Here is a 112,590-nt window from a genome sequence, read left to right as displayed (position 1 = left end):
ACAAGGAAGCGGTCTTCGACGCCGCCGAGACGCTCGACCTGATGCTGGCGGCGACCGCCGGCATGGTGCGCGATATGACCGTCAACGCCGCCGCCATGAAGAAGGCAGCCGGCGCCGGTCATGCCACCGCGACCGACCTTGCCGACTGGCTGGTGCGCAATCTCGGCCTGCCCTTCCGCGAGGCCCATCATGTCACCGGCCGCGCCGTGGCGCTTGCCGAGGAGAAGAAGCTCGGGCTGGAGAAGCTCTCGCTGGACGATCTGCGCTCGATCCATCCAGGCATCACCGACGACATCTTTTCGGTGCTTGCCGTGCAGAATTCGGTGAAGAGCCGCACAAGCTTCGGCGGCACCGCGCCGTCGGAGGTGCGAAAGCAGATCCGCTATTGGAAAAAGCGGCTCGCCAAGGCTTAATGCATGTCGCCCAGACGTGTGCAGCGGTTCTGGGACAACGATATGCATCAAAGCAATTGCCGGGATGCAAAGCGCTGAAAACTCGGCTAAAAGCGGCGTCACAAGAAACAGTTTCGAACGGATGGACCGATGACCCGTAGCAGGATTTTGGTGACGCTGGCGCTGCTGGCGGCGGTCGTCACCGTCACGGCCTGCGGCAGGAAGACCGGCCTCGACACGCCCTATGAAGCGGCGGAGCAGGCGCGCAAGGATGCGGAAAAGGCCAAGCAGCTGGTGCCGCCCGAGCCGGAAAAACCGGTCAAGGACAGGAAGTTCATCCTCGATCCCCTGCTCTAGAGCCGATGAGATCGACCCGATCTCATCGAGCTTCAACCTTCCGGAACCGAACCCCGTGAACCATTTCGACTACCGCGACGGCGTGCTCCATGCCGAGGACGTCGCCATCCCCGACATCGCAGCCGAGGTCGGCACGCCCTTCTATTGCTATTCGACGGCGACGCTGATCCGGCATTTCCGCGTCTTCAACGAGGCTTTTTCCGGCCTCGACGCGCTGGTCTGCTACGCCATGAAGGCGAACTCCAACCAGGCCGTGCTGAGGACGCTGGCCAGGCAGGGCGCAGGCGCCGACGTGGTCTCCGAAGGCGAGTTGCGCCGCGCCCTGGCCGCCGGCATCCCGGCCAGCAAGATCCTGTTTTCCGGCGTCGGCAAGACCGCGCGCGAGATGGACTTCGCGCTTTCCGCCGGCATTCTCTGCTTCAACGTCGAATCCGAGCCGGAGCTGGAATTGCTGTCGACGCGTGCCGTGGCCCTCGGCAAGGTGGCGCCCATCTCGCTGCGCATCAATCCGGATGTCGATGCCAAGACCCACAAGAAGATCTCGACCGGCAAGGCCGAGAACAAGTTCGGCATTCCCTGGCAGCGCGCGCGGCAAGTCTATGCCCGCGCGGCTGAACTGCCCGGGATCAGGGTGACCGGCATCGACACCCATATCGGCAGCCAGATTACCGAATTGCAGCCGTTCGACGATGCCTTCGCATTGCTGGTCGAACTGGTCGGGGCGCTGCGTGCAGACGGACATGCGATCGAGCATGTCGATCTCGGCGGCGGCCTCGGCATTCCCTACCGCGTCGACAACAGCCCGCCGCCCCTGCCCGACGCCTATGCCGAGATCGTCAGGAAGCACGTCACCAGTCTTGGCCTGAAGGTGATGTTCGAGCCCGGCCGCCTGATCGTCGGCAATGCCGGCATCCTGGTGTCTGAGGTCATCTATGTGAAGGAAGGCGACGCCAAGAACTTCCTCGTCGTCGACGCCGCCATGAACGACCTGATCCGGCCGACGCTCTATGACGCCTTCCACGACATCAGGCCGGTGGTGCAGCCGCCCTCCTCCACGCCGCGCATGAAGGTCGACGTCGTCGGCCCGGTCTGCGAGACCGGCGATTTCATTGGCCTCGACCGCGACCTGCCGAGGCTGAAGGCGGGCGACCTGATCGCGGTTTCCACCGCCGGCGCCTATGGCGCGGTGCAGGCCGGCACCTACAACACCAGGCTCCTGGTGCCCGAGGTGCTGGTCGACGGCGACCGTTTTCACGTCGTGCGGCCGCGCCAGACCTATGAGGACCTGATCGGATTGGATTCTACCCCCGACTGGCTGAAATAACCGAGCGGCGCGCCTTAAGGAGCTGGCCATGCTGGAAAAAAAGACGATCACGCGCGAACGCATCGCCGCTGTCGAACCGCGCATCCGCCCCTATGTCCGCCACACGCCGGTGATGCGCGTCGACCTGGCGGATTTCGGCCGTCCCGCCTTTCCGGTCGATCTGAAGCTCGAATGCCTGCAGCATTCCGGCTCCTTCAAGGCGCGCGGCGCCTTCACCAACCTGCTCGAGCGCCAGGTGCCCGAGGCCGGCGTGGTCGCCGCGTCCGGCGGCAATCATGGCGCCGCCGTCGCTTATGCCGCCATGAAGCTCGGCCACAAGGCGACCATCTTCGTGCCCGAGGTCAGCCCGCCGGCCAAGCTCGCGCGCATTCGCGGCTACGGCGCCGAATTGGTGGTCGTCGGCGCGCGTTATGCAGAGGCGCTCGCCGCCAGCGAGGATTTCGCGGCCAGGACCGGCGCCCTGCAGATCCATGCCTTCAACCAGGAGGAAACGCTGCTCGGCCAGGGCACGCTCGGCCTGGAGATCGAAGCCGACTTGCCCGAAATCGACACGCTGCTGGTCGCCGTGGGCGGCGGCGGCCTGATCGGCGGCATCGCCGCCTGGTTCTCGGGACGCATCCGCATCGTCGCCGTCGAGCCCGAGGGGGCGCCGACGCTTTACCGCGCCTTGGAGGCCGGCCAGCCGGTCGACGCGCCCGCCGAAGGCATTGCCGCCGATTCGCTGGCGCCGAAGCGCGTCGGCGAAATGATGTTCCCGATCGCCGAGGCCTTCGTCGAATGCTCGATCCTGGTCAGCGACGACGACATCGTCGCGGCGCAGAAAGCGCTGTGGGATCGCGTGCGAATCATCGCCGAGCCCGGCGGCGCCGCGGCCTTCGCCGCCATGCTTTCCGGGCGCTATGTGCCGGCGGAGGGCGAGCGCGTGGCGGTCCTCGTCTGCGGTTCCAACACGAATCCCGCCAATTTCTGATCATAACCCGGCCAAACCGCTTCACGTTTTTGGAACCCGCCTCGCCTTTGCCGTGTTTGCTGGTATCCTTCTGGTGATGACGTCCGGGCTATTGCGCCCGGGCAGGAAGGGCCGATGACCGAACGACCCATTTCCAGCGGCGAACGCGGTCGGGCCGGCGATGGACGCGGCCTGGCCGGGCGCTTGGCGCTCAGCCGGTTGGCGACGCGGGCCTCGATGACCTTCGAGCGCGCCTGGCCGCTCGTGTTGTCGCTGCTGGTCGTCGCCAGCCTGTTCCTCAGCTTTTCGTGGTTCGGCCTGTTCCCGCGTTTGCCGGACGTCGTGCGCATCGGCCTTCTGATCCTGTTCGCGCTGGCGGCGGTCGCGGCGCTCTATCCGCTGCGTTTCTTCCGCATGCCCTCGGCCGCCGAGGTCGACAGGCGCATCGAGGCGGCGAACGAATTGCTGCACAGCCCGGTGCAGGTGCAGACCGACCGGCCGAGCGGCGCCGACAGCATCTTCTCGCAGGCGCTGTGGCGCGAGCACCAGAAGCGCATGGCCGAGCGGCTATCGAGTCTCGGCGCCGACCGGCCGCGCACCGGCGTGCCGGACTATGACCGCTGGGGCCTGCGCGCCGTGGCGGGGTTGCTGCTCGTCACGGCTTTGGCCTTCTCCTTCGGACCCTTTGGCGGCAGCGTCAGCGACGCTTTTGTCGCCCGCGCCGCGCACGACGCCGTGCCGCCGCGCATCGACGCCTGGGTGACGCCGCCCGCCTATACCGGCAAGGCGCCGCTGTTCCTGACCGCGGATGCCAACCAGGCCGTCCAGACTTTTTCCGTTCCGCAAGGCAGCGACGTTTCGCTGCGCGTCACCGGCGGCTCGGGCGAGGAAACGCTGAGCTATGCCGATCAAGGCGGCAATGACCGCGCGATCGAGCCCGCGGCGCCCCCCGTGGCATCCAAGGGGACCCCGCCCGCCGCCAGCCAGACGGCGCCAAAGGTGCGACAGTTCTCCGGCAAGCTGAACACCGACGGCACGCTGACGCTGAAATCCGGCGAGGGCGATCTCGGCCATTGGGCCTTTGCCGTCATTCCCGACAAGCCGCCGACGATCCGCTTCGTCGGCGAGCCGAAGCGCGCGGTCAACGGCGCCATCGAGCTGAACTACCAGATCGACGACGACTACGGTGCCGCCTCCGCCAAGGCCGTTTTCGAGCCGTCGGACCCGCCGGCCGCCAACGCCCATCCGCTCTACGGCGCGCCCGACATGCCGCTGACGCTGCCGCGTCGCGGCGGCAAGGCGAACGCGGCCAAGACGACCAAGGACCTGACTGAGCATGTCTGGGCCGGCACCAACGTCAAGCTGACGCTGAGCGTCACCGACGATGCCGGCCACACCGCGACCAGCGAAACCAGGACAATGGTCATGCCGGAGCGGCCCTTCGCCAATCCGCTCGCCCGCGCGGTGATCGAGCAGCGCCGGCTGCTGGCGCTCGATACCAATGCCAAGCCGCACGTCCTCGACCTGATGGACGCGATCACGCTGCGCCCCGACGACACGTTTGACAACATGTCGAACTATCTCGCCATCATGAGCGCGAGGAGCCGGCTGAAGCTCTCCGAGAGCGACGACCAGCTGCGCAACGTCGTGTCCTATCTGTGGGAGATCGCGCTCGGCATCGAGGAAGGCAATCTGTCGGCCGCCGAGCGGCGGCTGCGCCAGGCGCAGCAGGCGTTGCAGGATGCCATCAAGAACGGCGCCAGCGATCAGGAGATCGAGAAGGCGATGAAGGAACTGCGCGAGGCGATGAACCAGTTCCTGCAGGAATTCGCCCAGCGCGCGCAGCAGAACCCGAACGCGCCGCAGATGCAGCAGAACGGCCGCGAGCTGCGCCAGAGCGATATCGACCGCATGATGGACCAGATCGAGAATCTGGCCAAATCGGGCGATCGCGACAAGGCCCAGCAGCTTCTCTCCGAGCTGCAGGACATGATGAACAACCTGCAGGCCGGCCGCCAGCCGCAGGGCGGCGAGCAGGACAGCGAGCTGCGACAGCAGATGGACAAGCTCGGCGACATCATGCGCCGCCAGCAGGAAATGATGAACGACACCTTCCGGCTGGACCAGATGCAGCGCGGGCAGCGTGGCGAAGGCGGCGAGCAGCAGCAGCTTGGCGAGGACGGCGAACAGGGCCAGTCCGACGACCAGCAGCGGCCCGGCCCCGGCCAGGACCGCGATCCGCTCGGACGTCCGAAAATGTCGCCGAAGGATTTGGCCGATGCGTTGAAGCAGTTGCAGGAAGGCCAGGGCCAGCTGCAGAGCGAGCTCGACCAGTTGAAGAAGGGGCTCGAGGGCATGGGCATGGAGCCCAATGAGGGCTTCGGCGAGGCCGGCAAATCGATGGGCAATGCCGAGCAATCACTGGGCCAGGGCGACGGCGACCAGGCCGTCGGCCACCAGGGCCGCGCGCTGGAGGCGCTGCGCCGCGGCGCCAAGGACATGATGAAACAGATGCAGGCCATGCAGGGCGATCAGGGCGGCAACGAGCAGGGCGGCCGCCGGCAGGACGCCGACCGCGATCCGCTGGGACGGCCGCGCGCCACTAACGGCCCCGATGACGGCACCTCGGTCAAGGTTCCCGACGAGATCGACGTGCAGCGCGCGCGCCAGATCCTCGACGCTATCCGCAAGCGGCTCGGCAATGCGCTCAGCCCCGATATCGAGCGCAGCTATCTCGAGCGGCTGCTGGAGCTGAAGTAAGCTCGCCTGCGCCTTTCGGATTTCCGTCACCTATGCCGAAACTTGGACCCGTCACCCCGGTCCTGCGCATGTTCGACATCGCCAAGGCGCGCGAATTCTATCGGCAAACTGCTCCAAATCGGACGCAGTTGCAGAATTCAAAGACCGGCCGGTGTCTGCCGGGTCAGCATGAAGGCCTCACGGATCGCATTCTCCATGCCGTCGATCGCCTCGCCGGTCGCCAGCGGATTGCGGTGCAGGACGACATTGGAGGAATCGATGTCGCCGAAACCGTCGGCGACCGTCAGCTCGCGGCAATCGTCCGGGATGTTGCTGCGCGAGATCGGCGCGATCGCAAGGCCGGAAGTGACGGCGAGCGTCAGGCCGCCATTGGTGTCGCTGGTGTAAGCGACCCGGTAGTCGAGGCCGCGCTGCTGCAGCGACTTGATCGCGAAGTCGCGGCACCAACCGTTGCGGCTGTAAAGCGCGATCGGCACCGGCTTTTCCTCATGCATGTGGTGAAGCGTCGACGTCACCCACACCGTGGGGTCGTGCATCAGCACCTCGCCGCCGGAAGAGCCCTCCCATTCGAACACCACCGCGAGATCGAGTTCGCCCGCCGCGAGCGCCCTTACCTGCGAATCAGAATGCGCATAGCGCACCGTGACCTCGACGCGCGGATGGCGCTTGGCGAATTCGCCAAGTGCCCGCGACAGGATCGACCGGCCATATTCAGCCGGGATGCCGATGCGCACCAGCCCGCCGAGCGGCGGCGCCACCAGCGAGGCGGCCGTCTCGTCGAGCAGCGAGACGATCCGCCGGGCGTTCGAGATCAATTCGCTGCCGCGGCGTGTCAACGCCACGCCGCGCGAGCCGCGCTCGAACAGATCGTCGCCGACCATGTCCTCCAGCTTTTTCATCTGCATCGACACGGCTGATTGCGTGCGCCCGGCTTTCTCCGCCGCGCGGGTGAAATTGCCGGTTTCGGCCACCGCCACGAAAGTGCGCAGGAGGTCGCTGTCGAGCACGGGTTTCATCGATTTCCGCCATAAGAAAATTTGATTGCTGGCATCATTCCAATTCGTTTGCAAGATGTCAAACGCCGCAGGATAGTCGCCATACCCATTGGATATGCGACCGCGAAATCGGCCGCGGACCAATCGAAGAGTCCTCACTCGTACCCGCTGCCTGAAAATGGTGGCGGGTTCTTTTTACGAGCACTTTTCCGAAAAGTGGGAACCGGTTTTCGGACAAGATCATGCTCAAACGACCACAGTTGGAGCAGGATGACCGTTCGACGAAGCGTCATCTCTGCTCTACGAGCAATTCCAGGAAAAGTGCCCAGCGGTTTTCCGTCCGGAATTGCGTGAAATGAATAACCAACGGCTCGCGGGGGGCCGACATTGATGCAGAACCGGATGGTGCTAGGCATTCTGAGCCTCTGCCTCGGCGTGCTGGTCTTTTCGCTGCAGGATCCGCTGGTGAAGGCGGTGTCGAGCGGCTATCCGGTGACCGAGGTGATGGCGATCCGCGCCATCGTCGCGCTGCCGATCCTGATCGTGCTCGTCCAGGCCGATGTCGGCCTGAAGGCGGTACTGTCGAAGCGCTTCGGCATGCTGACGCTGCGAGCCTTCATCCAGTTCTCGTCCTACACGGTCTACTATCTGGCGATCGCCGCCTTGCCGCTGGCCGACGCGGTGGCGCTCTATTTCATGGCGCCGCTGTTCATCATGGCGATGGCCGGTCCGTATCTCGGCGAGCGCGTCTCCTGGAAGACGCTGGCGACCGTTCTGATCGGCCTGGTCGGCGTGCTGGTGATGGTGCGTCCAGGCGCCGGCGTGTTCGACTGGGCGGCGCTGCTGTCGTTGGGCTCGGCCTTCCTCTACGGCTTTTCGCAGTTGATGGCGCGCCGCATCGGCGACACCGAATCATCGACAGTGATGGCCTTCTACCAGAACGGCGCCTACCTCAGCGGCGCCATTGCCGTCGCTGCCGTCTTTCATCTCGCCGGCATCACCCACGCGGCGCATCCGAGCGTCGAATTCCTGGTGCGGCCATGGGTATGGCCGACGATGCCGGATTTCCTGAAGATGGCCGCCTGCGGCTTCGTCGCTTCCGCCGGCATGATCCTGCTCTCTCAGGCCTACCGGATGGCGCCGGCCAACCGCGTCGCCACGTTCGAATACACCGGCATTCTCTGGTCGCCGCTGTGGGGTTTCCTGTTCTTCGCCGAGGTGCCGCGCGAAACGACCGTGCTCGGCGCGGCGCTGATCATAGGCGCCGGCCTGCTTGCGCTCAGCGGCGGGCGTCGGCGAAGGGCCGCGCCGGCCGCCGGGGCGGTCTCAAGCGAAGCAGCTTAATGCCCTGCCGACGCGGGCGCGGATCTCGGCCAGCGTGAACGGCTTCTGCACGACATCGAGGATGATGCCGTTGAGTTCCTCGGCGCGCTCGCGCTGATCGGCATAGCCGGTCATCAGCACGATCCTCATCGTCGGGAACTCCCTCGCGGCCGCCGTCGCCATCTCGATGCCGTCCATTTCCGGCATGCGGATGTCGGACACCACCAGATCGTAGTCGCCACCGGTCTGCCGGATCATGTCCAGGCCCTGCGCGCCGTCGGTGGCGATGGTGACTTTATGGCCGTCGCGCTCCAGCGCGCGGGCGGCGAGGGTGCGGACGGACTCATCGTCCTCGACGATCAGAAGCTTTGCCATGCCGAGATAGATGCCGCCGAAACGTTGACGTTTTCTGAAAATTCTAACGAACGGCGGCTTTTCGAGGTGACTTCAACGCCTCCTCAGGCGTCTCCCTTCACGACCCCGACAAACGGCAGTTCGCGGAACGCATGGGCGACATCCATGCCGTAGCCGACGACGAAATAGTCCGGGCAGTCGAAGCCGACATAGTCGGCGTTGAGCGAGGTCTGGCGGCGCATGCGCTTGTCGAGCAGCACGGCAATGGCGCAGCTCTTGGCGCCGCGCGAAAGCATCAGGTCGCGGGTGAAGGAAAGCGTCTTGCCGGATTCCAGTATGTCGTCGATCAACAGCACATCGCGGCCGGCGACCTCGTTGTCGATGTCGCGCAGCACCCTGACCTCGCCGCTCGTGGTGCCGGCGCCGTAGCTGGAAATGAAGATGAACTCGACTTCCGGCGACAGGCCGACATCATGCATGGCGCGGATGAGATCGGCGGCGAAGACGAACGAGCCCTTGAGGATCGAGATCACCAGCAGGTCGTGATAGTCGCGCCCGGCGATTTCCTTGGCGAGCTCGAGATTGCGGCGGGCGATCGCCGACGCCGAAAACAGGACCTCAATGTCCTTGCCACGCACAACTGGCATAGTTTTTCCTTCAAAAAATTGGCGGCGGTGTCGATAGACGGGTTGAGATTCAGGTCAGGCCGTGCCGAAAATAGTGGCTGCCGAGAACCGGAGCGGAGCGTACATTTCAGTACGCGAGCCCGGAAGCGCAGGAAGCCGCTATTTGCAGGCCGGCCTGACCTGAATATCGACCCGTCTAGCCGGCGAAGATGACTGCGACGGTTCTTACGCCGTCTTTAGGCACATCGAGGCGACTGGAAAAGCCGAATTTTTCGCCCGGTCCCAGCGACCGGTTGGATGTCCCCAGCCTGTAGCGGATGATGTTGGAGTTGTTGTCGGTGACGCGGATCTCGAGCGGCGGCAGCGTTTGCGGCCTGGTCCCGTCATTGGCCGCCTCCCCATCCACGAACAGCACCGGCTTCAGGCCCGATTCATCGATGCGCGACGTTACGCCGGAAATGGTGAGCGCGCTCGTCGGCGCCGCGGCCGCCCAAAGGGGGCTCTGCCGGACCAGCGCATGACCGCCCGACACCCAGAATGAGATCAGCGCTATGCCGACGCCGGTGATCCAGAATGTCGGACCGCCGCGCGAGAATCGCGACGGCGCCGCCTCCGGTTTGCGCAGCATGCCCATGCCTTCGATCGAAGGCGTCGGAGGGACCTGCGGCGGGGGCGCCGACGGCGCCGCGGCAAATCGCGGCAGCACCACATAATCGGCATCGACGATATCGGCTGCATCGAACATGACGCGCTGCGGCGCGGCATTTGTTGCCGTACCGGTCATGATTTCGCCGGAAACAGGGCGCGCGGTTCTCTCGTCAGCCATTACGGCACCAGTGCAGTCTTCGTTTCGTTTGCGTAAACGGAATTGGTTAACGCTTCCCCACCGGAATGGCTTTGATGCGCGCTGAACGTTGCAAAATTAACCGCCGGTTAACCATGCCGGCCGATGGTCTGTTAGAGTAGATTGTGGCGCGTCGCCGCCGAAAGTTTCAGGTCGCCGAACGTGATCCGCTTCGAAAATGTCGGCCTCCGCTATGGCATGGGTCCGGAGATTCTCCGCGACATCTCCCTGCACATTCCGGAGCGCTCCTTTCAGTTCCTGAGCGGCCCCTCGGGCGCCGGCAAGACGACCTTGCTGCGCCTTTTGTTCATGTCGCTGAAGCCGACGCGCGGCCTGATCACCATCTTCGGCAAGGACCGCTCGCGCATCTCGCGCGGCGAACTGCCGCTGCTGCGCCGCCGCATCGGCGTGGTGTTCCAGGATTTCCGCTTGCTCGACCACATGACCACCTACGAGAATGTCGCGCTGCCGTTGCGCGTGCGCGGGCGCGAGGAAGCGAGCTATCGCACCGACGTGACCGAGCTTCTGAAATGGGTCGGCCTCGGCGACCGCATGCATGTCCTGCCGCCGGTGCTTTCGGGCGGCGAGAAGCAGCGCGCCGCGATTGCCCGGGCCTTGATCGAGCAGCCGGAGATCCTGCTTGCCGACGAGCCTACCGGCAATGTCGATCCGCCGCTGGCGCGCCGGCTGCTCAGGCTGTTCATCGAGCTCAACCGGCTGGGCACAGCCGTGGTCATCGCCACCCACGACCTCGGCCTGATGGAGCAGGTCGATGCGCGGCGCATGATCCTGGCCGGCGGAAGGCTGGACGTCTATGACTGACTTTCCGGCCGATCGTCTGCGGGATGAAGCCGACGCCGAGGCGCCGGTCACGGTCCGGCGTGTGCAGCGCAAGACGGCGCCCATCGTGCCGGCGCAGAACATCGCCGGACGGGCACTGGTGCTGGTCATCGCCATCATGACCTTCCTGTCCTGCCTCACCTTCGGCGCGGTGACGCTGGTGCGCGATACCGCCTCCGTCTGGGAGAACCAGATATCGCGCGAGGCGACGATCCAGATCAAGCCGGCCGACGGCCTCGACATGGAGGCGGCCCTTGCGCAGGCCTCGCAGATCGCCGGCGAGTTCCCCGGCGTAAAGGGCACCATGATCATCGACCGCGACGCGACCGCGCGCCTTCTGGAACCGTGGCTGGGCAGCGGCCTCAACATCGACGAGCTGCCGGTGCCGCGCCTCATCATCGTCACCATCGACGAGGCCAGCCCCCCGGACTTCGCCGCCATGCGCGCCGCCATCTCGCCCAAGATCCCGACCGCGGCGCTCGACGATCACCGCACCTGGGTCGACCGTCTTATCGCCATGGCGCACACGACAGTGACGATCGGCATTGCCGTGCTGGTGCTGATGCTGTCGGCAACCGTGCTGACGGTGGTGTTCGCCACGCGCGGCGCCATGGCCGGCAACGGCCACATCATCGAAGTGCTGCATTTCGTCGGCGCCGAGGCGCGCTTCATCGCGCGCGAATTCCGCTGGCATTTCCTCGTCACCGGCATGAAGGGCGCGGCCGCCGGCGGCGCCTTGGCGATTGCCGTCTTCATCGTCTTTTCCTGGTGGTCGTCGCGCAACATGGCCACGCCCCAGGCCGACCAGGCGACCGCCTTGTTCGGCAATTTCGCCATCGGCTCCGCCGGCTATTTCGGCGTCGGCCTGATGGTGCTGGTGATCGGCGCGCTGACCGCGGCGACCTCGCACGCGACCGTCGTCACCTATCTCAGCGACATCGACGTTCGCCAACCGGACGCGGGTTGAGCCATGAGCCGCAACGGACAGACAGTGCAAAGCGTTATCTGCAAACGAGACAACGATCACACATGGGATACTTGCCGTAACGCAATGTGCGCGTCTTATCTGTCAAAGGCCGCATTTCGGAGTTAACCATGGGATGTTTTCGGGATTAACCTGGGGATGATGGAAGCGCGGGATTCGATCGGGACAACTGGACGGATGCCGGTGGTGCGTGCACGCGCCGCTGCTTCCGCCACGCCTGGCCGTTTAAGGTTTGCCCTGCGCGTCTGCGGCTTCATCGCTCTCGCCGCGCTGGTACTTTTTGCCGGCGGCTTCGGCTGGTTCGCCGACAAGGTCAGCCACATGACCACCCCGCTCAACCCGGCCAGGGCCGACGCCATCGTCGTGCTCACCGGCGGTCAGTCGCGGCTCGACGCGGCGATGGACCTGCTGGCCTCCGGCAAGGGCGAACGCCTGCTGATCAGCGGCGTCCATCCATCGGCCACCAAGCGCCAGCTGCAGGCGGCAATGGGCGGCGACAAGCAGCTCTTCTCCTGCTGCGTCGATATCGACCGCGCCGCGCTCGACACCATCGGCAATGCCGAGGAAAGCGCCAAATGGGTGGAGAACCACGCCTATGGCAGCATCATCATCGTCACCAACAATTACCACATGCCGCGCAGCCTGCTTGAAATGAGCCGGCTGCTGCATGGCGCGCGCCTCGAGCCCTATCCGGTGGTCAACACCAATCTCGGCAATGGCGGCTGGCTGACCAAGCCGGAGGCCCTGCGCGTGCTGCTGACCGAATACAGCAAATATGTGCTGTCGCTGGCGCGCGGCTTCCTGCCGCTCCGCGCGGCGCCCGAGGGCGTCACGCTGGCGGAAGCATCGACTGTGGCGAAGAACTAAACCTTAGCCGCCGCATTCTCGCGCAGGCATGCAATCTCCTGCTCCAGGCCTGCGATGCGCCGGTCGCGCTCGGCCAGCGCCGCCGCGACATCCGCCGCCTCGAAACGCTGCGGGATGTGCTGCGGGCAATTGGCGTCCCAGGCCGTAACCGTGAACAGGATCGCCTGCTCCGGCCGGGCCTTGTAATCCGGCGGCATCAGCCTCGCCGTCAGCTCCGGGTCATTTTCGACGACACCCGCCCTGCCCCAGATCTTGATACGCTGCCTGAGCATGTAGTCGATCAGGAACAGGAAAGCCTGGTCGTTGTCCTCGAGATTGCCCTGGGTGATGAACTGCCGGTTGCCGGAAAAGTCGGCAAAGCCGATCCTGTGCTCGTCGAGCACCTTGAGGAAGCCGGCAGGCCCGCCGCGATGCTGGATGTAAGGCTGGCCTTCGGCATTGGCCGTCGCCAGGAACACGCTGGTCTGCGCTTCGACGAAGGCGGCGAGGTCGGCAGTGATCGTCGCCCGCCAGCCGCCGCGTTGCTCGACGCGCGCATAGGAGTCGCGCGACCCCTTGCGGACTTGGATGGCCTTGACGGTCGGCGTGAAGGCGACGTCGCTGGGGAATTCATTCATGCTGGCGCTCCTCGGACAGGATCGCACATGATTTAGCCCCTTCCGAAAATCGGATGTAGGGAGCATATTTGTAAGGTATCTTTCCAGATTTCGGGAGAATAATGGATCGCCTCGACGCCATGTCGCTGTTCGTCGCCACGGTTGATGCCGGCAGCCTGTCCGCCGCGGCGCGCCACGCCGGCGTGCCGCTGCCGACCATTAGCCGCAAGCTCTCCGAACTGGAGAAGCACCTAGGGACGCGCCTGCTCAACCGCTCGACGCGGCGGCTGACGCTGACCGATCCCGGCCAGTCCTATCTCATCGCCTGCCGCCGCATTCTCGACGAGGTGAGCGAGGCGGAGCGCTCTGCTGCCGGCGAATATTCGAGCCCGACGGGCGAGCTGGTCATCACCGCGCCGGTCGTCTTCGGCCGCTTGCATGTGCTGCCGGTAATCACCGGCTTTCTAGCCGTCTATCCGCAAGTGGACGTCCGCCTGACCTTGTCGGACCGGATCACCCAACTGGCCGAGGAGCATATCGATCTGGCGGTGCGCATCAGCGAACTGCCGGATTCGGCCATGGTTGCGATCCGCGTCGGCTCGATCCGTCGCATCGTCTGCGCAAGCCCCGCCTATCTCGCCCTACATGCCACGCCGGAGAAACCATCTGAGCTCGCGGGTCACAACTGCGTCACCTTCGAAGGCCTCACCGCGCCCGCGACCTGGACTTTCGGCACGGGCAAGACGGAGATCGTGGTGCCGGTCCGCTCGCGGCTGCAGGTCAACACCGCCGAGGCGGCGATCGATGCCGCGATTGCAGGCTTGGGCCTGACCAGGGTTCTGTCCTACCAGGCCGACGCTGCAGTGCGCGCCGACGCGCTGCGGGTGGTGCTGGAGCCGTTCGAGCCGCCGCCCTGGCCGGTGAGCCTCGTTCATGCCGGCCAGGGCCGGCTGCCGGTGAAGCTGCGCGCCTTCCTCGATTTTGCAGCACCGCGCCTGAAGGAGCGGCTGGCGCAGTCATTGTAAGGCCGGCATTTGACCACCGTGCCGTTTCCTTTTTGCCGCCGCTTGGTGTAACCAACGCACACTTTCTCACGGGCCCCTTGCATGCTCATCATCCGCTCGCTGGCGTTCAACCTCGTCTTCTATCTCAGCCTGATCGTCCAGATGATCTTCTGGACGCCCTATTATTTCCTGTCGCCGCGCCACCGCGCCTGGTTCGTGCCGAAATTCTGGTCGCGCACCTCGATGTGGCTCTATGACAAGATCGCCGCGACCAAGAGTGAGATCACGGGTGCCGAGAACCTGCCCGAAGGCTCCTTCATCCTGGCGCCGAAGCACCAGTCCTTCTGGGACGCGATCGCCTTCTTCCCCTATCTCGACGACGCGCTCTATATCCTGAAGCGCGAGCTGACCTGGATCCCCTTCTTCGGCTGGTACATCATGAAGATGCGCATGATCCCGGTCGATCGGGGCAGCCGCTCGAAGGCGCTGAAGGCGGTCGTTGCCGCCACCAGGCAGGAAATGGATCGCAATCCGCGCCAACTCATCATCTACCCCGAAGGCACGCGCCGCCCGCCGGGCGCCGAGCCGTCCTACAAATACGGGATTGTCGAGATCTATTCGCAACTGGGCGTGCCCGTGGTGCCGGTCGCCCATGTCGCCGGCCTCTACTGGCCGCGCCGCAAGTTCCTGCGCTATCCCGGCACCATCAAGGCCCGCTTCCTGCCGCCGATCCCGCCCGGTCTCGGCAAGGACGAATTCATGCAGCGGCTGATCGGCGAGACCGAAGCCGCCTGCGACCAGATGCTTGTCGAGGCGGCGCAAACGCCGAACCCGCCGCCCATGCCGCCGACCGCGCTGAAGCGGCTGGCGGAACTCGGCGTGACCGCGAAGACCTGATCGGCTACCGCAACGCCACCAGCGCAGTCGTCAGCACGAGCGTGGCGGCAAACGCCAGATTGATGATCCGCGAGGCCAGCGGATGGCGCAGGAAGCGCGCGAAAGCCGTTCCGGCAAGCAGCCACGCCACATGGATCGCGACGATCATCGCGGCAAGCACCAGTAGCCTGGTGGGCGCGCCGAGCGTATCGGCCCGCGACGCTGCGCCGGCGAACACGGCGCCGATCGCCACATAGGCTTTCGGATTGGCGACGGCGAGCATGAAGCCGCCGAAAAAATCAGGCTTCGTCGCCATGTTGCCGCGCTCGGCCAATGGCGGCGCGGTCGCGATCTTGAAAGCGAGATAAAGGATGTAGGCCGCCGAAGCGATCGCCAGCACCGGCGCCACTCCCGGCACCGAGGTCAGCATGCCGAAAATCCCGGCCGCCACCGCCAGAAGCACGGCGATCGTGCCGAGCACCACGCCGGAGGTGTAACGCAGGGAAGGACGCAGGCCGAACGCCGCGCCAATGGCGGTGACGCTGATCGTCGCCGGTCCCGGACTGCCCATGACGACCGTCGCGGCCACGATAAGCGCCAGTACTTGCTGCCAGGGCTGCGCTTCGCCCAAGATGCCGTCGGCCATGCCGTACCTCCTCCCGCCGCGATGCGACAGGACTTACGAGGGATCGTAATGGCCGTCTTGGACGATCGTGCGAATGCTATGAGCTGGCGCGGTCCAGCGCCCCGATATCGTCCGCCGAAAGCTTGAGCGACGCTGCGCGGATCAGACTGTCCATCTGGGCCGGCGTCGTGGCGCTGGCGATCGGCGCCGCAACGCCCGGCCGCGCGATGATCCAGGCCAGCGCCACTTCCGCCTGCTTGGCCGAATGGCGCTCGGCCACGGCATCCAGAGCGGAAAGGATGCGCATGCCGCGCTCGTTGAGGTAGCCGGCAACGCCCTCGCCGCGCGCGCTTTGCCCGAGATCTGCCTTGCTGCGGTATTTGCCGCTCAAGAATCCCTTGGCCAGGCTGAAATAGGTGATGACGCCGATATCCTCGGCCTTGCAGAGGTCGAGCAGCGGTCCGTCGAGCGACGAGCGGTCGTACAAATTGTATTCAGGCTGCAGCACCTCGTAACGCGGCAGGCTGCGCAGGCTGGCGACGTCGAGCGCCGCGCGCAACTGCCCGGCATCGAGATTGGAACAGCCGGCATAGCGGATCTTGCCCTTTTCGAGCAGGCGCTGATAGGCGCCGAGCGTTTCCTCGTAAGGCGTCGCCGGATCCGGCCAGTGCGACAGATAGAGGTCGATGACATCGACCTGAAGCCGCTTCAGCGAAGCGTCGACCGCCTTTTCGATATAGGCGGCGGAGAGGTCCCTCTTGCCTTGCCCCATGTCGGAGCCGACCTTGGTGATGACGACCACCTTGTCGCGGTTGCCGCGGCTTTTCATCCAGTTGCCGATGATGGTTTCCGATTCGCCGCCCTTGTTGCCGGGAACCCAGCGCGAATAAGCGTCGGCCGTGTCGATGGCGTTCAGGCCGGCGCCGACGAACCGGTCGAGCAGGTCGAAGGAGGTCTTCTCGTCGGCGGTCCAGCCGAAGACGTTACCGCCCAGGACCAGCGGCGCGATGGAAAGGTCGGTGCGACCGAGACGGCGTTTCTGCAAGACTGATCTCCGTGATGCTGGAAAGGGCTTTGATGCCAAGGGATGGGGTTGCCGCTAAGTTAGGTCGTGCCCGGCGGAGGTCAAAGGCATGGTTTTGCTTTTTGATCGGACCAGACCGTCACGAAAGCGCGATCCGGCGGCCCACCTCCTCCAGCCAGTGATCGCGGATGCCGAGCGCCTTGAGATGCTCGAGCGTGCTCAAGACATAGTCCTCGTTCCGGCCGGACTGGCCGACGGCGCCGCGAACGACCTCTGCGGCGTGATCGACATCGAGTCCGCCGGCATATTGTTCATGCTGCCGGTCGACGGTGTAGGCGACCGCCTCGACCGAACCGCCGCCATTCAGCCGGATGTCGAGCATGCGTTCGAGATAGACGCTGGTCACCAGCTCGCGTTCGCGCAGGTAGGAAAGCACCTCGTCGCGCAAATTCTCGGGAACACGGTATGCCAAGCCAATGCAGGAGCCGCCCCGGTCGAGGCCAAGCACCAGGCCCGGCCGCGCGCGCGTGCCACGATGAACGAAGGAATAGACGCAAAGCGAGCGGCGATAGCCGTAAAGCCGGGCGCGGCGCGTCTCGACATGGGCAAATCCGGGCCGCCAGATCAGCGACCCATAGCCAAAAACCCAAAAATCGCCCATATCGCCAAGCCTGATCGCATTCGAGTGAACGACACCGCACCGCCAAGGTGCTTATTCTGCCCCCCGCTTGTCTGCGTGAGAGTGAGCGCCCGCTCGCTGGATGAGGGGTTAACGAGAGCCGCAGCATGACGTCAAGTGACGAGCGATCGCCCAAACCCCGCCGCCGGCTGTTCTGGCTTGCCGCGTTCATCCTCGTGCTGTTCGCCATCTACAGCGGCGGTTGGTTCTATCTCGCCGACAGGCTCAAGACCGAGGCCGACCAGACGGTGGCGAGGCTGGGCAGCAAGGGGATCGCCGCCGGCTGCGGCAACCTCACCGTCAGCGGCTATCCGATGAGCTTCACGGTCTCCTGCGACAACATCGCCTACGAAGACGACGTCCGGAAGGTCGCCGCCTCCACCGGAAGCTTCAACGCCGTGGCCGGGATCACCGGGCCTTTGTCGCCGGTCGCCGACCTGCGCGGGCCGCTGCGGACGATGGCGCCCGGCATGCCGCCGCTCTGGATCGACTGGGACCAGTTGCAGGCAAAGGTGAAAGTGTCGTGGCCGCTGCCAAGGAGCGTTTCGCTGCAGGCTGAAGGCCTCAACGGTCAGACCGATCCGCAGGACGACACAGACCCGATGCAGTTGTTCAGCGCCGCCAAGGCGGCGGGCCAGTTGCAGCCGTCCGGCCAGGACATCAACTATGTCGGCAGCTTTGGCGATCTGGAGATCAATGCGGATGCCATCGACGGACGCGTGCTGCCGGCATTGGACGGCAGTGGCGACGTAATGCTGAAGAACGGCGTGGCGTTGATCGCGACGCCGCCTAAAAGCCTGCGCGGCCAGTCGATCGACATCGCCAAGCTCGACCTGTCGTCGGGAACCGCGCGCATCACCGTGTCCGGGCCGGTCTCCGTCGACGCGGAAGGCCTGATCGACGCAAGCCTGACGATCAAGCTCAAGGATCCCAAGGCGGTGGCGGCCATCCTTGGCGGTGCCATGCCGGAGCACAAAAGCGAAATCGAGCAGGGCTTTGCCGCCATCGCCATGCTTGGCAAGGAACCGTCCTTGCCGCTGAAGATCGTCAAGGGCAAGGCCTCGCTGGGCTTCATCCCGCTCGGCAAGATCAAGCCGCTTGAATAGAGCATCGTTCCGAACCGAAGGTCAGCGTAGCAAAAAGTGGGAACCGGTTTTCGGGCAAGACAATGCCGGCCAACATGCCGGCTAAGAAGAGCAACACGGTGATGGCGCAGCCGGTCAGACTGCTCAGCGTCGGCGCCTTCACCCTCGACACGATCCTTCGCGTCGAGGCGCTGCCCGCGCATCAAGGCAAGTTCATCGCCAGCGATGGCGTCCAGATTGCCTCCGGCATGGCAACGAGCGCCGCCTGCGCCGCGCGGCGTCTCGGCGCCGAGGTCTCGCTATGGGCTAGCGCGGGCGACGACCCGGTCGGCGACCAGTTGCTCGCCGACATCGAGGTCGAAGGCGTCGACTGCAGCCTGATCCGTCGCGTCGCCGGCGCGCGGTCGGCGCTGGCAGCGATCCTGGTGGATGCGCATGGCGAGCGCGTCATCGTCCCCTTCTACGACAAGAAGGCGCAAGCCGATCCCGAGGCGCTGCCGCTCGCCGATCTCTCCGCCTTCGACGCCGTGCTGGTGGATGTCCGCTGGCCGGGGGCCGCGGCGCTTGCGCTGAGCGCGGCCAGATCGATCGGCCGCCCGGCGATCCTGGATGCCGACACCGCGCCCGTCGAGGTGCTGGAGCGGCTGCTGCCGTTGGCCTCGCACATCGTCGCCTCGGAGCCGGCGGCGCGCATCGTCTGCGGCCACGCGCTCGACCCCGAAAGCGCCTGCGCCGACCTTGCCTCGCGCACCGATGCCTTCGTCGCGGTGACCTGCGGCGCGGCTGGCACATGGTGGCATGACCGGGCGATCGGACGCGTCCGCCATGTCGAGGCGCCGAAGGTCAAGGCTGTCGACACACTCGCCGCCGGCGACGTCTTCCATGGCGCCTTCGCCGTAGGCCTCGCCGAGGCCATGCCCATGGAAGAGGCCCTGCGCTTCGCCAGCGCCGCCGCCGCGCTCAAATGCCTGCGCTTCGGCGGCCGCCTCGGCGCGCCGGATCGGGCTGAGACGATGGAGATGATGGCGGCGCACTGGCCACCAGCCCGAGAAGGCAAAGGAAGCTGAGATTCAGGTCAGGCCGAGTCGAAAATGGTGGGTCCCGAGAACCGGAGCGGAGCGTACTTGAAGTACGTGAGCACCGGAAGCGCAGGGAGCTGCCATTTGCAGGCCGGCCTCACGTGAACATCAGTTCCCTTTGGGATGCTCGACGGCCTGCCGACCGAAGTCCGGCACATCGATGTCTTGTCCGGCCTCGATGATCGAGCGGCGGACGGCGCGGGTGCGGGTGAAGAGATCGAAGAGCTTTTCGCCGTCGCCCCAGCGGATCGCCCGCTGCAGCGAGGCCAGATCCTCCGAGAAACGCGCCAGCATCTCCAGGATGGCGTCCTTGTTATGCAAGCAAACATCGCGCCACATGGTAGGATCGGAGGCTGCAAGACGGGTGAAGTCGCGAAAACCGGAGGCGGAATATTTGATGACTTCGCTCTTGGTCACCGCTTCCAGATCGTCCGCCGTGCCGACGATGTTGTAGGCGATGATGTGGGGCAGATGCGACACGATCGCCAAGGTCATGTCGTGATGCTGCGGGTCCATCGTGTCGATGTTGGAACCGCAGCGCCGCCAGAATTCCGAAAGCTTCTCGAGCGCCGCGGGATCGGTGCCCGGCAGCGGCGTGAAGATGCACCAGCGGTTCTCGAAGAGGTCGGCGAAGCCGGCATCGGGTCCGGACTTTTCCGTGCCGGCCAGCGGATGTCCGGGGATGAAGTGCACGCCTTCCGGCACATGCGGCTGCATTTGCGCGATGACCGAGGCCTTGGTCGAGCCGACATCGGTAAGGATGGCGCCTTTCTTCAGCGTCGGCGCGATCTCGGCCGCGACCTCGCCGGACGAGCCGACCGGCACCGAGACGATGACGAGGTCGGCGTCACGCACCGCTTCCTTGGCATCCGTCGTGTAGGAGTCGCCAAGGCTTAGCTCCTCGGCGCGCTTCAGCGTCGATGCGCTGCGCGTCGCGATGGCGATATGGCGCGCCAGGCCCTCGCGGCGGATGACGCGGGCAAGCGACGAGCCGATCAGGCCGATGCCGACCAGCGCTATTTTCTCGAACATCGGTGATGCCATGGTGTTCTAGCTTTTCAGGAAGGTCTTGAGCGCGTCGATGACGCCGCGATTGGCCTCTTCAGTGCCGATGCTCATGCGCAGCGCATTGGGAAAGCCGTAGCCGGTCACGCGGCGCAGGATGTAACCGCGCGCACTGAGATAATCGTCCGCCGCCGCCGCCGAATGCTTCTTGCCGTCGGGAAAATGGATCAGCACGAAATTGCCGACGCTGGGCGTGACGCGCAGGCCGAGCCCGGTCAGCTCTGCGCTGAGCCAGGCCAGCCATTTCTCGTTATGCGTCGCGCTGCGCTCGATATGGGCGCGGTCGCGGATCGCGGCGATGCCGGCCTCGATCGCGGTGGCATTGACGTTGAACGGGCCGCGGATGCGGTTGATCGCATCGACGATATGCGCCGGGCCGTACATCCAGCCGATGCGCGCGCCGCCAAGGCCGAGCTTGGAGAAGGTGCGGGTCATCACCACGTTCTCGGAGCTGCCCGCCAGCTCGATGCCGGCTTCATAGTCGTTGCGCCGCACATATTCGGCATAGGCCGCGTCGAGCACCAGCAGCACGTCCTTCGGCAGCGCCGCGTGCAGCCGGCGCACTTCCTGGAACGGCACATAGGTACCGGTCGGATTGTTCGGATTGGCGAGGAACACGATCCGCGTCGCCGGCGTCACCGCGGCCAAAATCGCATCGATGTCGGCGCGCTCGTCGGTTTCCTTGACCGCCACCGGCTTGGCGCCCGCCGCCTGGATGTAGATCTTGTAGACCATGAAGGCGTGCTCGGTGAACACCGCCTCGTCGCCCGGCGCGAGATAGGTCTGCGCCAGGAGCCCGAGGATCTCGTCGGAGCCGTTGGAGCAGATGATGTTTGCCGGGTTCAGCCCATGCACTTCGGCGATCGCCTCGCGCAGCCGGCGGGCGGTGCCATCGGGATAGACGTCGAGCTTCGCCGCCACTTCGCGTGCGGCCTCGATCGCCTTCGGCGAGGGCCCGAGCGGATTTTCGTTCGACGACAGCTTGTAGACTTTCGTCACGCCGGCGGGCGCAGTGCTTTTTCCCGGCACATAGGCCTCGATGTCCATGATCCCCGCGCGGGGCGTCGGACGGGGCTGATCCTGCTTCATGTCACAAATCCGTCGAGAAGGCCTTCAAGGCCGCAGCGGAAATACAGGCCACGGGCTGGAATGTCGAGTGCCGGCGCCTGGTGTATGCGGACCGACCGCGAGGATCAGGGCCTTGAAATCACGCCGGGTCTCGAGCGCCGGTTATGGCTTCGTCGAATCGACGAGGGCGCGGAACCCCTCCAATTCCTCTTCGGCGATGGCCGCGATCTCGGCCTTGCCGGGGTAGCTGCCGCCGTCGACCTCCTTGCGGAAGGCGGTGAGCGCGTCGATCCGGGCGTCACGCACCTGCCGATGCAACGCGGCCAGCTTGCCCCAGGCCCGCGCGTGGCGAGGGAGACGGGTCGACTCACCGCAGATGTCCGACGTGAACAGGAAGATGACGTCCGCCTCGGCGCCCGAGCCGAGCGACACGGTCACCAGCGAGGTGCGGCGGTGGATTTCCGCCATCAACGCCGCCGGTATGATCTCGCACTCGACCGCGAAGGCGCCGGCATCCTCCAGCCGCCGGAACTGATCCCGGAGCTCGACCGCCTCGGCCGCAGTCTTGCCGACCGCCCGGATGCCGCCGACCCAGGTCGATTTGCGCGGCACGAAACCGAGATGGCCCATGACCGGTATTCGTTCGTTCGCCAGCATACGGACCATGTCGTAGCTGCGTCCGGTGATGACCGCGTCCGCGCCGGAGGTGATCGCCGAAAAAGCGGTTCGCAGGATTTCGTCGCCAGTCACCGCGTCGGCGAAGCCGAGCGCGGCCGTTACGAAGACGCGGCGCGACCCCTCGCGGACGCGGGTCACATTGGCCGCCCGGCAGACGACCATCTCGATGCCGGCCGCCTCGGCCGCGGCGGCCTCGTCCGCCGTCTCGGCGGTCACCTGGGCGACGCGCCGGCCGGCCTGCCGCAATGCGCGCAGGCCGGCCACCGTGATGCTCCGCTCGACCTCGCGGCCGCCGAAATCGAAGATTTTCGGCACGCTCAGCCCTTGAGTTTCTTGGCGTAGTAGTCGGGCGCGACAACGCCGGGCTTGGAGAACCAGGCCGGAACGTCGACACCGGAATAGAGCAGGATGTTGCCCCATGGGTCGAAGGCGCCGGTGCGCACGATCACCTTGGCCTTGGCGGCCATTTCGCCGAGAATGGCCTCGTGCTTGACGGTTTCATGGTCGGCGTCCCGGAACAGGCGCTTCACCTTGGCGAGCAGCGGCGCGTTGTGCACGGGCAGCGTGTCGGCATAGGCGACGCGTTCGGCGATCAGGTTGGCCGCGATTGGCGTCAGCACGGTCTCAAGATCGGGAACGTCAGGGGTGATGGCGAGGTCGATGCGCCATGCGCTCGACGGAATGGGAAAACCCGCGTCGCAGACGATCATCAGGTCGCCATGCCCCATGGAGGCGATGGCATGAGCGAGTTCGGCGTTAAGCAGTCGGTTGCGGTTCACGGTTGCTCCTTCCATACGGTTTTCATGGCTTCGGCATAAAGCGCGTCGGCCTGGGCGCGCTGGGGGAGACCGGGAATGACGCCGAGCCTGGTGCAGGCGATCGCGCCGCAGACGACGCCGAAACGCACGGCGTCGACGATGTCGCGGCCTTCCGCCAGCGCCATGGCGAAGCCCGAATTGAAGGCATCGCCCGCGCCGGTCGTGTCGGTGACCTCCACCGGCACCGCCGGCACCATGACGTCGATCTCGTCGGTCAGGATGAGCGCGCCGCTGCGGCCGAGTGTGACGACGACGTTGCGCACGCCGCGCCGCCGCAATTCCCGGGCGAGTTCGCGCGAGGACCTGGGGTCGTCGGCGGGCAGGCCGAGCAGGATGCGCAGTTCGCTTTCATTCGGCGTGAGATAGTCGACCCAGGCGAAGATCGTGTCCGGCAGCTGGCGCGCCGGCGCCGGATTGAGGATCGTCCTTGCGCCATGCTTGCGGCCAAGCTCCATCGCCCGCGTGGCGGCGGCCGTCGGCACCTCCAGCACGGTCATGACGACATCGCTCTCGGCGATGCGCGCCTCGGCAATGTCGACCGTGGCCGCGTCCATCAACTCGTTGGCGCCCATGTCGAGGATGATGAAGTTCTCGCCCTTGTCGTTGAGGATGATGAAGCCGACGCCGGTCGCCCGCTCCGTCCGCGCGCTCACAAGGCTGGTGTCGACGCCTTCGATTGCATAGAGGTCGGTGGCGATGCTGGCGAGCTTGTCGGTGCCGAGGATGGCGAGCAGCGACGACGACGCGCCCAGACGCGCCGTTGCGACGGCCTGGTTGGACCCCTTGCCGCCCGGACCCATGTCGAAATCGGTGCCGAGCATGGTTTCACCGAAAATGGGCAGCTTGGGCGCCCGCATGGTCAGCCCGACCGCGAAGCTGCCGACGATGGTTATCTTTGGCTTGGTCATCCGCATTCCCGTCTCAGGATGTCATGGCGCGTGCGAGGATCGCCGTCTCGGTGATAGCCTGGCCGGTCAGTTCTCCCGACAGGCGACCGTCGCGCAGCACAAGCACTCGTTCGGCATTCATGATCAACTCCGGTATCTCCGAAGAGATCATGACGATCGCCATGCCTTCGCCGGCGATGCCGCGCAGGATCGAGTAGATTTCCGCCTTGGCGCCGACATCGATGCCGCGTGTCGGCTCGTGCAGCACCAGCACGCGCGGATTGGTGACGAGGCTGCGGCCGAGGATGATCTTCTGCTGGTTGCCGCCCGAAAGCGTTCCCAGTTTCTGGCCGAGATGTGAAATCCGCGCATCGAGCCGCGCGACCTGGGCGCGGGCCTCGCGTTTCACCGCGCCGCGCCGCACGAAGCCGGCCAGCGAAAACCGCGGCAGCGAGGCGGAGACGACATTGTCGGCCACGCTCATTTGCAGAAGGCCGCCGGAACCGCGCCGGTCGGCCGGAACGAAGGACATGCCGAGGCGGATCGCGGCAACTGGATCGGCGCCGCGCAGTTCCTTGCCGTCGATCGTGACCTTGCCGCGCCGGGCGCAGAGCCCGAAAAGCGCGTCGCCAAGTCCGTCCTTGCCGGAATCGGGAAGTCCGCCGATGCCGAGGATCTCGCCGCCGCGCACGCTGAAGCTGACGTCCTCCAGCCCCGCCGCCTCAAGGTTTTCGACCGCCAGCACGGCGTCCTCGTCTTCAGGCCTGGGTTCGACCTGAAGCGACCATTGCATGGCGGCGTCGAGGTCGCGGCCGACCATGGCCCGGATGAGCTGGTCCTCCGACAGGCCCTCATTGTCCATCGTCACGATCGTGCGGCCATCGCGCATCACCGTGACGCGGTCGGCGATATCCAGCACCTCGCGCAGATGATGCGATACGTAGATGATGGTCACGCCCTCGGCGCGGAGCTGCCTGACGACCTCGAACAGCCTTTCGCTTTCGCGTTTGGAAAGCGCCGAATTCGGCTCGTCCAGCACAAGCACGCGGGCATTCTGGCGGATGGCGCCGGCGATCTCGACCAATTGCATCTCGGCGACCGAGAGGCGGCCGACCTTGGTGTCGGGGTCGAGGCCGCCCATGCCGAGCCGGGTAAGCGCATCGCGCGCCTCCCGCCGCATCATGTCCCGCGGCAGCAGCGAAACGGCAGAGCGCGCCGCCATGTCCGACATCATGATGTTTTCGGCCACGCTCATCGTCGGGCAGAGCGCCAACTCCTGATAGACGACAGTGATGCCGTGGGCGCGGCTGTCGAGCGGGGAGGAGAGTTTCACGTCCCTGCCCTCTACCAGAAGCTTGCCGCCATCGGGGCGCAGGTCCCCGGCCAGGATGTTCATCAGCGTCGACTTGCCGGCGCCGTTCTCGCCGATCACGGCGTGAACCTCGCCGGCCCGGAAGCCGACGGAAATACGGTCAAGCGCGAGCACGCCGGGAAACCGCTTGGTTACGCCGGCGATCTCGACGATGTTTGCGAGGGAGGGGGCGGCCGTCATCGAGCTGGCTCGACGGGCCGGCGGAACCTGCGGCCCGCCGGCCTGTCACGCTGGCATTGTTACTTCTTGGCCACCTCGGCAATGTTCTCCTTGGTGTAGACGCCGACGCCGGTGTCGAGGTTCTCGATCGTCTGGCCCTTGAGGAACTGGACGAGGAGGTCGACCGCGGCGAAGCCTTGCTTTTCCGGAGCCTGGTCGATCGTGGCCTGCACGTCGCCGCTCTGCACGAGTTGCACGGTCTGGTCGAGCAGGTCGAAGCCGACCACCTTCACCTTGTCGGCCGCCTTGTTGCGCTCGACCCAGGTGCCGGCGGCGGGAGTGGAACAGCATTCCAGCGACAGGACGCCGGAGATCGAGGAGTTCGCCAGCATGGCGTTCTCGATCGCCGAATAGATCTTCTGCGGATCGGTGCCGGTGTTCAGCGTGCTGACCACCTCGATGCCGGGCTCGGCCTTCAGCGCCTCGCGCGCGCCTTTTTCACGGTCGAGCGACCACTGGGCGGCGGCGTCGATGGTGGTGATCATCACCTTGCCCTTGCCGCCGAGAACCTTGGCCATCAGTTTGCCGGCCTCACGGCCCGACTGCACGAGATCCTGCCCGGCGAAAGCCAGGCGCTTGCTTTCGGGATTGTCGGTGTTGAAGGTGACGACCGGGATACCGGCGGCGATCACCTTGTCGATCAGCGGTGCCAGCGCGTCGGTCGACACCGATGAAATCGCCAGGCCGTCCATCTTGCCCATCAGCGTCTCGATCTCGCTGATCTGGCCATCGGCATCGGCGCCGACCGGGCCGATGAACTGCGCGCTGACCTTGTCCTCGGTCGCCGCACGCTGGACGCCGGCCTTCATGAACGGCGCGAACTCGTTCGAGACGTCATGGTAGGAGACGTAGATGTCGAGCGGCTGGCCTGCGGCGATCTTGGCCTTGATGCGATCGGCGAGCGAGAAATCGGCGAGCTTGGCCTCGGCATGCGCGAGCGCGGGAAGCAGGCTGAGCGCCGCCGCGAGAATGACATGTCTGATTTTCATGGATAGTCCTCCCTTTTCTGTTTGGCTTGATTGCCCTCAGAGCGTGATGCCGAAAAGTGTGCAGCGGTTTTCGGACGACATCATGCTCTATCTCTCTGATTTAGAACCGGATTCAGAATTCGGGTTGATGCGGCCTGAAACCTGAATCCGGTTCTAGGCCGCGCGGCGCGTTGTCCATTTGTCGATGCCGACGGCGATGATGATGACGAGGCCGATCATCAGCTCCTGCACGAAGGGCGACACGCCCATCAGAACAAGGCCGTTGCGCATCACGCCGATGATCAGCACGCCGAGTATGGTTCCAAGGATGGTGCCTTCGCCGCCCGACAGCGAGGCGCCGCCGACGATGGTCGCGGCAATGACGTCGAGCTCCAGCCCGAGGCCGGTGCGGCCGGCCTGCCCGCTGGGCAGAAAGGCGAGGCTGAGGATGCCGGCGAAGGCGGCGAGCAGCCCCATCAGCACGAAGGCCCAGATCTTCACGGTGTTGACGGAAATGCCCGACACGCGCGCCGCTTTGGCGCTGCCGCCCACGGCATACACCCGGAAGCCGAAGTTCGAATAGGAAAGCACCAGCCATGCCAGCACGGCGATGATGGCGAAGAGCACGAGCTGCATCGGAATGATGCTGAACAGATAGCCCTGACCCATGAAGTTGAAGGTGTCGAGAACGTCGGGAAGCGCGCCGTTGCGCGCGTTGACGGTGACGGGCTGGCCGTTGGTCAGGATGAGCGCGGCGCCGCGGACGATGCTGAGCATGCCGAGCGTGGCGATGAGCGAGGGCAGGCGGCCGTAGGTGGACAGGATACCGTTGACGACGCCGATGACGGCGCCGGCGAAGAGGCCGACCGCGAGCGCCGGCAACACCCCCCAGCCAGCGATGATCAGCATGCCGGTGGCAAGCCCGGAAAAGGCGTAGGTCGATCCGACGGACAGATCCACCTCGCCGGAGATCAGCACGAACGTCATGCCGACCGCCATGATCCCGAGGAGCGAAACCTGTCGGCCTATGTTCAAGAGGTTCAGCGACGTGAGGAAGGTGTCTGTCGCGAAGGTCAGGAACAAGCAGATCGCGACCAGCGCGATGAACACGCCAGCCTCACGGACCCGCAAGAGTCGCGACAATTCAAACCGGCCTGCGGCTGCCGCGCGCGCGCCGCTCCTGACCGTATCGGCCATCCCATTCCTCCCTCGACGGCGGCGCTACGGCTGCAGCCGTCCGTCGCTGTTCTTCATCTCCCCATCGATCCGCGGCCTGGGCCCAAGCCTGGTTCGATGTCCTCAAGGCCGGGCTTCTACCCGGTCGTGCTTGCTCATTAAGCCTGCTGGAAAGAACCGGCAGGCACCTTGCGCAATTGTTCGTAGTTGCCGTATTCGCGCACCTTCTTGAAGGGCGCGTTCTCGACCGCGTTGTAGGAGCAGATATAGCCCCAACGATACGTGTCCGAGCGGTTCGCGTCCGAACGGTGCAGCAGGTTGCCGTCGAAGACCAGGGCGTCGCCCGCCTCCATCTCGACATAGATGTGCTCGAAGCGCTTCAGGGCAGCTTCCAGGTGCTCATGCTCGACATTGGTCTGCTCGTTCTCGCGGATATGATTGAGGCGGCCGAGCTTGTGCGTGCCCTTGAGCACCTGAAGGCAGCCGTTTTCGCGGGTCGCCTTGTCGAGCGCGACGTAGATGCTCATCATTTCCGGTGCCAGGCAGCCGTAATTGTACCAGTAGCCGAAGTCCTGGTGCCATTCCCATGCGCCGCCTTCGTTGGGCTGCTTCATCGTCATCTTGTGGCTGTAGAGGTAGATCGGCTTGCCGACGGCGTCCTCGGCCAGATCGACCATGCGCTCGTCGCGGGCCAGCAGGCCGTATTTGTCGTCCTCGGCCTTGGTCCACATCTTCAGCAGCGTGGTCTTGCCTTCCTTGTCGCCCTTGGACATCACGCCGCCCTTGCTCTGCTCCTCCTCGAGCTGCTTGCGGGCGTGGTCGCGGAAGTTGGCGACTTCGCCGGCGCCCAGCAGGCCACGGCGAATGATGTAGCCGTCGCGCGCGTAAAGCTCGGCTTCATGTCTGGTCATGGCAAGCATCGGTATTCTCCCTAGAATCCCAAGGCGTCCCGCGATGCGGCACGGGCGCCCCTGAACCTTTTTGAAGGCCCGGTCCCGATCGGCTTCCGGCCGGAATTCCCAGGCTCTTGAGGAGAATTTAGCCCCTCCGCCGGGGAACAAAATGGACAAAGGGAACGTATTTTTTGTATAAAACGCGCATGCAAAAAAGAACGTCCGTAATTGAGAGTTTCCACTATGTGCCAGCCCCGGCCTGGACCCGCGCCGCATTCAGCGTGCTGCGCGCCGGAAAAGTCGCCGCCGGGCCGGATTACCGGATAGAACGCGCCATCTATGCGGGACAGGACATCCTCTATTGCCTTGCGGGCGCCGGCTATGTCGAAACGCTTGGGCAAAGGATAGATGTCGGTGCTGGTCAACTGGTCTGGATGGCGAACGAGGCGCCGCACGTCCATTCCGCTGATCCCCGGGATCCTTGGACGGTACTTTGGTTCAGGCTGGACGGGCCGGAGCCCGCCATCCTGCGGCGCAAGCTGTTCGGAGAGGGCACGCCGCGCGCCAGCTTCGCCGAGGGAGCGACTCCGGTCCCATGGTTCGAGCGCCTGTTTGCCGCGCTGCGCCGCCGCGACGCCAGCCTTGACCTGCGCCTTTCGCAATTGGTTGCCGAATTCCTGCTCCTGATCGATCGCGCGTTGGCGGGCCCCGATAGTGACGACCTGCCGAAACCGCTCGCTTCCGGTATCGAAGCGATGCGCGGAGCGCTCGGCTTTGCGTGGAACGCGTCGGCCCTGTCAGCCGTCACCGGGCTCGGGCCGTCGCAGACCCGGCGGATGTTTCAGCGCTATCTTCGCACCAGCCCGCACCAGTGGCTGATGCGCGAGCGGTTGATGCACGCGCAGTCGCTGCTCGTGCAGGACGACCAGCCGATCGCGGAGATTGCCGAGACGTGCGGCTTTTGCGACGTCTATCATTTCGGCCGCGAATTCCGGCGATCCGTTGGCATTTCGCCTTCGGCCTGGCGGCGCAGCGAACTGGGTGTTGCGTCGAAGCGCTGAACAGATTCCGCGAAGGCGTCACACGGCTTTCCGGAAAGAAACTGCGGCAGGATAGGCAGGCCATGTGTTGGCTTGGCAGGAAATGGCCTGCTTGGGTGCTGTGAACCGACTGGAGCGCCGCGAGGAGGCTACCCGTTGACGAAGAGCGGCACTGGTCCTAGAAGAACTGCCAGACTTCCGTGGTGATTTGGCCGGTCGGCTTGCAGCCACGTTAAACAACTCGCTAAAGGGCCGTTTGCAACCTGTAACCGGCTTTGCGACGGCAATGCCGGTTTTTTGTTGTCCGCTGCCGGCCGGACACCGCGTCGGGACGAGACCGATGCGGGACAGGATGAGGATGGACATGGCCGCTCAGCGCGTTGCAAGGACCAAGGACGAGGCCGACCATCCGTCGAGCCCGGTGCTGCAGTTCGGCCCCGACAAGCCGCTGAAGCTCGACGCCGGCACCATCCTTTCGCCTTTCCAGATCGCCTACCAGACCTACGGCACGCTCAACGACGCGCGCTCCAACGCCATCCTCGTCTGCCACGCGCTGACGGGCGACCAGCACGTCGCCAACACCAATCCGGTGACCGGCAAGCCGGGCTGGTGGGAAGTGCTGATCGGCCCAGGCAAGATCATCGACACCAACCGCTTCTTCGTCATCTGCGCAAACGTCATCGGCGGCTGCCTCGGCTCGACCGGCCCGGCCTCGACCAACCCTGCCACCGGCAAGCCTTACGGGCTCGACCTGCCGATCATCACCATCCGCGACATGGTGCGCGCGCAGGCGATGCTGGTCGATCATTTCGGCATCGAAAAGCTGTTTTGCGTGCTTGGCGGCTCGATGGGCGGCATGCAGGTTCTGGAATGGGCGGCGAGCCATTCCGAGCGTGTGTTCTGCGCCCTGCCGATCGCCAGCGGCGCCCGCCATTCCTCGCAGAACATCGCGTTCCATGAAGTCGGCCGACAGGCCGTCATGGCCGATCCGGAGTGGCACGGCGGCAAATATCTCGATTTCGGCAAGCGGCCGGAAAAGGGGCTTGCCGTCGCGCGCATGGCCGCTCACATCACCTACCTTTCGGAAGCAGCGCTCCACCGCAAGTTCGGCCGCAATCTGCAGGACCGCGAGGCGCTGACCTTCGGCTTCGACGCCGATTTCCAGATCGAAAGCTATCTACGCCACCAGGGCATGACCTTCGTCGACCGCTTCGACGCCAACTCCTACCTCTATCTGACCCGCGCGATGGACTATTTCGACCTTGCCGCCGATCACGGCGGGCGCCTCGCCGACGCCTTCGCCGGCACCAAGACGCGCTTTTGCCTGGTCTCCTTCACCAGCGACTGGCTGTTCCCGACCGAGGAGAGCCGGTCGATCGTGCATGCCTTGAACGCGGCGGGCGCTTCCGTCTCCTTCGTCGAGATCGAGACCGATCGCGGCCACGACGCCTTCCTGCTCGACGAGCCGGAGCTGTTCGCGGCCATCAACGGCTTCATCGCCTCTGCCGCCCGCGCCAGGGGGCTCAGCCTGTGACCCCGAACCGAAGGTCAGCGAACGCAGAAAGTTGCGGACTTTTCGGAGCGCGATCGCGCGTCATGCAGGAGGCAAGGCCATGAGCGTCAATCGCGCCCAGCGTGTCGACCTCGAGGTCGTCACCGATCTCATCCCGGCCAATTCGCGCGTCCTCGATGTCGGCTCGGGCGACGGCGTGCTTCTGGAGCTCCTGCAGGATACCAAGCAGGTCGACGGCCGCGGGCTGGAACTGTCGCAGCGCGGCGTCAATGAATGCGTGGCGCGCGGGCTATCGGTTATCCAGGGCGACGCGGACACGGATCTGAAATTCTACGCCGACAAGGGCTTCGACTTCGTCGTGCTGTCGCAGACGCTGCAGGCGACGCGCAACCCGAAGGTCGTGCTCGACGAGCTGCTTCGGATCGGCAACCGGGCCATCGTCTCCTTCCCCAATTTCGGCCACTGGCGCGTGCGCTTTTCGCTGCTGATCAAGGGCAGGATGCCGGTCACCAAGGACCTGCCCTACTCCTGGTACGACACGCCCAACATCCACTTCTGCACCATCCGCGACTTCGTCAACCTGTGCGAGGAACTCGGTGCGACCGTCGAGAGAGCAACCGCGCTCGACGCCAACGGCCAGAAGATCGGCCTGTCAATGCCCTGGTGGTTCTGGAATTTCTTCGGCCAGCAGGCGGTGTTTTTGTTGAGGCGGGGCTGACGCTGCTTACCGGCTGCGGATGCTCAACGCCGTCAATCAAGATCGCAGCGAACAGTGTTGCCTTTAAACCGCGACGGGCAAAAAACAGGCCTCCGTCAAGACACATCGACGTGACAGCGGCGGCCGTTTTCTGTAGCTTCAACACATATATCCTGGGACGGGCATGCAGAGCGAGCGGCGGCAAATTCAATCAGCGACTTCAATGCCCGGACATAGCGGAAATCAGATGCCGACCGACACGGTTCCGCTGATCTCAGTGATCACGCCGACCCACAACCGGCGCAGTCAGGTTGTGCGCGCGGTGGAAAGTGTTCTCGCCCAGACACTTACCCGCTTCGAGCACATCGTGGTCGACGACGGTTCGACCGACGGGACGGCCGCCGCGCTGGCCCAAATCCGCGACCCGAGGCTGATCTATGTCGGCGCCAAATGGCGCGGCGCGAATGCCGCGCGAAATGCGGGCATTGAGCGCGCGCGGGCACCGGTCGTGACCTTCCTCGATTCGGACGACGTCTATCTGCCGGATCGGCTGGAGCGGACGCTGGCGCGCTTCGACCAGAATCCCTCGCTCGAAGTCCTCATCAGCTCGTTCTTGTCGCTGAAAGGCAGCCGCAGCACCAAATGCATCAATCGCGACGCTTTCCTCGACAAGGGCACGCTGCAGCGTGCCCTGGTCTCGCAGACCATCTTCATTGCCGGCTCGGCGATCACCGCAAGGCACGAGTCGCTGCTCGCGATCGGCGGCTATGACAGCGACATCACGCGCATGCAGGATCGCGAATTGCTGCTGCGCTTTGCCCAGCGCAGCGGCGCCTTGCTGTCCGAGGACATCGACTGGAAGAAGTACAATTCGGAGAATTCGATCTCCGGCCGCCGCGACGGCTATGTCGAGGCCTACGCCAGTCTGATCGACAAGCATCCTTATATCGCCGACCGCTATCCCGACGTTCCGCCTTACATGATCGCGCGCCAGATCATCGCCGATATCCTCAAGGGCAGGTTGCCGCAGGCGTTTTCGGGCTATCACGCCAACCGGTCGTCCAAGTCGCTCGGCTACTCGCCCGCCGAACTCTTGCGCGGCTATGTCGTCGGCCGCCGCTGGCGGCGCGACTGCTACGACGAGTTCCGCGCCAAATATGGCGCCCGGGCGGTCTGATTGCCTCCTTGACACGACGCCGACGAAAACCGCTGCACATTTTTCCGTCAGGAACTGCGTGAAAACAAAGAGATAGAGCCGTTTTCCGCGAAACGGTGAAACGCCCTATGCTTCAGTGGATTCCTTCTTGCGGCGAGCCACCGGAGGCGGCGGTTCGATCGCCCCTGCCCTGACTCGCGCGGGTTTCAGCGCCGGCGCGCCGGTATCCTTGACGATGTTCAGCGAGCGCGGAAAAAACTGATTGTTGTGCTGACCACGTCCGATATTGACGATCGCGGTTTCGGGCAGGCGCTTCTGAAGCATAGCCAGAACCCGCCGCAACGTCGGCCCGTCGAACGCATCGAGCGCCTCGTCGATGATTACCCATTTCGGCTTGCGCAAGGCGAGCCTGGCGAAAGCCAGCGCCCGTTGTTCGTCGTCGCCCAACTCACGCTCCCAACGCCCGCTGCGGTCGAGCGAGGATGACAGCCGTTCGAGGCCAACCTCGGCAAGCACCGCCGAAATTTCGGTATCGCTGGCCGGGGCCTCGCCGTTCGGATGATCGAGCACCTCGCGCAACGTGCCGGCCGGAAAATAGGGCACGCGCGGCACGAAGATGGGGGGCTCCCCGGCCGGCAAGCCGATCCGGCCGCTCCCCCATGGCCACAGGCCGGCAATGGCGCGGAAGAACAATGTCTTGCCGGCCCCCGGCTCGCCGGTGATCATGACGCGCTCGCCGGAGTGGATTTCGACATCCGTCTGGGCAAGCTTGGTGCAGCCTTCCGGCGAAGCCACCTCAAGCGTGTCGAAGGTCAGGCTGCCATTGGCGTTTTCGCCGAACCGGATGCGTTTTTCCGTGTCATGCAGCGCGTCGGTTTCGGTGAGCGCGATGCGGAAATCGGCCACGCGCATCAACGTGGCGCGCCAGTCGGCGATACTGCCGATGTTGTTGATGAACCAGCGCAGGGACGAGTGAACCTGGTTGAAGGCGCCGACCGCCATCATCAGCCCGCCGAAGCTGATATCGCCCGAGAAATAGACCGGCGAAGCCACCAGGATAGGCGCCACCACCGTTATCCAGCCATAGGTATCGGTCACCCAGGACAGGTTGATCTGGGCGGTGAAGATGCGCCGCATGGCGCCCAGCACCGTGCCGAGGTCGAGCTCGAGCCGGCGCCGGGCATCGGGCTCGCCATGATAGAGCGCGATCGCGTCGACATTCTCGTTGATCCGCACCATGGAGGAGCGCAGCTCCGCTTCGCGGGTGTAGCGCTCGCTGTTGAGGCTGATCAGCGGACGCCCGACCAGCCAGCTCAGCCACGAGGCGATGCCGGCATAGAGGAATGCGGCCCAGACCATGTAGCCCGGTATCGCCAGCGAATAGCCGCCGACGTGGAACACGAAGCCGGAAGACAGCTGCCACAGCACGCCGACGAAGGAGACGAGCAGGATGAACGACTGCAGCAGGCCGACGCCGAGATCTGTCGACAGGTCCGACAAATGAGCGGCATCCTGCTGCATGCGCTGGTCGGGATTGACGCCAATGGCGCCGGCATTGGCCAGCCGGAAGGCCCGCGCCGGACGCATCCATTGATCGATCAGGTCCAGCGTCAGCGCCTCGCGCAGCCTCAAACGGATCATCTGGTTGAGCCAGGTCTGGCCGATATTGAGCACCAGAAGCCCGCCGGCGATCATCGCAAAGATGAGCAACTGGTGCAGGAAAGCAGCCATGTCGCGCCGGGCTAGCGCATCGTAGAAAGGCTGGTTCCAGCGGTTGAGCAGAACCTGTCCGATCGAGGTTGCGACGATGACCGCGACAATGCCGATGGAGACCCAGGCAAGTTGCCTGCGCACCGGCGAGGCCTTCAACCCCAGCTTGATCGTCGCCACCTGGTCGGCGAGGCTGCTCGCCTCGACCGAGACGGCGGCCTTTTTTGAGCCTGGCTTTTTATCGGTCTGGTTGTCCATGAAGGATATTCCTGGTTTCCGCGGCGGGCACGAACACCGCGCCAAGCGGGCATTCCTCAGATCGAGCATGCCTCAGATAGGGTGACGATCGCCGCGCGATGCAAGGCGCGGTCGCGATCACGAACGCGTCACTTGGCCAGGCGCGGCGTCAGCCGCATGCCGGCCAAGCCGCGTTGCGCCCTGTGGCGAGAACACCGGCACGAACACACGGCGAGAGGCGCGCTGCGCGACCGGCACGCCCTGGTAGAGCCGCTTCTGTGCCTCGACGACGATGACGCCGGAAAAGATCGGCCAGAACCGCCGGCCGACTCTCTCCAGCACATTGTGGAACCGCATCATGAAACGCCGCGGCGACGGCGGGAAGAACAGCGCGTCGCTCCACGTCGCCGGGGTGAAATTCGCCTCGCGCAGCAACTCGGTCAACTGGCCGCGCGAGAACGGCCGGCCATTGCCGAAGGGCGTGTGCTCGAACCGCGCCCAGACGCCGCGCCGATTGGGCACGACAATGACGACACTGCCCGCCGGCGACAGCACGCGCCAAATCTCGTTCAGCGTCTCGCGTGGGTTTTCGGCATGTTCGAGCGAATGCACCAAGAGCACCCGGTCGATGCAGGAATCGACTAGCGGCAGTTCCTCGTCGAAGACCAGCGCCGTCGCCGTCGGCCCCGACACCGGCCACACCACCGCGCCCTGCGTCGCCGGCATGAAGGCGAAGACGCGCTCGGCATCGGTGCCGAAGCGTTCCAGCCAGGGCAGCGTGTAGCCGAGGCCGACCAGCCGCTCGTTGGGAACGGTTGCCCATATGGACGACAGCGCCATGGTGATCGAACGCTCGGCCAGACGCCCGAGTGTGGTCGAGTAGAAGGAGCGCAGATCGACGATATCCGAATGCATGCGCGGGACGGTAGCCGCGAAGGAGCCCGAGTTCAACAAAGTGGTCAAGTTCAACAAAGGCAGATGACATCGGCGGCCGGCCGCCCTATCTCTGCGGCGATAACGGAGAGAATGTCGATGCCGGTCGAAATCGAGCAGTTCATGTGCCGCACCGACAATTTCGGCGTGCTAGTCCACGATCCGAAAAGCGGGCAGACGGCGATCATCGACGCGCCGGAAGAGGCGCCTATCCTGGCCGCGATCAAGCGCACCGGCTGGACGCCGACATTGATCCTCACCACGCACCATCATGCCGACCATGTCGAAGCCAATCTGGCGCTGAAGGAACGCTTCAAATTGCGCATCCTCGGCCCGGAAGCCGAAAAGGCAAAGATCCCCGGCATCGACGAGACGGTTGGCCAGGGTTCGGTCGTGCGCCTGGGCGAGGAAAGGATCGAGGTCATCGAGACGCCCGGCCATACTGCTGGCCACGTCTCCTACCATCTGCCCGCTTCGAAAGTAGCCTTCACCGCCGACACGCTGTTTGCGCTGGGTTGCGGCCGCCTGTTCGAATGCAAGCCGCCGGTCATGTATGAATCGCTGAAGAAACTGGCGGCGCTGCCGGCGCAAACCGCCATCTATTGCGGCCACGAATACACCTTGGCCAATGCCCGCTTCGCGGTGACGGTCGACCCCAGCAATCCGGTGTTGAAGCAGCGCGCGGCAAGGATCGAGGCGTTGCGCGCCGACAACAAGCCGACATTGCCGACGACCATCGGCGAGGAACTGTCGACCAACCCGTTCCTGCGCTGGCACGACCCGGCGATCCGCAAGCATCTCGGCATGGAGAAAGCCTCGGACGCCGAGGTCTTTGCCGAGATCCGCAAGCGCAAGGATAATTTTTGAGAGGCATGTCGCCCAAAAGTGTGCGGCGGTTTTGGGATGACGACATGCATCAAGACAAAGGATGCGAATGACCACCAGCGCCGCCGAGATCATCGCAACGCTGGGCCTCAAGCCGCATCCCGAGGGCGGTTGGTATGCCGAGACCTTTCGCGACGCCGCGGGCGGCTCGCGCGGTCATTCGACCGCGATCTATTTCCTGCTCGAGCAGGGCCAGCTTTCGGCATGGCACCGGGTGAAGGACGCGGCCGAGGCCTGGCACTTTTATGCCGGCGCGCCGCTGGCGCTGTCGATGCATGAGGAAGGCGCGAGCGTGGTCATCGAGCAGGTGCTGGGCACCGCCCTTGCCGCCGGCGAACGGCCGCAGATCGTCGTGCCAGCCGGCTGGTGGCAATCGGCGCGCAGCCTCGGCGAATGGACGCTGGTCGGCTGCACCGTGGCGCCGGGCTTCGATTTTGCGGCCTTCGAGTTGGCCGAGCCGGGCTGGCAGCCGAAGATCGCCTAGCTGAGAAGAAATTCCAGCGCGATCGCCAGTTGGGCGGCGTAGTAAAGCACCCAGACCGCGTAGCGCATCCAAACGCGATGCGGCGAGATCGCCGCGAGCAGGAAGCGTTCGGTTGCCAGCAGCCCGTCCGACGCGATGAACAGCACCGCGCCGGCGATGACCCAGACCTTGTCCGTGGTGAGCGCCGAAATGCCCATGGCGAGGATCGCCGCGACATAGACGGCGACCGGGATACGCAACTGCGGGCCGACGCGGCGCCAGAGCGCGGCAAGCATGACGATGCTGAATGCGGCCATGGCGAGTGCAATCGCGCCTCGCCAGGATTCCGCGCTCAACAGGCCGAGCCCGCCGCCCGCCTGCAAAAACAGCGCGACATAAGCGATGTGGCCGGCGAGAAAGCTCGCCAGCCCGCCGAGAAAAGCCTTTTCGCCGTCGCGCGACAGGAAGGCGTCGCCGACGGCGCTTAGGCCCAGCGCCGCGACGAGCAGCAGCGGACCGCCCTGCATGGCGGCGAGCACGGCCAGCAAAGCCACGGCCAGAGTCTTTGCCGCGCTGCGCGTCCATTTCGGCGGCATGTCGAGCGCAAAGGCGTAGATCACCGCCGCGACGAACGAGAACAGCAGGGTCGCATTGGCGTTGGCCTCGATGCCGCCGGGAAACGGCATCATGCGTTGACCTCTTTGGCCGCCGTCTTGCGCATCAGCAGCGACTTCGCCGCCAGCGCGGCGCCGGCGGTGATGAGCACGCAGGCGGCGAGGATGCGCAGCGACGGCTCGGCGACGCCGGCAGCGATCAGCACCAGCGTCGACAGGAGCGGCGCGGCATAGCTCGCGGCGCCCAGCACCTGGATATTGCCGCGCTTGACTCCGATGTCCCAGGCGTAGAAGGCCGCGCCCACCGGCATCAGGCCGAGCCCGATCACGGCCAGCCACTGTCCAGGGCCATCCGGCAGCACCGTCCTCTCAAGCAGAAAATGACAGATAAGCGACAGCACCGACGTCGCCGCGCAGAACCAGGTGACGATCGAGGTCGGCACCGACGGGAAGCGCCGCGACAGGAGCGAATAGGACGACCACAACAGCGCGCAGACGGCGGCCATCGCATAGCCGAAGGCATAGTGCGCGTCGAAGGCGAGCGCGCCACCCTTGGTGACGATCAGGAAGGTGCCGGCAAGGCCGAGCAGCGCGCCGACGACATGGTTCCAGGCAAGCCGCTCGCCCGGCATCAGCGCCGAGCCGAGCACGATCAGCAGCGGCCACAGATAGGCGATCAGGCTCGCCTCGACCGCCGGCGCGTTGCGCAGCGCCGTGAAATAGAAGAAGTGGTAGCCGAACAGGCCGGCTATGCCGATCACCCAGACCTGTGGCGGGATCTTCTGGCTCCGGTCGGGCGCCGGCATCAACAGCCGGGCCGCGAGCCCGACGCAGGTGCCGATGGCGAAGGTGATGGCCGACAACAGGAACGGAGGCACTTGGCCCGAGGCGTCGGTGAGCAGCGCCAGCAGCGCCCACATGGCGACCGCCGAAAACCCGATCAATGTTGCGCGCGCCATTCGTTCCCCGCCGGCGCGCGGTAGCGCCTGATCTAGTTGACCGCTTCGAACCGTCCCGCGCTGATGGTCAGCGGACCGATCTGGGTCCCGACCGTGGCGCGGATCGGCGCATATACGCCGGATTGGCCGAGCGGTGCAAACGTCACCAGCATGCGGCTCTTGTTCTTGAGGAAATTCAGCGCCTTGCGGCCCTTGCGATAGCCCGCCACCGGCTCGAAGCCCATCTTGCAGGTCACCGTGTCGCCCTTGTAGCCCGGCACCGAGATCGAGCCCTTGGAGGCATAGGTCAAGGTAAGGTCGGCGCGCATCTCGCCGTCATAGAATTTAACTGTCCGCCCGCAGACCTTGTCCAGGCTGTCGGCATGGATGACGGTCGCGGCCATGGGATCGAGCACCGATCTCAGGTCGCTATCGCCGAGCGGCACCCAACTCTTCGGATCGCGCTTCTTCGGCGCGGGAACGACCTGCGTGGAGGTGACCGCACCGTTGGCGAAGCGGATCTCGACCATCGAGGCCTTTTTGCCGGATGTATAGTCGGCCCGGAAGGCATGCGGCTGCATCTGCTTGCCGGAAATCGTGCCTTTCGACGAGATCGTGCCTTTCGTGTCGTCGAAGAGCTTGCCGAGGCCGGCGGCCGAGACGGTGCCGTCGATGGCATAGCTGTCGCCTTCGTAGCGGCTGGAAAAAGTCGCCCTGGCGATCGAAAGGCCGAGATAGGACACCGTATACTCGCCCTTGAAGGACTGCGGCGCCGCGGCGGCGAAGCTTGTTGCCGGCACGGCAAGGGCAAGCAGGCTGGCGAATGCATGAGATGGACGGAGCATGGCGGCTGGCGAATCCCTGGCGGTTCGGCCGGAACGCAGCGGCTCCAGCCTGGCATATCCCTTCGCGAAGGGCTTATACTGTGAAATCCGGCCTTTATATGGAGCGCGCCTGACGACGGGCCGCGTGCCGGAGCTTGACGCAGTGGTGAAATGCCACTATGGAACGCCAACTTTTCCAAAGGCCGCCTGACCGAGACCGCGCGCCGCCCGGCGCGGGCAGAATGGTTTGGCAGGTTTAGAAACTGAAGGTTAGACAAATGTCCCGCACCTGCGAACTCACTGCCAAGGCAGTCCAGACCGGCAACAATGTGAGCCACGCCAACAACAAGACCAAGCGTCGCTTCCTGCCGAACCTGGTCAATGTGACGCTTATTTCCGAAGCGCTGAACCAGAATGTTCGCCTGCGCATTTCGGCCAACGCGCTGCGTTCGGTCGAGCACCGCGGCGGCCTCGACGCCTTCCTGGCCAAGGCCGACGCCAAGGAATTGTCGCAGCGCGCGCGTCTGCTCAAGAAGCAGATCGCCAAGAAGCTGGCCGAGCAGCCGGCCGCTTAAAGCAGCTTTCAGGCGGGGGACGACCGCCTCGAGCCCCGGCCAGACCGGTGCTCGAAACAAGGGCGGGCGTCGGCATGGCGCTCGGCTGGTTCCATTACCCAGGATAAAAAAATGAATTTCCTGACGCGATATTTGCCCTTCGTGGCTGCCATGGCGCTTGTCGTCGTGGCCTCCAACATCCTTGTCCAGTTCCCGATGCAGGGCCAGGTCGGCGGTCTGGCGCTGGCGGACGTGCTCACCTGGGGTGCCTTCACCTATCCGTTCTCCTTCCTGGTCACCGACCTCGCCAACCGCCGCTACGGTCCGGCCGTGGCGCGCAAAGTGGTGTTCGTCGGCTTCATGACGGCGGTGACCTGCTCGATCCTGATCCCGCCTTTCCTGTTCCGCCACGGCCTGATCGAGTTCGAGACCGCCGCCGACCGGCTGGTGCGCATCGCGGCCGCCTCGGGTGCCGCCTTCCTCACCGCGCAATTGCTCGACGTCACCGTCTTCAACCGGCTGCGCCGGCAGAGCTGGTGGCGCGCGCCTATCGTCGGCACGCTGGTCGGCTCGGTGTTCGACACCATCGTCTTCTTCGGCGTCGCCTTCTCCGCCGCCTTCGCCTTTGCCGGCCCCAGTGACAGCTTCGCGCTGGAGACCGCGCCGCTGATGGGCGTGCTGCCGGTCGAGACGATGCGCTGGGTGTCCTGGGCGCTTGGCGACCTTTCGGTCAAGCTGGTCATTGCCATCGTGGCGCTGATCCCCTATCGGCTGCTCGCCGCGCGCTGGAGCCAGCCGGCGGTCGCGGTCGGAGCATGATCCCAAAAAGTGGGACTGGGTTTTTGGAAATGATCATGCTCCAAACAAAAAGAGAGAGCATGATCCCAAAAACTGGGACCCGGTTTTTGGAAAAGCTCATGTTCAAACCAAAAGAGAGACCGTGATCCCCTGGGTTCAACTCGATTCCGCCCGCACGCCTGATGGCGCGCAGGAACTTCGCCTGAAGCGGCGCGGGGCTGAATTCTCGATCATGCTCGGCACCAACGAGTTGATGAACAGCCGCCTCAGCGGCTCCGAGGAGGCGCTCGCCAGGCTTTCCTGCGAGCGGATCGCCGACGCCAAGCGGCCAGGCATCCTCATCGGCGGGCTCGGCATGGGCTTCACCTTGCGCGCCGCCCTCGCCGCGCTCGATCGCGACGCCGCCGTCACCGTCGCCGAACTGGTTCCCGCGGTCGTCGCCTGGGCGCGGGGCCCCATGTCCGGGATATTCGACGGCTGCCTCGACGACCCGCGCGTCACCCTTCGCGAGGCCGATGTCGGCCAGTTGATAAGGGCGCAGAAGGCCGCCTGGGACGCCATCCTGCTCGACGTCGACAACGGCCCCGAAGGCATCGTCTACAAGGGCAACGACACGCTCTATGGCGCGGCCGGCCTGGCGGCCGCGCGCGCCGCCTTGAAGCCCGGCGGCGTTCTGGCGGTCTGGTCGCAGGGGGCGGACAGCCGCTTCACCCGGCGGCTGAAGCAGGCCGGCTTCGCGGTCGAGGAGATCAACACGCGGGCCAACGGCAAGCGCGGCGCCCGCCACGTCATCTGGATCGCGGCCAGAACGCCGTAATCCGGATCGCCGCGGCGGCTTTACGCTTTGTTACGCCCGATGATGCAGGATCGCGAAAATTCTCCAGGGCATTGCAACCAGCATGACCGTGCAAGGCACCGGTTGGAAAAACGATCTCCTGCTTGCGTTGTGCGCCACGCTGGTGGTGCTGACGATCAACGCGGTTTCCGACTTCCCCACCCTTGCCAACTACGGCGCCGACAATGACAGCATGCTGCGGCTGGTCGACGTCCGCGACCTACTCGGCGGCCAGGGCTGGTTCGACCTCCATCAATACAGGATGGGCGCCTCGGGCGGCTTCGTCATGCACTGGTCGCGGCTGGTGGACACGCCGCTCGCGCTGATCATCATGGCCTTCGATGCGCTCGGCGCCAGCACCGCCACCGCCGAACGCGCCGCGCAGATTATCTGGCCGACCCTGCTCTATGGGCTGACCATATTCGTGCTGATGCGCGCCTCGCAGCGCTTCGCCGGCGCGAATGTGGCGATGCCGGCGCTCATCCTGTCGACGGCGGGCCTTTTCTTCCTGGTGATCTACAGCCCGGGCGTGATCGATCACCACAATGTCCAGTTGTTGCTGACGGCGACCAGCCTCTGGCTCCTGATGGAAGCGCCCTCCTGGCGGCCCGCGGCCCTTCTGTCGGGCATTTGCGCCGGCCTGACGCTGGCTGTCGGCATGGAGACCGCCCCCTATGTGGCGGTGCTCGGCATCTGTGCCGCTGTGCTGTTCATCCTCGACGACAAGGAGCGCGTCACGGCACGAGGCTTCGGCCTCGGATTTGCCGGCATCGCCTCGCTGGTCTTCGTGGCGACGATCCGGCCAGCCGACTGGGGCGTGGCCCAATGCGACGCCTTCTCGTCCTTCCAGTTCGCGGTAGCGGCGCTGTCCGGCTTCGGCCTGGCGATCGCCGCTGCATTGACCGGACCGACAACCCGGGCGCGCCTCGGCTCCGCGCTGGCGCTGGCGGTGGTGGTCGCGGCCGCCGCGATGCTGTTCTTCCCGCAATGCCTGGCGTCGCCCTATGCGGGCATGGACGAGCGTATCCGCACCTATTGGCTGGCCGACGTGGTCGAAGCACAGCCCTTCTGGAGCGTCGCCGTCCACCAGCCGAAGCTGATGGCGGCGCGCTATGTGACGCCCTTCATCGCCATCCTGCTGATCGGCTTTCAACTCCGGACGCGTCGCCTGCGCCGCGAGGAGATGCTCGCCGCCATCCTGCTTGTCGTCGCCTTCGGCGTCAGCCTCTGGCAGGTGCGCGGCTCGACCTTTTCCGTCGCCATCGCCGTATTGCCGCTCTCGGCCTGGATTGCGAAAATCCGCCTGCGGGCGGACGCCGCGCCTTCATGGCGCCTTTCCAGCGGCATCGTCATGGCGTGGCTGGTCTCGCTCAACGCGACCTGGGCCGGGGTCGCGGTGGCGGCGCAGTCCGTGGTCCAGAAGGCGCCGCAGCGGATCAATTCCGATCCCGATCACGCCGTGACCTGCGGCAAGCCAAGCGACTTCCACGATCTTGCCGCCATGCCGGCGACGACGGTGCTTGCATCGTCCAATCTCGGCTCGGGAATACTGATGTTCACCCGCCACCGGGCGCTGGCCGGCCCTTACCACCGCAATGTCGGCGGTAACCTTGCCATGCTCGACGCTTTCATGGGAATGCCGGACGCCGCGCGCGCCGTCATCGAGCGCGAGCATGTGGGGATGGTCGCGATCTGCCGCGGCAACACGGAAGAGATATCGCTGGGCCTGGACGCACCGAAGGGCCTTGCCGCGGCGCTGCTGCGGGGCGACCTGCCGGCATGGCTGGAGCTGGACCAGTCTACCGCGGGAAAGCCGATCGAGATCTACAAGGTCCGTTGAATATCGGCCTGCGGCCATGTCAGCACCGTCGACCGCGCTCCTCGCAACGCGCTCGTTTCGCGCTGATGCAAGATCCCTTCGTGATTTAGAGAACCGCGATTGAAGTCAGTCCCCTGGATCATTGCAATGCAGCCTGTGCTTTGGTTAGCATTTCGCTGGGGCGGCGATATATGTATTCAGGAAATTTGGATTCGGGGCTTTAGATTGGGGGAGAGTATCCATGGCGGCCATAGACGGCGCGGTGGCGCCAGCACCAGCCAAACAAACGCTGCAGCACGTTGTCTCCCACATGGTGGACGCCGTGGACCGCGCCGCGTTTGTGGAAAAGCCTTTCTGGCATCTTGAGATGACGGATGTTTTTCCGGCGGACCTCTATCTGCGCATGCGCGCCGCCATGCCCGAAGCGCGCGAATATCGTGCGCTCAAGGGGCGCAACAATGTGAACATCAAGACTGATGGAACCGCAACGCGGATCAAGATCGACCTCTACCCCGAATACATCCGTCACCTGCCGGACGAGAAAAGGGCAATCTGGTCCCTGGTCGGAAAGGCACTGCATTCGCCGCAACTGAGGGACGCATTTATGCGCCGCCTGGCCCCGGGCCTGGAACGCCGGTTCGGCTCGGATTTCATGAAGGTCGGCATGTATCCGGTGCCGATGCTGACGCGCGACGTGGCAGGCTACAAGATCGGTTTCCACACCGACACGAAATGGAAGGGCATCACGGTCCAGTTCTACCTGCCGGAGGACGACTCGATCAACCACATCGGCACCCGCTTCGCCGAGCGCAAGCCGGACGGGCGTTTTGAGAATTCGCACCGGATGTCGTTTTCCCCGAACACCGGCTACGCCTTTGCGGTCGGCACCGACACCTGGCACGCGGTCGATACCGTCGGGCCGGAGGTCCGCACCCGCGACAGCATCCTTCACACCTATTTCGTGGACAACACCGCGACGCTCAAGATCCGCAACCGGAGCAAGCGCGCCGCCAATTTCGTGATGAACGAAGTCCGCCACGTCGGCCGCTAGAGCATGATCCCGAAAAGTGGGAACCGGTTTTCGGAGAAAGATCATGCTCCAACAAAGAGTTAGATCGTGACGGCGATTCAACGAAACGCCATCACGATCTAGAGCAAGTCCAGGGTGGCTGGTTCCTTGCCAGCCGGTCCTGCTCAATCCTGGTGCAAGACGAACTCCAAATAGAGGTTGCGCTGCAGGATCGAATGGTTGTCGTCGGAGATCAGCGACACCATCAGCGCGCCGTCGTCGCGGGTCCACACGTCGAGCCCTTCCATATTGTCGATCTGGTAGCCCATGTCGGCCTCCATCAGCACCGGCCCGTCGGCGACCGCGCCCTTCTCGATGCTTTCGCCATAGATGCGCCGCAGCCGCATCTTCACCCCGCGCGCGAGCGAGAAGCTGCGCTCCAGAAGCAGCAGATCGCCATCCGGCAGGAAGGCGCCGTCGGTTATGTCGAATTCGCCGTCGCGCCTGACGGTGAAGACGCCCTTATGCGGCCCCTCGATGATGGCGGCGTAGACGTTGCCGGCTTCGTCGAGGCTCCTCTCCGAGACCACGACCAGGCCTCCCGCGTGCTGCCCATAAGGGTGGGCGTGGGTGGCGGTCTCGAAGCTGCGATTCTGGCGCAGCTCCTTGGCGGGGACCAGGTAATCGAGCTGCCGGATCGGCGCCTTCATACCGTGGGGATCGATCTTGAACTGAGCGACGCGCTGATCGCGCTCGAAGCTGACGGTGGCGATACCGTCCTTGACCGCGAGCCCTTCCGCGTCGACCTCCCACTTCCGGTCGGTCGGCTGGCCCGAAGCGTCGACCATCTGCTGCATACGGAAATTAGAAACGCCCGATGGGCGCCTGTCGGCGCCATGCGTGATCGCGCCGAAGAACCAGAAGCCGGTGTCGGCGACACCGATGAAGTCGCTGCCCGGCTTCAGGAAGCGAAAGGCCGACAGCGCGCCGAAATCGCGTGCCGGCGACGTCATCTCGAGTCCGCCGACGAATTCGAGCGGCCCGAACCGTGTCTCGTCGTGGCCGACATGGAACTGGCTGATCGGCCGCGCCGAAATCTCGACCGTCTCGGCGGGAGCGCCCGGCGCGGCAATTGCCGGCAAGACGCAGGCCAGCACGCAGGCGAAAAGCGTCCGCCGCGCCCGCCGCCCCGAAAAGATCATCCGGCGCGCCGCAATCCGCCGCGCCGCGTGTCGCGCGCGCTTTCCTCGCCAAACAGCGAGGCGAGTTGCTCGGTCATGGCGCCGGCCAGTTCCTCGGCATCGACGATGGTGACGGCGCGGCGATAATAGCGCGTGACGTCGTGGCCGATACCGATCGCGAGCAGCTCGACCGGCGAGCGCGTCTCGATCAGCTCGATGACCGCCCGCAGATGCCGCTCCAGATAATTGCCCGGATTGACCGAGAGCGTGGAATCGTCGACCGGCGCGCCGTCCGAGATCATCATCAGGATCTTGCGCTGCTCGGGCCGGCCGATGAGCCGGTTATGCGCCCAAAGCAGCGCCTCGCCATCGATGTTTTCCTTGAGCAGGCCCTCGCGCATCATCAGCCCGAGATTGCGTCGCGCGCGCCGCCACGGATGGTCGGCGGATTTGTAGATGATGTGGCGCAGATCGTTGAGGCGGCCGGGGTTCGGCGGCTTGCCGTCCTTCAGCCATCTCTCGCGCGCCTGTCCGCCTTTCCAGGCGCGGGTGGTGAAGCCGAGGATCTCCACCGAAACGCCGCAGCGCTCTAGCGTGCGCGCCAGGATGTCGGCGCAGGTCGCGGCGACCGTGATCGGCCGGCCGCGCATCGAGCCCGAATTGTCGAGCACCAGCGACACGACGGTGTCGCGGAATTTCGTGTCGCGCTCCTGCTTGAAGGAGAGCGGCTGCATCGGATCGATGACGACGCGCACCAACCGGGCCGGATCGAGATAGCCCTCCTCCAGGTCGAAATCCCAGGAGCGGTTCTGCTGCGCCATCAGCCGGCGCTGCAGCCGGTTGGCGAGCCGCCCGACGACGCCGGAGAGATTGGCGAGCTGCTTGTCGAGGAAGGCGCGCAGCCGGTCGAGCTCCTCTTCCTCGCACAAGTCCTCGGCGCCCACCGTCTCGTCGAAGGCGGTGGTGAACACCTTGTAGTCGATCTCTTTCGGCAGGTTCAGGAACGGATTGTCGTTGCGCTTGGCCTCGCCCGGCGTCTCGGCGTCGGAATCGTCCTCGTCGGAAAGGTCGTCGGAGGTGGCGTCGGTCGCTTCCGTCTCGGCCGATTCTTCCTCGTCCGCCGAAGCTTCGGCATCTTCAGACTGCGACTGCTCGGAGCCTGAATCCTCCTCGCCACCTTCCTCGCTCTGTTCCTCGCCCTGCTGCTCGTTCTCTTCGTTTTCCTCCGAGTCGTCGGTTTCCTGGTCGTCGCCGAGCTCCTCGGCCATCTCCATGGAAACCAGCATGTCGCGCACGACGCGGGCAAAGGCCTGCTGGTCCTCGAGCTTGGCCGACAGGCCGTCGAGGTCGCCGCTCGCCTTCTCCTCGACCCAGGGGCGCCACAGATCGACCAGCCGCTCGCCGCTCTTGGGCACGGGACGTCCGGTGAGCTTTTCGCGCACCATCAGCGCAATCGCTTCCTCGAGCGGCGCGTCCGCCTTGTCCCTGACGTCGACGAGGTTGGCCTTGGCGTATTTGTCCTCGAGCATCGAGCCGATATTGTCGGCCACGCCCTGCATGGCGCGGCTGCCGATCGCCTCGACGCGCGCCTGTTCGACCGCGTCGAAGATAGACCGTGCCAGCTTGCCTTCCGGCGCCAGCTTGTTGTGGACGCGCTGATCGTGGCAGGCGCGCTTCAGCGCCATGGAATCGCCCAAGCCGCGCGTGATCGCGATGTCGTTGCGCGAAGCCTTCTTGGGCAGTTCCGGCAGACGGGCGCGGTTGCCGGCCAGAGCGGGCCGGTCCTTGGCGAAGCCGACCTCGAGGTCCTTGTCGCCGGCGACGGCGCGCATGCACACGGTCACGGCGCGCTTGAAGCTGTCGGCTTCAGACCCGTTCTTCGGCTTGTTGCGCGTGTTGTCGCCCGGACCCGCCATGATCATTCCCTGCGCGATTGATGCCGAAAGGCTGGAGGCCTTTCGGCTGCGCGTCTAGCCCAGCACCACGTTGGCGGCGCTCTCCGGCAGATCCTCGCCGAAGGCGCGCTGGTAGAACTCGGCCACCACCGAACGCTCCAGCTCGTCGCACTTGTTGAGGAAGGTCAGCCGGAACGCCATGCCGATGTCGCCGAAGATCTCGGCGTTTTCGGCCCAGGTGATGACGGTACGCGGGCTCATCACGGTGGACAGGTCGCCATTGATGAAGGCCGAGCGCGTCATGTCGGCGACGCGCACCATCTTGTTGACGATGTCCTTGCCCTTGTTGTCGCGATAGTGCTTGGCCTTGGCCAGCACGATGTTCACCTCGTTGTCGTGCGGCAGGTAATTGAGCGTGGTGACGATCGACCAGCGATCCATCTGCGCTTGGTTGATCTGCTGCGTGCCGTGATAGAGGCCGGTGGTGTCGCCAAGGCCGACCGTGTTGGCGGTGGCGAACAGCCGGAAGGCCGGATGCGGGCGGATGACCCGGCTCTGGTCGAGCAGCGTCAGCCGACCCGACGATTCCAGCACGCGCTGGATGACGAACATCACGTCCGGGCGGCCGGCATCGTATTCGTCGAAGCAGAGCGCGACATTGTGCTGATAGGCCCAAGGCAGGATGCCGTCGCGGAATTCGGTGACCTGCAGGCCTTCCTTGACGACGATGGCGTCCTTGCCGACGAGGTCGATACGGCTGACATGGCTGTCGAGGTTGACGCGCACGCAAGGCCAGTTGAGCCGCGCCGCCACCTGCTCGATATGCGTCGACTTGCCAGTGCCGTGATAGCCCGACACCATGACGCGGCGGTTGTAGGCAAAGCCGGCGAGGATCGCCAATGTCGTCGCTTTGTCGAACAGATAATCCGGGTCGATGTCCGGCACATGTTCGGTTGCCGCCGAATAGGCGGGCACGACCATCTTGGAATCGAAACCGAATTTCTCCTTCACCGACACCGTCGTGTCGGGCAGGTTGGCGATGTCGCGATCGACCTTGTTCATCTCTATCAACGTCTCCACGGGCGAAACGCCGCGTTTCGCCGGCAATCGATTTTGTCCGGGGGCGGTCTTAGAGCCTTTTCCAACCTTATGAAAGTTGGAAAACGACATGGGACCGTAGGGCCGCTCAGCACAATCCTGCTTGCTTGAGCACGCGATAGGCCTGCAGCACATCGCGGAACCGGTCTTCCGAACCCCTGTCGCCGCCATTCGCATCCGGATGGTGGCGCTTAACGAGTTCCTTATAACGTGCCTTGATGTCCTGACCAGTCGCCTTTGTATCAAGGCCAAGCGTTTCCAGCGCCTTGGCCTCAAGCGGCTTTGCCTTGCGCTCGCGCGGCTCGCGCGCGCCTGAACCGAACAGATTGAACGGATCGCGCATGCGGTTGTGGTAGCCGGCGCGGCCCGAACGCTGCTGCGCGAAATCCGGCGCCGAGCGCGTTCCGCCGACATTGGCGCCCATGCGCCAAGTCGGCCTGTGGCCGGTCAGCGCCTCCTTCTGGAAGCGGGCGATCTCAGTGTCCGACACGCCGGAGAAGTAGTTGAAGCCCTTGTTGTATTCGCGCACATGGTCGAAGCAGAAACGGAAATACTCGCCCTCCTTGAGGCGCCCGACCGGCGCGCGATGCGTTCCCGCCTCGTTGCAGCCATCCCACTGGCAGATCGGCGCGCGCGACTTAAGCTCTGCGTCCTTCTCCGGCCGGATTCGAATTTTCTCGAAATATTTGGGATACGCTTTCATCTCACCCATTTATGGGCTGTTCGCACGTGCGAAACAAGAATTGACATTTCGCCGATGATCGCCCTAACCGCTGAATCGCGGCTTAAAAGCGGTCGAAATTCAAGATTTTGCGGCTGTGCCGCAGATGAGTTGCGGCTATGCCGTCGACAATTTGCGGCTATGCCGTCAAGTGGGGAAGGGAATCCGAGATGTCCATACAGTCGACGATGGAAAACAAGCTGAAGGCGGCGTTTTCGCCCGAAAGGCTCGCCGTCATCAACGAAAGCCACCTTCACGCCGGCCATCACCATGTCGAGTCAGGCCACCATGCGACGTTCGACGGCGCCGGCGAAACACATTTCCGCGTCCGCGTCGTCTCTGCCGCCTTTGCCGGCATGGGTCGCGTCGAGCGCCATCGCGCCGTCAACGAACTGCTCGCCGACGAATTGAAAGCCGGCGTGCATGCGCTGGCGATCGAGCCGGCCGCGCCCGGCGAGAAGACGCGCTGGTAGTCAGCCGACGGTCGCCTTGAGGAAGGCCAGCACGGCCGCGGTCAAGGCATCGCCGTCCTCGCCGAAATCGCGGTTGATCGACATATGTGTATAGGCGCTGCCGTCGAACAGCGTGACCTTGGTGCCGGTGGCGCGCAGGCGTTCCGCGAAAGCTTTCGATTCTTCGCCTCGCCCGGATGCCCGCGAATAGGCGATGAAGGTCGGCGGATGTTTCCTGCCGTCGACATAGCTCGCCGGCGACAGCGCCGCCCACTGTGCCGGGTCGGAGAAGGCACGCGCATAAGCCCGAACCATACCGCCATTCCTGGAAAGCGCGGCAAGATCATAGGCCCTGGTATCGTCGAGGATCAGCGCGGCGATACCGGGCAATCCGCCGCGCATGCCGGTCAGCGCAATCAGATGGCAGCCGGCCGAGTGGCCCATGCCGACGATGCGGTCCGGATCGCCGCCATGCCGGGCGATGTTGGCGCGCACATAGGCGTAGGCCTTTTCGACATCGCCGGCCTGGGTGGCGACATCCGCTTGCGGCAGCATGCGGTAATCGATCGAGACGAACACGAAGCCATTGGCGAGCAGGAAGCGCGGCTTGGCCCCGACCAGGCCGCGGTTGCCGAACCGCCAGGCGCCGCCATGGACGAAGAAGACCACCGGCAGCTTGTTCGCGTCGTCGCCTGCATGGACATCGAGCTTGGCCGGACCGTAATCGAGAGTTTGCGGTTCCGGCTGGCCCGGACGCCCGGCGGCCGACGCACCTGGCGGCAACAGTGCCGCCAGCGATGCCGCGATGAGCCTGCGCCGATTGATCATCGTCATCTCCAGTCAGGTTGCGGCGACGGCGCACGGACTCTTGCCACCCACCTCGTTTACGGACCAAAAATGACAACTTTCGGTGCGAAAACAAATCCGGTCCTTGACGGTCCGCCGGCAATCACCACGTATGCTGTTAGGCGAGCATTTTCGGCCGAGTCGGGAACTCCGAGGGCCGATGTCGGAGTGCGGTGCGCCCCCCTTCAGATGAAGGGAACCATAATGCTTTCCGGCAGTTGATGAAGCGATGAGCCGACTGGCAGCCTGTCGGCTCCGAGGCGAAGCATCATGCGCGAGAATCAATCAGACGTCTTCGATCTGTTTTCGGAGATTTATTCCAACGCGGCTCAGGAGGAGATCAGCCTTCAGCAATACCTGCTAGCCTGCCGCGAGGACAAATCCATGTACGCCTCGGCGCCCGAACGCATGGTTGCGGCAATCGGCGAGCCGAACCTGATCGACACCAGCAAGGACGAGCGGCTCGGCCGCATTTTTTCCAACCGCACCGTCAAGGTCTATCCCTCCTTCTCCGATTTCTACGGAATGGAGGACACGATCGAGCGCATCGCCGGATATTTCCGCTACGCCTCGCAGGGCCTCGAGGAGCGCAAGCAGATCCTCTATCTCCTCGGTCCGGTCGGCGGCGGCAAATCCTCGCTGGCCGAACGGCTGAAGAAGCTGATGGAGGAGCGCCCGATCTACACGCTCAAGGTCGGCAACAAGATCAGCCCGGTCTTCGAATCGCCGCTCGGCCTTTTCCATCCCGACCGCATGGGCGATCTGCTGGAGGATAAATACGGCATCGCCCGCCGCCGCCTGAACGGACTGATTTCGCCCTGGGCGGCCAAGCGCCTCGACGAACTCTCGGGCGACATCTCCAAATTCAGCGTCGTCAAGCTGATGCCGTCGCGGCTGCGCCAGATCTCCATCGCCAAGACCGAGCCCGGCGACGAGAACAACCAGGACGTCTCGGCGTTGGTCGGCAAGGTCGACATCAGGCAGTTGGAGCACTTCAGCCAGTCCGACCCGGACGCCTATTCCTACAGCGGCGGCCTCAACCGGACCACGCAAGGGCTGCTCGAATTCGTCGAGATGTTCAAGGCGCCCATCAAGGTCCTGCACCCCTTGCTGACGGCAACCCAGGAAGGCAGCTACAACGGCACCGAGAATTTCGGCGCGTTCCCCTATCAGGGCATCGTCGTTGCCCATTCCAACGAATCGGAATGGCAGCAGTTCAAGAACAACAAGAACAACGAGGCCTTCCTCGACCGCATCCTCGTGGTCAAGGTTCCCTATTGCCTGCGCATCACCGAGGAAAGGCACATCTACGAGAAGCTGTTGCGCGAAAGCGAATTGGCAAGCAGTCCCTGCGCGCCGGAGGTGCTGGACATTCTCAGCCGTTTCACCGTCTCGACCCGCCTTGCCGAACATGAGAACTCGCCGCTCTACACCAAGATGCGCGCCTATGACGGCGAGAACCTCAAGGAGGTCGATCCGAAGGCGAAGTCGGTCCAGGAATATCGCGACGCCGCCGGCGTCGACGAAGGCATGAACGGAGTCAGCACGCGCTTCGCCTTCAAGATCCTGTCGCAGACGTTCAACTACGACACCAAGGAGGTGGCTGCCGATCCCGTGCACCTGATGTACATCCTCGAGGAGGCGATCAAGCGCGAGCAATTCCCGAAGGAAACGGAGGCCGCCTATCTCGAATTCATCAAGTCGGAACTCGCGGCGCGTTATGCCGAGTTCATCGGTCACGAGATCCAGAAGGCCTATCTGGAATCCTACAGCGAGTACGGTCAGAACCTCTTCGACCGTTACATCGCCTATGCCGATGCCTGGATCGAGGATCAAGACTACAAGGACCCCGACACCGGCCAGATCCTCAACCGCGAGATCCTGGACAAGGAGTTGTCGCAGGTCGAGAAGCCGGCCGGCATCGCCAATCCCAAGGACTTCCGCAACGAAGTGGTCAAATTCACCTTGCGTGCCCGGGCGCGCAACCATGGCCGCAACCCGTCCTGGACGAGCTACGAAAAGCTTCGCGAGGTCATCGAGAAGCGCATGTTCGGCCAGGTCGAGGATCTGCTGCCGGTGATCAGCTTCGGCTCCAAGCAGGACAGCGTCACGGAGAAACGGCACAACGAATTCGTGCAGCGCATGGTGGAACGCGGCTATACCCAGCGGCAGGTGCGCCGGCTGGTCGACTGGTACATGCGCGTGAACAAGGCGGGTTGAGCAAAGCCGGGACGGTTCCATGCCGATCTTCATCGACCGCCGCCTGAACCCGAAGGACAAAAGCCTTGGCAATCGCCAGCGCTTCCTCCGGCGCGCCCGCGAAGAGCTCAAGCGCAGCATCCGCGACAAGGTCCGCGCCGGCGGCATCGCCGAACTCGACCGCGAGCACGCCGTGCCGATGCCTCGCAAGGGCACCGGCGAACCGACCTTCGGCGACGACAAGGAAAGCGGCCGGCGCCAGCACATCCTGCCCGGCAACCGGACGTTCAGCCCTGGCGATCTTATCGACAAGCCTGGCGGCGGCGGAGGCTACGGCTCGGCTCCGGGGACCACGGAATCCGAGGACGACTTCCGCTTCGTGCTGTCCCGCGAGGAAGTGCTCGACCTTTTCTTCGAGGACCTCGAACTGCCGGATCTGGTCAAGCTCAGTCTAAAGCAGATACTCAGCTTCAAGCCGAGGCGGGCGGGCTTCGCGGCAAGCGGCGCGCCGACCAACATCAATGTCGGGCGTACGATGCGAAACAGCCACGGGCGCCGCATCGCGCTCAGGCGTCCGAAGCAGGCTGACGTGGACGCCATCGCCCGGCAGATCGCCGAGCTGGAATCCAGGTCGCCGGATGCCAAGACACGCGAACGCATCGAGGCTCTGCGCGAAGAGCTCGATCGGCTGGAGCGCCGGCGCAGGCGGATTGCCTATGTCGATCCGGTCGACATCCGCTTCAATCGCTTCGACCCTCAGCCGCGGCCGAATGCCAGTGCCGTGATGTTCTGCCTGATGGACGTCTCCGGATCGATGGGCGAGCGAGAGAAGGATCTGGCCAAACGCTTCTTCGTGCTGCTGCATCTGTTCCTGACGCGACGATACGAGCGCACCGAGATCGTCTTCATTCGCCACACCCACGAGGCCAAGGAGGTGGACGAGCACACGTTCTTCTACCACACGCAAAGCGGCGGCACCGTCGTTTCCACGGCGCTTGAGGAGATGCATCGCATCATCGAAGAGCGATATCCGGCCTCTGAATGGAACATCTACGCCGCCCAGGCCTCCGACGGCGACAATTTCGCCACCGATTCCGAGCGCTGCATAGAACTGCTCGACCGCAAACTCATGCAGCTTTGCCAGTATTTCGCCTATGTGGAGATCATCGATGAGCGGGAAAGCCACATTTTCGGCTCGACCGAGAACGGCACGTCGCTCTGGCGCGCCTACAACGCCGTCGACGGCAAATGGCCGAACTTCCAGATGAGGCGCATTGCCGCGCCGGCCGACATATACCCGGTCTTCCGCGAGCTCTTCGCCAGGCAGCCCGGCCTGCGCAAGAGCGCTTGAGGGCTTCGGCAATGGTCAGCCAGGCGCGCAAGTCCGAACTGCTGTTTTCCGGGTCCGACTGGGATTTCAACAAGCTGTCCCGGGTCTATGACGAGATCGAAGCGATCGGCCGCGAAGAGCTTCGCCTCGACATCTACCCGGTGCAGATGGAAATCATTTCCTCCGAGCAGATGCTCGACGCCTATTCGTCGATCGGCATGCCGCTGATGTACCGGCACTGGTCGTTCGGCAAACGTTTTCTTCACGACGAGCTTCTCTACCGCAAGGGCGCTCGCGGTCTGGCCTACGAGATTGTCATCAACTCCAACCCCTGCATCGTCTACCTCATGGAGGAAAACACCATGGCCCTGCAGGCCTTGGTGACCGCCCATGCCGCGCTCGGGCACAATCATTTCTTCAAGAACAATCACCTTTTCCGGCAATGGACGGACGCCGGCGGCATCCTGAGCTATCTGGATTTTGCCAAGAGCTACATAGCCCGGTGCGAGGAACGGCATGGCCTGGCGGCAGTGGAGGCGATCCTGGATTCGGCCCACGCGCTGATGGAGCAGGGTGTGTTCCGCTATCATCGGCCGCCGAGGCTGTCGTCCGAGCAGCAGCGCGAAGGGCTGCGCGAGCGCTTGGAATACGAGGAGCGTTCGTTCAACGATCTCTGGCGGACACTGCCGCCTTCGCAAGAGAGCGGCGACACCAAAACAGCCGATGACGACGACGCGGCCGAGCGAAAGAAATCACTCAATCTGCCGGAGGAAAACCTGCTCTATTTCCTCGAGAAGAACAGCCTGGTGCTTGAGCCCTGGCAGCGCGAGATCGTCAGGATCGTGCGTGTCATCGCGCAATATTTCTACCCGCAGCGGCAAACCCAGGTGATGAACGAAGGTTGCGCCACCTTCGTGCATTACACGCTCATGAACACGCTGTTCGACCGTGGCCGCATCAATGAAGGCGCCATGCTCGAAATCCTGCGCAACCACTCGAACGTCATCTTCCAGCCGGCCTATGACGATCCGCGCTTTTCCGGCATCAATCCCTACGCGCTGGGTCTCGATATGATGCAGGACATCCAGCGCATCTCGACCGCGCCGACCGCCGAGGACCGCGACTGGTTTCCCGACATCGCCGGCCGCGGCGACTGGCGCGACACGTTGCTCGACGCCTGGGCCAACCATCGCGACGAATCCTTCATCCGCCAGTATCTGAGCCCGACGCTGATCCGCAAATGGCGGCTCTTCGTGCTGGCCGACGGTGCCGACGAGCCGCACTACGAGGTGGCCTCGATCCACAATGAGCGCGGCTATGGCAAGGTACGGTCGGCGTTGGCGCAAAGCTACGATATCGGCGCCAACCGTCCTGACATCCAGGTGGTTGACGTCGACCTGCTCGGCGACCGGCATCTGCGGCTCCAGCACACGGTCAAGGATGGCGTCATGCTCGAGGGCCAGAGCCGCGACGCGACGCTGCGCCATGTCCGCAACCTCTGGGGCTACGATGTCAGCATGGCGGCAATCGATGCCGGCACTGGCGCGATGCTCAGTGAGCTTTGGACCAAGGAACAATGAGCCGGGTCTTCTGGGACGCCTGGTTTCTTCGGCGTAGGGATTTTGAAAGGTTGCAGGGTTGTCGGGCGCCAAGATTTTCACCGTTCGCTTCGGTGAAATCAGCGCAGACGTCGGGGATTGGCTGAAGCCTCCCAACCTCGTCATCCCTGGGCGGAGCAGCCGCGAAGCGGCGTCGCGCAGACCCGTGGATGACGAGGCCGGACCGTTTCGGCCAATCTCCAAGGCATACCACCTGCCAACGCGACATAGCCGACCAGTCAAGATTTCTATGTTGGTGAACTAGCCTTCGCTGGCGGGACGTATCCTCAACCTCGCAATGCGGTTCTTGTCGCGCTTCATCACCACGAAGCGCTTGCCGTGGAAGGTGAAGGCCTGCTTCTCCTCCGGGATCGACTGCGTCTCATGAATGACGAGGCCGGCGATCGTCGTGGCTTCCTCGTCGGGCAGGTCCCAGTCGAGCGCGCGGTTCAAGTCACGAATCGGCACTGTGCCGTCGACGACCACGGAGCCGTCCGCCTCTTTCTTCACGCCCTGCATGTCGACATCGTGCTCGTCGGCGATCTCGCCGACGATCTCCTCGATGATGTCTTCCAGCGTCACCAGCCCTTCGACCTCGCCATACTCGTCGACGACGATGGCGAAATGCGCCTTGCGCCGCAGGAAGGCGTTGAGCTGCTCCTGCAAGGTGGTGGTATCCGGCACGAACCAGGGCTTCGCCGCGATCTTCATGACGTCGATCCGCGAAAAATCGTTGCCGACCTCGTTGAGAGCTCTCAGCAGATCTTTCGCGTGCAACACGCCGACGATGTTGTCGAGCGAGCCCTTCCACAGCGGCATTCGGGTGTGCGGGCTCTGCAGGATCTCGCGCACGACCGCTTCGGGCGCATTGTCGGCATTGACCGAGCGCATATTGGTGCGGTGGACCATGACGTCCGACACTTCGAGCTCATCGAGGTCGAAGAGACCCTCAAGCCGATTGCGCTCCTCGCGGGCAGCCTCGCCATCGCGACGGGGATCCTCGCTGTCTTGATCCTTGCCGCTGCGCTCGGACCGCTGCGGCGGTTCGAGCGGCCGCAGCGCATAGCCGAAAGCGGCAAGCAGCCGAGTGCGCAACAGAAGCGCCGAAAGCAGGATGACGGCGAGGACGGCGGCGGCGATCCAGCCGGCGTCGATCATTCGGAACGGCTCCTCTTGGACCGTTCGGGATGGCTCGCTTTGAGCCTTCCGGATTGGCCCGTCTTGAACCCTTTGGGATGGCTCGTCTTGAGGAAGGACAGCACTTCCGACGGCGGCACGTCCTTGGCGATGAAAGCCTGGCCGATGCCGCGCGTCAGGATGAAGGTCAGCGCGCCGCGCGACACTTTCTTGTCCTGGGTGATGAAGCCGAGCAGCGCCTCGGCATCCGGCAGCTCGCCCGGAATATCGGCAATGCGCCAGGGCAGGCCGACGGCGCGAAGATGCGCTTCGACGCGCTCCGCGTCGTCCGGGCTCGCCAGGTTGAGGCGCGCCGAGAAGCGATGCGCCAGCGCCATGCCGATGGCCACACCCTCACCATGGACGAGGCGCGCCCCATCATAGCGCGTGGCCGCTTCCAGCGCATGGCCGAACGTGTGGCCAAGATTGAGCAGCGCCCGGTCGCCGGTCTCGAACTCGTCACGGGCGACGACGTCTGCCTTGGCGCGGCAGGCCTCGGCGATCGCCTCGACCCGCGCCGGACCGCCGGCAAAGATTTGCCCCCAGTTCTGCTCAAGCCAGGCGAAGAAGGCCGGGCGGTCGATCAGCCCGTATTTGGCGAGCTCGGCATAGCCGGCGCGGAACTCTCGGATCGGCAGCGTGTCGAGCACCTGGGTGTCGGCGAGCACCAGCCTGGGCTGGTGGAAGACGCCGACAAGGTTCTTGCCGCGGGCGCTGTTGATGCCGGTCTTGCCGCCGACGGAGGAATCGACCTGTGCCAGGAGCGAGGTCGGGATCTGCACGAAATTCATGCCGCGCCGCACGATGCCGGAAGCAAAGCCTGCAAGGTCGCCGATGACGCCGCCGCCGAGCGCGATCACCAGGTCGCGGCGTTCGAGCTTTGCGGCGAGGACGCCGTCGACCACCTCTTCGAGATGGGCAAAGCTCTTGGTCTTTTCGCCGGCGGGCAGCCCGATGACGGCGGACTGGATGCCGCCTTTCTCCAACCCCGCCTTCAGCGTGTCGAGATGCGCGGCGGCGACGTTCTCGTCGGTGACGATGGCCGCGCGGGTGCCGGGAAGCCGGCGCGCGATCTCCTCTCCGGAGCGCGCCAGCAGCCCGGAGCCGATCAATATGTCATAGGCGCGATCGCCGAGCCCGACCTCGACCTTCACCGGTTCGGCATCGCTCACGACTGCACCTCGTGGGTTGTGGCGCTTGTAGCGCCTGTCGCGATCGCGTCGACGCCGAGATGGGTGCAGAGCACCGCGACGACTTCGCCGGCAATGATCTCCTTGCGGTCGTCGCGGGTCGGCACGGTCAGGTCGGCGGTGGCGTAAACCGGGTAACGCTCGCCCATCAGCCGCTCCAGCACACCGCGCGGATCGGGATTCTTGAGCAGCGGCCGGTTCTGCTTCTTGGAGACGCGCTCCATCAACAGGTCCAGATCGGCCTTCAGCCAGACCGATACGCCATGCGCGGAAATCGCCTCGCGCGTCTGCACGTTCATGAAGGCGCCGCCGCCGGTCGACAGCACTTGCGGGCCGTTCTCCAGCAGCCGCAGGATCACCCGCTGCTCCAGCGCGCGGAATTCCGGCTCGCCATAGCGCTCGAACAGCTCCGGCACCGTCATGCGCGAGACGCTTTCGATCTCCTGGTCGCTGTCCATGAAGGGCAGCGACAGCATCGTCGCCACCTTGCGGCCGATCGCGGTCTTTCCGGCGCCCATCAGACCGACGAAGACGATCGAGCGGCTGCCGAGCGCTTCGATCAGCGCGGCGCGGCCTTCGTCCGTCGAATTGGGTGGCAGAGCGTTCATCGGGGCCTCTTTGCGCCGTTTCGACATCAAAAGCCTGTTTGCGTCAAGCACGGCCGGACAAACGGGCGCGAGGCTTCCCGGCAAAACCTTCTGTTCACCGGAATTGTTCGTCCTTGAATTGGCCGGATTGGCGTCTCATAAGGGCACAGGGCTTTGGAAACGCAGAACAAGAAGACGGGCGAAAATTTGAATGCCGACTTTGTTTCGGTTTGTCGTGACGCTGGCCGTTCTTGCAGGCATTGCCTATGGCGCGATGTTCGCGTTGGCGATGTTCGTGGAGCCGAAAAAGGCGGAAATGAGTATTCGAATTCCTGCCGAGAAGCTCAATCCGAAGAAGAATTGATCCCGGCCAGATGAAAAGCGCGGCCCGTATCGAAGCCTTCCTGGAGATGATGAGCGCCGAACGCGGCGCGGCCGAAAATACGCTTTCCTCCTACCGCCGCGACCTGGAAGACGCCTCCGAAGCCATCGGTGGCGGACTGGCGGGCGCCGGACCTGCCGACATCCGCGCCTATCTCGACGACATCGCCGCGCGCGGCTTCGCGCCGACCTCGCAGGCGCGCAAATTGTCGGCGATCCGCCAGTTCTTCAAATTCCTCTACGCGGAAGGCCTGCGCGGCGACGACCCGACCGGCACGCTGGACAGCCCGCGCAAGGGCCGGCCGCTGCCGAAGACGATGAGCGAGGCCGAGACCGGCCGCCTGCTCGACCGGGCGGCCCTGGAAGCCGGCAAATCCGGATCGGACGGCGACGGGCTGGCGGCGTTGCGCCTGCACGCGCTGGTCGAGGTGCTCTACGCCACGGGCCTGCGCGTCTCCGAATTGGTTGGCCTGCCGGTGACGGTGGCGCTGCGCGACGACCGCTTCTTCATGGTGCGCGGCAAGGGCGACAAGGAGCGCATGGTGCCGCTTTCGACCAAGGCGCGAACCGCCATGCGCGCCTGGCTTGCGGCGAGGGCCGAGCGTCCGGCCTTTGCCGAAAGCCCGTTCCTGTTTCCGGCCTCGTCCGACAGCGGGCATCTTTCCCGACAGGTTTTCGCCCGCGATCTCAAAGGGTTGGCCGCGCGTTCCGGGATAACCGCGGCCAAAATCTCGCCGCATGTGCTTCGCCATGCTTTTGCCAGCCATCTCCTGCAGAACGGCGCCGATCTCAGAGCCGTTCAGCAACTTCTAGGCCATGCCGATATCTCGACCACGCAGATCTACACCCATGTGCTGGAGGAGCGGCTGGTGCGGCTGGTGAACGATCATCATCCGCTTGCCGACTAGGCCTCATATCGCTATGTGAGGGCGACGTTCCACCGCCCGGGGCCGGCATTTCAGCGGTTCCGCCAGCCATTTGCCTTCCGACGGATCGGTCCGCCCAAGCATGTACAACTACCTCGACTTTGAAAAGCCGGTGCAGGATCTGGAACTCAAGATCCTCGAGCTGAAGAAGCTTGCCGAGAACGGCGAGGCGGTCGACGTCGCCGAAGAGATCAGCAGGCTGGAAAAGCGCTCTCGCGACGCTTTGCGCGACCTCTACAAGGCGCTCACGCCCTGGCAGAAGGTGCAGGTCGCGCGCCATCCCGACCGCCCGCACTGCATCGACTACATCAAGGCGCTGTTCACCGATTTCACGCCTTTGGCCGGCGACCGCAATTTCGGCGACGACCAGGCGATCGTCGGCGGCTTTGCCCGTTTCCGCGGCGAGCCCGTCGCGGTGATCGGCCAGGAGAAGGGCTCCGACACGGCAAGCCGTATCAAGCACAATTTCGGCTCGGTGCGCCCCGAGGGCTACCGCAAGGCGGTGCGGCTGATGGAGCTTGCCGACCGCTTCCAGATCCCGCTGCTGACGCTGGTCGACACCGCCGGCGCCTATCCCGGCGTCGGCGCCGAGGAGCGCGGCCAGGCCGAGGCCATCGCGCGTTCGACCTCGGCTTGCCTGTCGCTGAAAGTGCCGTCGATCTCGGTGGTGATCGGCGAAGGCGGCTCCGGCGGAGCCATCGCGATCGCCACCGCCAACCGCGTCTACATGCTGGAACACGCCATCTATTCGGTGATCTCGCCCGAGGGTGCCGCCTCGATCCTGTGGCGCGACACCACGCGCTCCAAGGACGCGGCGACCAACATGAAGATCACCGCGCAGGATCTTCTCGAGATGAAGATCATCGACGCCATCATTCCCGAGCCGATGGGCGGCGCCCAGCGCGCGCCGGAGACGGTGATTGCGTCCACCGGCGACCTCATCGCCAGGACGATGAAGGATTTCGCCGGCGCCAACACCGATTTCCGCGAGCAGCGCCGCGAGAAATACCTGGCGATGGGCCGCAGCCTTTAATCAGGCATCTTGCGGTAAACTGTGGCGGCAACGACCAATTTCGCCACAAAAATGCCGCCGGATTCGGCTCAATGGACTTGCCGTGAGGGGTTGGCCCATTTGTCGCGAAGGCTTGCGGTAAGGAATTTTCAAGGTTAACGGGCTTACGGTCCAATGGTGTTCAGCCTGCGGTCAAGCCATGCCGAGAGCTGTTGGTCCGAGAGAAGAGACGTAGCTGTATCGATGTTTGCCAAGCTTGCCCGCACCGGAGTCCTGATCGCCGCCATTGGCGTCGCCGGCTGCAATGATTCGTCGATGAAGGATTTCGCGCCGGAGGCCAACAAGCCGCTGCCGGACAAGATCCTCGCCGACATGAAGGCCAAGGGCATGATGCGCACCTCCTCGGTAATGGCGCGCATCTTCAAGGAGGAAGGCAAGCTGGAGATCTGGAAGGCCAAGACCAATGGCCGCTACGATCTCGTCGCCAGCTACGACATCTGCAAATGGTCGGGAAAGCTCGGCCCCAAATACACCGAGGGCGACCGCCAGGCGCCGGAGGGCTTCTACACGGTGCGTCCGTCGCAGATGAATCCGCGCTCGAATTATCATCTGTCCTTCAACATCGGCTTCCCCAATGCCTATGACCGCGCCAATGGCCGGACCGGCCAGAACCTGATGGTGCATGGCGCCTGTTCGTCGTCGGGCTGCTATTCGATGACCGACGCCCAGATCGAGCAGATCTATGCCTTCGGCCGCGACGCCTTTCAGGGCGGCCAGACCGAGTTCCAGGTCCAGGCTTTCCCGTTCCGCATGACCGCCGCCAACATGGCGCGCTACCGCAGCGACCCGAACTACGAATTCTGGAAGATGCTGAAGGTCGGCTACGACAATTTCGAGATCACCAAGGTGCCGCCGAAGGTCGACGTCTGCGAGAAGCGCTACGTCTTCAATCAGGTCGCGCCCGAAGGCACGAGCTTCGACCCGACCGGCCCGTGCCCCGCGACGACCCAGCCGGATTCGTTGAAGACGGCCTACGCCAATTACGAGAAGAGCTACGACGCGGCCTTCAATTCGGCCGTAAAATCGAGCACGCCGCCACCAAAGCCGACGATTGCCGGCGTCAAGGAAGCCAGCATCGTTTCCGACTGGTCGAAGCGCCGCGCCCGCGGCGAGCGCGTGCCGATCGATCCGCCGTCGATGAATTCCGACGGCTCGGTGACGGAAACGACCCGCATGGGCCGCATCGATTCCCCGCTCGGCCGCAAGATGGCAGCAGCCGACGCGGAAAAGGAAGCCAAGCGCAAGGCCGAAGAGCAGCGCCTCGCGGCGATCGAGGCGGCCAAGGCCGCCAAGGAACAGGCAAAGGCGCAGGCGCTGGCCGAGAAGGAGGCCGCCAAGCAGGCCGCGCAGCAGCCGGTCGTCACCGCCGGCGTCGAACCCGCGCCCGCCGAGCCAGCGCAGCAGGCCGCCGACGCCGACCAGGGCACCGTGTCGAAGCTGAAGAAGAAGCTGCTCGGCATGTTCGGCGGCTGAGATTTTCAATGCATGTCGCCCAAAAGGATGCCCTCGGGCGTTGACCCGAAGGTGCAAGGCGGTTTTGGGATAGCGACATGCATGAACAAAAGGCAAAGCCGCCCGCTAACTACGATCTCAAGGGACTGAACTGTCCGTTACCGGTGCTGAAGGCCCGCAAGCGACTGGCCGCGATGCGACCTGGCACCCGGCTGTGGCTCGAGACCACCGATCCGTTGGCGGTGATCGACATCCCGGCGTTCTGCGCCGATGCCGGCCACCGGTTGATCGAGACGGCGGCGGTCGCCGGCGGCCATCGTTTCCTGGTCGAGCGCGGCAACGCGGCCGACCTGCCTACTTCAGCTCAAAGCCCGACAATCGCCAGCGGATTGGCTTCCAGCGCCGCGCGGTCCGGCGTGTCGATCGACGGCTTGTTCGTGAAGGCGGCGAACAGCCGCCGGATATAGTCATCCGGCATGTCGAGCGTGATCAGCACCAGCCTGGTGCCACGCTGGCCGTCGGGCCAGGCCGGCAGTCTTGCCGGCGGATGCAGGATCTTCTGCACGCCATGGATGACCAGCGGCCGCGCAGGATCCTCCGCGAGCTCGATGACGCCCTTCATCCGCAGGAGTTTCTCGCCATGCGTCGAGCGCAGAAGGTCGAGGAACATCTCGATCGCCGAGAACGGCACCGGGCCGTCATGGACAAGCGAGTGCGAGCGCACCCGCGTGTCGTGGCGATGCGCATGGTGATGGCGGCCATGATCATCGTCACCGTCATGGTGATGATCCTGATCACGGTGATGATCTTGATCATGGTGATGATCTCGATCATGCGCCGCCTCTTCGCCAAGCCAGCGCCGCACGTCGGCGGACTTGGTCTCAGGATCATAGAGCCCGCAATTGAACAGCGCCGCGGCGCCGGCCTCGCCGACATCGAGCACGACGGCGCCCGGATTGATCTGCTTGAGTCCTGCCCGCAACGCCTCGATCCCGGCCGCGTCGGCTAGGTCGGCCTTGGTCAGCACGATGCGATCGGCCACCGCCGCCTGTTTCACCGCCTCGACATGGGCATCGAGCGTCGCCTCGCCGTTGACGGCGTCGACCAGCGTGATGACGCCGTCGAGCCGGAAGGCCTGCACCAGCGCCGGATGCGCCATGATCGACTGCAGCACCGGCGCCGGATCGGCCAGGCCCGTCGTCTCGACGACGACGCGGGCCAGTTTCGCGATACGGCCGGTCTGCAGGCGGTCGACGAGATCGGCGAGTGTGTCGACGAGGTCGCCGCGCACCGTGCAGCAGAGGCAGCCGTCGGAAAGCTGGATGATGCCATCCGATGCCTGCTCGACCAGGAGATGGTCGATCGCAACCTCGCCGAACTCGTTGATGATCACCGCCGTGTCGGCAAGCGCCGGATCCTTGAGGAGCCGGTTGAGCAGAGTCGTCTTGCCGGCGCCGAGAAAGCCGGTGAGCACCGAAACGGGAATGGGAAAGCCGCTCATCAGCTTGGCTAGTTGGCAGCTTTGACGGGCTGGTCGCCCTGCGCCCCGGTGGCGGCCGTCGCCAGCGGCTCGGCGCCGGCCGGCGTCGGTCTGTCCGGCCGCCAGATCGGCAACGGCACATCGGCATAGTTCTGGTCGACCTGGTCGACGAATGCCTTCGGCGCCGGACCGGTCGCGCCGCCGAGTCCGACCGCGACCAGTGTCGGGTGGTCGAGCTTCACCTGGTAGGGCGATTTCGACTTGTCCTTGGCCGCAACCTCGGGCGCCGCCTCGGACTGCTGCTCCTTCGGTTTCTTCGCGCAGATCTCGTCATGCATGTCGTTGGGCGACAGCGTGTCGCCATAGGGCTTGAGAGCGCCAAGCGTGGTCGAAGTGGCCGACGGCATCTCAAAACCCAGATCGAGCAGCTTTGCCGCCGCTTCGGCGCGGCTGACCGCCGATTTCTCGCCAAGCACCACGGCGACCAGCGTGCGACCGTTGCGCGTCGCCGAGCCGATCATGTTGAACCCGGAAGAGCAGACGAAGCCGGTCTTCATGCCGTCCGCGCCGGGATAGCGGCCGATGAGCAGATTGTAGTTTGGGATGGCCTTCTTGCCGACGGCAAGGCCTTCGATTGAAAACCACGGCGCGTATTGCGGAAAATCGGTGCGCAGCGCCGTCACCAGCACGGCGAGGTCGCGCGCGGTCGTGTACTGTTCCGGCGAATAGAGCCCGTTCGGGTTGACGAAATGCGTTCCGACCATGCCGAGCCGGGCGGCCTCCGCGTTCATGCGGTCGGCGAAGGCGGCTTGCGACCCGCCGATATTCTCGCCGACGGCCATGGCGATGTCGTTGGCCGACTTGACCAGCATCATCTTCAGCGCATTGTCGAGCCGCATCACCGAGCCGGGCTTGAAGCCCATCTTGCTCGGCGGCTCGCCGGCCGAATGCTTCGTCACCTTGATCGGCGAATCGAGCGCCGCCTCGCCCGCTTGGATCGCGCGGAAGGTGACATAGGCCGTCATCAGCTTGCTGAGCGAGGCCGGATACCAGCGCTTGAACGCGTCCTGATGCTCCAGAATGGAGCCGCTCTTGAGATCGAAAAGCACCACCGGGTTGGCGCGCGCCGCGCCGGCGAGCGCCGGAAGCGCCAGCGCGCCAGCCAGCAACAGGTTGAGGAAATGCCTTTGCCGCATGATCAAATCCGAAATCGCCTCTTGCCGTAGTCGCCGCTGGGTCCGTAAGATTTCGTTACCCATCGCCAGCACAAATGCGGCTCGACCCTCGACCCCGGACCGCATTGTTGTGGTGCTATTTACCCTATGTGACGCCAAAATGGCAAAGTTCAACACAATCACAATTGCTGAGCGGATCTGAACCGACTGCCGCCAATCAACCAAGAGATGGAACGATCATGCCGATTTTGAACCGCGCCGCGCAAATGCAGGAAGAAGTCGCCGGCTGGCGACGACATCTGCACCAGACACCGGAGCTGAATTTCGACGTCTTCCAGACCGCCGGCTTCGTCACCGAAAAGCTCAAGGCGTTCGGCTGCGACGAGGTGGTGACGGGGCTGGGCAAGACCGGCGTCGTCGGCATCATCCGCGGCCGCAAGGGCGATGGCCCGACCATCGGGCTGCGCGCCGACATGGATGCGCTGCCGATCGACGAGATCACCGGCAAGCCATGGGCCTCGACCGTGCGTGGCAAGATGCATGCCTGCGGCCATGACGGCCATACCGCTATGCTGCTTGGAGCCGCCAAATACCTCGCCGAGACGCGCAATTTCGCCGGCGCCGTGGCGGTGATCTTCCAGCCGGCCGAGGAAGGCGGCGGCGGCGGAAACGAAATGGTCAAGGACGGCATGATGGAGCGCTTCGGCATCGAGAAGGTGTTCGGCATGCACAATATGCCGGGCCTGCCGGTCGGCCAGTTCGCCATCAAGCCCGGTCCGATCATGGCCGCGACCGCCGAATTCACCATCACCGTCAAGGGCCGTGGCGGCCATGCCGCGATGCCGCACGGCACGATCGATCCGATCGTCATCGCCAGCCAGCTGGTCGGCGCGCTGCAGACCATCGCCTCGCGCAGCACCGATCCGGTCGAGGCCGTGGTGGTGTCGGTGACGAAGTTCCATGCCGGCGACGCCTACAACGTCATTCCCGAAAGCGCCGAGATCGCCGGTACCGTGCGCACGCTGAAGAAGGAAGTGGCCAAGAAATCGGAAGAGCGCATTCGCGCGCTCTGCGCCGGGCTCGCCTCCGCCTTCGGCGCCACCATCGCGGTGGACTACGACGCCAACTACCCCGTCACCTTCAACCATGCCGAGGAGACCGTGTTTGCGGGCGATGTCGCCGCCGATATCGCCGGCGACAGCCATGTCCACCGCGCCATCCAGCCGGTGATGGGCGGCGAGGATTTCTCCTATATGCTGGAAGCCCGCCCCGGCGCCTTCATCTTCATCGGCAATGGCGACTCGGCGGGCCTGCATCACCCGGCCTACGACTTCAACGACGAGGTCATTCCGCACGGCATGAGCTATTGGGTGAAGCTGGCCGAGACCGCGCTGGCCGCCTGAGCGGCTGCCGGCGAAAGCCCCCGCCGCCATACGCTTGGCCGGCTCAGCCCGGCCTCGCCGAGACATTACGGCCTATGGGAGGTCAGCATGCCCCTTGGCGAACCGACCCGAAGCGGCTATGTGTCTGGCCGCGTGGTCCCGTAGCTCAGTAGGATAGAGCGGCAGATTCCTAATCTGTAGGTCACAGGTTCGATTCCTGTCGGGATCACCAAGTTTTTCAAAGGCTTGGCGGCCAGGTCGCCGCACTCTGCCATTGATCCGACGCATCGATTTTCGCCGGCAGCGCGGCGGACCGCTCCGCCGCCATGAATCGCCAACGAGCTGCAAGCGTGCCAGCCCCAATACGACGGTGGGTGTCAATGCGACCCTGAAGAGAACGGCCCGGACAGATGGTGCGTGCGCATAAGTGTGGAGAGACGATTCGCGGCCTCGGCGAACGCTTCGCCTCCGGAAGCGATCAGGGCCGGTCGCTCCTGCTCGGACGCCGCCAGGATGCGTTCCCAGAACGCGGCAACGAGAGCGCCCGATCGGGCGAGGTCGGCGGCCACGTTTTGATCGTCGGCCAGCGCCGCCAGATGCCGGAGATTGATGCCGCCGATACCGGGCGGGGCTTTCGCCCCCATGTCGACAAAACCGGAAGGCAGCGATCCTTTAAGATTGTGGACGCGATGATCGACGATGGCGGCGCGGATCTGATCGACCGCCTGCTTGGCGCCCGCGACACGGGAGGGATGGTCGGTGTCGGCCGCGGCATGCGGAAGAAGTTCCAGACGCTGGCCATAGGCTTCGACCAGCTTCAGATAAGGCAGCATCGGTCCTGAAAGCGTGGCGCCATCGGCAAAAAGGTCGGCATCGATCGCCGCGTGGGAAATACGGCCCGATTCCAATGCGCGCTCCAGCGCTGGCACATCGACCAGCTCGCCGCGGTCATAGTTGATCAGCACGGCGCCGTGGTTGAGAACGGAAAGCACCTCATCTGAGATAAGTCCGGCGTTGGCGTATTTTTGCCGGCCGGCATCGAAAGCGCCCAGGCCGAGATGGACCGAAAGCGCGTCCGCGCCGCGCGCCGCGTCCACCATGCTTGCGGCGTGGTCGAAGCCTTCCAGCTCGATCCATTTGCGGTGACGGTGCCGCGCATGGATGGTGACCCGCATGCCGAAGGCCTGGCCGAGCCTGGCGAATTCCCGACCGATATTGCCATAGCCGATGACGGCCAGTCTTTTGCCTTCGAGCTTCTCGGTCGGGTAATGGCGCAGATCTTTTCCCGTATCGAACTGCCCGCCGGCGACCAGGCTGTTGAGCCTGTCCACGGGAAGATCCGGCCTGACTTTCAGCAGCGCCTTCATGGCCATTTGCGCGGTGGCGCGACTGTTGATGCCCGGCGTATTCATAAGCGGCGCTTCGCCGCCCTCTCCGCTGCCCCCGCCCCACGATGCCGAGCCCATATTGCCGGTGCCGGTCCCGATGCGCACGCCGCCGAGGCGGAACCTGGCCTCCGCCGGAATGAAGGTCGCCGCGGCGATGACGGCGTCATAACGGCCGTCCCCAGCCTCGGCCAACAATTCTTCCCGGGTGCTCAATTGCGGCAGGTAGAAGAAATGCAGCCTGCCGGGATCGAGGGCGCCAGCGCTGCCGATGCCTGTTCGATGGAACACGCCGCCCTTCGCTTCGATGTAAGCCTTGACCTCGCTGTGATCGGGATTGCCGCCCGCGCCGAAGCGAAGGCCGACAAAGTCGCAGATCAAAATGTTGGCTGATGTCATGAACGTCGTTTCCCTATAGCTGTCTCCAGCTACTCCGATCCGTTATCCGATGGACGACGTGAAGCGGCATATCCGGGTCGCAAGCGAGAAATCTGCCCCAGGAAGCTAGAACCTATCGGCGCTGAATGGCGACAGGTCGACCGTTGCCGGCAACCCGGCGGCCAGTTCGGCGACGAGCTTGCCGGTGACCGATCCGCCGATCAGCCCCTGATGTCCATGGCCGAATGCGTAGACGACGTTGCGGGCGCGCTTCGCGCGGTCGATGACGGGGATGCTGTCCGGCGTTCCCGGCCGATGGCCCATCCATCGCTTCACTTCGCCCTCCTTGAACGTCCTGAACATGGGCCGGGCCTGCTTCAAGAGCGTGTCGGCGCGGGCCATATTCGGCGGCGACCGCAGGCCTGAAAACTCCACATTTCCGGCGATGCGCAGCCCTTCCTCCATGGGGGAGGCCACGAATTTGCGGTCGGCCGAAACGGTCTGGATCCGCAGCCCCGTATCGGCGCCCTTGACCATGACGTGATAGCCACGCTCGGTCTCGAAGGGAATGCGGTTGCCGAGCTTGCGGGCGAGCGCCGCCGACCACGCGCCCGCGGCAAGGACCGCCTGGTCGACCGGACGGCGCTGGCCGCCTTCGAGAACGACCGCCGTCAGTTCCCGCCCGTTCAGCTCGAAATCCTTGACACGCGCCTGCAGGAATCTAGCGCCCTGCCGCGCGGCGTTTTCGGCCAGTTTTCGCACCAGCCGCCCGGGGTTCGGACACTGCCCCTGCTCGGGCAGATAGACGGCGCTTTTGAAGATCGATGCCAGAGCGGGCTCCAACTGCCGGATTTCGTCGGCATCGAGGATATCGACGCGCACGCCATGGGCGCGGCGCAAATCGAGGCCGTAGTTGCTTTTGCCGGGGCCATCCGCGCTTTCGTAGACGAAGAGCTGGCCGCGTTTCTGAAGGAGCTCTTCGCAGCCTGCCTCCTTCATCAACGGCTCATAGCATTCGAACGTGTAGCGGTGCAGCGCCCGCATCGCCGCCGAGATTTCCTCGACGCGGGATTTGCGGCTCGCCGCCAGGAAGCGCAAAAGCCACGGCAAGGCGTGCGGCAGGTAGGCCAGCCGCACGTAAAGAGGCCCTTCCGGGTCCATCAACCATTTGGGCACGTTCTTCCACACGCCCGGCATGGAGTTCGGTATGCAGGATCCGGGACAAATGCCGCCGGCATTGCCGTAGGAGCACTGGTCTTCCGAGCCGGGCAAGGCCGGATCGATCACCTCGACCTCGAAGCCCTGCTTCAGCAGATAGTTGGCGCTGCACACGCCGACGATGCCCGCGCCGATGACGGTCACCTTCCTGCTCGCGCCGTCGCGATTGCGCTGCATGCCGTTGCCCCTGCCGTGCCGTTACGGAGTCAGGTCGCTTACGGCGCCGGTCCGGAAGGCCGGCAGCGACCGCGACACGATCTGCTGCAGCATGCGGAAGTCCGACAGATAGGCCATGAAGCGGTAGCCCAGCTTGCGCATGTCCACGCCATAGGCGACCGATCCGCAATGGATGCCCGGGATGACGCCTGCTTCCTTGCACTTGGCGGCAATGTACTCGATGGCTTCGTAGACGGCCGGATAGCGCGGATCGAAGCCGGGCGCCTCGCCCATGGTGACGGCGAGGTCCGAGGGACCGACGAAGATCGCGTCGAGATTCGGCGTCTTGAGGATACCCTCGAGATTCCTGACCGCCTGCTCGCTTTCGATCATCGCCATGGTGACGATGGTCTCGTTGGCGTGCTTGAAATAGTCCGGGCCGGCATAGAGCGAGGCGCGCAACGGACCGACCGAACGGCCGCCCTTGGGGAAGTAGCGGCACGCCCTGACGAAGGCGTCGGCTTCGTCCGCCGTGTTCACCATAGGGCAGATGACGCCATAGGCTCCGGCGTCGAGCACCTTGCCGATGATTGCCGGGTCATTCCATGGAACGCGTACGAATGGTGCCGTATCGGTTGTGGAGATGGCCTGAAGCATGGGAACCATGTCGGTGTAATCGGTCGCGCCATGCTGGAGATCGACGGTCAGCGCGTCCCAGCCCTGCTGCGCCATCAGTTCCGCCGAGATGGTGGAGGGGATGCCCAGCCATCCCGTCACCACTTCGCCGCCGGCCGCCCAGATGTCCCTTACCTTGTTCCTGCGCATGGTCGTTCTTCCTTTCAAGCTGCGGAATTGAGGATGAGATCCGACGCCTTCTCGGCGATCGCGATCGTGGTGATGTTGGTGTTGGCGGCAACGATTGTCGGCATGATCGAGGCATCGACGACACGCAGGCCCTGGACGCCGCGCACGCGGCATTCGCCGTCGAGAACCGCGAGCGGATCGGTGTCGCTGCCCATCTTGCAAGTGCCCGAGACATGCCAGCCGGACCAGACTGACTGCTTCACCCAGTCGGCGATCAGTTCATCGTCGCGCATCATCGCATGCATGCGGTCGGTGGTGCCGAATTTGCGCTCGAGCAATGCTTCGCGGAAGAACGGCAGATAGTCGAAGGCATAGGCGGCACTTGCCGTCTTGATCCAGTTCGAGGCCTTGCGCACGCTGAGCGCCCGCGCCTCGTCGCTGTAGCCGGCCAGGAACCAGGTGTTGACATGGGCCTGGACGTCCGGGGTCGTCATGATGCGGTAGATGCGCTTGAAGCCGTCCACCAGGCGCATGAGGTCACGGCCATCGGACGCCATGTTCAGGTCGACGATCGGCTCGTCGGTCTGGTTCGGCGACCTCAGCGTCACCGTCCCGCGCGAGTACGACTTGTTCACGCAGACATTGAGCGCGCCCATCGCCTTGCCCAGCGGATGCCACCCGGCGCGGTTGACCGGCATCAGCAGCATGTCGCCGGAATGGCAGCCGGCTAGGTTGGACGAGTAGCGCACGCCGAGGAAGATGTGCCTGCGTTGGCCGGACCGCAGCCGGGCCGATTTCTTGAAATGGGCGCCGACCGCGATATGAGGATGATCGGTCAGGTTTTCGCCAACGCCTGGCAGGTCCGCGACGACTTCGATGCCAAGCCGCGTCAGCTGAGCGGCAGGGCCGATGCCGGCGCGCATCAGGATCGCGGGCGAATGAAGCGCGCCGGCGGCGACGATCACTTCGCGGGCGCGATACGTCTTGGTCTCGCCGCCAATCGTGACGGTCGCGCCGACGATGCGCGTTCCTTCGCTGGCCAGCCCTTCGACGAAGGCATTGGCGAAGATATGCAGGTTCTTCCTGGCGCGCGCCCGGCTGTGGAGGTAGCCGATCGCCGTGGAGACCCGCCGGTCATTCTCGTTGGAGAGCGGCAAGGGGAAGGAGCCGTCCTCGAAACTTCCATTGTAGTCGGGCCGATAGGGGTGGTCCGCTTCGGTCGCCTTCAGGACCGATTTCGTGAAGCCTGCCCATTCCGGCGGGAACACGCGGCGGATGGGAATGTTGCCGGCCCTGTTGTGAAGCTCGCCGTCGAAGTCGAGATCGCGCTCGAGCTTCTTCAGGTAGGGAAGCATTCCTTCCCACCCCCAGCCCTTCAGGCCCAGCTCCTCCCATTCGTCATAATCATGCGGAAGACCCCGCACGGCGAATTGGCCGTTGATGCTGGAGCCGCCGCCCATGACCTTGGCCTGCTCGAGCTTGGCGGTCTTGGCCGGTTGCGAATTCAGCTTCGGCGAGCGGTTGTAGACCCTGAGCTCGGTCCAGTGATATTTCGGGTCGAAGTAGGACAGCCCGGGATAGCTGTCGGCGATGATGTCGGGAACCTCGTCCGGCGGCGTGTCCGGGCCCGCTTCGAACAGCGCAACCTGTTTGGTTTCGTCTTCCGAAAGCCGGCTGGCGAGCACGGCTCCCGCGGAGCCGCCTCCGACGATGATGTAATCGAAATGCATGACGTCGCTCGTTTCAGGCGTAGTTGACCCAGACGGCTTTTTGTCTGGTGAATTCCTCGAAGCCAGCCCGACCCATGTCCTTGCCGAATCCGGATCCCTTGTAGCCGCCGGCGGAATAGGTGAATTCGGGGCTGCGGCCGTGCTGGTTCACCCAGACCATCCCGGCCTCGATGCCGTCGGCCGCCTTCAGCGCCTTCTTGACATCGCAGGTGTGAACGCTCGCGGAAAGCCCGTAGGTCGGATGGGCGGCAAGCGCTATGCCCTCTTCCAGCTCGGTGAAGGGGTTGACCGTGGCCACGGGGCCGAAGAACTCCTCGCGGAAGCCGACATTGTCCCGGTCGACGTTTTCCAGGAGCGTCGGAGCGTAGAAATTGCCCTCGTTACGCGATTCCATCGGCGCGCCGCCGGTGATCATGGAGCCACCCTCGCTGACGGTCCGCCGGACCATGCCGTCGATCCGATCGAGCTGCTTGCGGCTGATGATGGGGGCAAAGGTCGTGCTCTCGTCCCAGGTCGGACCCGCCTTGATCTCCCGGGTCTTGGCGACGATGCGCGCGACCAGTTCGTCGGCTATCTTCTTCTCGACCAGGATGCGCGAGCCTGCCGTGCAGACCTGGCCTGCATTGGCCATGAAGGCTGCCGAGACGCGGCTTGCCACCACATCGAGATCGCCGGCATCGGCGAGCACCAGCTGCGGGCTCTTGCCGCCGAGCTCCAGCGTCACCGGCTTGATGCCGGACTGCGCCGCCAGCGACATGATCGCCGCCCCCGTGTTCGTCGACCCGGTGAAGGAAACCATCATCACATCGGGATGGCGCACGATCGCCGCACCCGTCGTATGCCCGTATCCGTTGATGACGTTGAGCAGGCCCGCCGGCAGCCCCGCCTGCGCCGCAAGCTCGGCAAGCGCAAGGAGGCTGTGCGGCGTGAGCTCGGACGCCTTCATGACGACCGCATTGCCCGCCGCGAGCGCCGGCGCGAATTTCCAGGCAGCCGTGATCATCGGAAAGTTCCACGGCACGATCGCGCCGACGATACCGTAGGGTTCGCGCTTGACGTAGCTCAGCGTGCCGTCTTCGGTGGCGGTGACGATGCCTTCCAGCTTGTCGCAGAATTCCGCGAAATAGCGCACGACGCCGGCCGTGCGGATGGCGTCGCCGGTGACCGTGCCCGAAATCAGGCGGCTCGACCCCATGGCCTCGAGCCGGCCGAGATAGAGGTTGTTCTCCTCGATCAACTGGGCAAAGCGAAACAGGACCCTGGCACGATCGCGAGGCGCTATTTTCGCCCACTTGCTCGCTCTGAGCGCCTCCTTCGCGGCCTTGATCGCAAGGTCGACAGCGGCCTCGCCACCGTCGTTGACGACGCCCATCACCTGCTGGTCGGACGGACGAAGCACCTCGATCTCGCCGCCCGGAAGATCAAGATATCGGCCGCCGACATGATGGCCTCTGGGGACGTCAACGATTAGCGGATCAAAACTCAGCATCTTCTTTCCTTTTCGGAGACGTATTGGCGCCTCTCGACTGTTGGGGGCTTCCCGCGCGGCAATGCCACCAAGCCGCTCAGGCCCGGTCGGCGTGCATGGCTTCCAGAAACGGGCGCAGCATGTCCGCCGATTCATGGAAGCGGCCGACGAAACTCTTCAGCCGCTCATGCGTCGGGTGGAGCAATATCTTGTGCGGCGAACCTTCCTCCGCGATCAGGCCCTGGTCGAGAAAGACGATCCGGTCGGCGATCTCGAAGGCGAAACCCAGCTCGTGCGTCACGATCACCATCGTCATGCCGCTTTTGGCCAACTCGACCATGGCTTTCATGACCTCGCCGACCAGCTCCGGGTCGAGCGCCGATGTCGGCTCGTCGAAAAGCATGACCTTCGGCTGCATGGCCATGGCCCGGGCGATCGCCACGCGCTGCTGCTGGCCGCCGGAGAGCTGACGCGGAAGTTTGTCGGCGTGCTCCTCCAGTCCCATGGTCTTGAGCAGCTGCATGGCCTTGTCGCGCGCCGCGCCGGCGGGCTCCTTCTTGACCGTGACCGGACCTTCCATGACGTTCTGAAGCGCCGTCATGTGCGGGAACAGGTTGAATTGCTGGAAGACCATGCCGGTCTTGGCGCGGATTCGATTGACCTCCTGCTTGGCGATCTCGCGGCCGTTGCCGCCAGCCGGGCGGTCGAAGATCGTCTCCCCGTCGATGACGATGCGGCCGCTGGTGGGGCTGTTGAGCAGATTGATGCAGCGCAGAAGCGAGGTCTTGCCCGATCCGCTCGCGCCGATCAGGACGACCACCTCGCCTTCGGCCACTTTCAGGTCGACACCGTGCAGGACTCGCTTGGCGGCGAAATCCAGGCAGATGCTTTCCAGTTGCAGGACCTGCCTGGCATTTGCGCCGCCGGGCCGTGCTGATGTTGGATTGCCGGTCATTTTGACATCATCCCGCTCTTTTCCAGTTTGCGCGCCAGGTAGGTCAGCGGCACCAGGATGATGAGGAAGATCGCGCCGACGGCCGTGTAGACCTCCATCGGCCGATAGGTGAAGGAGGAGATGTAGCTGGCCTGATAGAGCAGGTCGGGCACCGTGATCATCGAAAGCAGGGTTGTGTTCTTCATCTGGATGATCGACTGGCCGGCGAGCGGCGGGATCATCCTGCGAAAGGCCTGCGGAAGGATTATGCGGCGCATGCGCTGGCTGTAGGACATGCCGATGGCGGTCGCCGCGTCTGTCTGCCCCTGGTCGATCGACTGGACACCGGCGCGCAGGATTTCCGCATAGAAGGAGCCGACATAGCAACTGAGGCCGATGAAACCGGCCCAGAACTTCGTCACGTTGACCCCAGCGAAGATCGGGAAGGCGTAATAGACCCAGAGCAAGGTCACCAGCAGCGGGATGTTGCGGAAGAATTCGACATAGAGCTGGCCGAGCAGCACGAGCGGCCAGAAGGTGCTGAGCTGGATGAGGCCGACGATCAGCCCGATGGCTAGGCCCGCCAGGATGGTGATGACGGTGAAGTACAGCGTCATCAGCAGGCCGTCCCACAGCAACGGCCAGTTGTTGGTCAGTACGGTGAAATCAAACATGATCCGTGCTCGTCTCGTCGGCGGAACTGAACGCGCCGAGAAAAGCTTGACCGCTTCGGAAAGCGGTCAAGCCTGGTGCGGGGCAGCGATTAGAAGCTGAAACCCTTCGGCAGAATGGACAGATCGATGCCGCGTGCCTCCCAGGCGCGCGCCAGCTTGCCCTGCGCCTGGCCGAGCGAGCGCTGCTGCTCGATCCAGTTGGTCAGGAAGTTGATGTAGCCGGCATTGCCAGGCTTGCGGGCGACCGCCAGCGTTGCGGGATTGCGCAGGATGGGCTCAGGCAAGGAGACCTCGCCGATTTTCTTTTCCGAGACCTGCAGCGCATCGAAGATCGACAGCAGGACGCCGTCGGTGCGGCCCGACTGCAATTCCATGAGCGCCAGGCCGCGATCTTCCACGGGCGTGACCTTCGCCTTGGGCAGCAGCGCCTCGGCGACGATCTGCATCGTCGATCCCTTCTGGACGACCACCGTCTTGGACGGATCGTTGAGCTCGGCCCAGGTCTTCACCGGCTTGCCGGCCGGCGTGAGCACGGCCCAGGCGTCGGTGAATAGCGGCTCCCACAGATAATCGACCACGAGGCCGCGCTTAGGGTTCGGATTGACGCCGATGGCGATATCGATCTTGTTCGACTGGAAATCGGCGGCGAGATTACCCCAGGTCGTCTCGACCGGCTCGAGCTTGACGCCGAGCTCGGTGGCGATTTCGGTGAGGAATTCCACATAGAAGCCGCTCCATTGCCCCGTTGCCGGATCCTTGATGTAGCCAGGCTCCTCGCCGACCATGACGGGCGCCTTGAGAACGCCGGAGGCGCGGATCTGGTCGAGCACGGCCGACGGGTTATCGTCCGCGACGGCCGCCACGGGCGCCGCCAGAAGGGACAGAGCGACGGTGGCCGCCGCGAACAGCTTGCTGAAGTTGAACGATATCATAGCGTTCCCCTTTTCTTGTGGTTGGGTTGTTAACGACTGAGGAATCCCTTCGAGAGCGGATCGTCCGCTTCGAAGTAGATTGTCTGCGCCGAGGTGATGAAGGCGCCGCCTTCGATCTCGACGATTGCGGCCTCTCGCTCCCCAATTGCCACCTTCTCGGCAAGGCGAGCTTCGAACGGGATGCCGAATATGTTGCGGGCGCGATAGACCTGGTCGGGTCGCAGTACACCCTTGTGCAGGAGATGAGCCATCCGCGCCGAGGTACCGGTGCCACAGGGCGACCGGTCGTATTTGTTGACCTCGAGCACCAGAAAATGCGTCGCGCCGTCGGGCGCATCGGCTGCGTAGAAGAGCACGCTCGGCGCCGTCGCGCCGGCGAAAAGCGGCATCCCGGCGACCGCTTCCTTGATCGCGGTCTTGATGGCGGAGCCTTTGAGCATCAGCTGCGACGCATGGTCCGGAGCGAGTTCCAACCCCAGTTGCGTGGCGTCGACGAGGGCATACCACATGCCGCCATAGACGATATCCGTCCGGACCCGGCCGATACCGGCTACGTCGACCTCCAGTCCTTCCAGACCCACATAGCTCGGCACATTCTTCAGGCGCACCGATTCCAGCGCGCCGCTCTCGCCCCAGACCAGTCCGACGGTGACGACGCCCGCCGGGGTTTCGAGCGTGAAGCTGTCTCCCGTCGATCGGCTGATCTGCCCCGTGAAGGCGAGCGTCTTGGCAAAGCCGATCGTGCCGTGACCGCACATATCGAGATAGACGTAGGACGAGATGAAGAAGGCGCCGTAGTCCGCCACCTCGGAAGGCACGGGAACCAGCCCGACCATTGCGGCGTGGCCACGCGGCTCATGCAGAAGGGCGGCGCGCAGATGATCGAAGCGGCTGCGGAAATCGTCGCGGCGTTCCCGCGCCGTTCCACCGTCGAGCCGGGGGATTCCGCTGAAGATCACACGCGTCGGATGCCCGGCGGTATGGCTGTCGACGACAGCAAAGGAAGAATTGAACGCCAACATAACAATCACTGACCGAAATAGTCGCGCACCTTTTCGCGCATGCTGTGCCAAATCTCGCGGATGAGCTTCTCCGTCATCGCCTGGGCTGAATCGCCGTCGCCGGCCGTGATCGCGTCGTAGATCCGCGCGGTGTCATCCAGCGACAGCTTGACGATCTTCGGGTCCTGCTCGTAGGCGTGGAAGCGGTAGCGCAGCGCCTGCTTCTCGAGCCCTTGCAGCAGGCGGGTCAATGTGCGGTTCGCGGCCAGATCGTAGACCAGGGCCGAGCCGCGAACATCGACGGTGAAGAACTGCCGGGCATCGTTGCGCGCCTGCGCTTCCTGCAGCTCGACCAAAAGGCCGCGGAACTCCTTCTTCCGTGCCGCATCCGGAGATTCGGCAGCCTGACGGGCAACGAGGCCCTCCAGCGCGATCCGACACGTATAGACTTCGTCGAAATCGCGCTGCGACATGGGCGCGACCCAGATCCCGCGCCGCGCTTCGCGAATGACAAGGCCATCGCGCTCCAGCAAGCGGAGCGCTTCGCGAACGGGCGATCGGCTGACGCCGTAGCGCTCAGCGACAACCTCTTCGGTCAGCCGCTCCTCGGATTTGAGGCGCCCCAGAATGATTTCCTCCTCCAGCATTTCGGCAAGGCTTTCGGGGATGGCGGCTGCCAGTTTTGGAAATCGTTGTAAAATCATGTCGACAGCATATTGTATACAGCATACAAGTCAAGCGCCCTTTGCAGGAATGGCTGCGGGCGCCGTCCAGGGACGCGCGCATTCAGCATCGCCTGGTTCAGGGCGATCAGAATCCAAGAGGAAGAACGGACGATGTATTCGGAGAAGGTTGAGCTGCTGATTGCAGGCGTGTGGCGCAAAGGTTCCGAGGGAAGATCGGAATCATTGATCAATCCGGCCAATGAGGAAGTCCTGGCCGAGGTTCCGCACGCCAGCGTTGCCGACCTGGACGAGGCGCTGGCGGCGGTCGCGCAGGGCTTCAAGCTATGGAAGGCGATGACGGCGCAGCAGCGTTGGGCGATCATGTCCGGGGCCGCCGATCTGATCGAACGGCGCAAGGCCGAGATTGCCCGGATCCTCACCATGGAGAACGGCAAGTCGCTGGCCGAAGCCACCGGCGAAGTCCAATTCGCCGCGGACGCCACGCGATGGTACGCCGAGGAAGGCAAGCGCGCCTATGGCCGGATCGTGCCGGCCAGGCTGCCGGGTGTCCGGCAGATGGTGCTGAAGGAACCGGTCGGGCCGGTTGCCGCCTTCGCCGCCTGGAACTTCCCCGCCAGCAACACGATCCGCAAGATCGCCGGCGCGCTGGGCGCCGGGTGCTCGATCATCCTGAAGCCGGCCGAAGAGACGCCTGGAACCGCCGTCGCAATGGCCCGCTGCTTCCAGGAAGCCGGGCTGCCGGCGGGCGTGCTGAACATCGTATTCGGTGTTCCGTCGGAAGTGTCCAGCTATCTGCTGGCATCGCCGATCATCAAGAAGGTGTCGTTGACCGGCTCGACGGCCGTCGGAAAGCTTCTGCAGAAGCAGGCGGCGGACACACTCAAGCGCTGTACGATGGAACTCGGCGGCCACGCGCCGGTGATCGTCCACAAGGACGCCGACCTCGAGAAGGCGCTCGATACGTTGGTGACGTTCAAGTTCCGCAATGCCGGGCAGGTCTGCACGTCGCCGACGCGTTTCTACATTCATGAATCCGTCTACGAACCCTTCCTGTCGGGATTCGCCGAGCGCGCCGATCGCCTGAAGATCGGCGACGGCCTGGAAGACGGCGTTCAAATGGGGCCGATGATCGCGCCACGCCGCCTCGAAGCCATGGATGCCTTCGTCTCGGACGCACAGTCCCTCGGCGCGAAGGTCGTCACCGGCGGGCAACGTCACGGTAACAAGGGATACTTTTACGGACCCACCCTGCTGCGGGATGTTCCGGATACCGCCCGGATCATGTCGGAAGAGCCGTTTGGGCCGATCGCTCCCGCAACCACCTTCTCGACCTTCGACGAAGTGATCGAGCGAGCAAACGCCTTGCCTTATGGATTGGCCTCATTCGTGTTCACACGCGACATGGCGCTTGCGCAGAAGAGCGAGCTCGCGCTCGATGCCGGCCTGGTCGGCGTCAACCATATGATGGTGTCCACACCGGAGACTCCTTTCGGCGGCGTGAACGAATCCGGTTACGGATCGGAGTCCGGAATAGAGGGATTGGACGCTTATCTGCGAACCAAATTCGTCACTGAGATCTGAAGCAGTCGCATCGTCAGACGGATGATCGTTGGAAGGAACGATCCGCTTTTCGAGGCCGCCATCTCGAACATTTTTTCCATGGCCGGGACGAGACCCGTGACTGGCCTACACAAATTGCGGGCCGGCGGTGCCGCGCCGGTCCCGCAATCGACGCATCGGTCTGGAGGGGCCGATGCGCCGTCACACATGAACCTTCAAGCAACCCTGCGATCGGCCTGGCGCGCGAAGATCTCCTGAACCTTGTCCGCTATCGCCTTGCCGAGGCCGCGGTTGTTCTCAGCAGTGAAGTGGATGCCGTCGCAGCCGTCGGTGGCGATGAAATCCCCGGCATTGAGGAAATCGACCTTCGTGAAATCGGCCATGGCGCGATATTCGGCCGCCAGCGCCGCCGTCTTCTCATGGCCGCCGGCGAACATGCCCTGGAAAAAGGGATGCGGCATCGGGGTCAGCGGCGGCGGCGCGACCACCAGCGCCTGCGGGGCTGGATAGGGTGTGCCGACACCGCCGGCGCTGGTGAGAATCTGGCCGACGAGCTTGGCCATGCCGTTGGCGATCTCATAAGGCGTGCGGCGGAAGAACGACTTGGTGTCATTGGTGCCTAGCATCACGATGACGAGGTCGAGCGGCAGGTGGCTGGCGATGGCCGAGGGCAGATAGGCGCTGCCGTTGAGGCGCGGATCGTTGGGATCGTCGAGGCTGGTCGTGCGGGCGCTCAGGCCTTCCTCGATCACATGATATCCATCGCCCAGATACGAGGCCATCACGCCCGTCCAGCGGTCCTGATAGGCGTAGCGATGTGTCGGCGATCCTTCGACGACCGGAATCCAGCCCCAGGTCAGCGAGTCTCCAAAACAGAGGATCGATCTTTTGGTCATGTCTCCAATCCATTTCCCTATGCGATTGACTATTGGCCGTCCCGAACTCGCCGCTCAGTTCGACCTGCTCCTGATGCCGTAGAGGATCGCCGCAAGCAGGATGATGAGACCCTGCGCGATCAGCTTGCCTGGCTCGTCCACGCCGAAGGTCGTCATCACGACGAACAGCAGCGCAAAGGACAGCACGCCGAAGAAAGGTCCCCAGACACCGCCTTCCCCTCGCCCGAAGACGACGCCCCCAAGGATGGTCGCTGCGACCGCAAGGATCGGCAGGTCGAGGCCGACCCTGACGCTGCCGATGGCGATCGAGGCCGTCTGGACCAGCGCCGCGATGCCAGCGAACAAGCCCGCCAGCGTATGCGCAAGCACGACCGTGCGCGCGACCGGGACGCCGGAGAAATGCGCCGCCTGCACGTTCTCGCCAACCGACGTCACATAACGGCCGAAGACCGTGCGCGACAGGAACAGCGACAGCGCCACCGAAACCACCATCCAGAAGATCACCGGCGTCGGCGCCGGGCCGAGCTTGGTGTTGTAGATGTCGGCGAACATGCCAGGCACATCGCCGGGCGGCTTGCCGCTGGACAGATATTGCACGATCCCGACCAGGACGATGCCGACCGCGAGCGTGACGATGACGGCCGAGACCCGCCTCACCCCGACCATGAGGCCGTTGAAGAACCCGACGGCCAGCCCGATGCCCAGCGCCAGGACAATGAAGAAAGCCATGGAAGCGCCGGGAAAGACGCCGGACGAAATAGTATAGTTGATGAGCAGGATGACACCGCCGCCCGACAGGTCGATGCTTCGCACCCGCATGACCAGAAGCTGGCCCAGCACCAATATGCCGAGCGGCACGATCTGGCGCACGAATATGCCCATGATGTTGAGATTGAGCATATTCGGCCGCGCGATCCACAGAACCAGGAGCAGCACGCCAAAGACGTAGTAGGCAGGAGGGACGCGCAGGAAGCGGCGCATCAAAGGATGGGTGAGCGCGGCTGCCACTTACAACCCCATCTTTTTGCGCGACTGCAGAGCGACCACCAGAAGCAGGATCGCCCCCTTGATGGTGGTCTGGATGAAGGGCGACACATTTGTCAGGTTCATGCCGTTGGCAAGCAGCGCCATGACAAGGGCGCCGATGACGGTCCCGTGCAGGCTGCCGATGCCGCCGGAAAGCTGGGTGCCGCCGATGGCGACGGCCGTGATCGCGTCGAGCTCGAAGAGCAGTCCGACGTTCGGGTCGCCCGAAACGATGCGCCCGGCGAGGAAAATGCCGGCAAGCGCCGCGAAGCAGGCGCAGATCACATAGGCAAGCACGATGTTGCGCCGGTCGGCGATGCCGAAATTATGCGCCGCATCCTCCACGCTGGACGAGACGCCACCACCGATCGCGAAAAGATGCAGCCCGAAGCGGGAACCGTAAAGCAGCTTCCAGGCGACTAGGAGGGTGAATGCCCCCCAGACCAGCGGCATGGGTATCCCGAAGAAGGAGCCGGCCACGGCGCTGATGACGATGTCCGGCACCGAACCGCCCGAAACCGGTCTCAGCACCCGCGTGATCCCGAGCAGAATGTATTGCATCGACAGCGTCGCGATGATCGGATGCACATTGAAGCGGGTGATGATGAAGCCGTTGCTGAAACCGACCAGCGCGGCCAATACGAATACCGCCGGGATCAGCACCCAACTGGGTCCGCCGAGGGCGAGCACTGCCGTCGTGAAGCTGATCATCGATCCGACCGAAAGGTCGAGCCCGCCGAGCAGGACGACGAACATCTGGCCGACCGCCGTGATGACGAGCGGCATCGCCTGCGGCACCAGATTGAGCAGATTCTCCCCGTTGAGGAACTGCGTCGTCTTGAGGCTGAGCCAAAGCGTGATGGCCAGCGCGATCAGCAAGGGCAGCATCCACATGCCTTGCCGCGATCCTCTCGCGCCCGTCAGGCGTCTGTTGATGGCTGTCATCGGCGCTCACCTCTCGCCCCATTGGCCTGCCCGCTGGCGCTGAGCGCGGCGTCGAGGATGTTGTGCTCCGTGGCGTCTGCCGCCGGCATTTCCTTGACGATCGTGTCGTTGTGGACGACGCAGATGCGGTCACAGAGCCCGATCAGCTCGACCGTCTCGCGCGACAGCACCAACACCGCCCCGCCTTTGCCGGCAAAGTCGCGCAGCAGCCGGTAGATCTCGGACTTTGCGCCGATGTCGACGCCGCGCGTCGGTTCTTCGACGAGCAGGATGTCGATGTCGGCGGCGAGGTAGCGGCCGAGCAGCACCTTCTGTTGGTTGCCGCCCGACAGCGTGCCGACGGGGGCGCTCGGACCGCTGGCCTTCACGGCAAGGCTCGACATCATGTCGGCGACCTGCCGCTGATAGCCGGCGGCCAGGGCCAGTTCCGACCGTTTCGAATGGAGTGCGGCGGCAATGTTGTGCGCCACGGAAAGGCCGAGGAAGAGCCCGTCTTCCTTGCGATCCTCGGGTACGAAGCCGACGCCCATTGCCTGCAGCCGGCGCACGCCGCCGCCAGGCGACACCGGCAAGGGCAGCGACTTGCCCTTGATCGTCACACGGCCGGCGAAAGGACGGTATTGACCGACCAGCGAGCGCAGGAAGCGCTGCTGGCCCTGCCCCTCCAGGCCGGCCAGCGCTACGATCTCGCCGCGGTTGAGCGCCAGCGAGAACGGCCTGGAGCGCTCGGTGATGCGGAAACCCTCGACCGAAAGCATGGCGGGGCCGGAGGCATCGCCACGCTGGGGAAAGAGATCGGCCAGCTCGCGGCCGACCATCATCGCGATCAGCGACGTCGGCGTCATCTCGGCGATTGCCCTGGTGCCGACGAGTTCGCCGTCCTTCAGAACCGTGACGGTGTCGCAGATGGCGAAGATTTCGTCCATCCGGTGCGAAATGTAGACCACCGCCTTGCCCTCATCCTTCAGCCTGCGGATGTGGCGGTTCAACACTTCGACATCGGCGGCATTGAGCGCCGCCGTCGGCTCGTCGAGGATGAACACGCTGGCATCGGTCATGATGCCGTGCGCGATCTCCACGAACTGCCGTTCGGCGATGCTGAGCCTCGAGACCAGCGTGCCCGGATCGAGCGTGAGGCCGAGTTCGGCAAGCGCGGCGCCCGCCTCGCGCCGCATGCGGCGATGGTCGATCCCGCCGAAAGCAGTGGTCGGTTCTCGGCCGAGAAACATGTTTTCGGCGATCGTCAGATTGGGCAGCAGCGACAGTTCCTGGAACACCGTCGAGATGCCGGCTTCCAGCGCATCCTTCGGCCTGTGGAAGGCGATCTGACGCCCATCGCGCAGGATGGCGCCGCCATCCGGCTGGTGGACGCCGGCGAGGATCTTCATCAACGTCGATTTGCCGGCGCCGTTCTCGCCCATCAGCGCATGGACGGAGCCCGATTGGAGAGCGATGGAGACGCCCTTCAGCGCCGCCGTGCGGGCGAAGGCCTTCCGGATATCCGACATTTCGACAAGGGTTTTCACGAAACAAGCACCACTGCGTTCAGGAGTATTCGGTGGCGCGGGCCTACGTCGCCGCAGCCTCGCGCCACCATGGCGCCACCTTTATTTCTTGGCGTAGAACTCCTTGAGCTTGTCTTCGGGCAGCTCCGACGGCCACCACACATTGGCCGAGAGATCGTCGCGATAATATTTCTTGATCTTCTCGATATCCCAGCCGGGCGGATTGTAGTCGTAGTGCTTCTTCAGCTCCTTGCCTTCGAGCAGGGCCACGGCGGCGCGGATGCCGGCCGCGCCCTGGGCCGGGCTATATTCCGCCGAGATCGACTTGAAGCCGTCGGCGATCCACTGGCCGAAGAAGCCGTTGTTGCCCTCGCCTGTGATCGGCGGGATCTTGGCGCCGAACTGCTTGAAGACGTCGACGCAGGCGCGCGTCATATCGGCGCCGGAAGACCAGATGCCGTCGACCTCGGGGTTGTTCAGGTAGAGCGTCTCGCAGAGCTTCTTGGCCTTGTCGTACTGCCAGTCGCCATGCTCCTCGGCGATGATCTTGACGTCGGTCCCCTTCAGCGCCTGCAGCAGGCCGTTGTACCGGTTGGTGTCTTCCGGATGGCCGGCGAGCCCGCGCAGCACCCAGATATTGCCCTTGCCGCCGAGTTCCTTGACCAGGAAGTCGCCCATCACCTTACCGAAATGTTCGGCGCCGCCTTGGATTTCGGTGGTGAAGGCGTCGCTCTCGATACGGCCGGTATGCACGATGACGGGAATGCCCGCCGCCACGGCCTTGGCGATGCTGGCGTCCGCCGAGGTCGACGTGACCGGCTGGACGATGATGGCATCGACCTTCTGGGCGATCAGGTCCTCGATGTCGGCGACCTGCTTCTTCTGGTCAAAGCCGGCATCGAGCAGGATGAATTTGCTGATGCGCTTGTCCTTGGCGGCGGCAGCCTCCGCCTCATGCGCGACCTGCACCGTCCAGGTGTTCGCGTTTACGCCGAAATGGCTCATGCCGATGACCCAGGGCGGATCCTTCTTGAATTTCCCGGCCTCGACCGTTGGATTGTCGCCGGCACGGGCGGTAACCCCGTCGAGCAGCGATACCTCGTCGGCGAACGCGGGAGCGCACCACATGGTGGTCGCGATCACTGCCGCTGCGATTGATTGGATAATCCGTCTCACTGAGCCATCCTCCTTCTCAAGCTCCATGGACCCTGCTGACCAAGGCCACGACTTCCCATCGGCGTCCGGCCATTGCCAAACGCCGCTCCTGCCGGGGCGAGCCCGGCACTGCTTCAGTTCGTTGCTCAACCCGAGCGCATGGCCGCTGGAGACAAGGTCCAGCGTTGCCGCCATGGATCATGGCAGCCGGTCGGCGCAAAAGGTTCGGGGCATTCCTCCCAGGCTCAGTTCAACCATCGATCCGGCGAGCTGTCAATAATTATTCAGAGTGATGGATTATCTTTGCAGCTTGCGCTACCTTTCCGCCGGATGGCAGGGTCGCTGGACGCGGACGACCGACTCTCGTCCGATAATTTCTGTAAATCAGAACCTTGGCTGGATCGGGGAGGAGCATGCGATCGGTCTTGTGCTACGGCGACTCCAACACGCATGGGCAGGTACCCGGCGGCACTCCGCTTGACCGCTACGGCCCGGCCGAGCGCTGGCCCGGTGTCATGGCAAGGGAGCTGGGCGTCGGCTGGCATGTCATCGAGGAAGGCCTCAGCGGCCGTACGACGGTGCGCGACGATCCCATCGAGGGAGCCCACAAGAACGGACGTACTTACCTCAGGCCTTGCCTGCAGAGCCATGCCGTTCTCGATCTCGTCATCATCATGCTGGGGACCAACGACCTCAAGGCGCGCTTCAACCAGCCGGCCTCTGAAGTCGCCATGGCCATGGGCTGCCTCGTCTACGACATCAAGGAGCTCAAGCCCGGCCCGGGCGGCAGCGTGCCCGAAATCATGATCGTGTCTCCGCCGCCAATGCTGGACGACATCAAGGAATGGCGGTCGATCTTCGCGGGCGCGCCTGAGAAGTCGCGGCAGCTGGCGCTCGAATTCGAGATCATCGCCGATTCGCTCGAAGTGCATTTCTTCGACGCGGGCTCGGTCGTCACCTGCGATCCGCTTGACGGGTTCCACATCAACGGACAGGCCCATGTGTCGCTTGGCCGTGCGCTGGCCCGCGAAGTCGAAGCAATCGGGTGGCCGGATGAGCGATGAACGCGGAATACGGGTGTCCCGCACGACCGATCGCGAGAGGACGCACCATGCCTGACATGCGCTTTGCGCCGCCGAACCCGCTCCGCATCGCGGACCGCGCCAGCGGCCTCAACGCCGTCAGCGTGCGCAGCTACAACGAACGCCTTGTGCTGTCGTTGCTGCTTCAGAGCAAGGATATCACCCGTCTCGAGATCGGTGAGCGGACCGGCCTGTCGGCGCAGACTGTGTCGGTCATCGTCCGATCGCTCGAGCAGGAAGGGCTGATCGCCAAGGGCGAGGCCCAGCGCGGCCGTGTCGGACCGCCGACGGTGCCGATCTCGCTCAACCCCGAGGGCGCCTACTCGGTGGGGATCAGCGTCGGCCACCGGCAAGTGGAAGTCGTGCTCGTGGACTTCGTCGGTTCCATCCGGTTCCGAACGGTCCTGCCGCTCTCGGCGGCCAGTCAGGACAGCAACCATCCTCAATTCATGCGCACCGTCGCCAAGGCCGTCGCCAGCCTGCCCCAGCACCTCCATACCCGTATTGCCGGCATCGGCCTCGCATTGCCCGGAGATGAGGCGGAGCTTGAGCTGACGCCCAAAGCAACCCGCGAGCGGTTCGACGCCCTGCAGGATGAGCTAGAGAAGGAGATCGGTTATCCAGTCTACGTCCAGAACGACATCACCGCCGCTGCCGGTGGCGAAAGCATGTTCGGCGTGGCAAAGCATCTTTCGGACTACCTTTTCTTCTATCTCGGCGCGCGCCTGCACAGCCGCCTGGTCCTCAATCACCAGATCTACAACACCACTGCCGCGGTGAGTTTCGACGTCGGCATCCTGCGCCTGGAGCAGGAGATCCGGAAAAATGGCAATTCGCCCTCCGAGCTGTGGGAGCGGCGCGCGGACTGGCCTTCGTTCGGCGATGCCGAGATCGCGTGGCAACGCGAGCTGCTGGAGCAGATGAAGTCGTCGATAGCGGCGCTGAAGCCGTTCGTTCCCGTGGCTTCGGTCGTCCTGTCCTCTTATGCGCCGCAGGCGGTCTGCAAGGCGATCTGCCGGGAGCTGGAACAGGCTATGCCTGGTATAAGCGCCATAGCCGGCAACATCGAGCGTTCGCCCAAGGCGGTGGGAGCGGCGAGCCTGCCCTTCAGCTCGCGGTTCATGGTGGAGTGACGTTCATGATCACCGGCGTCTCGCTGCCCATCGACGGCGGCTACACCTGCCGGGATATCGAGCGTATAACAAACACTGGACCAAGCCACCGGCAGCGGCGGGACAGCGGCGCGGCCGCTTGAAGTCAGCCACGCTCTAACGAACCCAGCCGGTCAGCCTGAGATAATTTCGTAGCGAAGGATCTGGGCGTCGCCGAGGGCCGATCTGCGTCCAGGCGAGATGACGCCGGACCCGAAGAGGAGAATATCCTCGCGGCGTACGAATACTTCATCGCCCGGTCCCATCGACACAAATGTGCCCGACGAGCTTCGCTCGACAAGCCGGGCCTTGCCATTCGAAATGGTGAAGGTCGCGTGGTGCCTTGAGACCCAGGGCCTCTGGACGACGATATTGCATTCCGGAGATCGGCCGATCGTCACGAATTCGTTGTTTCGGCAGGATCGTAACTGATCTTCATAGCGGATGACCAGATTGATCTGCGGCGGCGGGGCGGAGCGCCTATCGACAAGGGTGCCCCGGCTGGCGATGTGCGTACCGAGTGCCCCATCGTCGCTCCTCAGAGTATAGACATCGAAGAGTTCTTGCTTTCCCTTGAAGCCCATTTTGTCGAGGAGCCGCAAGGTACTGCGGCTGCCCGCGGAAAGGGCTTCGAAGAAGCTCTGGCTGATCAGGACCTCCCCAGGGTTGGCCGTGGCGGACAACCTTGCGGTGACATTGACAACGTCGCCGAATACGGCGCCCCGCGCGCGAATAACCGCCCCGAAATGCAATCCGATCCGGGCGATCAAAGGCTCTTTCGCCAGTTGGTCGCCAATCTGGCAGACGGCCCTCAGCGCCGCCTCCGGTCTCTCGAACAGGCTGAGCACGTCATCGCCCTTCGAGTAAATGAAGTCACCGCCGTGCTGGGCGACGATCTCGCGTATCGCGTCGAGGCAATCCGAGACCTGCCGCAGGGCGGCATCGTCGCCGATGCGCTCATAAAGTGTCGTGCTGCCTACGACATCGGCCAAGAGGACCGCGGCTAGAAGTCTTTCCTGATCCATCGACTCGTATCCGCCCCGAGAACGCGGCGTGTATAACATACCGAAGGTGATCTTGACTTCTCTACCTGCGCCCCCGGGCAACGGGGCAAGTGCTTTGGCGCGATTATCTCGGACGGACAGGCACCTGACTTCCCGCCAAACGGGTTATCGGCCTCAAAATAGCGGCGATAGAGAAGTTTCGTTTCCCTAACCCGGGCTGCCGGCCGCCGGATTGGCGATGATGGCGGCCCGGAAGCGGGCGACGAAATCGTCGAGCGCCGGGCGCTCGGCGTCCGAGATCGCCCAGTAGGAAAAGGCGTCGTCGGTCCAGTGGACCAGAAGGAAGCCGCCCGCCGAGATATCGTCCGCCACCGGCACCGATTTGGCATCGTTCTGCCGGGGTGCGGCCACCAGCGTGATCAGGTGCTCGTGATGGCGGTAGACCAGTGCCGGCATCGGCCTGTCACCGATCACCTCGACGCGTCCGCCAAGCAGCGCGTAGCCGTCCTTGGCCATGTCGGGCGCCGCCGGCGACACGCCGATGCGCCCGTCGAGCCATGGCTTCACCGTATGGCGGTCGGACGAGACGATGTCGACCGGCGTCGCCGCGAGCAGGCTGCGGCGATGGCCGTTGGCGACGGCGACCGCAAAGCTCTCGGCCCCATTGTCCGCCGTCGCCAGCCACTGCGTCGCGCCGCTGGCCAGAAACGCCGTGAGCACGATCGAAGCCGCCATCTGGCGCCAGTCGAAGGAGTTGAACCAGCGCGACGCGCGTGGCCGCATAGCGATGACCTGGCCCGGCACGGAGGGCTGTGCCTCCACCCTCACATCTTCAAGCGGTGTGGCCTCCGCGACCTCGGGATCCTTCACCTCGGCGATCGCCGCGATACGCGCCAAAAAGTCGTCGCTGACGGCCGGCCGCGGCACATTGGCAAGCGCACCGCGCAGCGCCGCCAGGCGCGCATGTTCGGCGGCCAGTTCCGGATCGGCGGCCATGCGCCGCTCGACCGCCAGGGCAGCCGCGGCATCGAGTTCGCCATCGACAAGGGCGTGGATCATCAGCTTCATATCCTGCGGGTCTTGCGGCAATCCATCCTCACGCGGGCGGTTTTCATGCGGGCTCATGGCGCCCTCCAAGTTCCGTCATCAAGAGGCCGCGGGCTCTCGCCAGCCGCGACATCACCGTGCCTTGCGGCACGCCGAGCATGGTGGCGATTTCGCGGTAGCTGAGACCGTTGATGTCGCGCAGCACCACCGTTTCGCGGAAGGCTTGCGGCAGCCTGGCGATCGCCGCTTCCACCGCCGCCGAATTCGCCTTGGCGATCAGCACCGCTTCGGGGCTGTCGGCATCATTGTCCGGCGGCGGCGAGACGTCGTCGAGATCGGCGAGGTCGCCGACGGCGACCACGCTGCGCGGGCGGTTGCGCGCCATCCATGTGTAGGAAGCGTTGCGCACGATGGTAAGCAGCCACGCGCGGGAATTTCCCCCAGCGAACCCGGCAATGCCGGCATGCGCCTTGAGGCAGGCCTCCTGCACCACATCCTCGGCGTCGGCTTGATTGCCGGTCAGCCAGCGGGCAAGCGACAGCGCATCGCTAAGATGCGGCAGCACCACTTCGGCAAAACGCGCGGCCAGCATCTTTTCGCTCAACACCGTTCCGCCGTCGGGCGCTCCCGCCATGGGTCTGCCGCCCTCAGCGGGAGGCGACGATCTGTCCCTGCTCGTGCGGGTGAAGATCGCGACCGCAGGCGATGGCGCCTGCTTCGAGGGAGGAGAAGGCATTGGTGTCACCGGAGTCAAGTGTCTCGGAAGCAAGGGGCGCCTCGGAAGAGGACGGCGCATCGCTGGCTGCAACGGGATGCTCGCCGTCATGGTCGTGGATCTCGATGGTTGCGATCGGCACGGGATCAGGGCCTGCGGCGGGGCGGTATCGCCCAGAACAGATGCGCCCAGCTCCAACGCTCCAGGGGACGACGACGGCTGACGCCTTCGCCCTCTTCAGCCCGTGCGTATTTGTCTTCGTGCCGCTTCATGATGGTCTCCGCTGTTGCGCACAAATGGCGCATGCCCTGGAGACCGGCGGACCTTGCGGTTTATTCCCGGCCGGTCGGCTTTTTCGTTCACGCTAACGTGATCGGAAGGCTCCCGCCTACAGCGCCAGCAGCGCAAGCCCCGCCAGCGCGGATCCCGCCAGCGTCGGCAGCATGCCGAGTTTCAGCCTGAACATGGCGACCATCGCCGCCGCCGACAGCAACGCTGCGCGCCAGTCGAGCGAGGACACGACCGGCACCTCCACGCCCCAGCCGACGCTTGCGACCTTGCCGAAGACGACATGCAGCGCGAACCATAGCGCCAGGTTCATGATGACGCCGACCACCGCCGCGGTGATCGCGCCGAGTGCCGCCGCCAGCGCCTTGTTCTGCCTTAGCTGCTCGATGTAGGGCGCGCCCAAAAATATCCAGAAGAAGCAAGGAACGAAGGTGACCCAGAGCGTCAGCAACGATCCGAGCGATCCAGCCAGCAGCGGGTTGGCAAAGCCGGCATGACGATAGGCGGCGGCGAAGCCGACGAATTGCAGCACCAGGATCAATGGCCCCGGCGTCGTTTCGGCAAGCCCGAGCCCATCGACCATTTGGCCGGGCGAAAGCCAGCCGAACGAGGTCACCGCTGCCTGCGCGACATAGGCAAGAACGGCATAGGCGCCGCCGAAGGTGACGACGGCCATCAGGCTGAAAAAGCCGCCGATCTGCGCCCAGACGCTCCCCGGCCCCGCCAATACGGCGATCAGCGCCGCCGGCCCCAGCCAGACCGGCAGCCAGATGGCGATGGTGCGGATGGCATGCCCTCGCTTCGGCATGGTGTGGCCGAGTTCGCCCCGCTCGAACATCAGGTCGACCGCGCCCCTGCTCTCGGTGCCGGCTGCAGTCTTGCCATGCGCCGAGGCGGAGAACAGCGCCGGCGCGAAGCGGTTGCCGGTCCAGCCGATCAGCCCGGCTGCGAGCACGATCAGCGGGAACGGCACCCGGACGACATAGATGGCGAGGAAGGCCGCCACGGCGATCGCCACCATCGCACGGTTCTTCAGCGCCCGCTTGCCGATGCGGATCACCGCCTCTACGACGACGGCGAGCACCGCCGCCTTGATGCCGAAGAACAGCGCCTCGACGACCGGCGCGTCGTTGTAGAGCATGTAGAAGCCGCTCAGGCAGAACATCACCAACGCGCCGGGCAGCACGAACAGGATGCCGGCCACGAGGCCGCCTGCCGTCCGGTGCAACAGCCAGCCGATATAGACGGCAAGCTGCTGCGCCTCCGGGCCCGGCAGGAGCATGCAATAGTTGAGCGCGTGCAGGAACCGCTCTTCGCCGATCCAGCGGCGCTCCTCGACCAGTTCCTTGTGCATCAGCGCGATCTGGCCGGCCGGCCCGCCGAAGGAGAGCAGGCCGATCTTGGCCCAGAGCCGCGTCGCTTCGCGGAAGCTCGGCGCGGCCGGGATTTCGGCCCGTCGCACGGCGGCGTCCTTGGCAAGCGCGCTCATTGTGCCTTGCCTACAACCGGCCAGTTATGCGTCTCGTCGGTGGCGTCGCGGCACCAGCGGAAGAAGGCGTCGTAGAGAAGCATGCCGGCTTCGAGCTGTTCGAGATCATCACGGAACATGCGCGACAGGCCAAGCGAAGCGGCGAGGAACCCGGCCGCCTGCGGCACGAGGTCGAGGCACGCCGTATCGGCGGCGCGCACGATCAGCGCCAGGCGGTCGAGCGCATCGACGCGCAGTCCGAATTCCTCGACCATCGTGTCGAATGTGCAGCGATCGCCGCGATGGCTCCAGAACACGCCTTCAATATCGAAGGGAACCGCGGCGAAGCGATCCGCGACCAGAGGCACCTCAGCCGCGTCGACGAACAGGAACACCGCATCGGGATCGACGAAGCGGCGGATCAGCCAGGGGCAGGCAATGCGATCTACCTTCGGCCGGGAACGGGTGACCCATACGGTGCGGCCGCTCTCGTCGCGGGGCGGGATTGCGCCGGCCGCGACCAACGGCGCGCTGGCGGCGGCCCAGGCCTCGAAGCCGCCTTCCAGCGTCTCCGCCGGAATGCCTTCGTGGCGCAGCCACGCGGCAACGCCTTGCGAGAGTTTCTGCCCTCTCTGGCAGATGACCACGACCTTGCGTTCCGAAAACTCCGACGCCCAGCTTGAGACAGTCCTGAAATCGCGCCGGCATGAGGCCGGCAACAGGCGCGGATCGGCTTCATAGTCCTCGTCGGTGCGCACATCGACCAGGCAAGGCGCATCGGGCAAGCCGACGAGACGGGAAAGCTGCGGAACGGTAATTGCTGTTGTTGACGGCATGGCGTCCACCTCCAGAACACAGAGAGTTTGGACGCGATCGTTGGGCTGTCGCCTCACGGGGTCGTCGCGAGGAACCCCTTGGCCAGGATGCTGGAACGCTCTCCTACGATTGTCAAGAATTCAAATTGCTAATGCATGTCGCGCAAAAGTGTGCAGCGGTTTTGCGATACGACATGCATGAAAACAAAGCCTTAAAGCGCGTCGCCTGAATCCGCTTCAGCGCGACACGCTTTAGGGAAGACGGGAGCTCCGCCCTGTCTCCCTTAAACGGTCGTTGCCCTTACTGCGCCGTCCAGCCACCATCCATCGGCAGGGTCGTGCCGGTGATCTGCCTGGCCGCGTCCGAGCACAGGAACAGCGTCAGCGCGGCAAGCTCTTCGACTGTGACGAATTCCTTGGTCGGCTGCGCCGCCAACAGCACATCGTGCTTGACCTGCTCTTCGGTCATGCCGCGCGCCTTCATCGTGTCGGGGATCTGCTTTTCGACCAGCGGCGTCCAGACATAGCCGGGCGCGATCGCATTGACGGTGATGCCGTCCTGCGCGACTTCCAGCGCCACCGTCTTGGTCAGCCCGGCAATGCCGTGCTTGGCCGAGACATAGGCCGACTTGAACGGCGAGGCGACCAGCGCATGCGCCGACGCCGTGTTGATGATGCGGCCCCATTTGCGGCTTTTCATGCCCGGCACCACTGCCTTGATGGCGTAGAAGGCCGCCAAGAGGTTGATGCGGATGATGGCTTCCCATTTGTCGTCGGGAAATTCCTCGATCGGCGCGACATGCTGGATGCCGGCATTGTTGACCAGGATGTCGAGGCTGCCGAACGCTGCCTCGGCCTCGTGGACCATGGCGGTGACGGCGGCGCCGTCCATCATGTTGGCGCCCGAATAGCGGCACTTGACGCCGAAATCCTTTTCGATGCCCGCCCGCTCCTGCTCGATCGCCGCGGCGTCGCCCAGGCCGTTGATGGTGACGTTGGCGCCCTCGGCGGCGAAGGCGCGGGCGATTGCCAGGCCGATGCCGCTGGTCGAGCCGGTGACGAGCGCATTCTTCGAAGACAGGGAACCCATGGGAGATCTCGCGACAGGAGGACAGGAGGGAAGAGTATGAAGACGGACAGCCGGGAAGGCACATGATTTGTGCGCCGCAGCATCACAATGCCACACCCATATGTCGGCGCTATTACAGCTCCGCGACAGGGTTTGCCGGCTGGAGGAAGTGTCGTCTTGGCGCTGACACGGCACTGTCATGCTGCCGTGCAACATATTTGCCAGCGCATTCGCGCGGGGTCATTTCAAACCTGTTTTGGGGCACCAGCCATGGAAATCGCCGACGTCGTGAAGCGGGCCTATGCGATGCCGCTCACCAACCCGTCCTTCCCGCCAGGCCCTTATCGCTTCTTCGACCGCGAATACATCATCATCACCTACCGCACGACGCGCGAGGCGCTGGAAGCCGTCGTTCCGGCGCCGCTCGAGATCGACGAGCCGCTTGTCAAATACGAATTCATCCGCATGCCTGACTCCACCGGCTTCGGCGACTACACCGAGACCGGCCAGGTCATCCCGGTGCGCTACAAGGGCCAGCATGGCGGCTATGTGCATTCCATGTATCTCGACGACGATGCGCCGATCGCCGGCGGCCGCGAGCTCTGGGGTTTCCCGAAGAAGCTCGCCAGCCCCAAGATCGTCCATGAAGGCGAAGTGGTGGTCGGCACGCTGCACTATGGCAGCGTTCTGTGCGCCACCGGCACCATGGGCTACAAGCACCGCGAGGCCGATCACGACCAGGTGCTCGCCTCGCTCGCCGCGCCCAATTTCCTCATCAAGATCATCCCGCATGTCGACGGCAGCCCGCGCATCTGCGAATTGGTCCGTTATTACCTCACCGACATCACGCTGAAGGAAGCCTGGACGGCGCCGGCCGCGCTCGACCTTCGCCCGCATGTCATGGCCGACGTCGCCAAGCTGCCGGTGCTCGACATCGTCTCTGCCGTTCACTTCACCGCCGACCTGACGCTCGGCCTCGGCGAAGTCGTGCATGATTACCTCGCGGACCACGGCCGATCGGCTGCGGGCCCGGCCCACCTGGAGAAAATCAGTGCTTGAGCGCACCCGCAGCAAGGCGGCCGCCGCCACCATCGCTGAAATCACGGCGCAATATGACCGCATCGCCCTGGTCTTCCAGGGCGGCGGCGCGCTCGGCGCCTATCAGGCGGGTGTCTATCAGGCGCTTGCCGACGCCGGCTGTGAGCCGACTTGGCTCTCCGGCGTCTCGATCGGCGCGATCAATGCCGCGATCATCGCCGGCAACGAGCCGAGCCGCCGCCTGCAGCGGCTGGAGCAGTTCTGGCAGACGATCTCGGGCCGCAAGATCTGGGCCTATACGCCCGAAGGCGACATCTACCGCGACATCCGCAACCAGACCTCGTCGTGGATGACGATGACCATGGGCCAGCCCGGTTTCTTCAAGCCGCGCAATCCCAGCCCCTGGTTCCAGCTAACGGGAGCGGAAGGCGCCACCAGCTTCTACGACACCGCCGAGCTCAAGGACACGCTGGAGAGCCTGATCGACTTCGACGTGCTGAACGACGGCAAGAAGCGCTTGAGCGTCGGCGCGGTCAATGTCAGGACCGGCAACTTCGTCTATTTCGACACCGACAAAGTGCGCATCGAGCCGGAACACATCATGGCGAGCGGCGCGCTGCCGCCGGCCTTCCCCTCGATCCGCATCGAGGGCGAATATTACTGGGATGGCGGCATCGTTTCCAACACGCCGCTGCAATATCTGCTCGACCAGGAAGAGGATCGTTCCTCGCTGGTGTTCCAGGTCGATCTGTTCAGCGCCCGCGGCGTGCTGCCGCGCGGCATGGCCGACGTTCTGTCGCGCCACAAGGACATCATGTATTCCAGCCGCACGCGCCAGAACACCGACAACTTCCAGCGCATCCATGCGCTCAAGATGAAGCTTCTCGACGCGCTGAAGCGCGTGCCGCCGGACCAGCTCAAGGACGGCGAGAAGGAACTGATTGCCGACTATTCCGATGCCGGCGTGGTCAACATCGTCCACCTGATCTACCAGCACAAAGGCTACGAAGGCCACGCCAAGGACTATGAGTTTTCCGGCACCTCGATGCGTGAGCACTGGGAGATGGGCCTGGAAGACACCGAGCGCACGCTGCGTCACAAGAAGTGGCTGATGCTGCCCGACAATGCCGATGGCGTCACCATCCACGACCTGCACCGCGAAGACCCGACCTAAGGGTCATGGCCGCCCGGGCCGCGTCGCGGCTCGGGGTCCTCACGCACGTCAAGAAGCCTAATGCATGTCGCGCAAAAGTGACCTCGGTTTTGCGACAACGACATGCATCAGGCAGCGACCTAAGCGCGTCGCATGAATCCGTTTCGACGCGACGCGCTTTAGAATTTGAGATCGGCGCCTGCCCGCAGCAGCAGCCAGTAGAACAACCCGGTCGCCCCACCCGCAAGCAGCATCGCCAGCAGGAAGCCGCCATGCGTGTGCGTGAGCGGCAGTCCTTCTGTATTCATGCCGAAAATGCCGACGATCAGCGTTCCCGGCAGGAGCAGCGCGCTCATCACCGCCAGCGCCTTCAGGCTGCGGTTCGATTCGTCCGCGAGTTCCGCCGCGACCTCTTCCTGCAGCAGCCTTGCCCGGTCGTTGACCATGACGACTTCGCGGTCGAGCCTTTTGAGGCGAGCCGCCAGCTTGCCCAATATCTCATGCGCGCCGGCCGACAATTCCCAGCCGGCACGGTTTTCGTCCAGGAACAGCGCGACCTGTGCCGCGATCGGCCGGTGCAGCGACACCCCCAGGCGACGCACCTCCTTGATCCGGCGCCGCTCGTCGGCAAGGCGCTCGGTGACGAGACGGTCCTCTACCTCGTCAAGCTGCTTCGTGGCCAGCGCCAGCCGCCCGCTCGCGCTTCCGCAGAAGGCTAACACGATAGCGCCGAACAGCTCGAAGGCTGTCGCCGGTTGGAGCTGTTGCGAAAGCGCCTTGTTCACCTCTTCCACCGCTGCCAGCGAATGGCGCCGGCCGGTCACCAGCAACCGGTCCGTCACGGCGAAATGCAGCCTGCCGATGGTGGTCGACCTGCGTCCGGTCTCGCCATGCAGGTCGGCGGCGATACCGTGCACGACGCCCTTTTCATGCGCCAGCGCCATGCTGTCCTCATGGCCTTCGAGGATTGCATGCGCCGATTGCGGCAGAGCGCAGGCATGGCTGATCCAGGAATGCGCTCGCTGGTCGATGAGATCGACATGCAGCCAAACCCAGCCGCCCGGCGCGGCAAGCGCTGCTTCGATGTCCTTCGGCGCGATCGGCTGCGGCGCTTGGCCGGCGGCGCCGCGATAGGCCCAGATCAGGCCGGGCGCGTGGTGGCGGCTGTTGTCCCAGGCAAGCAGCGTCAGATGCGATGCCTCATTCATGGTCGCCACTCAATCACATGCTCGAAAGCAAGACGGCGCCGGAACCGGCGCCGTCGATGTTGCTGGTCAGGCAAGAACCGCCGCTCAGAAAACGTGGCGCAGGATCACGAACAGCACGAAGGCCAGCGCGATCGAGCAGGGCAGCGTGAGCACCCAGGCCAGCAGGAGGTTGCGCACGGTCGACCACTGCAGACCGGAGCCATTGGCCGCCATCGTGCCGGCGACGCCGGACGACAGCACGTGCGTCGTCGACACCGGCAGGCCGAAACGGTCGGCCATGCCGATCGTCACCATCGCGACCAGCTCGGCGGCGGCGCCCTGGCCATAGGTCAGGTGGCTCTTGCCGATCTTCTCGCCGACGGTGACGACGATGCGCTTCCAGCCGACCATGGTGCCGAGGCCGAGCGCCAGCGCCACGGCGATCTTCACCCACAGCGGGATGAACTTCGTCGCGTTGTCGACCGCCTTATGGTAGTCGGTCACCGACTTCAGGTCGGCGTCCTGCATCGGCAGCAGCTTCTTCTTGTCGATCAGCTTCAGCGCTTCGCCGATCAGATAGATGTCGTTGCGCGCGTTGCTGACCAGGTCGGTCGGCACGTTGTCGACGGAAGCGTAGGGCTGCAGCCCGGCAGTCGTGTTGTGGATATAGGTCTGCAGTGCAACGGTCGTCTGATCGTTCCATGTCTTGCTGCGCACGGCTTCCTGCACGGCCGCCTTTGCGGCATTGGCATCGGCAACGGTGACGCCGGGCTTGGCATATTTGCCCAGCGCCGTCTCGACGCCGGCGGAGGCCGACTTGTAGGCTTCGAGATAGTTGATGTCGGGCGTGCGGTTGAGCGCATAGGCGGTTGGCACGACGCCGATCAGGATCAGCATGATCAGGCCCATGCCCTTCTGACCGTCATTGGAACCGTGCGCGAAGCTGACGCCGGTGCAAGTGAAGATCAGCAGCGCGCGGATCCACCATGGCGGCGGCGCATTGCCCTTCGGCGCTTCGTAGAGCGCCGGATTGCGCACCAGGAGCTTCATGGCGTAGAGCAGGATGGCGGCGGCGAAGAAACCGACGATCGGCGAGACCAGCAAGGTGATGCCGACATTGGTCGCCTGGCCCCAGTCGACGCCGCTGGTGGCGCTTCCGGCCGGGGCCATGAACTGGTTGGCGAGGCCGACGCCGATGATCGAGCCGACCATCGTGTGCGAGCTCGAGGCCGGCAGGCCGAGGAACCAGGTGCCGAGGTTCCACAGGATGGCGGCGACCAGAAGGGCGAACACCATGGCGAAGCCGGATGACGAGCCGACCTGCAGGATGAGCTCGACCGGCAGCAGCGACAGGATGCCGAACGCCACCGCGCCGCTCGAGGTCAAGACGCCGAGAAAATTGAAGACCCCCGACCACATGACGGCGAATTCGGCCGGCAGCGACCGCGTGTAGATAACGGTGGCGACCGCGTTGGCGGTGTCGTGGAAGCCATTGACGAACTCGAAGCCCAGCGCAATCAGAAGGGCGATGCCGAGCAGGATCCAGGGCACCGTCTTGGCGATAGCCAGATCCTGGCTGAGCGCATAGCCGACATAGACGATGCCGACGAGCACCAGCACGCCGAAGGCCGGCAGGAACCATTTGGCACCGCCCGATTGTTCTAGGGGATGATCCGGTCTCGGGATCCCCGCCTCACTGGAAACTACGTCCACCATTGTCCCACTCCGTTTGCATTGCAGCAAAGAACCGGGGAGGACGCTATGTCGCCAGGATGAAGCTGGTGTGACGCTCTTAACCGTTTGGTCACCACCAAACAGGTTGGTCACCACCAAACCGTTTGGTCTCTACCAAACCGTTTGGCGACCTATCCGGCTATCTTCAGGAGCGAGGACACCAGCAGCTTGCGCTCGTCTTCGGACAGCACGTCTGAATCAAACAGATTCATGCTGCGCATTCCCTCGATGGCGAGAAAGCAGACCAGCAGCGGGCCGAGATCGTCCGTCTCTCCCTTCAGCCGTTCGAACAGCTGGTGCTTGAAGGCCTTGATCGGCGTCAGAAAATCGGGATCTTCGGCGATCGCCGAGAACATCCAGGATGCCGAGGGTTTCGGCCGCTCGCAGTCGTCGGCCGACAACTTGATATAGGCTGAGAGCACGCTTTCGTCGCCGGCCTCTGCGGCGCGTGCTTCGAGCGCGCTCTGGAAATCGCTGAGATAGCTTTCGACCAGTCCCTGCATCAGCTTGGCCTTGGTCGGGAAATTGTAGAGCAGGCCGCCCTTCGACACGCCGGCGCGGCTGGCGACCGCCTCGAGCGACAGGCTTCCCGGGCCTGCCTCGCGCGCCACGTCGGCGGCGGCGGCAAGTATCTTTTCGCGTGAGTTCGCCCTGGGTACTCTCATCACGCCTCCCCCTACATTAGCCTAGGCGGAATTGACAAGACCGTCCAGCCGGTACAGTAAGGCGCGCCATTTGAAATCGGGACCTTTCGTCGATATGTGTCCCGACATCGATTGATTTGCCGGTTGCCGGCTCGAGGGGACCATCCGTGAAGCGCTTTTTCATCATCGCCGGATTCTTGCTGCTGCTCGCCTTGGTGTGCGTCGGCATCGTTGGCTTCAACTTCATGCGCGACGCCGGCATCAAGCAGTATTTCGCCACCATGAAGCCGCCGGCCGCAACGGTTTCGACAGTGACCGTCAAGCCCTCGGAGTGGACCCCCGGCATCGAGGCGATCGGCACCGTCAATGCCGTGCGCGGCGTCGACCTTACCGTCGAGACCAGCGGCATCGTCAAGGACATCCTCTTCCACGCCAACCAGAAGGTTGCCGCCGACGCGGTGCTCTTGCAGCTGGACGACGCGGTCGAGAAAGCGGATCTGGTGGCGCAGAAGGCGCAGGCCGCCTCGGATCAGGCGGCGCTGACCCGCGCGATCGAATTGCAGCGCCGCGGCGTCGGCACGGACGCGACGCTCGACGCCGCGCGCGCCGCGGGGGACGCCTCGGCTGCACAAGTCAACAAGATGCAGGCCGTACTCGACCAGAAGCAGTTGTCGGCGCCCTTCGGAGGCACGGTCGGCATCCCGAAGATCGACGTCGGACAGTACCTGGCCCCCGGCAACTCCGTCGTGACGATCCAGGACCTCGACACGATGCGGGTCGACTTCACGGTTCCCGAGCAGCAGCTGCCGCTGCTCAAGATCGGCCAGACCGTCAAGCTCGGCGGCAGCCTCGCCGACATGACCTTTGCCGGCTCCATTCGCGGAATCGATCCCAAGATCGATCCGGCAAGCCGGCTGGTTTCGATTCGCGGCGAGGTCGCCAATCCGGAAGGCAAGCTGACGCCTGGCCAGTTCGTCCAGATCCGCGTCGAGCTGCCGCAGGAAAACAACGTCATCTCCGTGCCGCAGACGGCGGTGACGACCAGCCTCTATGGCGATTATGTCTTCGTGGTCGAGCCGGCAAAGCCCGCCGGGGGTGCCGCTGCCGCGCCGGCGAAGCCGGACGAGCAGAAGGCCGGCGCCGACAAGGCGGCCGGCGATGCCGCCAAGCCGCAGGCTGACGCCACCAAGCCCGCCGACAACGCGGCAAAACCGGCCGACAAGGCGTCCGGCGACGCCGCCAAACCAGCCGACGCCGCCAAGCCGGCCGAGGCCGCGCAGCAGCCTGCGCTCACCATCTCGCAGGTGTTCGTCAAGCTCGGCCGCCGTAACAACGGCATGGTCGAGATCACCGAGGGCCTCAAGGACGGCGACCAGGTTGTCACGGCCGGCCAGAACCGCCTCTTCAATGGCATGTCGGTTGCCGTCGACAACACCATCGATCCCAGCAAATCGGCGAACAAGCAGGTTCAGCAATGAGCTTCTCCGACCTCTTCATTCGCCGGCCGGTGCTCTCGACGGTGCTGGCCTGCATGATCCTGCTTCTGGGCTTCCAGGGCATCTTCGGGCTGTCGATCCGCCAGTATCCGAAGGTCGACGAGACCGCGATCACCATCACCACGGCTTATCCCGGCGCCAGCGCCGACCTGATCCAGGGCTTCATTTCGGCCCCGATCGCGCGCGCCGTCGCCTCGACCGAAAACATCGACTACGTGACCTCGTCCAGCCGTCCGTCCTCTAGCACGGTCACCGTGCAGATGAAGCTCGGCTCCAACCCGGACGTCGCGCTCGCCGAGGTGCTGTCCAAGGTCCAGGGCGTGCGCGGCACCCTGCCGGACGCCTCCAAGGACCCGGTGATCGTCAAGGGCACCGGGCAGCAGTTCGCGATGATGTACATCTCGATGCAGAACCCGAACATGACGAAGGAGCAGCTCACCGAATATATCGAGCGCGTCATCCGGCCTCGCATCTCGACCGTGGAAGGCGTCGCCGACGTCCAGATCTTCGGCGCCCAGGAATATTCCATGCGCATCTGGATCGACCCGATCCGGCTCGCCGCCCGGGGCGTCACGGCCGTGGACGTGCTGACGGCGATCAACAACTCGAACTTCCTGTCGGCGCCGGGCAACACCCAGAACGAATATGTGGTCTCCTCGATCACCGTGCATTCGACCCTGCAGACGCCCGAGGCCTTCGCCCAGCTCCCGATCCGGTCGACGGATGGCCAGGTTGTGCGCCTGCGCGATGTCGCGCGAGTCGAGCTCGGCGCGGAGAACACCGACACCAGGGTGAGCTTCAACGGCAAGCCTGGAACCTTCCTGGCCATCTTCCCGACGCCCGCGGCCAACCCGCTGACGACGGCGGCGGCGCTGACCAAGCTCGTGCCGCAGATCCAGGATACGCTGCCGAAAGGCATGACGATCGAGATCGTCTACGACGCCACCGGCCAGATCAGCGCGTCGATCGAGGAAGTGTTCAAGACCATCGGCGAGGCGGTCGCCATCGTCATCGTGGTCATCCTTCTGTTCCTGGGTTCGTTCCGCTCGGTTATGATGCCGATCGTCACCATCCCGCTGTCGCTGATCGGCGTCTGCTTCATCTTGTTTGCGGTCGGCTACTCGATCAACCTTCTATCCCTGCTGGCCATGGTGCTGGCGATCGGCCTTGTCGTGGACGACGCCATCGTGGTGGTGGAAAACATCCACCGTCACATGGAGGAGGACCACATGTCGCCGATGCAGGCGGCATTCAACGGCATGCGCGAGATCGCGACCGCAATCGTGGCGATGACCATGACCCTGGCCGCCGTGTTCGCGCCGCTCGCCTTCACCGGCGGCCTGACCGGCGCGTTGTTCCGTGAATTCGCGGTGACGCTCGCCGGCTCGGTGGTCTTGTCCGGCCTTATCGCCATCACCATCACCCCGATGATGTCGGCACGTCTGCTGAAGGCCGGCCAGCACGGCCGCTTCCAGCGTATCGTCGACGGCACGTTCACACGCGTCGAACACCTCTATGAACGGGCTGTCACCGCCTCGCTCAGGAACCGCCCGGTAACGCTGATCATCGTCGTCGCGCTGGTCGCCCTTACCGGCTTCATGTTCACCAAGACCTCGACCGAACTCGCTCCGGAAGAAGATCAGGGCTTCCTGCTCTCGATCGTGACCGCGCCGCGCTACGCGACGTCGGATTACACCGAGACCTACGTCAACCAGATCCTCGGCCTGGTGAAGGACATTCCCGAGACCAGGGCGCAGTTCTCGGCCGTTGCCTTTGGCGGCGCCACCAACAGCGCCTTTGTCGGCTTCGCCTTCAAGGACTGGGCGGAACGCAAGCGCAATTCGAAGGCGCTTCAGGCTGACATCCAGGGACGCATCTCCAAGGTCGCCGGCGTGGAGGCCTTCGTCTTCGCGCCGCCGACGCTGCCCGGTTCCGGCGGCGGCTTGCCGATTTCCATGGTCGTGCGCTCCACCGGCGACCCGTCGGAAGTCTTCGAGCAGGCGGAGAAGATCAAGAACAAGGCGCAGGCCTCGGGCCGCTTCATCGTCGTGCAGAACTCGATGGCTTACGATGCGCCGCAGGTCACCGTCACCATCGACCGCGAGCGCGCGGCGGCGTTGAATCTGCCGATTGCCGATATCGGCAACACCCTGACGCTGCTTGTCGGCGGCGCCGAGGTGGCGCAGTTCGACCGGGATTCCAACAGCTACGACATCATCCCCCAGGTGCCGCAGGAATTCCGCGACAACCCCGAGAAGCTCGGCCAATATTTCGTCCGCAGCGTCGACGGCAAGATGGTGCCGCTGTCGGCGGTCGTGAAGATCTCGACCAACGCCTCGCCGGCGGCCATCGAGCAGTTCAACCAGCTGAACTCCTCGACGATCTCGGCCTTGCCTCTGCCCGGCGTGACCACCGGCGACGGCCTGAAAGTGCTGGAGGACCTCGCAAAGGAGACCCTGCCCGACACCTTCTTCGTCGACTATTCCGGCCAGTCGCGGCAGGAGAAGGAACAGGGCAACACCATCCTGATCGCCTTCGCGGCGGCCGTGATCGTGATCTACCTGGTGCTGGCGGCCCAGTTCGAGAGCTTCCGCGACCCGCTGATCATCATGATGGCGGTGCCGCTGTCGATCTTCGGCGCGATCGTGCCGCTCAACATCGGCCTGGGAACGCTCAACATCTACACCCAGGTCGGCCTGATCACGCTGATCGGCCTGATCACCAAGCACGGCATTCTGCTGGTGGAATTCGCCAACCAGCAGCGTGAAATGCATGGCATGCGGCGCCGCGACGCCATCATCGCTTCGGCCAAGGTGCGCCTGCGGCCGATCCTGATGACCACGGCCGCCATGGCGCTCGGCGTTGTGCCGCTGATCGTCTCCAGCGGCGCCGGTGCGGCCGCGCGCTATTCGATGGGCCTGGTCATCTTCACCGGCATCCTGGTCGGCACCATGTTCACGCTCTTCGTCGTGCCGATGTTCTACACGTTCATCGCCAGCAGGGACCTGCCGCATCTCGCCGAGAAGCCCGATCCGAAGCTGATGCCGGCGCTGCCGAGCTGAAGCGAGCCGCAAAAAAAGAGGCCGGAAATTCCGGCCTCTTTTTTTGGCGGTCGCCCCACGGCTTCGGCGCTATCCCGAAGGCGGCAACCCGCCTGCTACTTTACCCAGCCCGTCACTTGACCCCGGTCCGTTACTTGACCCCGGTCCGTTACTTGACGATGACGATGCTGGTGTTGCCGGGGCCGAAGGCCTCGACGAGCTGATAGAAGTCGGCCGCCGCATCCGGATGCAGCCGCACGCAGCCATGCGAGGCAGGACGGCCAAGACGGCTGATGGCATAGGTGGCGTGAACGGCGTAGCCGCCGCTGAAGAAGACCGAATGCGGCATCGGCGCGTTGTCGTACTTCTTCGAATACCACATCTCATGCATGCGGGTCGGCTTGAACGAGCCGATCGGCGTGATGTGGCTCCTGTCACCGGTCGATACCTTCCAGGTGTAGGTCGGGCGGCCATCGACCGTGACTTCCATGATCTGCTGCGACAGCGAGACCTTGGCGACGATCTGGTTGGCGTGCGCGGCATTGCCGGCGCCGAAGAGCAGCGCCGCGCCGGTGAGCGCGGCGGCGGTGACATTGATGAGCTTGGCGGAAATGGCAGTGTGCATGACGATCCCTCTGTTTTTTGCCGTTGTGTCCGGCTTCAATTTCGATGGACCGCCTTATCGAGGACGCCTGTTTCAGGTCAATTTCGCTTGATGCTCGTTTTTGTTTCGAGTTTGTTTCTCGAAGTTAACAGAGAAGGTGCCGGAATTGAGTCCGTCGCAAGCAGCAGGCTCGCTTCACCTTGCAACCAAATCGTATGTTGCAACGCAAACGAAAGCGCTTTTCATCCTTAAGTGAAAGCAGGGCGGCCAATTTCGAAACCGATTTGCAACAAAGTGCATCTCTGGCGGCATGATGCGGATACAGGCCGGCGTCAGATTTGACGCAACGGGAACAGACATCTGCAAACGAAAACTCCGCTCCTGGCTTCTCAGGATCAGTGTCGCGGCGATCGTGCTCGGCGCCGGCTCGGCAGCCGGCAACCCGGCGACGACGCTGGCGGCGACGACGTCCGGCGAGGTTTCGACGCTGCACATGGCTCTGTTCATCGCCACGGTCTGGATTGTCTCCAGCCTGCGCGTCCACCGGCTGAAGGCCCTCTGGCGGGTTGGCCTTCGGCTGATGAGGACACGCGGCCCCTCCGGCGACTTGCTGCCGAGAGGACCGAAGGCCCGCGCCGCAGCGGGGGGCTCCGTCAGCGGCGCGGGCGCTTCGGGAGTTTCCTGAAGCACCGACGATTTCGAGATTTGGGTTTGAAGATGAAGACGAAATTTGCCGCTTCTGTGCTTTACGCGCTGCTTTACGCGCAGGGTCTGCTCGGCTTCGCCGCGCTGGCGACGGTGTTGCTCAAGGAGCGCGCCAAGGCCGAGATTACCGCCAGCGCCGACCTTCCGTCCGGCCCCTCTGTCATCGTGGTGCGCTGACGCCGGGCGTCGGATCCAGAATGACCACCGCGTGGGAAAGCCGATGCTCAAACGCCTCGCCGATCGGAGCTTACCCGTTGCGTCGGACCGGCGGATCGAAACGATAGCCGGCGCCCCTGATGGTGGTGATGGTCTCGGTGTCGAGCTTGCGGCGCAGCCGCACGATGCGCGAGTCGATCGAACGGTCGAATGCGTCGGCATTCTCGGCCGGCGCCGCGGCAATGATGTCGTCGCGCGTCAGCACCTTGCGCGGGCTCGCCAGGAACAGCCTGAGCAGCGCCACCTGCCCCGGAGAAAGCTGATCCTCCGAGCCCGAGCGATGCATCACCATGGCCGACCGCAGATCGACGGTGGCGTTTTCCAGCACGATCAGTTCGCCGCCTGCCCTGCCGCGCCTGGCCAGCAGGCCACCGATACGCGCGGCAAGCTCGCGCACGTTGAGCGGGCTTTCGATGACGTCGGCAGCACCCAGCTCGAGTGCCAGCACCTTGTCGACAAGGTCGCGCGGCCGGCAGATCAGGATGAAGTCGGGGCCGCCCCCGCCACCCCCGCCTTGGCCGCCGTAACGCCTGAGCAGTTCGCGGCCCTCGGCCTGGGTGACGTCGTCGCCGACGATCACGACATCGATGCCGCCGGCCGAAAGCAGCGTCTCCGCCTCCCAGGGTTGGCGCGCCTGGCGCACATCGTGCCCGCGCCGGTCGAGATGATCGGCGAGATCTTTGGCCACCACCTCGGCAACGGACACAAGCGCAATGACGGATCGTGCTGCCATTTTCTCCACCCCCGCCACAGACAACCCGAGATGAGTGCTGGACATCATGTTTATACCCAATCTACTTTCCGCTGAAAGCGGGAGCGAGCGCGTCGTGAAGGCACGCATCATCGTCGTCGAGGACGAACCGGATCTGAGGGAGGCTGTAGCCGAATATCTCGGCGCCAGCGGCTATGACGTCGTCACGGCCGACAATGCGGCCGTGGCGCGCGCGCTGTTCGAGGCGCAGTCCTTCCACCTCGCCATCCTCGACATCGCCATGCCTGGCGAGGACGGGCTGTCGCTCGGCCGCTGGCTGCGCTCGAAGACGCAGATCGGCATCATCTACGCCACGGCCGCCGGCACCGCGCTCGACCGCATCGTCGGGCTGGAGCTCGGCGCCGACGATTACATCGTCAAGCCGTACGAATTGCGCGAGGTGCTGGCGCGGGTGCGAAGCGTTTTGCGCCGCGTGCCGCGGCCCGCCGAGCCGCAGGCGGCGATGGCCGAAACCGGCAATCGCCGCTTCATGAATTTCGGCGGCTTCCAGGCCGATTTCGACGGCCGTCTGGTCATCGGCGCCAACGGCGCGGTCATCGAGATGGCCAAGAGCGAGTTCGACGTGCTCGAGGTTTTCCTCACCCGCGCCAACCGGCTCCTGACGCGGGCGGCGATTTCGGAAGCGATCGGCTTCGTTGAGGATCCGGAGTCCTCGCGCGCCGTCGACATCCGCATCATGCGGTTGCGAAAGAAGATCGAGGCCGACCCCGCCAATCCAAGATTCCTGCGCACGGTGCGCGGCGAAGGCTATATCTTCTCGCTGCCGAGCGGCGACGCCAATTAGAGCAATTCCGGGAATGGCATGAAACGGCCGGCTCGGCGCCTTGGCCATAGCCTTCCGTCCGGAATTGCGTCAAAACAAAGCGATAGTGCGGTTCGCCGTTTCCGAGCAACGGAGAGGGCTCTGAACGACCGACGTCCGGGCCTGGAATGACCATGACTGCTGATGCAGCACGCACCGATATGCATGGCTCGCGTCCGGGCGGCGCCGCGATGGCGGCCGTCCACGTCGTGCGCCGCCTGCGCGAGGCAGGCGACTGGCAGCGCGAGATGGACGACATATTGGGGACGATGTGCCGCAAGATGGACTGTCATCGCGGCATCCTCTTCCGCCTGCGTGAATTGCCGGGCCAAGGCTTTGCCCAGTCCGTCGCCGCCTATTGGATCGACCCGGATTTCGGCGGCGAGCTGGCCTCGCCCACCGTGATCGTGCAGTCGATCATCAACTCGGATTCCTTGCTGGAGCGGCTGCAGGAAGACGAGCGGCAAGGCAAGATCTTCTCCGGCTACACGCGCGACCTCGACGGCTTCCTGCGGGCCGACTTCGAGAAGCAGAGCATCAAGTCGTTCCTGTCCGTCTCCGTTTTCGCGCATGGCCACCTTTGGGGCACGCTGGCCATCAACGATTGCATCGCCGAGCGCGAATGGACGGATGAGGAAGAGGCGACGCTGCACATCATCGCCTTGGCCATCGGCGACGCCATCGAGCGCTCGCCATCCGAGGCGCATGCCAGCGAGGTGATCCGCCGCACCATGCTGCAGGCCTCGCTCGACGCCATCATCGTCATCGACGAGACGGGTTCGATCATCGAGTTCAATCCGGCCGCCGAGAAGATGTTCGGCTTCCAGCGCAGCGCGATCCTCGGCAAGGACCTGCTCGATACCATCGTTCCGGTATACTACCGCAAAGGCTATGCTTCCGGCGCCGAATACATGGCCGGCCGCGGCGCGCCGATGGTCGGCCAGCGGCTGGAGACCGTCACGCAGAACGCCGCGGGCGAGATTTTCCCGATCGAGCTGACGGCGACCGAGATGCGCGTTGCCGATCGCCGCCTGATCTTCGGCTCGATCCGCGACCTGCGCGAAAAGCTGCAGGCCGAGGAGGAGATCAACCGCCAGCGCGAGAAGCTGCACCAGAACGAGAAGATGGCGGCGATGGGCTCGCTGCTTGCCGGCGTCTCGCATGAGCTCAACAACCCGCTGGCGGTGGTGGTGGCGCAGTCGACGCTGCTGCATGAATTCGCCGGCGACCCGCAGACCAAGGTGCGCGCCGAGAAGGTGCGCGCCGCCGCCGAGCGATGCGGTCGCATCGTCAAGAGCTTCCTGTCGATGGTGCGCCTGCACCCGACCGAGCAAGCCGAGACGGATCTCAACCAGGTGGTGCGCTCGGCGCTCGAGGTCACCGCCTATGGCGCGCGCTCCAGCGGCATCATCATCGACACCGATTTCGCCGGTGGGCCACTGCTAGCCATGGCGGATGCCGACCATGTCACCCAGGTTGCCGCGAACTTCTTGATCAATAGCCAGCATGCGCTGGCCGGCGTCGAGGGGGAACGGTGCATCAAGGTGCGGACTTTCCGCGGCGAGCGCGGCAATCCGGGCTTCTCCGTCGAGGACAACGGCCCCGGCATTCCTGAGGCGATCCGCTCGCGCATCTTCGAATCCTATTTCACCACCAAGCCGGTCGGCGTCGGCACCGGCATCGGCCTGTCGATCTCGAAATCGATCGTCGAACGCCACAACGGCAACATCTGGTTCGAGGAAGTCGAGCCGCACGGCGCGCGCTTCGTCGTTCATCTGCCGGCGATCGCCGGTGAGGCGGCAAAGGCCGGCGAGAGTGCCGTACGCTCGAGCGGACTGCGCCATGCCTTGATCATCGACGACGAACCCGACGTCGCCGGTTCGCTTTCAGATATATTGGAGCTGATGGGCCTGAAGTCACGCGTCGTGGCAAGCTGGACGTCCGCCGCCGACGTGCTGGACGGCCATATGCCGCCCGACATCGTCTTTTCCGATCTGCGCATGCCGGGTACCAGCGGCATGGCGATCTACCGCGAACTGCTTTCCCAGCGGCCCGCGCTGGCCAAGCGTTTCGTGCTCGTGACCGGCGACATGATCGGCGCCAAGGCGGAGATCGAAGCGCTACCGCCGCTGCAGCGCCCGCAGATCCTGGAGAAGCCTTTCTCGACGCTCGACGTCCGCGGCATCCTCTCAACCATCGCCGACGAGGTCGCCGCCGCAGCCGACAACGGCGCCCACATTTGAACCGACCGGTCCGAGGCAAGAACAAGATCGCAAAGGTGTGGCCGAGTGTTGCCCTCGCGCCGCCACAGGGTCTGTTGAGATTCAGGTCAGGCCGAGCCGAAAATGATGGCTACCGAGAACCGGCCTATGCCGGCCGTAGCCTTCATAGAGCGGAGACACTTATGATGGTTTCGGCCGGCGAAGGCCGGAGTGGAGCGTCCTTGCAGTATGTGAGCACCGGAAGCGCAGAAGCCCGCTGTTTGCAGGCCGGTCCCACCTGAATATCAATAGACCCGAAAAAAGAGGCTCCCGACCGACGATGCGGCGGGAGCCTGACTCGAGCGCAGGAGGGTGCGCTCAGGGGAGGTCTTAAAAGACGTTCGGCGTGTTGGTGAGCGGCGCGGCGTTGGCGATCATGCGCACCGCGCGTTCCCTGTGCTGGCCGGACTGCTCGGCGATGGCGCGCAGGCAGTCGACGCTCTCGGCGCCCCAATTCTGGCCCTTGCAGGCAAAGTCGATCAAAGGTTCCGGCAGGCGAGCGGTCTTGAGCGTGGTCTGGGCGCCCTCGATGACATTGACTGGCGGATTGATCGAGGCGAAAGCCGGACCTGAGGCGGGTGCCGCCAGCATGGCGACAAGGGCGCAGGCGCCGATCAGCATTAACATCGCCATCGGATGGTCGCTGGCGCGCTGGCGCAGCGCAAGCTTCGGCCGGCGGTCATTGCGTTCCGGCACATCAAGGCGGCGATTGGCGTCGGCGACGCGGGCTTTCGCAAACATCGTTGTTCCCTTCGTTATCTTTCTTTTTGCTATGAAACGAACATAATCGCACCGAGTAACAGCCGGATGATCGGCGGTGGCAGCCTGTGTAACAGGATTGAAACAGGCGCCGGACGCGCCGGCATCCCCAATCCGCGGCAACCGCTCGACGGCCATCGAAGCTGGTCGACGCAGATATGCGCCTGTCGCGCGGGGCCGACTGTAAGCAGCCTCACACAGCAATACCTGAATCGAGCGCGTCGCCGCTGTCTGCCGCACGCCCGTGACCCGTCGAAACAGGCCTTCTCCGAGACGGGCATCCGCCTTCTGAATTGCCGTTCCGCTTCCTCGATTAACACCCGGATTTTCCGGTATTTTTCCGGCTTAGGCGAGGTCAGACTTGTCGCCATGAAATTTCCATATCTCCGCAAGCCATTGCATTTCAATGAAAAATATGCTTATATTGAATGAGTATTCAACAAAAAGAAGAGCATGCCCATGAACCCGCACCTCCGTGACGTGGCGATCCCCAATGATTGGGACCGGCGGGGTTTGCCGGGGTGGAGTTACCATTCCAACGCCCTTCTCGAGCTCGAGAAGGAATATGTCTTCCGCAATCACTGGCAGATCGCCGGCCATGTCTGCGACGTGCCCAACGCTGGTGACTACCTGACCATGGACGTCGTCGGCGAGCGCGCGCTGATCGTGCGCGGCAACGACGGCGTCGTGCGCGCCTTCAACAATATGTGCCGCCACCGCGGCAGCCGCGTCGTCGCCGACAGCCAGGGCACCTGCAAAAACGCTCTGGTGTGCCCGTTCCACGGCTGGGTCTACAATCTCGACGGCACGCTGCGGGGCGCCGCCCGTCCGCGCTCCTTCCCCGAGCTCGACAAGACCGAGTTCGGCCTGATGCCGCTCGACCTCGAAATCTGGATGGGCTTCATCTTCATCCGCCTCCGTTCAGGCGGTCCGCAGCCTTCGGTGGCCGAGCTTCTGAAGCCGATCGAAGCCGAGATGGCGCATTACAATATCGCCGACATGGTGCCGTCCTGGGGCATATGGACCCAGAAATCGCCGGTCAACTGGAAGTCGGTGCGCGACGTCGACAATGAAGGTTATCACGTCGCCATGGCCCATCCCGCGCTGCAGGACCTCTATGGCGCGACCTATGTCGACGAACCCTTCATCAACGGCGTGTCGCGGTCCTTCGCCACCTACAATCCGCATGCCGGCCGGCGCTGGAGCGTGCGCGAGTACATCAAGCTCGCGCCCGAGGCCACGCATCTGCCGGAACATCTGCGCAAGGCATGGATCTATTACGGCATCTTCCCCAACAACGCGCTGTCGATCATGCCGGAATCCGTCCAGTTCTATCAGGAGTTCCCGCTGTCGACCGGTGAGACGCTGCTGCGCGGCGCGGTCTACCGCTACAAGGACGAGAGCAGGGAACAGGCGGCCGCGCGCTACCTCGCCTATCGCATCGACCGCGACACGATGAACGAGGACGTGCAGCTTTCCGTGTGGTCGAACGAATCCATGCTGTCGGAAGCCTTCGAGGGCTTCTATCTCTCCGACCTCGAATATGGCGTGCGCACCCACCACGACCATCTGCGCAAGCAGGTCCCGGTTCTCGGCCTGGAAACCGCGCCCGAGGAAAAGGACATGTGGGGGCTGAACGACGCGCTGCGGTCGAGGGGATGAGGCTCTTCCTTCTCCCCGTTCCACGGGGAGAAGGAAGATAAGGTTACCCCCGCCACGCGCCCTCTTTCCGCAAATCGTCCATCGTCCGCGAAATCCCTTCGCGCAAAATCGCCACCATGTCGTCGACCTGCTCGCGGCTGATGATCAGCGGCGGCGACATCACGCACATGTTGATCAGCGGCCGCACCAGGAGGCCAAGCTCGTGGCAATGCGCATCGATGCGTTTTCCCACATCCTTGTCGAGCTGCAGCGGATCCTTGCTTTCGCGGTCGGCGACGCATTCGACGCAAGCCATCATCCCCATGCCGCGCACCTCTCCGACCAGCGGCAATTCTTCCAGCGTCTTCAGCCGCGCCTGGAAATAGGGCGCGATCTCGCGCGTATGGGCAAGCACGCCCTCTTCCAGCAGGTCGAGATTCTTCAGCGCCACCGCGCAGCCGATCGGATGGCTGGTGTAGGTGAGGCCATGGCCGAACAACGCGTCGGGATGGTTGGAGCGCCGCAGCTCTTCCAGCAGCCGCTCGGAGATG

At 64.4% G+C, this 112,590-nt stretch carries 107 protein-coding genes, 1 tRNA gene, 1 pseudogene and 1 riboswitch (2 of these 110 running past the window's edge); of the genes and pseudogenes, 48 read left to right on the top strand and 61 right to left on the bottom strand.

Annotation, left to right across the window (positions count from 1 at the left end):
- The 5 genes from argH to FJ957_RS23300 form a co-directional block, all read left to right on the top strand.
- Positions 1–413: the final stretch of an argininosuccinate lyase gene (gene argH / locus FJ957_RS23320; protein ID WP_140835176.1), read on the top strand. Its footprint begins 988 nt before the window's first position; the window shows 413 of its 1,401 coding nt (coding positions 989–1,401); its start codon lies beyond the left edge, outside the window; it ends in the stop codon at positions 411–413.
- Positions 414–542: 129 nt separating this feature from the next.
- A complete protein-coding gene (locus tag FJ957_RS23315; protein WP_140835175.1) occupies positions 543–749 on the top strand; it encodes a lipoprotein in 207 nt (68 codons plus the stop codon).
- A gap of 55 nt (positions 750–804) precedes the next feature.
- Positions 805–2,073 carry a diaminopimelate decarboxylase gene (gene lysA, locus FJ957_RS23310; protein WP_140835174.1) on the top strand — a complete coding sequence of 423 codons (1,269 nt, stop codon included), beginning with the start codon at positions 805–807 and terminating at the stop codon, positions 2,071–2,073.
- 28 nt (positions 2,074–2,101) lie between these two features.
- Positions 2,102–3,043: a threonine/serine dehydratase gene (locus FJ957_RS23305; RefSeq protein ID WP_140835173.1), complete on the top strand. Its 942-nt coding sequence runs from the start codon at positions 2,102–2,104 to the stop codon at positions 3,041–3,043.
- A 114-nt stretch (positions 3,044–3,157) separates the two neighbouring features.
- Positions 3,158–5,782, top strand: a complete 2,625-nt coding sequence (locus tag FJ957_RS23300) for a TIGR02302 family protein (RefSeq protein WP_140835172.1) — start codon at positions 3,158–3,160, stop codon at positions 5,780–5,782.
- 137 nt (positions 5,783–5,919) lie between these two features.
- On the opposite strand, the gene FJ957_RS23295 is transcribed toward FJ957_RS23300, so the two are convergent.
- Positions 5,920–6,798, bottom strand: coding sequence for a LysR family transcriptional regulator (locus FJ957_RS23295; protein ID WP_140835171.1), 879 nt, complete (start codon positions 6,796–6,798; stop codon positions 5,920–5,922).
- Between the two features lie 369 nt (positions 6,799–7,167).
- Between FJ957_RS23295 and FJ957_RS23290 the strand changes: the two genes are divergently transcribed.
- On the top strand, positions 7,168–8,121 hold the full coding sequence (locus FJ957_RS23290; RefSeq protein WP_140835170.1) for a DMT family transporter: 954 nt from the start codon (positions 7,168–7,170) through the stop codon (positions 8,119–8,121).
- On the opposite strand, the gene FJ957_RS23285 is transcribed toward FJ957_RS23290, so the two are convergent.
- The 3 genes from FJ957_RS23285 to FJ957_RS23275 form a co-directional block, all read right to left on the bottom strand.
- On the bottom strand, positions 8,104–8,475 hold the full coding sequence (locus tag FJ957_RS23285) for a response regulator (RefSeq protein WP_140835169.1): 372 nt from the start codon (positions 8,473–8,475) through the stop codon (positions 8,104–8,106). The genes FJ957_RS23290 and FJ957_RS23285 overlap by 18 nt on opposite strands.
- An 83-nt stretch (positions 8,476–8,558) precedes the next feature.
- Positions 8,559–9,101: a hypoxanthine phosphoribosyltransferase gene (gene hpt, locus FJ957_RS23280; RefSeq protein WP_027167478.1), complete on the bottom strand. Its 543-nt coding sequence runs from the start codon at positions 9,099–9,101 to the stop codon at positions 8,559–8,561.
- Positions 9,102–9,276: 175 nt separating this feature from the next.
- The gene (locus FJ957_RS23275) at positions 9,277–9,906 is read right to left on the bottom strand and encodes a hypothetical protein (protein WP_140835168.1); all 630 of its coding nucleotides are present in this window, start codon (positions 9,904–9,906) and stop codon (positions 9,277–9,279) included.
- A gap of 180 nt (positions 9,907–10,086) precedes the next feature.
- Between FJ957_RS23275 and ftsE the strand changes: the two genes are divergently transcribed.
- From ftsE to FJ957_RS23260, 3 genes are all read left to right on the top strand, one after another.
- The gene (gene ftsE, locus FJ957_RS23270; protein ID WP_027167480.1) at positions 10,087–10,746 is read left to right on the top strand and encodes a cell division ATP-binding protein FtsE; all 660 of its coding nucleotides are present in this window, start codon (positions 10,087–10,089) and stop codon (positions 10,744–10,746) included.
- Entirely contained in the window at positions 10,739–11,731 is a 993-nt protein-coding gene (locus tag FJ957_RS23265) for an ABC transporter permease (protein ID WP_140835167.1), read from the top strand. Before ftsE ends, FJ957_RS23265 begins: the two co-directional genes overlap by 8 nt.
- Positions 11,732–11,887: 156 nt before the next feature.
- The gene (locus tag FJ957_RS23260; RefSeq protein WP_140835166.1) at positions 11,888–12,616 is read left to right on the top strand and encodes a YdcF family protein; all 729 of its coding nucleotides are present in this window, start codon (positions 11,888–11,890) and stop codon (positions 12,614–12,616) included.
- On the opposite strand, the gene FJ957_RS23255 is transcribed toward FJ957_RS23260, so the two are convergent.
- Complete coding sequence (locus FJ957_RS23255; protein ID WP_140835165.1) at positions 12,613–13,233, bottom strand: pyridoxamine 5'-phosphate oxidase family protein; 621 nt, start codon at positions 13,231–13,233, stop codon at positions 12,613–12,615. The genes FJ957_RS23260 and FJ957_RS23255 overlap by 4 nt on opposite strands.
- Before the next feature lie 101 nt (positions 13,234–13,334).
- Here FJ957_RS23255 and FJ957_RS23250 point away from each other — a divergent pair, with 101 nt between their 5' ends.
- Both FJ957_RS23250 and FJ957_RS23245 read left to right on the top strand, forming a co-directional pair.
- Positions 13,335–14,237: a LysR family transcriptional regulator gene (locus tag FJ957_RS23250; RefSeq protein ID WP_140835164.1), complete on the top strand. Its 903-nt coding sequence runs from the start codon at positions 13,335–13,337 to the stop codon at positions 14,235–14,237.
- Between the two features lie 81 nt (positions 14,238–14,318).
- On the top strand, positions 14,319–15,113 hold the full coding sequence (locus FJ957_RS23245; RefSeq protein ID WP_140835163.1) for a 1-acyl-sn-glycerol-3-phosphate acyltransferase: 795 nt from the start codon (positions 14,319–14,321) through the stop codon (positions 15,111–15,113).
- 4 nt (positions 15,114–15,117) lie between these two features.
- Here FJ957_RS23245 and FJ957_RS23240 read toward each other — a convergent pair whose 3' ends face one another.
- The 3 genes from FJ957_RS23240 to FJ957_RS23230 form a co-directional block, all read right to left on the bottom strand.
- Positions 15,118–15,738 (bottom strand): LysE family translocator, encoded by a 621-nt coding sequence (locus FJ957_RS23240; protein WP_140835162.1) that lies wholly within the window; start codon positions 15,736–15,738, stop codon positions 15,118–15,120.
- Between the two features lie 76 nt (positions 15,739–15,814).
- Positions 15,815–16,762, bottom strand: coding sequence for an aldo/keto reductase (locus FJ957_RS23235; protein ID WP_140835161.1), 948 nt, complete (start codon positions 16,760–16,762; stop codon positions 15,815–15,817).
- A 118-nt stretch (positions 16,763–16,880) separates the two neighbouring features.
- Positions 16,881–17,402 carry a gamma-glutamylcyclotransferase gene (locus FJ957_RS23230; protein WP_140835160.1) on the bottom strand — a complete coding sequence of 174 codons (522 nt, stop codon included), beginning with the start codon at positions 17,400–17,402 and terminating at the stop codon, positions 16,881–16,883.
- 125 nt (positions 17,403–17,527) lie between these two features.
- Between FJ957_RS23230 and FJ957_RS23225 the strand changes: the two genes are divergently transcribed.
- The gene (locus tag FJ957_RS23225) at positions 17,528–18,526 is read left to right on the top strand and encodes a DUF2125 domain-containing protein (RefSeq protein ID WP_140835159.1); all 999 of its coding nucleotides are present in this window, start codon (positions 17,528–17,530) and stop codon (positions 18,524–18,526) included.
- Between the two features lie 101 nt (positions 18,527–18,627).
- Positions 18,628–19,572 (top strand): sugar kinase, encoded by a 945-nt coding sequence (locus FJ957_RS23220; protein WP_140835239.1) that lies wholly within the window; start codon positions 18,628–18,630, stop codon positions 19,570–19,572.
- A gap of 120 nt (positions 19,573–19,692) precedes the next feature.
- Here the strand turns inward: FJ957_RS23220 and FJ957_RS23215 are convergent, their stop codons facing one another.
- From FJ957_RS23215 to FJ957_RS23175, 9 genes are all read right to left on the bottom strand, one after another.
- Positions 19,693–20,628: a prephenate/arogenate dehydrogenase family protein gene (locus FJ957_RS23215; RefSeq protein WP_181180680.1), complete on the bottom strand. Its 936-nt coding sequence runs from the start codon at positions 20,626–20,628 to the stop codon at positions 19,693–19,695.
- Positions 20,629–20,634: 6 nt separating this feature from the next.
- Positions 20,635–21,738 carry a histidinol-phosphate transaminase gene (hisC, locus tag FJ957_RS23210; protein WP_140658765.1) on the bottom strand — a complete coding sequence of 368 codons (1,104 nt, stop codon included), beginning with the start codon at positions 21,736–21,738 and terminating at the stop codon, positions 20,635–20,637.
- A 141-nt stretch (positions 21,739–21,879) separates the two neighbouring features.
- Positions 21,880–22,710 carry a 3-methyl-2-oxobutanoate hydroxymethyltransferase gene (locus tag FJ957_RS23205; protein ID WP_140835157.1) on the bottom strand — a complete coding sequence of 277 codons (831 nt, stop codon included), beginning with the start codon at positions 22,708–22,710 and terminating at the stop codon, positions 21,880–21,882.
- Between the two features lie 2 nt (positions 22,711–22,712).
- Complete coding sequence (rbsD, locus tag FJ957_RS23200; protein WP_140835156.1) at positions 22,713–23,174, bottom strand: D-ribose pyranase; 462 nt, start codon at positions 23,172–23,174, stop codon at positions 22,713–22,715.
- A complete protein-coding gene (locus FJ957_RS23195) occupies positions 23,171–24,121 on the bottom strand; it encodes a ribokinase (RefSeq protein ID WP_246685940.1) in 951 nt (316 codons plus the stop codon). The genes rbsD and FJ957_RS23195 overlap by 4 nt, the downstream gene beginning before the upstream one ends.
- 13 nt (positions 24,122–24,134) lie before the next feature.
- Complete coding sequence (locus FJ957_RS23190) at positions 24,135–25,652, bottom strand: sugar ABC transporter ATP-binding protein (protein ID WP_140835154.1); 1,518 nt, start codon at positions 25,650–25,652, stop codon at positions 24,135–24,137.
- A 59-nt stretch (positions 25,653–25,711) separates the two neighbouring features.
- A complete protein-coding gene (locus FJ957_RS23185) occupies positions 25,712–26,680 on the bottom strand; it encodes a sugar ABC transporter substrate-binding protein (protein ID WP_140835153.1) in 969 nt (322 codons plus the stop codon).
- A 153-nt stretch (positions 26,681–26,833) separates the two neighbouring features.
- Positions 26,834–27,856 (bottom strand): ABC transporter permease, encoded by a 1,023-nt coding sequence (locus tag FJ957_RS23180; RefSeq protein ID WP_140835152.1) that lies wholly within the window; start codon positions 27,854–27,856, stop codon positions 26,834–26,836.
- A 137-nt stretch (positions 27,857–27,993) separates the two neighbouring features.
- On the bottom strand, positions 27,994–28,746 hold the full coding sequence (locus FJ957_RS23175) for a phytanoyl-CoA dioxygenase family protein (RefSeq protein WP_246685939.1): 753 nt from the start codon (positions 28,744–28,746) through the stop codon (positions 27,994–27,996).
- A gap of 188 nt (positions 28,747–28,934) precedes the next feature.
- On the opposite strand from FJ957_RS23175, the gene FJ957_RS23170 reads away from it, so the two are divergent.
- From FJ957_RS23170 to FJ957_RS23155, 4 genes are all read left to right on the top strand, one after another.
- Entirely contained in the window at positions 28,935–29,789 is an 855-nt protein-coding gene (locus FJ957_RS23170) for an AraC family transcriptional regulator (protein ID WP_140835150.1), read from the top strand.
- Positions 29,790–29,958: 169 nt separating this feature from the next.
- Positions 29,959–30,036: riboswitch (SAM riboswitch) on the top strand.
- A 96-nt stretch (positions 30,037–30,132) separates the two neighbouring features.
- A complete protein-coding gene (locus tag FJ957_RS23165; RefSeq protein WP_140835149.1) occupies positions 30,133–31,302 on the top strand; it encodes a homoserine O-acetyltransferase in 1,170 nt (389 codons plus the stop codon).
- Between the two features lie 79 nt (positions 31,303–31,381).
- On the top strand, positions 31,382–31,999 hold the full coding sequence (metW, locus tag FJ957_RS23160) for a methionine biosynthesis protein MetW (protein ID WP_140835148.1): 618 nt from the start codon (positions 31,382–31,384) through the stop codon (positions 31,997–31,999).
- Positions 32,000–32,225: 226 nt separating this feature from the next.
- On the top strand, positions 32,226–33,155 hold the full coding sequence (locus tag FJ957_RS23155) for a glycosyltransferase family A protein (protein ID WP_140835147.1): 930 nt from the start codon (positions 32,226–32,228) through the stop codon (positions 33,153–33,155).
- A 105-nt stretch (positions 33,156–33,260) separates the two neighbouring features.
- Here the strand turns inward: FJ957_RS23155 and FJ957_RS23150 are convergent, their stop codons facing one another.
- The gene (locus FJ957_RS23150) at positions 33,261–35,102 is read right to left on the bottom strand and encodes an ABC transporter ATP-binding protein/permease (protein ID WP_140835146.1); all 1,842 of its coding nucleotides are present in this window, start codon (positions 35,100–35,102) and stop codon (positions 33,261–33,263) included.
- 117 nt (positions 35,103–35,219) lie between these two features.
- On the bottom strand, positions 35,220–35,996 hold the full coding sequence (locus FJ957_RS23145; protein WP_140835145.1) for a methyltransferase domain-containing protein: 777 nt from the start codon (positions 35,994–35,996) through the stop codon (positions 35,220–35,222).
- 117 nt (positions 35,997–36,113) lie between these two features.
- Here FJ957_RS23145 and gloB point away from each other — a divergent pair, with 117 nt between their 5' ends.
- Entirely contained in the window at positions 36,114–36,881 is a 768-nt protein-coding gene (gloB, locus tag FJ957_RS23140; RefSeq protein ID WP_140835144.1) for a hydroxyacylglutathione hydrolase, read from the top strand.
- A gap of 67 nt (positions 36,882–36,948) precedes the next feature.
- Positions 36,949–37,383: a cupin domain-containing protein gene (locus tag FJ957_RS23135; protein WP_140835143.1), complete on the top strand. Its 435-nt coding sequence runs from the start codon at positions 36,949–36,951 to the stop codon at positions 37,381–37,383.
- On the opposite strand, the gene FJ957_RS23130 is transcribed toward FJ957_RS23135, so the two are convergent.
- From FJ957_RS23130 to FJ957_RS23120, 3 genes are read right to left on the bottom strand one after another with little or no spacing between them, the layout of a single operon-like run.
- On the bottom strand, positions 37,380–38,051 hold the full coding sequence (locus FJ957_RS23130) for a lysoplasmalogenase (protein WP_140835142.1): 672 nt from the start codon (positions 38,049–38,051) through the stop codon (positions 37,380–37,382). The two genes, FJ957_RS23135 and FJ957_RS23130, sit on opposite strands and share 4 nt — an antisense overlap.
- Complete coding sequence (locus FJ957_RS23125; RefSeq protein ID WP_140835141.1) at positions 38,048–38,935, bottom strand: DMT family transporter; 888 nt, start codon at positions 38,933–38,935, stop codon at positions 38,048–38,050. Before FJ957_RS23125 ends, FJ957_RS23130 begins: the two co-directional genes overlap by 4 nt.
- A gap of 32 nt (positions 38,936–38,967) precedes the next feature.
- Entirely contained in the window at positions 38,968–39,759 is a 792-nt protein-coding gene (locus tag FJ957_RS23120) for a DUF3108 domain-containing protein (protein ID WP_140835140.1), read from the bottom strand.
- Between the two features lie 257 nt (positions 39,760–40,016).
- On the opposite strand from FJ957_RS23120, the gene rpmB reads away from it, so the two are divergent.
- From rpmB to FJ957_RS23095, 5 genes are all read left to right on the top strand, one after another.
- Positions 40,017–40,313, top strand: a complete 297-nt coding sequence (gene rpmB, locus FJ957_RS23115) for a 50S ribosomal protein L28 (protein WP_140784042.1) — start codon at positions 40,017–40,019, stop codon at positions 40,311–40,313.
- Positions 40,314–40,424: 111 nt separating this feature from the next.
- The gene (locus tag FJ957_RS23110) at positions 40,425–41,111 is read left to right on the top strand and encodes a queuosine precursor transporter (RefSeq protein WP_140835139.1); all 687 of its coding nucleotides are present in this window, start codon (positions 40,425–40,427) and stop codon (positions 41,109–41,111) included.
- A gap of 121 nt (positions 41,112–41,232) precedes the next feature.
- Positions 41,233–41,907, top strand: a complete 675-nt coding sequence (locus FJ957_RS23105) for a hypothetical protein (protein WP_140835138.1) — start codon at positions 41,233–41,235, stop codon at positions 41,905–41,907.
- 82 nt (positions 41,908–41,989) lie between these two features.
- A complete protein-coding gene (locus tag FJ957_RS23100; RefSeq protein WP_140835137.1) occupies positions 41,990–43,765 on the top strand; it encodes a GtrA family protein in 1,776 nt (591 codons plus the stop codon).
- 220 nt (positions 43,766–43,985) lie between these two features.
- Positions 43,986–44,795, top strand: a complete 810-nt coding sequence (locus tag FJ957_RS23095) for a hypothetical protein (RefSeq protein WP_140835136.1) — start codon at positions 43,986–43,988, stop codon at positions 44,793–44,795.
- A 143-nt stretch (positions 44,796–44,938) separates the two neighbouring features.
- Here the strand turns inward: FJ957_RS23095 and FJ957_RS23090 are convergent, their stop codons facing one another.
- The 4 genes from FJ957_RS23090 to FJ957_RS23075 all read right to left on the bottom strand — a co-directional run bounded on the left by FJ957_RS23090 (position 44,939) and on the right by FJ957_RS23075 (position 49,639).
- A complete protein-coding gene (locus FJ957_RS23090) occupies positions 44,939–45,955 on the bottom strand; it encodes an esterase-like activity of phytase family protein (RefSeq protein WP_140835135.1) in 1,017 nt (338 codons plus the stop codon).
- Entirely contained in the window at positions 45,952–47,850 is a 1,899-nt protein-coding gene (gene cobT / locus FJ957_RS23085; protein ID WP_140645150.1) for a cobaltochelatase subunit CobT, read from the bottom strand. Before cobT ends, FJ957_RS23090 begins: the two co-directional genes overlap by 4 nt.
- Before the next feature lie 54 nt (positions 47,851–47,904).
- Complete coding sequence (gene cobS, locus FJ957_RS23080; protein ID WP_040989309.1) at positions 47,905–48,891, bottom strand: cobaltochelatase subunit CobS; 987 nt, start codon at positions 48,889–48,891, stop codon at positions 47,905–47,907.
- A 124-nt stretch (positions 48,892–49,015) separates the two neighbouring features.
- The gene (locus tag FJ957_RS23075) at positions 49,016–49,639 is read right to left on the bottom strand and encodes a J domain-containing protein (RefSeq protein WP_140659654.1); all 624 of its coding nucleotides are present in this window, start codon (positions 49,637–49,639) and stop codon (positions 49,016–49,018) included.
- A 179-nt stretch (positions 49,640–49,818) separates the two neighbouring features.
- On the opposite strand from FJ957_RS23075, the gene FJ957_RS23070 reads away from it, so the two are divergent.
- Complete coding sequence (locus tag FJ957_RS23070; protein ID WP_140645148.1) at positions 49,819–50,121, top strand: BolA family protein; 303 nt, start codon at positions 49,819–49,821, stop codon at positions 50,119–50,121.
- Here FJ957_RS23070 and FJ957_RS23065 read toward each other — a convergent pair whose 3' ends face one another.
- Positions 50,122–50,928 carry an alpha/beta hydrolase gene (locus FJ957_RS23065; protein ID WP_140835134.1) on the bottom strand — a complete coding sequence of 269 codons (807 nt, stop codon included), beginning with the start codon at positions 50,926–50,928 and terminating at the stop codon, positions 50,122–50,124. It abuts the gene before it with no gap.
- Positions 50,929–51,216: 288 nt separating this feature from the next.
- Here FJ957_RS23065 and FJ957_RS23060 point away from each other — a divergent pair, with 288 nt between their 5' ends.
- From FJ957_RS23060 to FJ957_RS23050, 3 genes are read left to right on the top strand one after another with little or no spacing between them, the layout of a single operon-like run.
- Positions 51,217–53,166, top strand: coding sequence for a PrkA family serine protein kinase (locus FJ957_RS23060; protein ID WP_140835133.1), 1,950 nt, complete (start codon positions 51,217–51,219; stop codon positions 53,164–53,166).
- Between the two features lie 19 nt (positions 53,167–53,185).
- Positions 53,186–54,496, top strand: a complete 1,311-nt coding sequence (locus tag FJ957_RS23055; RefSeq protein ID WP_140835132.1) for a YeaH/YhbH family protein — start codon at positions 53,186–53,188, stop codon at positions 54,494–54,496.
- An 11-nt stretch (positions 54,497–54,507) separates the two neighbouring features.
- Positions 54,508–56,055, top strand: a complete 1,548-nt coding sequence (locus FJ957_RS23050) for a SpoVR family protein (protein ID WP_140835131.1) — start codon at positions 54,508–54,510, stop codon at positions 56,053–56,055.
- Between the two features lie 279 nt (positions 56,056–56,334).
- Here the strand turns inward: FJ957_RS23050 and FJ957_RS23045 are convergent, their stop codons facing one another.
- Genes FJ957_RS23045 through FJ957_RS23035 form a run of 3 tightly spaced genes read right to left on the bottom strand, consistent with a single transcriptional unit; the run spans position 56,335 to position 59,047 of the window.
- The gene (locus FJ957_RS23045; protein ID WP_140835130.1) at positions 56,335–57,231 is read right to left on the bottom strand and encodes a transporter associated domain-containing protein; all 897 of its coding nucleotides are present in this window, start codon (positions 57,229–57,231) and stop codon (positions 56,335–56,337) included.
- Complete coding sequence (aroB, locus tag FJ957_RS23040) at positions 57,228–58,421, bottom strand: 3-dehydroquinate synthase (protein ID WP_140835129.1); 1,194 nt, start codon at positions 58,419–58,421, stop codon at positions 57,228–57,230. Before aroB ends, FJ957_RS23045 begins: the two co-directional genes overlap by 4 nt.
- Positions 58,418–59,047, bottom strand: a complete 630-nt coding sequence (locus tag FJ957_RS23035; RefSeq protein ID WP_140835128.1) for a shikimate kinase — start codon at positions 59,045–59,047, stop codon at positions 58,418–58,420. The genes aroB and FJ957_RS23035 overlap by 4 nt, the downstream gene beginning before the upstream one ends.
- Before the next feature lie 190 nt (positions 59,048–59,237).
- On the opposite strand from FJ957_RS23035, the gene FJ957_RS23030 reads away from it, so the two are divergent.
- From FJ957_RS23030 to FJ957_RS23010, 5 genes and pseudogenes are all read left to right on the top strand, one after another.
- Positions 59,238–59,390, top strand: coding sequence for a hypothetical protein (locus tag FJ957_RS23030; protein ID WP_042643428.1), 153 nt, complete (start codon positions 59,238–59,240; stop codon positions 59,388–59,390).
- Between the two features lie 10 nt (positions 59,391–59,400).
- Positions 59,401–60,315, top strand: coding sequence for a site-specific tyrosine recombinase XerD (locus FJ957_RS23025; RefSeq protein ID WP_140835127.1), 915 nt, complete (start codon positions 59,401–59,403; stop codon positions 60,313–60,315).
- A 100-nt stretch (positions 60,316–60,415) separates the two neighbouring features.
- The gene (locus FJ957_RS23020; RefSeq protein WP_140835126.1) at positions 60,416–61,366 is read left to right on the top strand and encodes an acetyl-CoA carboxylase carboxyltransferase subunit alpha; all 951 of its coding nucleotides are present in this window, start codon (positions 60,416–60,418) and stop codon (positions 61,364–61,366) included.
- Positions 61,367–61,588: 222 nt separating this feature from the next.
- On the top strand, positions 61,589–62,878 hold the full coding sequence (locus FJ957_RS23015) for a murein L,D-transpeptidase family protein (RefSeq protein WP_140835125.1): 1,290 nt from the start codon (positions 61,589–61,591) through the stop codon (positions 62,876–62,878).
- Between the two features lie 77 nt (positions 62,879–62,955).
- Positions 62,956–63,195: pseudogene (locus tag FJ957_RS23010) on the top strand (sulfurtransferase TusA family protein); the annotation flags it as partial.
- 26 nt (positions 63,196–63,221) lie between these two features.
- Here FJ957_RS23010 and FJ957_RS23005 read toward each other — a convergent pair.
- Together FJ957_RS23005 and FJ957_RS23000 are read right to left on the bottom strand one after the other, a co-directional pair.
- Positions 63,222–64,358, bottom strand: a complete 1,137-nt coding sequence (locus FJ957_RS23005) for a GTP-binding protein (protein ID WP_181180679.1) — start codon at positions 64,356–64,358, stop codon at positions 63,222–63,224.
- A gap of 8 nt (positions 64,359–64,366) precedes the next feature.
- Positions 64,367–65,533, bottom strand: a complete 1,167-nt coding sequence (locus tag FJ957_RS23000; protein WP_140835123.1) for a D-alanyl-D-alanine carboxypeptidase family protein — start codon at positions 65,531–65,533, stop codon at positions 64,367–64,369.
- A 218-nt stretch (positions 65,534–65,751) separates the two neighbouring features.
- Between FJ957_RS23000 and FJ957_RS22995 the strand changes: the two genes are divergently transcribed.
- Both FJ957_RS22995 and FJ957_RS22990 read left to right on the top strand, forming a co-directional pair.
- A complete protein-coding gene (locus FJ957_RS22995) occupies positions 65,752–66,915 on the top strand; it encodes a M20 aminoacylase family protein (protein ID WP_140835122.1) in 1,164 nt (387 codons plus the stop codon).
- Between the two features lie 134 nt (positions 66,916–67,049).
- Positions 67,050–67,126: transfer RNA gene (locus FJ957_RS22990), tRNA-Arg, on the top strand.
- Positions 67,127–67,271: 145 nt separating this feature from the next.
- Here FJ957_RS22990 and FJ957_RS22985 read toward each other — a convergent pair.
- The 10 genes from FJ957_RS22985 to FJ957_RS22940 form a co-directional block, all read right to left on the bottom strand.
- Positions 67,272–68,678 carry an NAD(P)-dependent oxidoreductase gene (locus tag FJ957_RS22985; protein ID WP_140835121.1) on the bottom strand — a complete coding sequence of 469 codons (1,407 nt, stop codon included), beginning with the start codon at positions 68,676–68,678 and terminating at the stop codon, positions 67,272–67,274.
- A gap of 105 nt (positions 68,679–68,783) precedes the next feature.
- A complete protein-coding gene (locus tag FJ957_RS22980; protein WP_140835120.1) occupies positions 68,784–70,052 on the bottom strand; it encodes an FAD-dependent oxidoreductase in 1,269 nt (422 codons plus the stop codon).
- Positions 70,053–70,073: 21 nt separating this feature from the next.
- Complete coding sequence (locus FJ957_RS22975) at positions 70,074–70,856, bottom strand: aldolase/citrate lyase family protein (protein ID WP_140835119.1); 783 nt, start codon at positions 70,854–70,856, stop codon at positions 70,074–70,076.
- Positions 70,857–70,870: 14 nt separating this feature from the next.
- Complete coding sequence (locus tag FJ957_RS22970; RefSeq protein ID WP_140835118.1) at positions 70,871–72,565, bottom strand: GMC oxidoreductase; 1,695 nt, start codon at positions 72,563–72,565, stop codon at positions 70,871–70,873.
- Positions 72,566–72,578: 13 nt separating this feature from the next.
- Complete coding sequence (locus FJ957_RS22965; RefSeq protein WP_140835117.1) at positions 72,579–74,054, bottom strand: aldehyde dehydrogenase family protein; 1,476 nt, start codon at positions 74,052–74,054, stop codon at positions 72,579–72,581.
- 76 nt (positions 74,055–74,130) lie between these two features.
- The gene (locus FJ957_RS22960; RefSeq protein WP_140835116.1) at positions 74,131–74,988 is read right to left on the bottom strand and encodes an amino acid ABC transporter ATP-binding protein; all 858 of its coding nucleotides are present in this window, start codon (positions 74,986–74,988) and stop codon (positions 74,131–74,133) included.
- Positions 74,985–75,641, bottom strand: a complete 657-nt coding sequence (locus FJ957_RS22955; RefSeq protein ID WP_140835115.1) for an amino acid ABC transporter permease — start codon at positions 75,639–75,641, stop codon at positions 74,985–74,987. The genes FJ957_RS22960 and FJ957_RS22955 overlap by 4 nt, the downstream gene beginning before the upstream one ends.
- Positions 75,642–75,730: 89 nt before the next feature.
- Positions 75,731–76,573: a transporter substrate-binding domain-containing protein gene (locus FJ957_RS22950; protein ID WP_140835114.1), complete on the bottom strand. Its 843-nt coding sequence runs from the start codon at positions 76,571–76,573 to the stop codon at positions 75,731–75,733.
- A gap of 29 nt (positions 76,574–76,602) precedes the next feature.
- Positions 76,603–77,595, bottom strand: coding sequence for a proline racemase family protein (locus tag FJ957_RS22945; RefSeq protein ID WP_140835113.1), 993 nt, complete (start codon positions 77,593–77,595; stop codon positions 76,603–76,605).
- A 5-nt stretch (positions 77,596–77,600) separates the two neighbouring features.
- Positions 77,601–78,221, bottom strand: a complete 621-nt coding sequence (locus FJ957_RS22940) for a GntR family transcriptional regulator (protein ID WP_181177693.1) — start codon at positions 78,219–78,221, stop codon at positions 77,601–77,603.
- A 189-nt stretch (positions 78,222–78,410) separates the two neighbouring features.
- On the opposite strand from FJ957_RS22940, the gene FJ957_RS22935 reads away from it, so the two are divergent.
- Complete coding sequence (locus FJ957_RS22935) at positions 78,411–79,841, top strand: NAD-dependent succinate-semialdehyde dehydrogenase (protein ID WP_140835111.1); 1,431 nt, start codon at positions 78,411–78,413, stop codon at positions 79,839–79,841.
- A 194-nt stretch (positions 79,842–80,035) separates the two neighbouring features.
- Here FJ957_RS22935 and FJ957_RS22930 read toward each other — a convergent pair whose 3' ends face one another.
- From FJ957_RS22930 to FJ957_RS22910, 5 genes are all read right to left on the bottom strand, one after another.
- Entirely contained in the window at positions 80,036–80,716 is a 681-nt protein-coding gene (locus FJ957_RS22930; protein ID WP_140647424.1) for an SGNH/GDSL hydrolase family protein, read from the bottom strand.
- A 54-nt stretch (positions 80,717–80,770) separates the two neighbouring features.
- Entirely contained in the window at positions 80,771–81,697 is a 927-nt protein-coding gene (locus FJ957_RS22925) for an ABC transporter permease (protein WP_181180686.1), read from the bottom strand.
- A 27-nt stretch (positions 81,698–81,724) separates the two neighbouring features.
- Complete coding sequence (locus FJ957_RS22920) at positions 81,725–82,687, bottom strand: ABC transporter permease (RefSeq protein ID WP_140835109.1); 963 nt, start codon at positions 82,685–82,687, stop codon at positions 81,725–81,727.
- Complete coding sequence (locus tag FJ957_RS22915; RefSeq protein WP_140835108.1) at positions 82,684–84,213, bottom strand: sugar ABC transporter ATP-binding protein; 1,530 nt, start codon at positions 84,211–84,213, stop codon at positions 82,684–82,686. Before FJ957_RS22915 ends, FJ957_RS22920 begins: the two co-directional genes overlap by 4 nt.
- A gap of 81 nt (positions 84,214–84,294) precedes the next feature.
- The gene (locus FJ957_RS22910; protein ID WP_140835107.1) at positions 84,295–85,368 is read right to left on the bottom strand and encodes an ABC transporter substrate-binding protein; all 1,074 of its coding nucleotides are present in this window, start codon (positions 85,366–85,368) and stop codon (positions 84,295–84,297) included.
- A gap of 392 nt (positions 85,369–85,760) precedes the next feature.
- Here FJ957_RS22910 and FJ957_RS22905 point away from each other — a divergent pair, with 392 nt between their 5' ends.
- Both FJ957_RS22905 and FJ957_RS22900 read left to right on the top strand, forming a co-directional pair.
- Complete coding sequence (locus FJ957_RS22905) at positions 85,761–86,411, top strand: SGNH/GDSL hydrolase family protein (RefSeq protein ID WP_140647428.1); 651 nt, start codon at positions 85,761–85,763, stop codon at positions 86,409–86,411.
- 47 nt (positions 86,412–86,458) lie between these two features.
- Positions 86,459–87,562, top strand: a complete 1,104-nt coding sequence (locus FJ957_RS22900) for an ROK family transcriptional regulator (protein ID WP_246685938.1) — start codon at positions 86,459–86,461, stop codon at positions 87,560–87,562.
- A 152-nt stretch (positions 87,563–87,714) separates the two neighbouring features.
- Here FJ957_RS22900 and FJ957_RS22895 read toward each other — a convergent pair whose 3' ends face one another.
- From FJ957_RS22895 to FJ957_RS22865, 7 genes are all read right to left on the bottom strand, one after another.
- The gene (locus tag FJ957_RS22895) at positions 87,715–88,605 is read right to left on the bottom strand and encodes an adenylate/guanylate cyclase domain-containing protein (protein ID WP_181180678.1); all 891 of its coding nucleotides are present in this window, start codon (positions 88,603–88,605) and stop codon (positions 87,715–87,717) included.
- Between the two features lie 186 nt (positions 88,606–88,791).
- Positions 88,792–89,709 (bottom strand): anti-sigma factor, encoded by a 918-nt coding sequence (locus FJ957_RS22890; RefSeq protein WP_140835105.1) that lies wholly within the window; start codon positions 89,707–89,709, stop codon positions 88,792–88,794.
- The gene (locus FJ957_RS22885; RefSeq protein ID WP_140835104.1) at positions 89,696–90,265 is read right to left on the bottom strand and encodes a sigma-70 family RNA polymerase sigma factor; all 570 of its coding nucleotides are present in this window, start codon (positions 90,263–90,265) and stop codon (positions 89,696–89,698) included. Before FJ957_RS22885 ends, FJ957_RS22890 begins: the two co-directional genes overlap by 14 nt.
- 13 nt (positions 90,266–90,278) lie before the next feature.
- Entirely contained in the window at positions 90,279–90,488 is a 210-nt protein-coding gene (locus FJ957_RS22880) for a hypothetical protein (protein WP_140835103.1), read from the bottom strand.
- A gap of 246 nt (positions 90,489–90,734) precedes the next feature.
- A complete protein-coding gene (chrA, locus tag FJ957_RS22875) occupies positions 90,735–92,123 on the bottom strand; it encodes a chromate transporter (protein ID WP_140835102.1) in 1,389 nt (462 codons plus the stop codon).
- Positions 92,120–92,938: a sulfurtransferase/chromate resistance protein gene (locus tag FJ957_RS22870; RefSeq protein WP_140835101.1), complete on the bottom strand. Its 819-nt coding sequence runs from the start codon at positions 92,936–92,938 to the stop codon at positions 92,120–92,122. The genes chrA and FJ957_RS22870 overlap by 4 nt, the downstream gene beginning before the upstream one ends.
- Positions 92,939–93,218: 280 nt before the next feature.
- Positions 93,219–94,007 (bottom strand): 3-hydroxybutyrate dehydrogenase, encoded by a 789-nt coding sequence (locus FJ957_RS22865; protein WP_140835100.1) that lies wholly within the window; start codon positions 94,005–94,007, stop codon positions 93,219–93,221.
- A gap of 249 nt (positions 94,008–94,256) precedes the next feature.
- On the opposite strand from FJ957_RS22865, the gene FJ957_RS22860 reads away from it, so the two are divergent.
- Together FJ957_RS22860 and FJ957_RS22855 are read left to right on the top strand one after the other, a co-directional pair.
- Positions 94,257–95,045, top strand: coding sequence for an acetoacetate decarboxylase (locus FJ957_RS22860; protein WP_140835099.1), 789 nt, complete (start codon positions 94,257–94,259; stop codon positions 95,043–95,045).
- Complete coding sequence (locus FJ957_RS22855; protein WP_140835098.1) at positions 95,038–96,198, top strand: patatin-like phospholipase family protein; 1,161 nt, start codon at positions 95,038–95,040, stop codon at positions 96,196–96,198. Before FJ957_RS22860 ends, FJ957_RS22855 begins: the two co-directional genes overlap by 8 nt.
- A gap of 158 nt (positions 96,199–96,356) precedes the next feature.
- Here the strand turns inward: FJ957_RS22855 and FJ957_RS22850 are convergent, their stop codons facing one another.
- The 3 genes from FJ957_RS22850 to FJ957_RS22840 all read right to left on the bottom strand — a co-directional run bounded on the left by FJ957_RS22850 (position 96,357) and on the right by FJ957_RS22840 (position 99,763).
- Positions 96,357–97,385, bottom strand: a complete 1,029-nt coding sequence (locus FJ957_RS22850; protein WP_140835097.1) for a CorA family divalent cation transporter — start codon at positions 97,383–97,385, stop codon at positions 96,357–96,359.
- Positions 97,386–97,469: 84 nt separating this feature from the next.
- Positions 97,470–99,080 carry an inorganic phosphate transporter gene (locus FJ957_RS22845; RefSeq protein ID WP_140835096.1) on the bottom strand — a complete coding sequence of 537 codons (1,611 nt, stop codon included), beginning with the start codon at positions 99,078–99,080 and terminating at the stop codon, positions 97,470–97,472.
- 149 nt (positions 99,081–99,229) lie between these two features.
- Positions 99,230–99,763: a TetR family transcriptional regulator gene (locus FJ957_RS22840; RefSeq protein ID WP_140835095.1), complete on the bottom strand. Its 534-nt coding sequence runs from the start codon at positions 99,761–99,763 to the stop codon at positions 99,230–99,232.
- Between the two features lie 146 nt (positions 99,764–99,909).
- On the opposite strand from FJ957_RS22840, the gene FJ957_RS22835 reads away from it, so the two are divergent.
- Both FJ957_RS22835 and FJ957_RS22830 read left to right on the top strand, forming a co-directional pair.
- Positions 99,910–101,220, top strand: a complete 1,311-nt coding sequence (locus FJ957_RS22835; protein ID WP_246685937.1) for an efflux RND transporter periplasmic adaptor subunit — start codon at positions 99,910–99,912, stop codon at positions 101,218–101,220.
- A complete protein-coding gene (locus tag FJ957_RS22830; protein WP_140835094.1) occupies positions 101,217–104,300 on the top strand; it encodes an efflux RND transporter permease subunit in 3,084 nt (1,027 codons plus the stop codon). The genes FJ957_RS22835 and FJ957_RS22830 overlap by 4 nt, the downstream gene beginning before the upstream one ends.
- A gap of 148 nt (positions 104,301–104,448) precedes the next feature.
- Here the strand turns inward: FJ957_RS22830 and FJ957_RS22825 are convergent, their stop codons facing one another.
- Complete coding sequence (locus FJ957_RS22825; RefSeq protein ID WP_140835093.1) at positions 104,449–104,904, bottom strand: L,D-transpeptidase; 456 nt, start codon at positions 104,902–104,904, stop codon at positions 104,449–104,451.
- A 289-nt stretch (positions 104,905–105,193) separates the two neighbouring features.
- On the opposite strand from FJ957_RS22825, the gene FJ957_RS22820 reads away from it, so the two are divergent.
- Complete coding sequence (locus FJ957_RS22820; RefSeq protein WP_246685936.1) at positions 105,194–105,568, top strand: hypothetical protein; 375 nt, start codon at positions 105,194–105,196, stop codon at positions 105,566–105,568.
- 32 nt (positions 105,569–105,600) lie between these two features.
- The gene (locus FJ957_RS31905) at positions 105,601–105,765 is read left to right on the top strand and encodes a hypothetical protein (RefSeq protein WP_181180677.1); all 165 of its coding nucleotides are present in this window, start codon (positions 105,601–105,603) and stop codon (positions 105,763–105,765) included.
- 70 nt (positions 105,766–105,835) lie between these two features.
- Here the strand turns inward: FJ957_RS31905 and FJ957_RS22815 are convergent, their stop codons facing one another.
- The gene (locus FJ957_RS22815; protein WP_140835092.1) at positions 105,836–106,537 is read right to left on the bottom strand and encodes a response regulator transcription factor; all 702 of its coding nucleotides are present in this window, start codon (positions 106,535–106,537) and stop codon (positions 105,836–105,838) included.
- A gap of 94 nt (positions 106,538–106,631) precedes the next feature.
- Between FJ957_RS22815 and FJ957_RS22810 the strand changes: the two genes are divergently transcribed.
- Both FJ957_RS22810 and FJ957_RS22805 read left to right on the top strand, forming a co-directional pair.
- Positions 106,632–107,360 carry a response regulator transcription factor gene (locus tag FJ957_RS22810; RefSeq protein ID WP_246685935.1) on the top strand — a complete coding sequence of 243 codons (729 nt, stop codon included), beginning with the start codon at positions 106,632–106,634 and terminating at the stop codon, positions 107,358–107,360.
- A gap of 152 nt (positions 107,361–107,512) precedes the next feature.
- Positions 107,513–109,621, top strand: coding sequence for an ATP-binding protein (locus FJ957_RS22805; RefSeq protein ID WP_181177706.1), 2,109 nt, complete (start codon positions 107,513–107,515; stop codon positions 109,619–109,621).
- A gap of 348 nt (positions 109,622–109,969) precedes the next feature.
- On the opposite strand, the gene FJ957_RS22800 is transcribed toward FJ957_RS22805, so the two are convergent.
- Entirely contained in the window at positions 109,970–110,380 is a 411-nt protein-coding gene (locus tag FJ957_RS22800; protein WP_140835091.1) for a hypothetical protein, read from the bottom strand.
- A gap of 66 nt (positions 110,381–110,446) precedes the next feature.
- Between FJ957_RS22800 and FJ957_RS22795 the strand changes: the two genes are divergently transcribed.
- Together FJ957_RS22795 and FJ957_RS22790 are read left to right on the top strand one after the other, a co-directional pair.
- The gene (locus FJ957_RS22795) at positions 110,447–110,830 is read left to right on the top strand and encodes a hypothetical protein (RefSeq protein WP_140835090.1); all 384 of its coding nucleotides are present in this window, start codon (positions 110,447–110,449) and stop codon (positions 110,828–110,830) included.
- A 27-nt stretch (positions 110,831–110,857) separates the two neighbouring features.
- Entirely contained in the window at positions 110,858–112,060 is a 1,203-nt protein-coding gene (locus FJ957_RS22790) for an aromatic ring-hydroxylating dioxygenase subunit alpha (protein ID WP_140835089.1), read from the top strand.
- 43 nt (positions 112,061–112,103) lie between these two features.
- Here the strand turns inward: FJ957_RS22790 and FJ957_RS22785 are convergent, their stop codons facing one another.
- Positions 112,104–112,590, bottom strand: the 3' portion of a protein-coding gene (locus tag FJ957_RS22785; RefSeq protein WP_140835088.1) for an aminotransferase. It continues 932 nt past the right edge of the window; the window shows 487 of its 1,419 coding nt (coding positions 933–1,419); its start codon lies beyond the right edge, outside the window; it ends in the stop codon at positions 112,104–112,106.

Source organism: Mesorhizobium sp. B2-4-6 (assembly GCF_006442775.1).
Lineage (GTDB): Bacteria > Pseudomonadota > Alphaproteobacteria > Rhizobiales > Rhizobiaceae > Mesorhizobium.
Note: the sequence above shows the minus strand (reverse complement) of the source record. Positions and strands in the feature narration are given on the sequence as shown.

Excerpts from the sequence above, each read along its gene's own strand:
- FJ957_RS23315 (WP_140835175.1), top strand. The coding sequence starts at position 543 with ATGACCCGTAGCAGGATTTTGGTGACGCTGGCGCTGCTGGCGGCGGTC.
- FJ957_RS23305 (WP_140835173.1), top strand. The coding sequence starts at position 2,102 with ATGCTGGAAAAAAAGACGATCACGCGCGAACGCATCGCCGCTGTCGAA.
- FJ957_RS23300 (WP_140835172.1), top strand. The coding sequence starts at position 3,158 with ATGACCGAACGACCCATTTCCAGCGGCGAACGCGGTCGGGCCGGCGAT.
- FJ957_RS23295 (WP_140835171.1), bottom strand. The coding sequence starts at position 6,798 with ATGAAACCCGTGCTCGACAGCGACCTCCTGCGCACTTTCGTGGCGGTG.
- FJ957_RS23290 (WP_140835170.1), top strand. The coding sequence starts at position 7,168 with ATGCAGAACCGGATGGTGCTAGGCATTCTGAGCCTCTGCCTCGGCGTG.
- FJ957_RS23285 (WP_140835169.1), bottom strand. The coding sequence starts at position 8,475 with ATGGCAAAGCTTCTGATCGTCGAGGACGATGAGTCCGTCCGCACCCTC.
- hpt (WP_027167478.1), bottom strand. The coding sequence starts at position 9,101 with ATGCCAGTTGTGCGTGGCAAGGACATTGAGGTCCTGTTTTCGGCGTCG.
- FJ957_RS23275 (WP_140835168.1), bottom strand. The coding sequence starts at position 9,906 with ATGGCTGACGAGAGAACCGCGCGCCCTGTTTCCGGCGAAATCATGACC.
- FJ957_RS23265 (WP_140835167.1), top strand. The coding sequence starts at position 10,739 with ATGACTGACTTTCCGGCCGATCGTCTGCGGGATGAAGCCGACGCCGAG.
- FJ957_RS23260 (WP_140835166.1), top strand. The coding sequence starts at position 11,888 with ATGATGGAAGCGCGGGATTCGATCGGGACAACTGGACGGATGCCGGTG.
- FJ957_RS23255 (WP_140835165.1), bottom strand. The coding sequence starts at position 13,233 with ATGAATGAATTCCCCAGCGACGTCGCCTTCACGCCGACCGTCAAGGCC.
- FJ957_RS23250 (WP_140835164.1), top strand. The coding sequence starts at position 13,335 with ATGGATCGCCTCGACGCCATGTCGCTGTTCGTCGCCACGGTTGATGCC.
- FJ957_RS23245 (WP_140835163.1), top strand. The coding sequence starts at position 14,319 with ATGCTCATCATCCGCTCGCTGGCGTTCAACCTCGTCTTCTATCTCAGC.
- FJ957_RS23240 (WP_140835162.1), bottom strand. The coding sequence starts at position 15,738 with ATGGCCGACGGCATCTTGGGCGAAGCGCAGCCCTGGCAGCAAGTACTG.
- FJ957_RS23230 (WP_140835160.1), bottom strand. The coding sequence starts at position 17,402 with ATGGGCGATTTTTGGGTTTTTGGCTATGGGTCGCTGATCTGGCGGCCC.
- FJ957_RS23225 (WP_140835159.1), top strand. The coding sequence starts at position 17,528 with ATGACGTCAAGTGACGAGCGATCGCCCAAACCCCGCCGCCGGCTGTTC.
- FJ957_RS23220 (WP_140835239.1), top strand. The coding sequence starts at position 18,628 with ATGGCGCAGCCGGTCAGACTGCTCAGCGTCGGCGCCTTCACCCTCGAC.
- FJ957_RS23215 (WP_181180680.1), bottom strand. The coding sequence starts at position 20,628 with ATGGCATCACCGATGTTCGAGAAAATAGCGCTGGTCGGCATCGGCCTG.
- hisC (WP_140658765.1), bottom strand. The coding sequence starts at position 21,738 with ATGAAGCAGGATCAGCCCCGTCCGACGCCCCGCGCGGGGATCATGGAC.
- FJ957_RS23195 (WP_246685940.1), bottom strand. The coding sequence starts at position 24,121 with ATGACCAAGCCAAAGATAACCATCGTCGGCAGCTTCGCGGTCGGGCTG.
- FJ957_RS23190 (WP_140835154.1), bottom strand. The coding sequence starts at position 25,652 with ATGACGGCCGCCCCCTCCCTCGCAAACATCGTCGAGATCGCCGGCGTA.
- FJ957_RS23185 (WP_140835153.1), bottom strand. The coding sequence starts at position 26,680 with ATGAAAATCAGACATGTCATTCTCGCGGCGGCGCTCAGCCTGCTTCCC.
- FJ957_RS23180 (WP_140835152.1), bottom strand. The coding sequence starts at position 27,856 with ATGGCCGATACGGTCAGGAGCGGCGCGCGCGCGGCAGCCGCAGGCCGG.
- FJ957_RS23175 (WP_246685939.1), bottom strand. The coding sequence starts at position 28,746 with ATGACCAGACATGAAGCCGAGCTTTACGCGCGCGACGGCTACATCATT.
- FJ957_RS23170 (WP_140835150.1), top strand. The coding sequence starts at position 28,935 with ATGCAAAAAAGAACGTCCGTAATTGAGAGTTTCCACTATGTGCCAGCC.
- FJ957_RS23165 (WP_140835149.1), top strand. The coding sequence starts at position 30,133 with ATGGCCGCTCAGCGCGTTGCAAGGACCAAGGACGAGGCCGACCATCCG.
- metW (WP_140835148.1), top strand. The coding sequence starts at position 31,382 with ATGAGCGTCAATCGCGCCCAGCGTGTCGACCTCGAGGTCGTCACCGAT.
- FJ957_RS23155 (WP_140835147.1), top strand. The coding sequence starts at position 32,226 with ATGCCGACCGACACGGTTCCGCTGATCTCAGTGATCACGCCGACCCAC.
- FJ957_RS23150 (WP_140835146.1), bottom strand. The coding sequence starts at position 35,102 with ATGGACAACCAGACCGATAAAAAGCCAGGCTCAAAAAAGGCCGCCGTC.
- FJ957_RS23145 (WP_140835145.1), bottom strand. The coding sequence starts at position 35,996 with ATGCATTCGGATATCGTCGATCTGCGCTCCTTCTACTCGACCACACTC.
- gloB (WP_140835144.1), top strand. The coding sequence starts at position 36,114 with ATGCCGGTCGAAATCGAGCAGTTCATGTGCCGCACCGACAATTTCGGC.
- FJ957_RS23135 (WP_140835143.1), top strand. The coding sequence starts at position 36,949 with ATGACCACCAGCGCCGCCGAGATCATCGCAACGCTGGGCCTCAAGCCG.
- FJ957_RS23130 (WP_140835142.1), bottom strand. The coding sequence starts at position 38,051 with ATGATGCCGTTTCCCGGCGGCATCGAGGCCAACGCCAATGCGACCCTG.
- FJ957_RS23125 (WP_140835141.1), bottom strand. The coding sequence starts at position 38,935 with ATGGCGCGCGCAACATTGATCGGGTTTTCGGCGGTCGCCATGTGGGCG.
- FJ957_RS23120 (WP_140835140.1), bottom strand. The coding sequence starts at position 39,759 with ATGCTCCGTCCATCTCATGCATTCGCCAGCCTGCTTGCCCTTGCCGTG.
- rpmB (WP_140784042.1), top strand. The coding sequence starts at position 40,017 with ATGTCCCGCACCTGCGAACTCACTGCCAAGGCAGTCCAGACCGGCAAC.
- FJ957_RS23110 (WP_140835139.1), top strand. The coding sequence starts at position 40,425 with ATGAATTTCCTGACGCGATATTTGCCCTTCGTGGCTGCCATGGCGCTT.
- FJ957_RS23100 (WP_140835137.1), top strand. The coding sequence starts at position 41,990 with ATGACCGTGCAAGGCACCGGTTGGAAAAACGATCTCCTGCTTGCGTTG.
- FJ957_RS23095 (WP_140835136.1), top strand. The coding sequence starts at position 43,986 with ATGGCGGCCATAGACGGCGCGGTGGCGCCAGCACCAGCCAAACAAACG.
- FJ957_RS23090 (WP_140835135.1), bottom strand. The coding sequence starts at position 45,955 with ATGATCTTTTCGGGGCGGCGGGCGCGGCGGACGCTTTTCGCCTGCGTG.
- cobT (WP_140645150.1), bottom strand. The coding sequence starts at position 47,850 with ATGGCGGGTCCGGGCGACAACACGCGCAACAAGCCGAAGAACGGGTCT.
- cobS (WP_040989309.1), bottom strand. The coding sequence starts at position 48,891 with ATGAACAAGGTCGATCGCGACATCGCCAACCTGCCCGACACGACGGTG.
- FJ957_RS23075 (WP_140659654.1), bottom strand. The coding sequence starts at position 49,639 with ATGGGTGAGATGAAAGCGTATCCCAAATATTTCGAGAAAATTCGAATC.
- FJ957_RS23070 (WP_140645148.1), top strand. The coding sequence starts at position 49,819 with ATGTCCATACAGTCGACGATGGAAAACAAGCTGAAGGCGGCGTTTTCG.
- FJ957_RS23065 (WP_140835134.1), bottom strand. The coding sequence starts at position 50,928 with ATGATCAATCGGCGCAGGCTCATCGCGGCATCGCTGGCGGCACTGTTG.
- FJ957_RS23060 (WP_140835133.1), top strand. The coding sequence starts at position 51,217 with ATGCGCGAGAATCAATCAGACGTCTTCGATCTGTTTTCGGAGATTTAT.
- FJ957_RS23055 (WP_140835132.1), top strand. The coding sequence starts at position 53,186 with ATGCCGATCTTCATCGACCGCCGCCTGAACCCGAAGGACAAAAGCCTT.
- FJ957_RS23050 (WP_140835131.1), top strand. The coding sequence starts at position 54,508 with ATGGTCAGCCAGGCGCGCAAGTCCGAACTGCTGTTTTCCGGGTCCGAC.
- FJ957_RS23045 (WP_140835130.1), bottom strand. The coding sequence starts at position 57,231 with ATGATCGACGCCGGCTGGATCGCCGCCGCCGTCCTCGCCGTCATCCTG.
- FJ957_RS23035 (WP_140835128.1), bottom strand. The coding sequence starts at position 59,047 with ATGAACGCTCTGCCACCCAATTCGACGGACGAAGGCCGCGCCGCGCTG.
- FJ957_RS23030 (WP_042643428.1), top strand. The coding sequence starts at position 59,238 with ATGCCGACTTTGTTTCGGTTTGTCGTGACGCTGGCCGTTCTTGCAGGC.
- FJ957_RS23025 (WP_140835127.1), top strand. The coding sequence starts at position 59,401 with ATGAAAAGCGCGGCCCGTATCGAAGCCTTCCTGGAGATGATGAGCGCC.
- FJ957_RS23020 (WP_140835126.1), top strand. The coding sequence starts at position 60,416 with ATGTACAACTACCTCGACTTTGAAAAGCCGGTGCAGGATCTGGAACTC.
- FJ957_RS23015 (WP_140835125.1), top strand. The coding sequence starts at position 61,589 with ATGTTTGCCAAGCTTGCCCGCACCGGAGTCCTGATCGCCGCCATTGGC.
- FJ957_RS23005 (WP_181180679.1), bottom strand. The coding sequence starts at position 64,358 with ATGAGCGGCTTTCCCATTCCCGTTTCGGTGCTCACCGGCTTTCTCGGC.
- FJ957_RS23000 (WP_140835123.1), bottom strand. The coding sequence starts at position 65,533 with ATGCGGCAAAGGCATTTCCTCAACCTGTTGCTGGCTGGCGCGCTGGCG.
- FJ957_RS22995 (WP_140835122.1), top strand. The coding sequence starts at position 65,752 with ATGCCGATTTTGAACCGCGCCGCGCAAATGCAGGAAGAAGTCGCCGGC.
- FJ957_RS22985 (WP_140835121.1), bottom strand. The coding sequence starts at position 68,678 with ATGACATCAGCCAACATTTTGATCTGCGACTTTGTCGGCCTTCGCTTC.
- FJ957_RS22980 (WP_140835120.1), bottom strand. The coding sequence starts at position 70,052 with ATGCAGCGCAATCGCGACGGCGCGAGCAGGAAGGTGACCGTCATCGGC.
- FJ957_RS22975 (WP_140835119.1), bottom strand. The coding sequence starts at position 70,856 with ATGCGCAGGAACAAGGTAAGGGACATCTGGGCGGCCGGCGGCGAAGTG.
- FJ957_RS22970 (WP_140835118.1), bottom strand. The coding sequence starts at position 72,565 with ATGCATTTCGATTACATCATCGTCGGAGGCGGCTCCGCGGGAGCCGTG.
- FJ957_RS22965 (WP_140835117.1), bottom strand. The coding sequence starts at position 74,054 with ATGCTGAGTTTTGATCCGCTAATCGTTGACGTCCCCAGAGGCCATCAT.
- FJ957_RS22960 (WP_140835116.1), bottom strand. The coding sequence starts at position 74,988 with ATGACCGGCAATCCAACATCAGCACGGCCCGGCGGCGCAAATGCCAGG.
- FJ957_RS22955 (WP_140835115.1), bottom strand. The coding sequence starts at position 75,641 with ATGTTTGATTTCACCGTACTGACCAACAACTGGCCGTTGCTGTGGGAC.
- FJ957_RS22950 (WP_140835114.1), bottom strand. The coding sequence starts at position 76,573 with ATGATATCGTTCAACTTCAGCAAGCTGTTCGCGGCGGCCACCGTCGCT.
- FJ957_RS22945 (WP_140835113.1), bottom strand. The coding sequence starts at position 77,595 with ATGTTGGCGTTCAATTCTTCCTTTGCTGTCGTCGACAGCCATACCGCC.
- FJ957_RS22940 (WP_181177693.1), bottom strand. The coding sequence starts at position 78,221 with ATGCTGGAGGAGGAAATCATTCTGGGGCGCCTCAAATCCGAGGAGCGG.
- FJ957_RS22935 (WP_140835111.1), top strand. The coding sequence starts at position 78,411 with ATGTATTCGGAGAAGGTTGAGCTGCTGATTGCAGGCGTGTGGCGCAAA.
- FJ957_RS22930 (WP_140647424.1), bottom strand. The coding sequence starts at position 80,716 with ATGACCAAAAGATCGATCCTCTGTTTTGGAGACTCGCTGACCTGGGGC.
- FJ957_RS22925 (WP_181180686.1), bottom strand. The coding sequence starts at position 81,697 with ATGCGCCGCTTCCTGCGCGTCCCTCCTGCCTACTACGTCTTTGGCGTG.
- FJ957_RS22920 (WP_140835109.1), bottom strand. The coding sequence starts at position 82,687 with ATGACAGCCATCAACAGACGCCTGACGGGCGCGAGAGGATCGCGGCAA.
- FJ957_RS22905 (WP_140647428.1), top strand. The coding sequence starts at position 85,761 with ATGCGATCGGTCTTGTGCTACGGCGACTCCAACACGCATGGGCAGGTA.
- FJ957_RS22900 (WP_246685938.1), top strand. The coding sequence starts at position 86,459 with ATGCCTGACATGCGCTTTGCGCCGCCGAACCCGCTCCGCATCGCGGAC.
- FJ957_RS22895 (WP_181180678.1), bottom strand. The coding sequence starts at position 88,605 with ATGGATCAGGAAAGACTTCTAGCCGCGGTCCTCTTGGCCGATGTCGTA.
- FJ957_RS22890 (WP_140835105.1), bottom strand. The coding sequence starts at position 89,709 with ATGAGCCCGCATGAAAACCGCCCGCGTGAGGATGGATTGCCGCAAGAC.
- FJ957_RS22885 (WP_140835104.1), bottom strand. The coding sequence starts at position 90,265 with ATGGCGGGAGCGCCCGACGGCGGAACGGTGTTGAGCGAAAAGATGCTG.
- chrA (WP_140835102.1), bottom strand. The coding sequence starts at position 92,123 with ATGAGCGCGCTTGCCAAGGACGCCGCCGTGCGACGGGCCGAAATCCCG.
- FJ957_RS22870 (WP_140835101.1), bottom strand. The coding sequence starts at position 92,938 with ATGCCGTCAACAACAGCAATTACCGTTCCGCAGCTTTCCCGTCTCGTC.
- FJ957_RS22865 (WP_140835100.1), bottom strand. The coding sequence starts at position 94,007 with ATGGGTTCCCTGTCTTCGAAGAATGCGCTCGTCACCGGCTCGACCAGC.
- FJ957_RS22860 (WP_140835099.1), top strand. The coding sequence starts at position 94,257 with ATGGAAATCGCCGACGTCGTGAAGCGGGCCTATGCGATGCCGCTCACC.
- FJ957_RS22850 (WP_140835097.1), bottom strand. The coding sequence starts at position 97,385 with ATGAATGAGGCATCGCATCTGACGCTGCTTGCCTGGGACAACAGCCGC.
- FJ957_RS22845 (WP_140835096.1), bottom strand. The coding sequence starts at position 99,080 with ATGGTGGACGTAGTTTCCAGTGAGGCGGGGATCCCGAGACCGGATCAT.
- FJ957_RS22840 (WP_140835095.1), bottom strand. The coding sequence starts at position 99,763 with ATGAGAGTACCCAGGGCGAACTCACGCGAAAAGATACTTGCCGCCGCC.
- FJ957_RS22830 (WP_140835094.1), top strand. The coding sequence starts at position 101,217 with ATGAGCTTCTCCGACCTCTTCATTCGCCGGCCGGTGCTCTCGACGGTG.
- FJ957_RS22825 (WP_140835093.1), bottom strand. The coding sequence starts at position 104,904 with ATGCACACTGCCATTTCCGCCAAGCTCATCAATGTCACCGCCGCCGCG.
- FJ957_RS22820 (WP_246685936.1), top strand. The coding sequence starts at position 105,194 with ATGATGCGGATACAGGCCGGCGTCAGATTTGACGCAACGGGAACAGAC.
- FJ957_RS31905 (WP_181180677.1), top strand. The coding sequence starts at position 105,601 with ATGAAGACGAAATTTGCCGCTTCTGTGCTTTACGCGCTGCTTTACGCG.
- FJ957_RS22815 (WP_140835092.1), bottom strand. The coding sequence starts at position 106,537 with ATGGCAGCACGATCCGTCATTGCGCTTGTGTCCGTTGCCGAGGTGGTG.
- FJ957_RS22805 (WP_181177706.1), top strand. The coding sequence starts at position 107,513 with ATGACTGCTGATGCAGCACGCACCGATATGCATGGCTCGCGTCCGGGC.
- FJ957_RS22800 (WP_140835091.1), bottom strand. The coding sequence starts at position 110,380 with ATGTTTGCGAAAGCCCGCGTCGCCGACGCCAATCGCCGCCTTGATGTG.
- FJ957_RS22795 (WP_140835090.1), top strand. The coding sequence starts at position 110,447 with ATGATCGGCGGTGGCAGCCTGTGTAACAGGATTGAAACAGGCGCCGGA.
- FJ957_RS22790 (WP_140835089.1), top strand. The coding sequence starts at position 110,858 with ATGAACCCGCACCTCCGTGACGTGGCGATCCCCAATGATTGGGACCGG.